Origin of the sequence: Bradyrhizobium sp. STM 3561, assembly GCF_045571455.1 — a bacterium.
GTDB lineage: Bacteria > Pseudomonadota > Alphaproteobacteria > Rhizobiales > Xanthobacteraceae > Bradyrhizobium > Bradyrhizobium vignae.
In genome coordinates, this window is record NZ_CP120695.1 from 1,365,999 (window position 1) to 1,480,723 (window position 114,725).

A 114,725-nucleotide genomic window follows, 5' to 3' on the forward strand; every position below is an offset into this window, starting at 1 on the left:
TTGTCGTCCAGTTCGACCTGCAACAGCGTCATTTCAGAAGTCCTCGGCTTTGGTTCTTGGGGTTTGCGCTGCGGGAAGGATTGCGGCTGCGCGACGCGATTGTGACAGTCAAATGCATGGCTCAGCGAAGTCAATATCGCTGGCCGCATCCGTGGCGCTCCTGCTAGTCATGGCTTGCGAGCGGAGGAGCGCGCATGATGGCGTTTGACACACAAATCACCCGAATAGGAGGCGCCTTGATTGGACCGTGGCGCCGGCCGCGGCAGATGCTACAGGCGCAAACCTATGATGCGCATGCCTCGATCCATGATGACGCGACGGCGCAGAAGCTCGGTTTCAAGGGCGGCACCATCGAGGGGCCGACCCATTTCAGCCAGTTCGCTCCACTTTGCGAGCGGCAATGGGGCCGGGCGTGGTTTGAGCGAGGGTGTCTCTCGGTGCATTACCGTAGTGTCTGCTACGAAGGTGAGGAGGTGCAGGCGACGCTGCTAGCCTCTTCGACCGAACAGCCCGAGTGTCAGGTACAGATGCTCAAGCGCGACGGCACCGAGGTGCTGCGCGGCACCGCATCCATCGTTGAGAGCCCGACAGCCCTCGACATCCGCCTCCGCGAGCTCAAGCCGCTGGCTGATCCCGTGATCCTGCGCGACGTCAAGGTGGCGCAGACGAGCAAGCGCCAGACGGTGCGGATGGCTTTCGACCAGAACATGGGCGACCTCTATCCGTTCTCCCTTCGGCAGAAGCTCGCCGTCATCACCGAGAACTCGCAATACTACTCGACCGCAGACAATCCATGGGGCAAGCCCATCATCCCGATGGAGATGCTCAGCGTGCTGTTCCAGTACCGCTCCAAGGACGATCCGCTGCCGGCCAAGGGCCCTGCCGTCGGCCTGTTCGCCGACCAGGAGATCCGCCTGGTGAAGGGCCCGCTGTTCGTCGACGAGGAGTACGAAGTCGAGCGCGAGGTGGTCGCACTCTCCGGCAGCCGCCGCACCGAAAGCGCCTGGGTCAAGACGCGCGTGTTCGCCAAGGCGGGCACGTTGGTGGCCACGATGTTGCTGAACATGGCGACGCTGAAGGACTCGTATGCGCCGTACGAGGAGGAGTATCGGCGGCTGTACGGGGCCGGGCGGTAGTCTCCTCGTCATCCCGCGGCGACGCGGAGCGTCGAGCCCGGGATGGCCGCACCGCATGAGGTGAAATGGATTCCAGGCACGCGCTGCGCGCCACGGAATGACGGAAGATGCCGCTCATCCTCTAGGCAAATGCACGTCGCAAAGCCGTCGCACAGGGAATAAGCAGGCGATCGCATTCTACGCAAGTTTTTGAGTACACTACAAATTCTGTCGCCGCCCGCGCCCCACTGCAATTGTACACAATGGCACGGCGCTTGCAGAACTCTGGCCAAGAGAGTTCTCGCGGGGCCTGCGTCATGTTGAACTCAGCCAATCCGACAAAGGGCGTCGTCAGCGCCGAGCCCGAGCCGATCGCGCTCGACTGGCCGGCCACCGCGCTTCTCATCATCGACATGCAGCGCGACTTCATGGAGCCCGGCGGCTTCGGCGAAACGCTCGGCAACGACGTCAGCCAGCTTGCACGCGCGGTGAAGCCGATCGGCGCGGTGCTGACGGCGGCGCGCGACATCGGCATGCTGGTGATCCACACGCGCGAGGGGCATCTGCCCGATCTCTCCGACGCGCCGCCGGCAAAGATCGAACGCGGCGCGCCGAGCCTTCGTATCGGCGATCCCGGTCCGATGGGACGAATCCTCATTCGCGGTGAGGCCGGCCACGACATCATTCCCGAGCTCTATCCGTTCGACAGCGAAATCGTGATCGACAAGCCGGGCAAGGGCGCCTTCTACGCCACCGAGCTCGGCGATGTCCTGGAGAATTACGGTATCGAGAATCTCTTGGTGTGCGGCGTCACGACAGAAGTTTGCGTCAACACCACCGTGCGCGAGGCCAATGACCGCGGCTATCGCTGCGTCGTCGTGTCCGATGGCTGCGCATCCTACTTCCCCGAATTTCACGAGATGGGCCTGAACATGATCAAGGCCCAGGGCGGCATCTTCGGCTGGGTCGCAAGCTCAGCCGCAGTCTTGGAGGCGATGAAGAGTTCGAACACATTGGGGGTAACATCATGAGCAAATTGACGGGGACGGCCGGCAAGTCTGAGATCAATACGTCCGACTTCAAGCTGGCGCTATGGACATCGGGCGACTGGAACGCGTTTTTCGGCTTCGGTACCAACATCCTCGTCAACATGCTGGTGCTCACGGGCCTGCTTCGCTTCGTGTTGAAGATGCCTGATGGTCTCGTGTTCGGGCGCATCCTGCCCGCGCTCGGGCTGATGATGTGCCTCTCCACCTTCTACTATGCGTATCTCGCCTATCGCCTCGCGCAGAAGACCGGCCGCAACGACGTCTGCGCGCTGCCGTCCGGCGTCAGCGTGCCGCACATGTTCATCGTCACCTTCGTGATCATGCTTCCGATCACGCTGAAGACCGGCGATCCTCTCAAGGGCTGGTCGGCGGGTCTCGTCTGGGTGTTCTTCCAGAGCTTCATTCTCATGATCGGCGGCTTCATCGCGCCGTTCATCCGCAGGATCACGCCGCGCGCGGCGCTACTCGGCACGCTTGCCGGCGTCTCCATCACCTTCATCTCGATGCGGCCGGCGCTGGAAATGTACATGACGCCGCAGATCGGTCTCGTCTGCTTCGCCATCATCCTGGTGAGCTGGTTCGGCGGGGTGAAATATTGGCGCGGCGTTCCCGCAGGCCTCGTCGCGATCGCGGCCGGCATGATCATCGCCTGGGGCTCGAACCTGTTCGGGCTCGGTCTCGGCGGCCTGAGCCTCAAAGGTGTCGGCGTGGCCTTTGCCAATTTCGGCTTTTCTGTGCCGATCCCGGCGGTAAACCATGTCTTCTCCGGCTTCGAATTCCTGGGCATCATCCTCGTCACCGCCATTCCGTTCGGCATCTACGATCTCGTCGAGGCCATGGACAATGTCGAGAGCGCGGAAGCGGCCGGCGACGAATATCCGACCACGCGCGTGCTCACCGCCGACGGCGTCGTCAGCCTGATCGGCTGCCTGATGGGCAATCCCTTCATCAACGCCGTCTATATCGGCCATCCCGGCTGGAAGGCGATGGGCGGTCGGATCGGTTACTCGGCGGCGACCGGCGTCATGGTGGTCGTGCTGTCCTGGTTCGGCATCATCTCGGTGCTGCTGGCACTCGTGCCTGTCGTCGCGATCTCGCCGATCTTGCTCTACATCGGCATGCTGATCGGGGCGCAGGCATTCCAGACGACACCGGTCAAGCACGCGCCCGCCATCGTGCTGGCGCTGACGCCGCATCTCGCCGCCTGGGCCAAGCTCCAGATCGACACGATGCTCGGCTCCACCATGAACGCGGCGGCAACCGTCGGCGGCTTGGCGGCCGACAAGGCCGATGCGGTCAAAGCCGCCGCGATCGCCGCGCTGCCGCAGCAGGGCGTGTTCTACCACGGTCTTGAGGTGATGGGCGGCGGCTCCATCCTCGGCGGCCTCATCCTCGGCGCCATCGGCGTCTTCATCATCGAGCGCGATTTCGAGAAGGCGTCCGCCTTTGCGCTGGTCGGGGCGGTGCTGACCTATTTCGGCTTCATGCACGGCGAAGCCGTCGGCATTGGCGGCGGCTTTGGCGTGACGCCCGCGGTCGCCCTGGCCTACGCCGTGATGGCCGCTGGGCTGTTCGCCGCCGGCAAGCTCGGCGCCAGCGAGCCCTACGCCGCACATCCGGAGATGTCCGCCGCGCCGGCGGAGTAGGCGCAGCTTTCGATACGCGGAACGGTCGAGCGGATGGCTCGGCCGTTTAGGCTCAGGGACGTACGGCCGGCGTCTCCATTGGCAGGCCATGCGCCCGCGACATCAGATAGAGTTCGAGCGCGACCAGCTCGGGCGATCCGTAGTCATAGGCTCGGGCACGGACGCCGCTCATGCAGCTGCGCAGCCGCCGCTCCAGCGAGCCCAGTGTCTGCCATTCCAACCGATAGAGCGGATAGCCGGTCGGTTGCGCTTGCGTGATCGGCGCGCCGGCGAGGCGCTTGTCGAAATTGTCGTCGTGGCAGTTGGTGCAGGCGAGGTTGAGCTGTCCCTCACGCTGCATGTACAGCGCGCGGCCCTGCTCGACAAAGGGTTTGGCTTGCGGATCGTCACCGGCCGTGATCGGGGTGCCGCGCGACTGATGGGCGATGAAGGCGGACAATGCGAGCAGATCGTGGCTCTCATAGGGCAGCGGTATCGCCTGCTGATGATTGGCGCGGCAGAGATTGATCCGCTGATCGAGCGTGACGGGGCGGCCGAGGGCCTTGTCGAAGGCGGGATAGCGCGCCGCGACGCCTTTCATGCTGCTGCGCGCATCGCCATGACAATCCGTGCAGGATTTGGCGGCGCTGCCGGTCTTCTTCGCCCACAGCGCTTCGCCGTCGAGCACGAACAGCATGCCGGGATTGCTGGTGTCGTCCTCCTGCATGGCGCGCGTGTCCGGACCCATGAAGGCATAGCCGGAACGGCGTGCATCGGGCGGGATTTCGCCCGCGAGCAGGGCAGGCGCCGCGGCAAACAATGCTGCCGCGGCTATCGCGCGCCAAGACATCATTCGACCGTGATCGATGCCGAAGCAGCGGAGGAATAGCCGTTGTCGCCGATCCACTCGAACTCGAACTTGCCGCTTTCCTTGACGACCGCGAAAAACGACAAATACGGGTTCGCGGCGATAGCCGGAAACAGATCGGCGCGAAAAATCTCAGCGCCGTTGTAACGGCAGGTGAAGCTCGTGATGATGTTGCGCGGCACCAGATTGCCGTCGGCGGTGTGGCGGAAGCCGGTCTCCATGATGTGCGAGGTCAGCGTGCGGATCTCGACGATGTCGCCGCGTTTGGCCTTCGAGGGGACGTTGATGAGGGCAGCCATCAGTTCATCTCCTCGGTGCAGGCGGCCAGTGTCACGACGACGTCGCCGGCAATTTGCCAGAACGTGTCGTCGGAGAGACGCGCGATCGCAACCACCTTCTGGGTGTCGGCGAGCCGAATCCGTGTCGAGACCTGGGCACGGCCGGAGGCAGGGCCGAAATAGAAATTGCCGATGTTCGGCTGCGGGTTCTTCTCGTTGAAGACGTGGATGCTCTTGACGTGGTCATCGGCCGTCATCGGGCTTGCGACGCTCACCGTCAGCGGCACGGTGTTGCCGTTCTCGACCAGCGGCGGAATATCCAGCTTGATCCTGCCGGTGTGAATCTGCGCTTCGCCGACCACGTTGCGGATCGCCGCGTTGAGCATCGCCGGTGTCGCCTCGAGCGGCCGCAGCGTGACGATCGGGATCGTCCCGGCGACTGTCGCGCCTCCGGCGAGGCTCAGGAATTGTCGTCGCGTGGTCGGCATGAACCTAGTCCCGAAGTGTTGCAAGAAAGGCCACGATGTCCTCGATCTCCGCAGCCGACAAGATCGGCTTGCCGGCGAAGTTACGTCCGACGCGGACGAAGCCGTCGTTGCGATAGTAGGATGGCATGATGGTGTCCGGATTGAAGCGCGAGGCATCGACCAGTCGAAGTCGCAACTGGCTCACCGACCACCGGTTCCCGGCGCCGGAGAGATCAGGCGCAAGGTCGCCCTGGAACCGCGTTTCCGGAAATGGGCCGGAATGGCAGAGGATGCAGGTCGTCGTGCGCGCGAGCACCAGCGCGCGGCCGCGCGCGGCATCGCCGGACGAGCCCGTGAGTGATGCAGGAATGCCGTCGCCGATGATTGTGTAGGGCACGAGGTCATCGGCTTTTGAAGGCGAACAGAAGGCGAGGCTTGCGACGACGAGTGCGGCATTCGCAACTCTTGGAAGAGGCGAGTGAGATCGCCGGGCACTCCTCTGACCTCTCTCGCTTGCGGAAGAGGTCGCCGCGCAGCGGCGGGTGAGGGTTCTTTCCTCTCGGGGGCTCTCGCGTGTGGAGACACCCTCTCTCCGACCCTTCCCCACAAGCGCGGGAGGGGGTGCACTTTGGCTGTGGCGGCAGGCTCGTTTCATTATGGCTCTAGCCAAACGTATTCGCCGTGATGGTTTGAAACCAGCGCTCGGCCTCAGCCGCCTCGCGGGCGCGCAGCTCGCGCGGGGCATCGACCGGGCTGGTCGCGACGCCCTCGACCTCGGCGAAGATGTCGCCTTTGGGCTGGTAATTGCCGATGAGCGAGAAGCCGTAGCCGGGTGCGACGGTGTCGTAGCAGATGCCCGTCAATCGCGGCGCCTCCGGCGTGCGGCCCGCGAGCAAAGCGACGATCGCGCCAGCGCATGCCTTCCCCTGAGCGCTCGCAGCCGATGCCGATTTGGGGATGCCGCCGCCGAGGCAGGCATCGCCAATGACGTGGATGTTCGGAACGAGTTTCGACTCGAAGGTGACGGGATCGATCGGGCACCAGCCGGTCGTGTCCGCGGTGCCTGCGATCCCGGCAATGCGCCCCGCGCGCTGCGGCGGGATGACATTGGCGACATCAGGGGTGTAGTTGCCGAACTCCGTGAGGATGGTTCTCGTCGCGGGATCGACCGAGGTGACGCGACCGCCTTGCGATAGCGCGATGCGCTCGATCATGTCGCCATAGAGCTCTTTCCACGCCTTCTCGAACAGCCGCTGCTGCGAGAAACTGTCCTTGGCATCGAGGATCAGAACCTTCGAGCGCGGCTTCTTCGTCTTCAGGTAATGCGCGATCAGGCTTGCGCGCTCGTAAGGTGCTGGCGGGCAACGGGAAGGATTGGCCGGGATTGCAACGACGACCGTGCCGCCGTCCGCCATCGCTTCCAATTGCCTGCGCAGCAAAAGCGTCTGCGCACCGGCTTTCCAGGCGTGCGGCATCGTCTCCGACGCGGCGGCGTCGTAGCCAGGCAGGGCTTCGGGATGGAAGTCGATGCCGGGCGAGAGCACGAGCCGGTCATAACCAAACGCGGTACCGCCGTCCGTCGTCACCCTACGCTTTTGCGTGTCGATGCTCGTCACAGCCTGAGCGACGATGCTGATGCCGTCGGCCGCGAGCTTGTCGTAGCCGAACTGCTGCGCCTCGATCTCGCGCAGGCCCGCGATCACCTCATTGCTGAAGGGGCAGGAGATGTAGGTCTTGTTCGGCTCGATCAGGGTGACCGGCAATTTTGCATCGGCGCGCTTGAGCGCGCGGGCGCAAGCGGCGCCGCCAAAGCCGCCGCCGATCACGACGATCTGACCCATCGATTGGGCGCGCAGGATCGAAGGTGCGGCGAGCGATGTGGCCGCGACGGCGATGCCGAGGGCGGCACTCCGCCGTGTCACCGGCGTATTCATGAGACTTGTCCGGAAAATGCAGCGGCGGCCGGCGTGGCCGCCGCAGCTCTTCTTACGCGAAGGTGATGTTCTGATCGCGCAGCGGCACCGAACGGATGCGTTTGCCGGTTGCGGCGAAGTACGCATTGAGCACCGCCGGCGCCGCGACGCCGATGGTCGGCTCACCGACACCGCCCCAGAACCCGCCGCTCGGCACCATCACCGTCTCCACTTTCGGCATCTCGCTGATACGCATCGAGTTGTAGGTGTCGAAGTTGGTCTGCTCGATCTTGCCGTCCTTGACGGTGCAGCCGCCATAGAACAGCGCGGAGAGGCCATAGACGAAGGAGCCGGCAACCTGTCGCTCCACCTGCGCCGGATTGACGACGTAGCCGGGATCAGTGGAGGCGACGATGCGATGCACCTTGATCTTGCTGCCGTCGACCACGGAGATCTCGGCGGCGCCGGCGACATAGCTGCCATAGCCCATGACCTGCGCGATGCCGCGATAGACGCCCTGCGGCGCCGGCGTGGTCCAGCCGATCTTCTCGGCAACCGCATTGAGCACAGCGAGGTGCTTGGGGTGGTTGCCCATCAGCTTGCGGCGGAATTCGAGCGGGTCCTGGCCTGCGGCCTGGGCCAGCTCGTCCATGAAGCACTCCATGTAGATCGCATTGTGATTGACGTTGACGCCGCGCCAGAAGCCCGGCGGAACGTGCGGGTTGCGCATCGCATGCTCGATCAACAGGTTCGGCACCGAATAGCCGAACGCGGCCTCGCCCGATTGGGCGACGCCCTGGAACGCTGCCGGATCCATGCCGTTCTGCAGCGCTTCGGGGCGCAGCGAGAACAGGATCGACTGCCCGGACAGGCGGTAGTGCAGCGCGATCAGATTGTTGTTGGCATCGAAGGCGCCGGTCATCTTGCACTGCGTGACCGGGTGATACTTGCCGTGCGCCATGTCCTCTTCGCGCGACCACAATAGCTTGATCGGCGTGCCCGGCATCTGCTTGGCGATCATGACGGCCTGGCGAACATAGTCGGTCTGGCCGCGCCGGCCGAAGCCGCCGCCGAGCATCACCTTGTGGACGTCGCACTGCTCGGCCGGCAGGCCGGACGCCTCCAGCACTGCCGCGAAGGCCGCCTCGCCATTCTGCGTGCCGCACCAGACCTCGCACTTGTCCGCCGTGTAGAGCGCGGTGGCGTTCATCGGCTCCATGGTGGCGTGGTTCTGGTAGGGATAGCTGTAGACGGCCTCGACCTTCTTTGCGGCCCCGGCGATCGCGGCTTTCGCGTCGCCGTTCTTGTTGCCGACATAGGCCGGCTGCGCATCGTCGAGCCCCTCGGCCAGCCACTTCGCAATCGACTCGCTGGAGACCTTGGCGTTGTCGCCCTCGTCCCAGGTGATCGGCAGTGCCTCCAGCGCGGTCTTGGCGTGCCACCAGGTGTCGGCAACGACGGCGACCGCGGTGTCGCCGACCGTGACGACCTTTTTGACGCCCTTCATGCCGGCGACCTTGGCCTCGTCATAGCTCTTCAGCTTGCCGCCGAACACCGGGCAGTCCTTGATCGCGGCGTTCAGCATGCCCGGCAGCTTGACATCGATGCCGTAGACCATGGCGCCGGTGGTCTTGTCGACGGTGTCGAGCCGCTTCACGCCCTTGCCGATCAGCTTCCAGTCCTTGGGATCCTTCAGCTTGACGTCCGCCGGCGGCGTCAGCTTCGCCGCGGCCTCGGCGACCTTGCCGTAGGTCGTGGTCCGGCCCGAGGGCGTATGGGTGATGACGCTGTTCGCGGCCGTGCATTCGGAGGCCGGCACCTTCCATGCGTCGGCGGCGGCTTGGATCAGCATCACGCGCGCGGTGGCGCCACCCTTGCGGACATAGTCCTGCGAGGAGCGGATGCCGCGGCTGCCGCCGGTGGAGAAATCGCCCCAGACGCGCTTGCGGGCCACGCTCTGGCCGGGGGTCGGATATTCGGTCGTGACCTTGGTCCAGTCGCATTCGAGCTCCTCGGCGACGAGCTGCGCAAGGCCGGTGAGCGAGCCCTGGCCCATCTCGGAGCGGGCGATGCGGATCACCACGGTGTCGTCGGGCCTGACCACCACCCAGGCGCCGATCTCGGGCGAGCCGTCGGCGGCGCGGACCACGGCAGGGCCCCCGAAGGGGATGTCGAGGCCGATTGCCAAGCCGGCGCCCAGGGTGGCGCTTCCGATCACGAAGGCGCGGCGGTTCATTTGGAGCGAGACGTGCTTGTTCATGGGGCGGCTCCTTTAAGCGCTTGCGATCGTGTGGATCGCCTCGCGCACCTGCTGGAAGGTGCCGCAGCGGCAGATATTGGTGATGGCCTCGTCGATGTCGGCGTCGGTCGGCTTCGGCTTCTCGTTCAAGAGCGCCGCCACCGCCATGATCATGCCGCTCTGGCAATAGCCGCATTGCGGCACGTCCTGAGCGATCCAGGCCTCCTGCACCTTGTGCAGCGAATCCCCGGATGCGAGCCCTTCGATGGTGGTGATCTTCTTGCCCTCGGCCTCACTGACCGAAAGGCCGCAGGAGCGCATCGCTACGCCGTCGATGTGAACCGTGCAGGCGCCGCATTGTGCAATGCCGCAACCGTATTTGGTGCCGGTCAGGCCGGCGTTCTCGCGGATCGCCCAGAGCAGCGGCGTATCCGGCTCGACGTCGAGGGTGAGGGTTTTTCCGTTGATTGTTAGGTTTGCCATCGCAGTCCCCTGATTGGCCCAATCCACCGATTGAACTCAGGGGCGCAATGTGTCCGGCAAACTGGAACTGTTCAAATCAACAGTCCGAGGGGTGGCTGGAATGCATTGCGTCGCTCTTGGGGGATGGACCGGCGCGTTGTTTTGCCTCATCCCTTGTCGAGCGATTCGGGTTGACGCCTTTTCGTGGGCGCCAATCCGCGGCTTGAAGCGACGTCCGGGGCGGATTGCCGTGCAGAGGCCACAGTTTGTCCTTTTTGCCGGGGTGCAAGATGAGGGCACTTTGGTACACTGCCCCGCCGCCAACAGGAGTTCCATGAACGTGCCGAGTCCCTGCAACGTACTGATGCTCTACCCGCTGTTCTCGGCAGAGTCCTTCTGGAGCTTTGGCGAATCCTGCAAAGTGATGGGCGTCAAGCGTCCCGCCGCCCCTTTGGGCCTGATCACCGTTGCCGCGATGTTGCCCCAGAGCTGGACGGTCCGGCTGATCGATTGCAACACGGCACCGCTCGGCGACGAGGATCTTGCCTGGGCCGACGTCGTCTTCACCGGCGGAATGTTGCCGCAGCAGGCCGACACGCTGCGCCTGATCGAGCTCTGCCGCGCGGCTGGCAAGCCGGTGGTGGTCGGCGGCCCCGATCCCACCTCGAGCCCCCACATCTATGAGCGGGCCGATTTCCAGGTGCTCGGCGAGGCCGAGAGCGTCATCGACCAATTCATCGCGGCCTGGGAAAGTGGTGCGCGGTCCGGCGTCTTCACCGCGCCGAAATTCCAGGCCGACGTCACCAAGACGCCGGTGCCGCGTTTCGACCTGCTCAATTTCGAGGACTATCTCTATCTCGGTGTCCAGTATTCGCGCGGCTGTCCCTTCACCTGCGAATTCTGCGACATCATCGAGCTCTATGGGCGCGTGCCGCGGACCAAGACGATCGAGCAGATGTTCGTCGAGCTCGAGACGCTCTACGAGATGGGCTACCGCGGCCATCTCGATTTCGTCGATGACAATTTCATCGGCAACAAGAAGTCGCTGCGGCAATTCCTGCCAAGGCTCGCCGAATGGCAGCGTGCGCACGGCTACCCCTTCGAATTCTCCACGGAAGCCTCGGTCAACCTCGCCGACGATCCGGAACTCTTGGAGCTGATGGGCGCGGCGAATTTCTTCGGCATCTTCGTCGGCATCGAAAGTCCGGACCCGGCGACGCTTGTCGCGATGCGGAAGAAGCAGAATACGCGGCGCAACATCGCCGAGAGCATCCACAAGATCTACGCCGCCGGCATGCTGGTCACCGCGGGCTTCATCGTCGGCTTCGACAACGAGAGTGTCTCGATGGCGGAGTCCATGATCGAGTTCATCGAGGAGGCGGCGATTCCCGTCGCCATGGTCGGCCTGCTCTATGCCTTGCCGAACACGCAGCTCACGCGCCGGCTCGAGCGCGAAGGCCGGCTGCATCAGGGCCACGACGTGGCGCCGACCATCGGCGCCGATCAGTGCACGGCCGGCATCAACTTCGATCCGGTCCGCCCGCTGCGCGACATCCTGTTGGACTACAAGCGGGTGCTGGAACACATCTACAGCCCGGCGGCCTATGCAGCACGCGTCGATCGTTTGATGACACTGCTCGACCGTTCCCGGCAGCGCGCCGAGCTCGCCGAAGGAGACATCCGCGCCAGGCTCGGGGCGATGGAGACGGTGCACAAGGTGGTCACCGCCCTTCCCGAGGCGCGGGGGCCGCTCTGGCAGACCTTCATGAACTGCGCCAAGCGCGACACGTCATCGGCGCGCATCGCCGTGCAGATGATCGCGGCCTATGCGCATCTCGGACCGTTCTCGCGCAAGGTCATCGCGGCCATCGACGCGCGCTTGGCTGCGCTGGATAACGAGACCGTCACTCCGGCGGCTGTCGGCGTGACGGCGGCCTGACGGCTTACTTCACCGCAAGCCGCAAGAAGCTCATCACGCTGCCGAGCGCCGCAAAGCCGGCGCCGAGCGCCAGCGCCAGTGTCGCACCGTCGTGTCCGGCGAGCGCGAAGCACAAGGCGGCGAGCGCGGCCCCGGTGGTTTGTCCCGTCAGGCGCGCGGTCGCGACGATGCCGGAGGCGCTGCCGCTGCGATGCGGCGGCGCGCTCGACATCACCGCCTTCATGTTCGGCGCCTGGAAGAAGCCGAACCCCATGCCGCAGATCACCATCCGCCAGATGATGTCGGCGATGGCGGGGTTGGCCGGAAGCGTCGCGAGCAGCGCCATGCCGAGGCCGAGCAGCACCAGCCCAATGCCGCCGAGCAGGCCGACCGCATGACGGTCCGACAGGCGGCCTGCGATCGGCGCCATGATGCCGACCACCAGCGGCCATGGCGTCATGAAGAATCCGGTCTCGACCTGCGAGCGGCCGAGCACGTCCTCGAAATAGAACGGCAGCGAGACGAAAGCGAGGCCCTGGACCGCGAAGGAGCACACCGCGGTCGCCGCCGACAGCGCGAACATCGGACGGCTGAACAGGTCGATCGGCAGCATCGGCGCGGGATGCTCGGCATGGCGCCGCGTCAGGATGAAGCCGAGCGCGAGGGCCGTGACCAGCTCAACGCCCACGACGATCGGCGACAGGTTATGCGCTGCGCTGCCAATGCCGGTGATGAACAGGCCGAGGCAGGCGGCGGCGAGGATCGCGCCGAGAAAGTCGAAGCCGTGATCGGCGCGCGGCGTCTTCGGCAGCATCGCAAAGCCGATGCCGATGGCGATGAGGCCGAACGGGATGTTGACGGCGAACAGCCAGGGCCACGGGCCGAGCGCCAGGATCGCGGAGGCGATCGAGGGCCCGAAGGTAAAGGCGGTCGCGACCACCAGCGCGTTGTGGCCGAAGCCGCGGCCGAGCATCCGCCCCGGATAGACGAAGCGCACCAGCGCGGTGTTGACGCTCATGATGCCGCTCGCGCCCAATCCTTGCAGCGTGCGCGCGACCAGGAGGCTCTCCAGCGACCATGCCACCGCACAGAGCAGCGAGGCGATGGTGAACAGGATAAGGCCGCCGAGATAGATGCGCTGATGCCCGACGATCTCGCCGAGCGCTCCGAGCGGCAGCAGCGTCGCCACCAGTGCGATCTGGTAGACGTTGACCACCCAGACCGACTGCTCCGGGCTGACATGCAGATCGGCGGCGATGGCGGGCAGGGCGATGTTGGCGATCGCGGTATCGAGCGAAGCCATCGCCAGCGCGGTGAAGATCGCGGCAATCGCCCAGCGCCGTTGCGCGGCCGGAACGCCGTCGGCGATCGGCGGAGCGGGTTCGCGCGCGGCGGCAGGTAACGTGATTGTCATTGCGTTGGCGCGTTGCTCCGGCGGCAGGCTATGCCTGTACTACGGCTCGGCGGCCGGCCACAGGCTTATGCGTGCATGCTGTGTATGCGCCGATGCCGCACGCGCCGCGGAAAGGGCAGGGCGAGCGCGCCGCTTCGCCTGCTTTCGGTGCTGGTCACGACGTTCAAAGCAAAAAGTCGAAAAACAACCCCATGCACAGTAGAAGAGCCCTTGATCTATAAGGGAATTTTCCAACTGCCTTGCGATGACATTCGCGGCCGCGATCAAGTTGACGCGTCGGGCAAAACACAGGCAGGATGAAATCGTGGCAGGACGCTCGGAAGGACCAGCATGCGCGCGTCGACGCTGTATAGTCGTCGCGGCGACGTCCAGAGCCGTCGCCCCTAACGCATGTCCGTCACGGTCGGATCGACCACCGATGGCGGGCTTGCGGCTGTCGACTCGCCGCTACTGCCAAAATCGGCGCCGCATCGGCCAGATACCAGTGACTTTTGAACGTCTGCGGCTTCGTCTTTCCTCGGCCTTTTCCAGTCGGGTACGCAGGTTCTGAAGCTCTGCCAATTGAGAGCTGAGTGACGAGACACGCTGACGCAGAACCACCATACGGTCGCACACCTGGCCACGAGTACTCATGACGCGCCCCTAAACTGTGACTATTAAACAATGATCGACGTCGGGCGAAAACAAAATGGGCTCAACCTACAGGTTTAGTTAAATGACGGTTAGCACAGGTTCATTGAAAAAATATGAAATAGCCGACACGCACGGCAGGAGACGTGGCCCGACCGCGGTCCGGGGACACGGCAAGGATCAAACCGCCGCTGGATCGTGATTTCGAGCGAGAGCCCAAGTCGCTTCCGAATTCGTCTGCGGGAAACCGCCGCTAGAGTAGAAGCCCCAGCGCCAACCAGGTTGCAACAGACAAGCAGACGCCAATTCCTAAGTACGGCAATGCAATGCGCATCGGTCACTCCTCGGCTCCGAGACGCGACGAGAACACGGTCAGATACGCATATTCGCGGCGCCGAGCCTATATTCCATGCGATGTACGGGCTTTGTCATTTAACCGCAGGAACGCAGCGTGCTTGGCTGAAATCCGGTGTGATCAGGCGGGACTGCTTACCGAGTGCGGGTGAATTGCGATGTAGCATCATCGAGGCTTTAGCGGGGGTGGGCGGGTGAGCTGGACCGTCGGCTGAACCACCGCTGTTCCCCGCTCTTATTTTGACGCCCGCCCTGATTTAAAAGACTAATTCAATTTTATTAAAAATTGTGATTTAATTTAGAAAACGATACGTTGTAAACGTTAGCGCCACATCCTGCACGAACCCGCAATTGCGAGGGAGGGGCACGTGGCTATTCTATTTGGCGATACGAATGGATCACTCACGGGCCGACAGCACGGCGGAGCCCAGACACTGGTCGGTTCCGATCCGACCAACATGCTGTTCGGAGATGCCGGCGTGGACTTGCGCGACCGCGCGGTCGGCGGCAACGACACCTTGCTGACTTCCGGATCCGGAAGCCTGTTTGGTGATGCGGGCGGAAACATTTCTGATTGCGCGCTGGGCGGCAACGACACGTTGTCCGCCGATGTGCCGGCGTCTGCCATCGTCCCCGGCGAGACTTTCATTCTGAGCATGTACGGTGATGCCGGAGGCAGCATCTCGGATCGGGCCCTTGGTGGCAACGACAGCCTCAATGTCGAACTGCCGCTGGCCTTCACGCCCGGTGTGAGAGCGAATGCCTATGGCGACGCAGGCGAAACATTGGCCGGTCAAGCCCGTGGAGGTGATGATCATTTCGGCGTTTCCGGTGGCGGGCACCAAACCGTCGCCGTGTATGGAGATGCCGGCGGCAATCTGATCAATCGCGCAGTCGGCGGTAACGACACCTTCGTTGGTCACACCGGACCGGATAGCACTTTTGAGTTCTATGGCGACGCCGGTGGAAGCCTGTTCGGGTATGCCCGCGGCGGAAGCGACAGCTTCACCGCGAGCGGATCCGAGTACAACAATCATCTCTATGGTGATGCCGGAGGCGACATGGCCGGCCATGCAGCCGGTGGTAATGATAGTTTTGCTGTGAGCGGGATCAACCCGTTCAACTTCGTCTTTGGCGACGGCGGTGGAAACATGTCCGCTTCCGCCGCCGGCGGAAACGACACGTTCAACGACTCGAGCGATGCGACACTCGCCGATCGCAACGTCTTTGCCGGCGATGCGGGCGGGAACATGTCCGGTCTGGCCCGCGGAGGGGACGACACCTTCAACAAGACCGGTCTTGGCGGGAGCACGTTCTATGGCGATGCCGCGGGTGACATGTCCGATGGCGCCCACGGCGGCAATGACACCTTCCAGGCTTCGGGCACGCAAGACCAAAATGTCTTCTACGGCGATGCCGGCGGCAACATGGGGGATCAGGCCGTCGGCGGCGACGACACCTATATCGGCGGCAACGTCTTTTCCCAGCTCGCCAATCAGGCGTACGGGGATGCGTCGACCATGTCGGGCCACGCGCATGGCGGGAACGACACGCTGGTCGGCGGCGATGATCCCAATCCGCATCCGGCGGGCAGCTACGAGACCACTCTCGTCGGCGATGCCAAATCGATGTCCGACTACGCAAGCGGCGGCAATGACAAGCTGGTAAGCGGCACTGGAAATGACGACATCTGGGGCGATGCGCAGGTGATGCTCGGCTTCGCCAATGGTGGGAACGATACGTTCGTGTTCAATTTCGACAGCGGCCACGACAGGATCGAGGATTTCGGGCAGGCGCTGTCGAACTTGGGATCCGATCACATCGATGTCTCTGCGCTCGGCATCGCGGATTTCAGTGATCTCAGCATCTCAAAGTTCGATCCCGCAACGCATGAGAGTACGATCACGTTCAGCCCGGGCAACGACGTGGTCGTGCATAGCGAGGAAGCGCTCAGGCCCGAGGACTTCATCTTCGCGCCCCATCAGGACCTGCTAATGGCCTGAGCCAAGTGTCTCGTTGCTTAGCTGTCGGTCGAGGACGGAGGCAGCATTCATGCCGCCACGAGGCGGAGTGCATTCCACGGTCTTGTCAGTGGTTCGCGAGCGAGGTTCGAGTGGCAGCTCTCCCATAAAGCTCCCATAAAGAGAGGCTTGCTTTGTTCGCCAGAGAGTGCGTGAGCGGGCCGGGGCCAGCCCGCGCCGGCGACGATTTAATTTGACTTTTGCGCATGAGCAAAATTATATGGATTTAAGTTAATTTATCTATTTAATTTGAGCGCCTTGCCGCGGCGCAGCATCACTATCTACGCGTGTTCTGATGGGTACCGAAACCATGCGCACAGGCCAAGTGATCGCTCCATTGGAGTTGCACTTGAGAGAGGCGTGATCCATGCGCCGATCAATCGATACTGCACCGAGGGGGCGAGAGAACACTCGGATAGAAGACGCGGCGGGGGCTGTTGAGGTCGGTCACCGGTTGCCCGAGACGGGTAGATGGGTCGCGAAGGACGGCTCGCCGATCTGCTTGTCACCGACTCATTGGTGTCCCGAGACCGAGGATGTCGATCCCGTGGAGGCAAAATCGGGCAGTTCGCTCGTTGCGGCTGTCGTTCTGGTCCCCCTCATCTTCGTTGGGGCGGCCCTGCTCGGTGCGTTCGACCCGTTCAAGGCACAGACGATTCCGGAAATGACGCGCATCGACCGCGAGAGCGCCGCCGACCTCGACCGGCGGCCTGAAATCGCGAGCGGATCGCTAGCACTCCTTCAAGGCGAAGCGACGGGGGCCCTGATGCAGGCGATGCCGGCAAGCACGGTGGGACCTCGACAAGGGCTCGACGCAGACGCTCCGCGCAACGACGCACTCTCCGGTGAGCTGGCCGGCGCGCGCAAGGAGCTTGATGAGGCGATCCAGCACACGCACACAGCGGAAATGGCTGCGGAGGAGCTGCGGCAGTCTCTTCAACAGGAGCAAGCCCGCAGCGCCGCGGTCGCGAACGAACTTGCCGGAACCCGCCGCGAAATCGAAACCCGAATCGCACAGGCGCGCAACGCGGACGAGGTGGCCGCGCAGCAGAGAGATGCGGCGGCGCGGGAGATCGCCGAACTGCGGTGGTCCCTGCAGCAGGAGCAGGAAAAGAGCGCCGTCCTGGCGAAGCAGGTGAGCGCCGCGCAGGCAGCAACGGCAAGCGCTGAGCAAGAGCGCTACGAGGCGCAGTCGCGCGCCGCGGCACTCGCGAGCGAACTTGCCGGCATACCTCGCGGATCGCTTGCGGCCGACGGTGCGGCGGCGGAGCAAAGCGAAGCGGCCGGACGGGAGATCGCGGAACTGCGGCAGTCGCTGCAGCAGGAGCGCGAAAGGAACGCAGCCCTCGTGCAGCAGGCGGACGCCGCGCGTTCGACGGCGATGAACGCCGAGCAACAACGTCGTTCCCTCGAAGAGGCCAAGGCTGCCGCGCTGGAGGGCAAACTTGCGGAAGCGCGCCGGGACATCGAAATCCTGAACGGGCAATTGCGCGAGGCGAACGATGCGGTCTCGCAGCAGAGACAGGCCGCGAACCGAGAGATTGCCGAACTGCGGCAGTCGCTGCAACAGGAGCGGAGCAGGACCGAAGCCAGGCAGAGAGACCGCGCCTCGATATCGCGCCGCATCGATGAGCGCGCCCCGATAGAGCAAAGAAACGAAGGCACAATCGCGTCGACGGCGCAGAACGTGATCGCAGCGGAGCCGCCGATGAGTCCAGGGCAAGACGAGGTGGAGGCCCGATTGATCCCGCGTGCCAGAGCGTTGCTCGATCAGGGCAACATTGGCGCAGCGCGGATTGTACTCGAGCTCGCTGCCGAGAAGAACATTGCGCAGGCAATCTTCATGCTGGCGGAGACATATGATCCGGCGGTTCTGTCCGCCTGGGGTGCCTATGGAACGCGCGGCGAGGCGGCTAAGGCGCGAGAGCTCTACGCGAAGGCACAGAGGAGCGGTATTCGCGGAGCCAAGGAACGACTGGACGCATTGCATCACTGAAAGTGGGCTTTTGCGTTTCGACTGGAACGAGTGGTTGCGGTGGGTCATCCGGAAAGAAACAACATGAACAAGGTGCCAAAGTCGCTCTCGTCGCTCCTGCTGGCCGCGCTGGTGCCGATTGCCATGCTGCTTCAACCGGCTTGCCTGGAAGCACAAACCGCAAGAACCGCCAAGACGGATGCACAAATAGTCCGACGGCCGCTCTCTCAGGAGAGCGAAAAGCAGCGGATGAACGCCTGGACAGTCGGGCTCGCCGGCGGGCTGCTCGAGGGCGCGCCGATCCGCCTTGCGGCGGAAATGGCCCGTGTCGTCGATGACGGAGCAGAGCTGCATCTCCTGCCGATCGTCACCCGAGGCGCCACCGACAATCTGAATGCGCTGCTCTATTTGCGTGGTGTCGATACAGCCATCATCAATTCCGACGCGCTGGACGAGTACAAGCTTCAGGTTCCGCAGATCCAAAGCCGCATCACCTACTTGCTCAATCTGTTCCCGTCCGAGTTGCACATTTTCGTGCGACCGGAAATCACGAGCCTGCAAGATCTTGCCGGCAAGAAGGTGAACTTCAACACGCTGGGCACCGCAGCCGCCTATTCTGGACCGCTGATCTTCAGCCGTCTCGGCATCGACGTCGACAAGACGTTCATTCCGCATCAGGTGGCCTTGGAACAGATGCGCAAAGGCGAGATGTCGGCCGTCGTGTTCATCACATCGAAACCCGTCGATGCCTTCGTACGGGGCCGCTGGGAGGCTGGATTCAAGTTCCTCCCGGTCCACTACGACAGGCAGTTCGAGGACTATTATCTGCCGGCGACCTTGGACGCCAACGAGTATCCCAATCTGATCAAGCCAGGTGAGCGGGTCTCGACCATCGCGGTGCCGACGGCGCTGGTTGCGTTCAACTGGCCGCCGCGCTCAAATCACTATCAACGCGTGGCGCGCCTCGTCGAGTACCTGTTCTCGCGAATTGACCGCCTGCAGGGACCCGGTTTCGATCCGAAATGGCAGTCGATCAATCTCGCGGCATCCGTCCCCGGGCTCACCCGCTTCCAAGCCGCGCAGGAATGGCTGGATCGCAAGGCGCGCAGCGTACAGGCGAGGCCATGAAGAGTGCCGCTCCTCCGCTAGCCGTCGCCTTGAACGTAGCCTGCGGAATCGCTTATGCGCAAAACACGAGCGATCCCATGGAAACACTTCGGGCTTGTTCGGCGACGGAGGGGCAAGCCCGGCAGGAATGTCCGCAAGATCTGTCAGGCAAGCTTCCGCCGCCCGGGCGGCGGGCGTCAGACGGTGGCTGGCTGATCAGCGAGACCACCTCGCCAGTCGATTATTCACCGGTCGTCACCGCCACCACCTCGTCCGTCGGCAGCTCGGATGGTGGCACGATGCAACTCGCGATCCACTGCCGCCGAGGGCGCACGGAAGTCACGGTCGCCGGACCGGCGCTGTCACGGAGCGCCAACGAATACGTCATCTCCTTTCGGCTGAATGCGGACACGCCAATGCAATTGACGGCAGCGTCGCCGTCATTCGGCTCCGGCGTCGCTTTCGGCGGCGACGTCGTAAAGTTGCTGAGCTCGCTACCCGAGGATGGTCACATCGTTGTGCGCCTTTTCACCCGCACTGGTCCGGCGCAAGACGGACAATTCCTGCTCAGCGGATTCGAAAACGTGCGCAAGAAAATGGCGGTTGCATGCAAATGGCCACATAGCGTCGCCAGACCAGCAAGGTGATGGTCAGGGAAGGGGAGACACGAGATGAACAATCCAAAGTTGGCGGCGGCAGTCATCAGCGGCCTGGCGATGCTGCTTCTGGTCGAACCGAGCGCGCAGGCGCAGCAGGACAACCGGTTGATCCCGCAGTCGAGCGCGACGAGCCAAGCGAGCCGTCCGAAGCATTCGGTCCAGAAGCAGGCGAGCAAGCCGGGGCAGACTCACACGAGCAAGCAAATCACCGCGACAAGGGCGGCGCTGGCTCAGGCGACAAAACCCGAGATCGACAAAAAGCCGCATCAGCTCATATTGCAGGTCAATTCCAACGACCCTGCGATGATGAACCTGGTCCTCAACAACGCGACCAACGTCGCCGAATACTACCACGACCTCGGTGAGGCAGTGTCGATCGAGGTCGTCACCTTTGGTCCTGGCCTTCACATGCTGCGCGATGACACTTCGCCGGTAAAGCCGCGCATTGAAGTGCTCGCGATGAGCCATCCCGAAATCTCTTTCAAAGCCTGCGGCAATACCCGGGAAAACATGCGTAAGGCGGAGAACAAGGACATAAGCCTGATTCCACAGGCGACCGTCGTCAAATCTGGCGTCGTTCGCGTCATGGAGCTGCAGGAGCAGGGCTGGAGCTACGTCAAACCGTGAGGTCAGGCGGTAATGCGGCCGTCGGGAGTGCAGCTGGCACAACATGCCGTCCCGACCCGAGTGGCCGCTGACGGTCAGACCGACTGTCGGCGGCGTGCCAGACGGTGGCCAAGAGGCCCCGCCCTAGAACTGATACCTCCGCAAGCCCCCATCCACCGGGATCACCGCGCCCGTGATGTAGCGCGCCACAGGCGAGGCCAGAAACACCGCGAGTGCCGCCAGATCCTCCGGCTCGCCCCAATAGCCGACCGGGATTTCTTCTTCGGCAAAGCGCTCGCGATAATCCGGCGGATAGTTGCGGCGGATCTGTTCGCTCATGATGCGGCCGGGCGGGATGCAGTTGATGGTGATGCCGTGGGCGCCGATCTCGCGTGATAGGCCCTTGGCCCAGGCATGCACGGCGGCCTTGGCGGCGAAGGCGGCATTGAGGCCTTCCGGCTCGGACTTGCCGGTGATGTTGATGATGCGGCCCCATTTGCGTTCGATCATCTGCCGCAGCAACGCATGGGCGATGCGGCGGTAGCTGGTGAAGTTGAGCGCGATCGCCTCGTCCCATTTGCCGTCGGGCGCGTCGACGGGGAGGGGACGGCTGCCGCCGGCATTGTTGACGAGGATGTCGACGTGGCCGAACTCCTTCAGCGCGAAGGCCGCGATGTTCTCGGCGGCGCCCTTGGCCATCACGTCCTGCTCGAACGGCGTGATCAATCCGCCTCCGACTTCTTTCACTAGCTCGGCAAGCAGATCGGTGCGGCGCGCCACGCCGACGACACGCACGCCTTCGGCCGCCAGGCCCTTGGCAATGGCGCGGCCGATGCCGATGCTCGCACCCGTGACGACAGCGGTTTTCGATTTGAGCCCGAGGTCCATGGTCACACGCTCTCTTGGTTGTTGCTTTACTTTTTTGCTGTTCGTTTCCTGCCCTGTCCCGGAGGCTTGCGAATTGCCCGACCGGGACGAGCAGTGGTAACCAAGAGCTCTGGCGAAGGAAACCCGAAAAAGAAGAGGCGAAGATGGTCTGGGATCCGCAGCAATATCTGAAGTTCTCCGGCCATCGGCTCCGGCCCGCCGTCGATCTGTTGATGCGGATTCCGGATTTTGCCCCGCGCGCCATCGCCGATCTCGGCGCCGGCGCAGGCAACGTCACCAAATTGATCAGGGAGCGCTGGCCGGATGCACGTGTGACTGGCGTCGAGGGCTCGGCTGAGATGGTTGCCGCGGGACGGAAGGCCGCGCCTGATGTGGAGTGGTCGCATGAGGATCTCGGCCATTGGCGCCCCACACAGCACTACGACTTGATCTATTCCAATGCCGCACTGCACTGGCTGCCCGATCATGCGGCACTGTTTCCGTCGCTGATGGAGAAGGTGACGCGTGGCGGCATGCTCGCGGTGCAGATGCCGCGCAATTTTCTCGCGCCTTCGCATGTGCTGATCGGCGAGACCGCGCTAGACGGTCCGTGGCGATCCAACGTGGAGCATCTCGTCACCCCGCCGCCGGTGGAAGGGCCGGCCTTCTATCATGATCTTCTCGCGCCGATGTCGGCCAACATCGACATCTGGGAGACCGAATATCTGCAGGTGCTCGAAGGCGAGAACCCCGTGAAGGAATGGACCAAGGGGACCTGGCTGACGCGCTATCTCGATGTCTTGCAAGGCGATGAGAAAGCGGCGTTCGAAGCCGCCTATGGGATGCGCGTCGCAAAGGCCTATCCGAAGAATGCGGCGGGGCAGACGCTGTTCCCGTTCCGGCGCCTCTTCATGGTCGCCCAGCGCAAAGGCTGATTGCACTGCCGCAATGCGGCATAAGCGCTCGCTCCCTTGGACGCGCGCGGGCACCGGGTTGCGCATGCGGCGGTCGTCAAGTTAGCTTGGCTTCGACAAAATTGGGCTTAGGTCTAGTTGTTCGCGTGGCGGATTGCTGCCACTACTGGCCTGAAAAACAAAAAGAACCCGATTTCAGAGTTGTTGGGAGGTACCTTCATGCGCAAGCTGTTTGCCGCGGTCGCTGCCGCGGCTGTTCTCTTGGCTCCCGCCATTGCCCAAGCCCAGAGTCCTATTGTCATCAAGTTCAGCCACGTCGTCGCCAGCGACACCCCCAAGGGCAAGGGCGCGCTGAAGTTCAAGGAGCTCGCTGAAAAATACACCGACGGCAAGGTCAAGGTCGAAGTCTATCCGAACTCCACGCTCTACAAGGACAAGGAGGAGATCGAGGCGCTGCAGCTCGGTTCGGTGCAGATGCTTGCGCCCTCGACCGCGAAGTTCGCCCCGCTCGGCATCAAGGAGTTCGAGGCGCTCGACTTGCCCTGGCTGTTCAAGGACGACCAGACCTACGCCAACGCGATGAAGGGTACGGTCGGCAAATGGCTGTTCCAGAAGCTCGAGGCCAAGGGCATCACCGGCCTCGCTTATTGGGACAACGGCTTCCACATGGTCTCCGCGAATCGGCCGCTGATGAAGCCGACCGATTTCCAGGGCCTCAAGTTCCGCATCTCCGGTTCGAAGATCGCCGACCAGTATTTCCGCTTGCTGGGATCGATTCCGCAGATCATGGCGTTCTCGGAAGTTTACCAGGCCTTGCAGACCGGCGTGGTCGACGGCTGCGAGAACACGGCGTCGAACTATCTGACGCAGAAGTTCTACGAGGTGCAGAAGGACATCACCGTGTCCTATCACGCGCATCTGCAATACGCCGTGATCGTCAACTCGAAATTCTGGTCCGGCCTGCCGCCTGATATCCGTACCCAGCTCGACAAGGCGATGGCGGAGGCGACCGACTACACCAACTCGATCGCGCGCCAGGAGAACGAGGATGCGCTGGCCGAGATCAAGAAGACCGGCAAGACCAATCTGCATTATCTCACCGACGCCGACCGCAAGGCGTGGCAGGAGGCGTTGCAGCCGACTTACAAATGGGCCAAGGGGCGGGTCGGGCAGGAGGTGCTCGATCTCATTGCCAAGGAACTCGACGTCAAGATGAACTGACGGCTGCGGTCCAATAAGAACACGACCAACGGTCGGGGGTGATCGCTCCCGGCCGTTGCGCTTGAATGATCCAACCCGGGGGGACCAAGTTGCTGCGCTTGCTGAATCGTTTTCTCGATCATCTCGAGGAATGGCTGATTGCGACGATGATCGCGGCTGCGACGTCGCTCATCTTCGTCGCGGTGCTGCATCGCTACGGCGCCGGACTGTCGATCGACATCGCCAGATGGGCGGAAGCCCGCAACCTGGCCTTTCTCGCCGGGTCCGCGCGCGCCGCGTTCGCCTGGCTTGCCTCGCTCGACCTGTCCTGGGCGCAGGAGCTCTGCATCTACATGTTCATCTGGATGGCGAAATTCGGCGCCGCCTACGGCGTGCGGACCGGCATCCATGTCGGCGTCGACGTCCTGGTCAATATCCTCCCGGGCGGATCGCGCCGGCGCGTGATCACCTTCGGCCTTCTCTGCGGCGCGCTGTTCACCGCCATCGTCGCCTATTTCGGCGCCGCGTTCGTCAGCCAGATGTGGCAGACCGGTCAGCAGTCCAACGATCTCGAAGCGCCGATGTGGATGGTGTATCTCACCATCCCGCTCGGCTCCGGCTTGATGTGCTTCCGCTTCCTGCAGGTCGCCTGGTCGTTCTACCGGACCGGCGAGCTGCCGCATCACGACACGGCGGGCGTCGAAGGTGTCGAGGCGGACCCGGTGCATCCGGCCCCGGTCACGTCCAGCCAAGTCGTCCGGGACGAGCGCAGCCCGCTCGGCTGGATCCTGATGCTGCTGCCGGTCTTGATCGTCGCCCTGTGCTTCGCGCATGCAGGTCACGTCATCACGTTGCCGCAGGGGATGCGCGTTCTCATCGTTTTCGCACTGCTGCTCTCGTTGATGCTGACGGGCATGCCGATCTCGATCGCGCTTGGTCTGACCGTGCTCAGCTTCATGTTCACGCTGACCGACGTGCGGACGGAATCGGTGGCGCTGAAGCTGTTCACCGGCATCGAGAATTTCGAGATCATGGCGATCCCGTTCTTCATCCTTGCCGGCAACTTCCTGACCCATGGCGGCGTGGCCCGCCGGATGATCACGTTCGCAACCGCGCTGGTCGGCCATTGGTACGGCGGTCTCGCGCTGTCGGGCGTGGTCGCCTGCGCGCTGTTTGCCGCGATCTCCGGCTCCTCGCCGGCGACCGTGGTGGCGATCGGATCGGTGATCCTGCCCGCGATGGTCGCGCAAGGCTTTCCGAAGCGGTTCGGCGCGGGGGTGATCACGACATCAGGCTCGCTCGGAATTCTCATTCCGCCGTCGATCCCGATGGTTCTCTATGCCGTCTCGACCAACAGTTCGGTCGGCAAGCTCTTCATCGCCGGCATCGTGCCGGGGCTTGCGCTCGCCTCGCTGCTCGGCGCCACGACGTTCTATCGCGCCTGGCGCAACGACTATCCGCGGATGCCGAAGGCCACCTTCATCGAGCGTCTCGACGCCTTCCGCAAGTCGATCTGGGGCATCCTGCTGATCGTGATCGTGATCGGCGGCATCTACAGTGGCATGTTCACACCGACCGAAGCCGCCGCCGTCAGTGCGGTCTACGCCTTCATCGTCGCGGTGTTCATCTACAAGGATCTGAAGCTGCGCGACGTGCCGCGTGTGCTGCTGTCGTCGGCAAATCTTTCCGCGATGCTGCTCTACATCATCACCAACGCGGTGTTGTTCTCGTTCCTGATGACCTACGAGAACGTGCCGCAGGCGCTGGCGCAATGGATGATCGACCAGGGGCTGGGATGGATCGGTTTCCTGCTGCTCGTCAACCTGCTGCTGCTGCTGGCTGGCAACGTGATGGAGCCGTCCTCGATCATCCTGATCATGGCCCCGATCCTGTTTCCCGTCGCGGTCAAGCTCGGCATCGACCCCATTCATTTCGGCATCCTGATGACGGTCAACATGGAGGTCGGACTGTGCCATCCGCCCGTCGGCCTCAACCTCTACGTCGCCTCGGGCATCGCCAAGATGGGCATCACCGAGCTCACGGTGGCGGTGTGGCCGTGGCTCCTGACCATGCTCGGATTCCTGGTGGTGGTGACCTATTGGCCCGGCCTGTCGTTGTGGCTGCCACGGCTGCTGGGGATGTAGCCGGACGAAAACGTCGTAGATGGGATGGAGTGCAAGCGTAATCCGCGAGCTTCGTCCTGACGCAAGAGAATCCCGGATTGCGCTGCGCGCAATCCGGGCCACGTATCCTTTTCTTGCCAACCGCCAGATAGGGTTAGATGCCGCGCGACAGGGGAGGGGAGGAAACAAACATGACCGACATCATCAACGAGCCGAAGGACGCAACGCCCTCCGTGGTCGCGCAGCACGCGGCCATGCTCAACGCGCTGCCGTTTTCCGATACGCGCGACTTCGACGATGCTGCGCGTGGTTTCCTCGGCACGATCGAGAATGCGACGATCACAAATTCGCAGGGGCGGACGGTCTGGAGTCTCAGGCCCTACGGCTTCCTGTCCGCCGAGCAGGCGCCGCCCACCGTCAATCCCAGCCTGTGGCGGCAGTCGCGGCTGAACATGCGGCACGGCCTGTTCGAGGTCGTGCCCGGTGTCTACCAGGTGCGCGGCCTCGACATCGCCAACATGACGCTGATCGAGGGCGACAGCGGCGTCATCGTCGTCGACACCCTGACTTCGATCGAAGGTGCCCGCGCTGCGCTCGATCTTTACTTCAATCACCGCGGCACCCGGCCGGTCGCGGCGATCGTCTTCACCCATACCCACACCGACCATTGGGGCGGCGCACGCGGCGTGCTGGAGGAGGATGCGCTCGCCAGCGGCAGCGTGCCGATCATCGCGCCGAACCTGTTCATGGAGCACGCCGTCTCCGAGAACATCATCGCAGGGCCGGCGATGCTGCGCCGCGCGCAGTACCAGTTCGGACCTCTTCTCGCCAAGGGCGTGCGCGGGCAGGTCGATTGCGGGCTCGGCAAGTCGATGGCGGCAGGCTCGGTCGCGCTGCTGCGGCCGACCGACCTCATCATGGCGACCGGCGACAGGCGCGTGATCGACGGCGTCGAGTTCGAATTCCAGATGGCGCCCAACAGCGAAGCGCCGGCGGAGATGCATTTCTTCATCCCACGCTATAAGCTGCTGAACCTCGCCGAGAACTGCACGCACAATTTCCACAATCTGCTGCCGTTCCGCGGCGCCGACGTGCGCGACGCGCTGGCCTGGTCGAAATATCTGGGCGAGGCCTTGCGGCTCTGGGACGGCAAGGCCGAGGCGATGTGCGGCCAGCACCATTGGCCGGTGTGGGGGCGCGAGCGCATCGGCACCATGATCCGGCAGCAGCGCGACCTCTACAAGTTCGCCCATGACCAGACCATCCGTCTGATGAACCATGGCCTCACCGCCGCCGAAATCGCCGAAACGATCCAGCTGCCGAAGAGCCTGGAAGGCGCCTGGCACGGCCGCGGCTATTACGGACACATCCGGCACAACGTGAAGGCGATCTACCAGAAGTATCTCGGCTGGTATGACGCCAATCCGGTCAATCTCGATCCGTTGCCGCCGGTCGAGTCCGGCAGAAAATATGTCGAGTACATGGGCGGCGCGGACGCGATCCTCGCGCGCGCGGCTGCGGATTTCGACAAGGGGGAATTCCGTTTCGTCGCCCAAGTGCTCGGCCATCTCGTCTTTGCCGAGCCCGACAATGCGGCGGCGCGCGCACTCTTGGCGGATACCCTGGAGCAGCTCGGTTATGCCGCCGAGAGCGCGACCTGGCGCAACGCCTATCTGTTCGGCGCGCAGGAATTGCGCCAGGGCATGCCGAAGGTGCCGGCGCGTCCGCCGATGCCGCGCGAGACGCTGGCCGCGCTGCGCACCTCTCAGCTCTGGGACGTGCTCGGCATCCGCCTCAACGGCCCCAAGGCGGAAGGCAAGCATATCGTGCTGAACTGGCGCTTCTCCGACACCGGCGAGACGTTCGTGCTCAATCTGGAGAATTCGGCGCTGACCTACACCGAGGGCGTGCAGGCGGAAGGCGCCGATGCCAGCTTCACGCTGGCGCGGTCGACGCTGGATGAAGTCATTGCGAAGCTGACGAGCTTTCCGGAAGCCGTGGCTGCCGGCAAGATCAAGCTGTCCGGCAACCCGATGAAGCTCGCCGAGTTGATGGGCCTGATGGACGAGTTTCCGAGGATGTTCGAGATCGTGGAGCCGAAGCGGGCGGGGGTGGGGTAGGGGAGCGCGTTCCGCCGCGTTCTCGTAGGCAGCGCTTTCCACACACTCGCTGCCATCGCCCGGCTTGACCGGGCGATCCAGTATTCCAGAGACCGCGGTGCTTGAGCCGAGAAGCTGCGGAGTACCGGATGCCCCGGTCAAGCCGGGGCATGACAGTGTGCCTTGAGGTGAGAGCGACCAGCTACTCTGCGCTGCTCACCAGCTTGATCCGCGGCGCCTTTGCCTCGGTCAGGCTGCGGTAGGCCGCGAGATAGTCCAGCGCCATGCGGCGTGCCGTGAAGCGCGTCTCGAACTGCTTGCGGATCGCGGCGCGGTCGAGTTGCGGAAGGCGGTTCACCACTCCCGCCGCGCTGATGACATCCTCGACGATGAAGCCGGTGAGGCCCTCATCGATGATCTCCGGCACCGAGCCGCGGTTGAAGGCGACGACCGGCGTTCCGCACGCCATGGCCTCGATCATGACGAGGCCGAACGGCTCCGGCCAGTCGATCGGCAGCAGAAGCCCGAGCGCGCCGCTCAGGAAATCGGACTTCTCGTGATCGCTGATCTCGCCGATGAAGTCGACCAGCGGATTGTTCTCGATCATCGGCCGGATCAATTCGTCGTAGTAATCCTGATCGGCGCGATCGACCTTGGCCGCGATCTTCAGCGGAATACCGCAATGGGTTGCGATCTTGATGGCGCGGTCGACGCCCTTCTCCGGCGCGATGCGGCCGAGCACGGCGAGATATTCCTGTTTTGCCGCCTTCGGCGTCAGCAGCTTCTCCGGCAGGCCGTGGTGGATCGTCGTCACCCAGTTCGCCTGCGGCACCGGCCGCCGCTGCGCGTTGGAGATCGAAATGACGGGCATCTTGGAGAAAGTATTGAATACCGGCTGATGCTCTGGCAGATCGAGCCGGCCGTGCAGCGTAGTCACGAATGGCGTCGGCTGACGGTGGAACAGCGACCACGGATAGTAGTCGAGATGGAAGTGGAGAAAGTCGAACTCCTCGTCGTCACATTTTTGCCGCACCCGCTCCAGCAGCACCATGTGCAGCGCATTGGGATCGCGCACGGAACCGTCGAGACGGAGCGCCTTCGGCCACAACGCATCCAGCTTGCCTGATGTCTGGGAGTCGCCGCTGGCGAACAACGTCACTTCGTGTCCAAGGGCCACCAGCTCTTCCGTCAACCAATGCACCACCCGCTCGGTGCCGCCATACAGCTTGGGTGGAACAGCCTCCGTCAACGGAGCTACCTGCGCGATGCGCATCTCACCATCTCCTCTGTGCGATCATGATTGAAAACCCCCGCCTGTACGGCACCGGCAAATGCCAGCCAAGGGAACGTTTCCGCACCTGCGAAGTTCCTTCCCCCAAACGTTACATATTCGACACGTCAGGGGATCGTCGCGATGCTGCCACCACATCTTCGCAGATCGTCCGTATCCGCATGTCGTGATGAGCTTGCCCGGGAACCGAGGCGAAGTGGTCGATGTTCACTCGACCAGTGACGAAACGAAAATCAGCATAACGGGGCGATAGCCATATGGATCAGCTTTCTGGATACGCGCGCAGGCCATTTGCCTTTGTCTTGCGCTATCTTCGGCGTCGCCTCGCGGCGCATTTGCTGATTCTGACCGCGGTCGTGGCCGCCGTCGCCTGCTCCGTGGGCACCCAATACGGCGTCAAATCCCTGGTCGACAGCTTGTCCGCCGGACCCTCACATGGTGGCAGCGTATGGCTGGCATTCATTTTGCTCATGTCGCTGATCACGGCCGACAACTTCCTGTGGCGGATCGCGAGCTGGACGGCGAGCTTCACCTTCGTTCGTGTCACGGGTGACTTACGTCGTGACATATTTCGTCATCTGACCGGACATGCGCCGAGCTACTTCTCGGACCGGATGCCCGGCATGCTGACGAGCCGCATCACGGCGACGTCGAACGCGGTGTTCACCGTCGAAAACATGTTTGTCTGGAACGTGCTACCGCCCTGCATTGCCACAATTGCGGCAATTGCCTTGATTGGAACCGTCAGCCCCTACATGGCCCTCGGGCTGATCGTGATCGCCGGTGGCATGGTCATTGCGATGTTTCGTCTGGCAGCCGCGGGCAAGCCGCTGCATGACGATTTCGCCGACAAGGCCGCGGTGGTCGATGGCGAGATGATCGACGTCATCAGCAACATGCCGCTGGTGCGCGCCTTCTGCGGCATCAGCCACGAGCATGAGCGGTTCGACGCGACGGTGAACCGCGAGATCACCGCGCGCGGCCGCAGCCTGCGCTATCTGGAGAAGCTGCGGCTGACGCATGCCGGCGTGACCGTGCTGTTGACGGTGGCGCTGATGGCCTGGGCGATCACGCTCTGGCAAAAGGGCGAGGCAACCACCGGCGATGTCGTGCTGGTCTGCACGCTCGGTCTCTCCATCCTCAACGCGACGCGCGATCTCGCGGTGGCGCTGGTCGACGTCACCCAGCACGTTGCGCGCCTGACCGAGGCCATCGCCACGCTGCTGGTGCCGCACGAATTGCGCGATCACCCCGAGGCCGAGCCGCTGGTGAAGAGCGGCGCCGCGATCGCATTCAACAACGTCACCTTCGGCTATCCCGGCGGCGAGAAGATTTTCGAGCGGTTCAGCCTGCGCCTCCAGCCCGGTCAGCGTGTCGGACTGGTTGGGCAGTCCGGCGGCGGCAAATCGACGCTGTTCACGCTGCTCCAGCGCTTCTACGACGTGGACGATGGCAGTATCACCATCGACGGCCAGGACATCTCGAAGGTGACGCAGCTGAGCCTGCGCGAGGCGATTTCCGTCGTGCCGCAGGACATTTCCTTGTTTCATCGCTCCATTCGCGAGAACATCCGCTATGGCCGGCCGAACGCAACCGACGACGAGGTGCTGCGCGCGGCGATCGCGGCGCGCTGCGACTTCGTCGAGAGCCTGCCTGACGGCCTCGACACCATGGTCGGCGACCGCGGTGTGAAGATGTCCGGCGGCCAGCGCCAGCGCATCGCCATCGCGCGCGCCTTCCTGAAGGATGCGCCGATCCTGCTGCTCGATGAGGCGACCGCAGCACTCGACAGCGAATCCGAGGAGGCGATCCGCGAGGCGCTGTCGCGCCTGATGCGTGGCCGCACCGTGATCGCGATCGCGCATCGCCTGGCGACGCTGCGCAATTTCGATCGCGTGGTGGTGCTCAAGGCCGGTAAGATCATCGAGGACGGTGCGCCCGACCGGCTGATGCAGGGTCACGGTCCCTACCGTGAGCTGGTGACCCAGGAGATGAACCGGCTCGCGAAGGTCGCCGCGTAGATCCAGCCGTCTCGTTCGCGTTGGTTGCGTTTCGAATCAAGGCGCAGGGGAGCAGCTCATGGCAGCCGAAACCGTAACCCAGATCGTATCCATATCGCAGGCGACGGAAGCCGTCGCGGAGCAGACGTTCTACATTCCGATGACGGGGCCCGCCGCCCGGCCGCGGCGATCCCTCAAGCACGACGACACCTTCATCGTGCTCGACAGCCATGGTGACATCGGCGCTTCGGCGGGCGGGCCGGACGGTCTGTTTCACTGCGACACGCGCTATCTGGCGCGGCTGGAGCTCGTGCTCGACGATCTCCAGCCGCTGCTGCTCGGCTCGAATTTGCGCGACGACAATTCGGCGTTGACGGTCGATCTCACCAATCCCGACATCTACCGCCAAGGCCGCCTCTTGTTGCAAAAGGATCTGCTGCACATCGTGCGCACGATCTTCCTGTGGCGCGGTGCCGCCTATCAGCGCATTGGCGTGCAGAACCACGGCGACGCGCGCGCCAGCTTCGAGCTGACGCTGCTGTTCGACAATGACTTCGCCGATCTGTTCGAGGTGCGCGGCGAGCGGCGCCCGCGCCGCGGGACCGGCACGAGCCGCCTGTTGGGTCCGACCGACGTGCTGTTCGAGTATCGCGGCCTTGACGACGCCGAGCGCACCACCGGCCTGCATGTCGACCCGCGTCCCACCACGCTGTCCGTGAATGCCGCGACCTGGCAGCTCGAGCTCGATCCGCACCAGGCCAAATCGCTGTTCGTCGCCGTCTCCTGCAACCGGCCGGTGACGGAACGGCCGGCGCGGTTCTTTCCGGGCCTTCTGGCTCATCGCCGCGAGATGCGGCAGTCGACGATGGGCGCTGCCAGCATCGAGACCTCCAACAATATCTTCAACGAGGTGCTGTGCCAGGCCATGGCCGACCTCAACATGCTGATGACCGAGACCCCGCAGGGGCGGTACCCCTATGCCGGCATTCCCTGGTACTCGACGACATTCGGGCGCGACGGTCTCATCACCGCGCTGCAGATGCTCTGGGTCGATCCGCGCGTCGCCAAAGGTGTCTTGCGCCGGCTCGGGCATTTTCAGGCCACGGCAATCGATCCGTTCGCGGACGCCGCGCCCGGAAAGATCCTGCACGAGATGCGCGGCGGCGAGATGGCGGCGCTCGGGGAGGTGCCGTTCGCGCATTATTACGGCAGTGTCGATTCGACCGCGCTGTTCGTGCTGCTCGCGGGCAGCTATTTCGAGCGCACCGGCGACGAGGCCACCTTGATCGAGCTCTGGCCGACGATCGAGGCGGGCCTGGCCTGGATCGACGGTCCCGGCGATCCCGACCAGGACGGCTTCGTCGAATACCAGCGTGCGACCGAGAAGGGGCTGGCCAACCAGGGCTGGAAGGACTCCTACGACGCGATCTTCCATGCCGACGGCCAGCTTGCAGAGGGCAATATCGCGCTCGCGGAAGTCCAGGGCTACGTCTTTGCTGCCAAGCAGCTCGCCGCGCGTTGCGCGCTGCGGCTCGGCAAATCGGACTGCATGCGCAGGCTCGAGAGCGAAGCCAGGGCGCTCGCCGAGCGCTTCGAGAAGGCGTTCTGGTGCGAGGAGCTCGGCACCTATGCGCTCGCGCTCGACGGCAAGAAGCGACCCTGCAAGGTCAGGACCTCGAATGCCGGGCAGATCCTGTTCAGCGGCATGATCCGCGAGGACCGCGCGCGCCTCGTTGCTGCCGATCTGATGCGGCCGCATTTCTTCTCGGGCTGGGGCATCCGCACCGTCGCGCAAGGCGAGGTGCGCTACAACCCGATGTCCTATCATAACGGGTCGATCTGGCCGCACGACAATGCGCTGATCGCGCTCGGGCTCGCGCGCTACGGCCTCAAGCACTCGGTGGCGCATGTCTTCAAGGGGCTGTTCGATGCTGCGACCTACATGGATCTGCGCCGGTTGCCCGAATTGTTCTGCGGGTTCCGGCGCGAGAAACGGCGCGGCCCGACGCTCTATCCGGTCGCCTGCGCGCCTCAGGCCTGGGCCAGCGCGACGCCGTTCACGCTGCTGGAGGCGGCGCTCGGTCTCGAGTTCGACGTGACGCGCGGCGAGATTCGCCTGCGCAATCCGCATCTGCCGGCGTTCCTCAACGAGGTGATCCTGCGCGATCTGCGCCTCGGCCAGTCCAGCGTGGACCTGCGTGTTAGCCGGCATGGCGACGACGTCGCGCTCGAGGTATTGCGCACGCGCGGCCAGATCCAGGTCTCGATCGTGCTGGCTCACTAGCGGCGCGTCGTGAGGAGGGTATCATGCGTGCGATCGGAGCGTTGATCCTGGGTGTGGCGATTATGGTTGCCCTCGCGGTCGGACCATTGCGCGCCGCAGAGGATCAGCCCGCAGGCCAGGATGAAGCGAATGCGCCGGCGACGGCGCAGCCGCCGGCCTCGACCGTTCCAGTGACGCCCAAGGACGCCGCGCCGCCACCCTCGGTGACCATCATCGGCGCGAGCGAGGCCCACGGCGTGCTCGGCCGCGACGTTCGCAGCGCCGCCGGCGAGGACATGGGCCGCATCGTCGACGTCATCGTCGATCGCACCGGCCATGTCCGCGCCGCGGTGATCGATTTCGGCGGCTTTCTCGGCGTCGGCAGCCGCAAGATCGTGGTGGACTGGAACGCGCTGCGCTTCGGCAAGATCGCCAACAAGAAGGACAGCATCACGTTGGAACTGAACAAGGCGCAGGTCGCGGCCGCGCCGGAATACAAGGAAGACACGCCGATCGTCGTGCTCGGCGCGTCCGGCAGCCTTCAGCCGCTGCAAGCGATCCAGTGAGGTGCAGGGAGGGCTGACCGCCCGTGCTGTTGTCGAGGAAGCTGACCCATGCAGATCGCAGCGGCCGCGTCGAGCAGGACAACGTCGTTGCGCCGTCGGCTGCAGGCATTCCGGCGCCGTCGCGCCAGAGCCTGCGCGGCCTCGACTGGTTCATCTTCTTCCTCGCCGACGTGCAGACCGGATTTGGTCCTTTCATCGCGGTCTATCTGACGACGCAGAAATGGACCCAGGTCGAGATCGGCCTCGTGCTGTCGATCGGCGGCGTTGTCGCCCTGATCGGCCAGATGCCCGGGGGCGCGATCATCGATGCCGCGAAATCGGAGCGTCTCGTCGCCGCCCTCGCGATTGCGACGATCGGTACTTGCGCGCTGGCCTATGCCGCGATGCCGATCTTCCCCGTCGTGGTGACCGCCGCCACGCTGCATGCGATGGCGAGCTGCGTGCTCGGGCCTGCGATCGCGGCGATCAGCCTCGGCCTCGTCGGCCCGATCGCGATCGGCGAGCGGCTCGGCCGCAACGCGCGCTTCGCCTCACTGGGCAATGGCGTCGCGGCGGCGGTGATGGGCACCGCGGGCTATCTCCTGTCGAGCCGCTCGGTGTTCCTGGTCACCTTCCTGCTCGCGATCCCGACCCTGATCGCGCTGTCGCGCATCCGCGAGAATGAGATCGACATCAGGCGCTGTCACGGTGAGATGCCGCCCGAAGCCGCCGATCGCGGCGACACCAATATCTGGCACCTGATCCGGCAGCGTCCGCTCATCGTCTTCGCACTCAGTGTGCTCTTGTTGCACCTCGGGAACGCCGCGATGATGCCGCTGATGGCGAGCGCGGTGACGGCACGGTCGAGCCAATGGGCAACGGTGCTCGTCGCCTTTTGCATCGTCGTCCCGCAGGCGATCGTGGCGCTGCTGTCGCCGACGGTCGGACGCAAGGCGCAGCTCTGGGGCCGGCGGCCCCTGCTGTTGATCGGATTCGGCGCGCTGGCGATTCGTGGCCTCTTGTTTGCGACCGTGCGCGATCCGTATCTCCTGGTTCTCGTGCAAGTGTTCGACGGCATTACCGCGGCGGTGTTCGCGGTGATGGTCCCGCTGATCGTCGCCGACGTTGCCTTTGGCACGGGGCATTTCAACTTGGCGCAGGGAATCGTCGGCACCGCAACCGGCATCGGCGCGTCGTTGAGCACGGTGCTTGGCGGCTATGTCAGCGACAAGTTCGGCAATGCCACGGCGTTCGTCGGGCTGTCCGGCGTTGCCGCGGCGGGGCTCTTGCTCATTTTCTTTGTGATGCCGGAGACACGGCGCACGGTCTGACCCGTGCGAAAGAAATGCGTGGCGCAAACGGGTTCGGCCGGTCAGAAGTCCCGGGGAGAAACTGATCTGGCGTCCGGATTGTGCAAGCGCATGCGGTTGCGGGGCACGATTGGCATCACGCCGGCCGAGGCGGTACGGCCCAGGCGTTAGCGCTTCAAGGCGAGCGTGAGCAGGGCCGCAGCGGCGAGCGCCGCGCCGATACCGGCCACGCACGCATACCATCCGTACTCATCGAACAGACGCCCCAGCACCGCCGTGCCGACCAGCCCGCCGCAGAAGTAGCAGGCCAGATAGGTGCCGCTGGCAATCCCGCGGTTCTCGGCAGCCGCCTGTCCGACGAAGCCCGTCGCGGCGGCCTGGGCGAAGAATGTGCCGATGCCGACCAGCACCATGCCGGCGAGCACTTCGGCCAGATGCGGCGCCAGCATCAGGGGCAGGCCGAGCCCGGCAGCGGCGAGTGCCGCCCAGATCGTGGGCCGCGTTCCCAGTCGCGCGGCCACCTTGCCGGCTCGAAGCGTCGTGACGATGGAGGGCAGGAAGACGAAATAGACGAAGCCCAGATCCATCATGCCGAGCGACAGCGGCGGCCGCACCAGCACGAAATTGACGAAGGTGAAGGTGCCGATGAAGGCGAAGAGGATACAGAAGCCGATGCCGAAGGCTGCTCGCAGCTGCGGATTGCGCCAATGCGCGATGGTGGCGGCGAGCGGTGAAGCCGCCGGCATCATCGCGTGCATCGGCTGCACGCGTCCGACGGTGAAATAGACCAGCACCGTGCCGGCCAGATTGAGCGCCGCGAAGAAATAGAAATTCCAGGCGAGGCCGAGGCCGTCCGCGACCGCCGCCGAAATCAGCCGGCCGACGAGGTTGCTGGCGACATTGCCGGTGATGTAGGCGGCAAACGCACTGCCGGCGTCCATGGCGCTGCATTGCTCGCCGAGATAAGCGAGGGTGAGCGCGAAGGCGGACGCCATGCAGAGGCCCTGCGTGACCCGCAGGGCGGTGAAGACGGCAAGATTGGGCGCGGACGCCAACAGGCTGGTGGGGATCGCAAGAACTGCCAGGCTGAGCAGGATACCGGTCCGCCGATCGATATGCGGGCTGAAGAAGCCGATGACGAGACCGGCGACCGCCATGCCGAAGGTGCTGGCGTTGACCGCAAAACCCATCGCTGCGGGAGTGACGCCGTAGTGGCGCGTGAGCGAAGGCAGGATCGCCTGCGTCGCGAAGAGATCGACGACGGTCAGGAATGCGGTGAGGCCGATCACGAGCGAGCGCAGGGCGAGGCCCGGCGAGTGCGCATCCATCCTCGTCGCGGCCGGTTTGATCGGCGCGGAAACATCGGTCATGGCGTGATTGTCCGTTGATCTGTCGTTCCGGGCTGGTGCGCACGGGACCGCAATGCGGCCCGGAGCACCAGACCCGGAATCTCGAGGTTCCGGGTTCGCTTCGCGCCCCGGAACGACGGCACACTTGGCGCTCGTCACATGTGATGGTCGTTCGGATCCTTGCGGACATCGCCGACATAGAGAATGACCGTTTCCTTGCCGAGGTTCTTCCACCAATGCGAGGTGCCGTAGACCTCGGGACGGATGTCGCCGGCCTTGTGCACGATCGGATCGACGCAGTTGGAGGCGTATTCGACGATCTCGCCCTGCTGCACGAAGATCAGGGCGGGGCGGTCGTCATGGCTGTGCCAGGGCACGATGCCGCCGGGCTCGATGGTCAGCTTGCGGAAGCGCAGCTCGCGACCATCGATATGGGCGGGCTGCTTGCCGAGGTCGATCGCCCCGAGCGTGACGTCGGTGACGCCGACCGGCTTATAGTCGACCATCTGCTGTGCGTTCGGCTTGATCTTGCCAGCCGGACATTCGCCGGCGAAAACTGGTGTGGCAAATGTCAGCGCCCCGAGAACGGCAACGCCTGTCCAAACCACGCGCGACACGATGTGATGCCTAGACATGGGAACTCTCCTGTGTTGGCCGCAACCGTGGTGGTCGCCGGCTATGGCAGGAGCTTCGTCGAGACCGCGTCGATGTTGAAATGCCGGCTCGCTTTCGATGCGATAGCCCGGCGCTATGTTGATGCGCCGCGGCTATCGAACCGATTGGGCATCGGCATTTCCGCTTCCGGGGGATCTGGCGTCCGATGACAGGGCGCCCGATTGGCGGGCGTTCACGTCAATCCGGAGGAGCATCTCATGACGAAAGTGTCCAAAACCCTGATCTTTACCGCGGCCTTCGCGGTGATCGCCACGTCGGCGTTCTCGGAAGCGGCCTGGGATTTGAAGGCCGGCATGGCCTATGTCTATGGCGGGCCCGGCAAGATGTCGGCGATGGCCATGGCTCCCGCCGAGAAGAACCACGCGGCCATGATGAAGAACGCGAGGAAGGTGCCTGCCAACACCGTGTTCTTCATGGACAACGGCACGCTGTACTCCACTTCCGGGCGGTTGGATCCGACCGGCAATTTCTACGTGAATTGAACCGGTCCGGGCATCGGGGCCGCCCCTTGCGGGCGGCCGAACCGGGAAACTAGTATTCGCCCCAGGAATGCCGGAGCAGAAGGATGACGTCTCTATCCCCAGCCGACGCCGAACGGCTCAGGCTCGCCTTCCAGCGCTGCCGCGACATGGACGGCACGCTGAACGAACAACTCCGCGCCTACGCCGATGCCAGCCGCAAGGTCTTCCCTGCCTATGGCGAGGCGGTCGATCGCCTCGTGGCGCGATTGGACGGGAACGGCGGTGGCGAGACCGCGCCGCGGCCGGGCGATCCGATGCCGCCGTTCATGTTGCCCGACGAGGGCGGGCGGCTCGTGACGCTGCCCGCGCTGCTGCAGCGTGGCCCCGTCGCAGTGATGTTCTTCCGCGGACACTGGTGTCCCTACTGCCGGCTCAATGTCCGCGCCGTGGTCCAGGCGCAGGACCGCATCAAGGCAATGGGTGCGCAGGTCGTCGCGATCATGCCGGAGACGCAGGAATATACTGGACAGCTCAAGGCCGAATCCGGCGCGCCGTTTCCGATCCTGACCGATCTCGACAACGGCTATGCGCTGTCGCTCAACCTCGCGATCTGGCTCGGCGCCGAGATCCAGGAGCTGCTGTCCCATCAGGACATGGCGAAATTCCACGGCAATGACGGCTGGATGCTGCCGATCCCGGCCGTGTTCGTGGTCGGGCGCGACCGACTGGTGAAGGCTCGCTTCGTCGATCCGGATTTTCGCAAACGAATGGAGATCGACGATCTAGTCGAGGCGCTGGAGAGCGCGAGCCGGGAGAACTGAGCCGCGCAGAGTGTTCCACCCTCTCCCCTTGTGGACCACAAAGGGAGAAGGAAGAAGCGCGGCGATCACTCACAGTATCACCCCGCGATCTCCCGCCAGTCCGCGCCGCGCAGCATCCGCATCACCGCATTGGCGACCGCCGTCCGCTGTCGGCCGGCGACGCCGTAGAGGCTGACGGTGCGGCGTGCGTCGAGCCCGGTGACTGCGGCACGTTTCAGGCTCTCCGGCACCGGCGAGGTGTGGGGCATCATGGCGATGCCGATGTCGGCCTCGACCAGTTCGATCAGGTCGCGCTCGCTCGAAATCTCGTGGCCGTGATCGACGTCGATGCCGTGCTCGCGCAGGCTGGCGGAGATGCGTCTGGAATGCTCGCAATAGCTCCGGCCGAGCAATTGCTCAGCGCGCAGATCGTCCGGCTCGATCACGTCGTGCTCGGCGAGACGGTGGGCGCGGCTGACGACGAGATCGAAGCCTTCCGTGAACAGTGGCCACACGTCGAGCCGCTCCCAGGCCTCGTCGATCTCGGCGGCGATGCCGAGCTCGGCTTCCCCCTTCTTGAGGAATTCACCGACCTCGCGGCCGGTCCCGCGCAGGAAGCGGAATTCGAGCCGGTTGAACTGCCGTTTGATCTCGCTGAGATGCGGAATGAGCAGCGCGAGGTCGATCGAATGCGTCAGTGCAATACGGAGCGCACCGATCTCTCCGCTCTTGAACGAGGAGGCGAGCGAGCGCGCGCCTACGGCGGCGTCATAGCATTGCTTCAGAAGCGGATGCATGCGCTGACCGAGCTCGGTCAATTGCGCCGCCGGCCGTTCGCGGCGGAATAGGTCACCGCCGAGCTCGGCCTCGAGCTGCTTGATCGCGCGCGTCAGCGACGGCTGCGTCACGTTGCAATCTTCGGCGGCGCGCGTGAAATTCAACAGCTGCGCCACCGCGAGGAAATAGCGGACCTGATGCATTTCCATGGATCGGCTCCCGGCAAAATCGACCGGAAATCTAGCCGATAGGAACCGGGAATGACACCCCGCAAGCGATAGCGCGGACGTATCGACTCGGAAGCTAACCGGCATTTCCGCAAACCCGGGTGATCCCGCACATTTCGAGCCAGCCGCGGCGCGGCGTTGCGCAGAAGAGGTCTGGATCATGAATATCCCTATCAAGACGCAGACGTCCGCTTCGTCCCGCGTGCTGGCCGGCAAGGTGGCTCTCGTCACCGGGTCGACCAGCGGCATCGGCCTCGGCATTGCGCGGGCTCTGGCCGCTTCCGGCGCCGACATCGTGCTCAACGGTCTTGGTGTCGCCGGCGAGATCGGCCGGACACGCGAGCAGATCGCCACCGAGTTCGGCGTGAAGGCAAGCTACTCGCCCGCGGATATGACGAGGTCGACATCGATCGCCGAGATGATCGCTGCGACGCTGGCCCAATCCGGCCGGCTGGACATCCTGGTCAACAACGCCGGCATCCAGCATGTCGCGCCGCTCGACCAGTTTCCGGTCGAGAAGTGGGACCAGATCCTCGCGATCAACCTGTCCTCGGCCTTCCACACCACACGGCTCGTGCTGCCGGCGATGCGGCTGAACGGCTTTGGCAGGATCATCAACATTGCCTCGGCGCACGGCTTGATCGGTTCGCCGTTCAAGGCGGCCTATGTCGCCGCCAAGCACGGCATCATCGGTCTCACGAAGGTGACGGCGCTGGAGACCGCGGAAGAGGGCATCACCTGCAACGCGGTCTGCCCCGGCTATGTCTATACCCCGCTGGTCGAGGCCCAGATCGACGGTCAGGCGAAGGCGCACGGTATCTCGCGCGATCAGGTGGTCCGAGACGTTCTGCTGGCACAGCAACCCAACAAGCGCTTTGCCACCGTCGAGGAGCTCGGCGCGCTCGCGGTGTTCCTGTCGACGGACGCGGCCGCATCGATCACCGGCGCGGCGCTGCCGGTCGACGGCGGCTGGACCGCGCATTGAGATGGAACGGGTTCGTTCCGGCCGGCGTAACAAGCTGCCGCCGACAGCGAATATTCGATCGGTGCAAGCTCAAAAGGAGCGAGACATGGATGGCATGCAGGACAACGCGCGAGGCAACAGCAAAGACCTGCCCGGCCAGGTCGTGCTCGTGCTTCAGGGCGGCGGTGCGCTCGGCTCCTACCAGGCCGGGGTCTACCAGGCGCTGCACGAGGCCGGCATCGAGCCGGACTGGATCATCGGCACTTCGATCGGCGCCATCAATGCAAGCTTGATCGCCGGCAACGAGCCTCGCCAGCGGCTCGCGCGCCTGAAGGAATTCTGGAAGCGGATGGAGCAAAATCCAGTGTGGAATCTGCGCGCCGCGTTTCCGGGCTTCAACGAAAAACTGGCCTATTGGTCGACCGTCACCAATGGCATTCCCGGCTTCTTTCGCCCGAATCCGCTGGCGCATGCCGGCGATTCATTTCCGCTGGGCACCGATCACGCCGGCTTCTATTCGACCGCTCCGCTCGAGAAGACGCTGCGCGAACTCGTCGATTTCAGCCTGATAAACCGCTGCTCGCCGCGGCTGACGGTCGGCGCGGCGCATGTCCGCAGCAGCCGGATGCGCTATTTCGACAGCCGCGACGGCGAGCTGACGGTGAAGCACGTCATGGCCTCGGGCGCGTTGCCGCCGGCGTTTCCGGCGGTGCGCATCGACGGCGAGCTCTATTGGGATGGCGGCATCCTGTCCAACACGCCGACCGAGGCCGTGTTTGACGACAACCCGCGCAAGGATTCGCTGATCTTCGCCGTTCATCTGTGGAATCCGGTCGGTGCCGAACCGACGACGATGGCGGAGGTGTTCAACCGCCACAAGGACGTGCAATATTCCAGCCGGATCGCGAGCCAGATCGCCCGCCAGCAGCAGGCCCATCGCCTACGCCACGTCATCAATCAGCTCGCCGCGCGGCTGCCCGAGAGCGAGCGTGGCGATCCCGCCGTGCGCGAGCTGACGAGCTATGGTTGTCCGACCCGCATGCATGTGGTGCGCCTGCTGGCGCCGCAGCTCGACCGCGAGACCCATACCAAGGACATCGATTTCAGCCCCTCAGGCATCGCCCAGCGCTGGGATGCCGGCTATGCCCACACGAGATCCGTGCTCGCGCGAAGACCGTGGATCGGTGAGTTCGATCCGCTCGCCGGCGTGGTGCTGCACGAGCATATGGACGAGATGCCGATGGCGGCGGAATGAGGGCTTCGTCGTCGTCTTGTGTGATGACGATTTCGCGAACGCGTGGTCTGGGCTAGTGTTGCCGCGTCTTCGTCGCGAGGCTGCAATTGGTCACTGAGAAGGATCTCGAGGCAACGCTTGATAACGTCCGCGCTCACGCGGCAGGGCCGGTTGCCGGTGTGTTCGGTCCGTCCTCGGTCACTTGGCAGATCGACCGCGAGGCCGTGATCTTTCTCGGCGCCGGCCGCGCGCTGCTGTTGCAACTGGCGCATCCCTGGGTCGCGGCCGCCATTGCCGAGCATTCGAAGACCTTTGCCGATCCGATCGGTCGTTTTCATCGCACCTTCGGCATCGTGTTCCCCATGGTGTTCGGCTCGCTCGACCAGGCGCTGCTGTCGTCCCGGCAGCTGCATCGGCGTCACAGCATGATTGTCGGCGAGATGCCCGAGACCGTCGGCCCGTTCCCGGCCGGCTCGCGCTACTGCGCCAACGACATCCCCTCGCTGCGGTGGGTCCATGCGACGCTGGTCGAGACCGCGCTGATGGTGCACGATCTGGTGCTGCCGCCACTCTCGGCGGAGGAGCGCGATCGCTATTGGAGCGAGGCCAGGCTGTACGGCGCCCTGTTCGGATTGACCGGGGATGATTTGCCGGCGGACTGGTCCGGCTTCGCCGCCTACACCACGGCAATGGCGCAGTCGGAGACGCTGACCGTCAGCCCTGCGGCGCGCGAGATCGCCGCACAGATCTTCAGCGGCGCCCGTCCGTGGTTGCGACCGCCGCGCTGGTATCGCGCGCTCGCGGCGAGGATGCTGCCGGAGCGACTGCGCGCCGGGTTCGGACTTGCGCTTGACGAGCGCGACATCAGAGCTGCCGACAACGCGCTCACCTGGATCAGGCGTGTCTATCCGAAACTGCCCGACCGGTTGCGCTACGTCGGTCCCTACCAGGAAGCACAAGCACGGCTGCGGGGTGAGCCGCAGCCTGATTGGATGACACGGTGTCTCAATCGGGCTTGGATCGGGCGGCCGCAAATGGACGCGCGCCGCTAAGAATTGTTCCCGGCGTGCCCCGGACTTGCACAGCAATGACGGCGCCTGTGGAAATGCCTCAGCTTCACACCGATGCCAGCTTCCGGTAGAGCGCGCTGTAACAACCCGCCGAGATGCTCCAGGAGAACGATCGTCCCATGGCGCTGCGGCGCATGGAGTCGAGCTGGTCGTGCGCCACGAAGGCCGAGAAGGCCCGGCGGACGCCGCCGAGGAAAGATTCGCGCGAGGGTTTTGAGAACAGGAATCCGGTCTCGCCGTCGGTGATGGTCTCGGCGAGGCCGCCGGTCTGGTGACCGATCGGCAATGAGCCGAAGCGCTGGGCGTACATCTGGCTGAGACCGCAGGGCTCGAACCGCGACGGCATCAAGGTGAAGTCGCTGCCGGCGAAGATGCGCCGCGCCTGCGCGTCGTTGAAGCCGATCGCGACCCCGATGGCGTCGGGGCGGCGGCGATGCGCGTCTATCAAGGCCTGCTCGAGCGCCGGCTCGCCGGAGCCGGTGACCACGATCTGCCCGCCGGCATCGACGATTTCGTCGGCGGCCGACAGCACGAGGTCGATGCCCTTCTGGTGCACGAGCCGCGCGACGATGCCGAACATCGGGCCGCGCGAGACCGCGAGCCCGAACTGTTTGCGCACGTAATCCGCATTGGCCTTCTTGCCGACCCAGTCGCCGGCCCCGAACTGCTGGGCGAGTTGCGCACAGGAGCGCGGGTCCCAGCTTTCGTCGATGCCGTTGAGGATGCCGGTGAGCTCGGCGGCGTCGGAGCGCAGCTGCAACAGGCCCTCCAGGCCGCAGCCGAATTCGGCCGTGGTGATCTCCCGCGCATAGGTGGCGCTGACCGTGGTGAGGTGCGAGGCGTAGACCAGTCCCGCCTTGAGGAAGGAGACCTGGTCGTAGAACTCGACGCCGTCGATGTGGAAGGAGCTCTCCGGTGCGCCGATCCGCCGCAGCGCCTCCTTCGGGAAGAGACCCTGATAGGCGAGATTGTGAATGGTCAGGATCGACGGCAGCTTGGCGCCGCCCCAGGCAAGGTACGCCGGCACGAGCGAGGCCTGCCAGTCATTGGCATGGATCAGGTCTGCTGCCCAATTCTTGTCCAGCTTGCCCATGGCGAGCTCAGCCGCCGCCGAGGCAAAGCGCGCGAAACGGATGTCGTTGTCGGGCCAATCGTGTCCGGACTCGTCGCCATAGGGATTGCCGGGCCGGTCGTAGAGCTGAGAGCACAACAGCACATAGACCGGCAGGCCGTCCTTGGTCGCGGCCCGGCCGAGCGAGCAGGCCGGCATCTCAGCGAATGCGGGACAGCGACCAACGATCTGAATATGCGTGAGTTGCTCGATGATGTCGCGATAGCCGGGCAGCATGATCCGGATATCGGCAAAGGAGCGAAGGGCGCGCGGAAGGGCGGCAGAAACGGCGCCCAGTCCGCCGACGCGGACGAAGTCGTCCATCTCCGTGGTGATGAACAAGACCCTCAAGAACAGCTGCCCTCTTCCGATCCCGTTCGCTGCTATGCAAGAACGGGTCCAGTTGCCCCGGAATTCTTAAAGCCCGCGTACGCGACGCGTCTGTTCGGTAAAGACTTTCCTACTCAGCCGCCGCCCTCTAGGGTCGCGGCATCAACAACGAAGAACATTGAGGGTTCCAAAGGGCGTCGGGATGCAGCTACCAGACAAGCATGAGGGGACGACGACAAAGGCTTTCGCGGGCCTGCGGGTCCTGGATTTTTCGACCACGATCGCCGGTCCCCACTGCGCGCGCATGCTAGCCGACATGGGCGCCGAGGTCATCAAGATCGAGACCGACGGCGGGGAGACGATGCGGACCCGGCCACCGCTGCGCAAGGGGTGCAGCACCACGTTTGGCCAGCTCAATGTCGGCAAGAAGAGCGTGGTGCTCGACCTCAAGTCCGAGGACGGCAAGGAGGCGGTGCGCCGGTTGGCTGCGACCGCCGATATCCTGGTCGAGAACTTCCGCCCGGGTGTGATGCACCGGCTGCGGCTCGATTACGACAGGCTGCGTCAGGTCAACCCGAGGCTGATCTACTGCTCGATCTCGGGCTATGGCCAGACTGGCCCTTCGGCCGAGTTGCCGGCCTATGCGCCGGTGATCCATGCGGCTTCCGGCTACGACATGGCACATCTCACGTACCAACCGGGCCGCAGCCGGCCCGACTATTGCGGCATCTACCACGCCGACGTCGTCACCGGCACCTACGGTTTCGGTGCCATTGCGTCAGCCCTCTATCAGCGCACCGTGACCGGGCTTGGCCAGCACATCGACGTCTCCATGCTGGAATCGATGCTGACCTTGACCCTGACGGAGTTGCAGAGCTCGCAATTCGCGGTGAAGCCGCCGCCGCGCCCGATGTTCGGCCCGACCGAGACGGCAAACGGCTATGTCATGATCACGGTCGCCAGCGAGAAGACGTTCCGGGCTCTGATGGGAGTGATCGGCCGCTCCGAATGGATCTCCGATCCACGCTTTGCCACCTATGCTCCGCGCCGCGAGAACTGGGCGGCGCTGATGGATGGCGTCGAGGTCTGGTCGCGGCAGCATTCGACCGATGCATGCCTGCTCGCGCTTGGCGCTGCCGGCGTCCCGGCCTCGGCCTATCGCACCGTGTCAGAGGCGTTGGCCGATCCGCAGCTTGCGCATCGGCAGGCGCTTTCCGAAGTGCGGGACGAGGGCGGCTCGTTCCAGGTGCTCAATCTACCGTTCCGGATGTCGGGGGCCGACACGACGCCGGCCAAGACGGTGGCCGTGCTCGGCGCGCACACGGATGCATTGCGCGAAGAGGTTGGGCTCTCCAGCGACGCGTCCATTCCGACAGGCAAAACGGCCGCGACAGGCTGAACGGCTTCGTGCCGCAAGCAATGCGGCGTTGCGTGCCGTCGGGTTGCCATCCTCGATCGCCGTAAACTAGAGAGGAGCGAGTTTGTCTCGCTCCGCCGGCCATGGCATGGTGGGCGTGACAACAAGAAATATGCCGGGAGGATGCCAATGAAGAGTTTCAAGGTCGCCGATTTCAAGGCGCCGCTGCAGGAGGTCGACGAGGCCACGCCGCAGCCGTCGGGCACGCAGGTGTTGATCAAGGTGAAGGCGGCCGGCGTCTGCCACAGCGATCTCCACATCTGGGAAGGCGGTTACGATCTCGGCCATGGCCGCAAGCCGCTGTCGCTGAAGGACCGCGGCATCAACCTGCCGCTGACGATGGGTCATGAAACGGTCGGCGAAGTCCTGGCCTTCGGTCCCGACGTGAAGCCCACCGACCAGGGCGATCTCAGGGTTGGCGATATCGGCCTGGTCTATCCCTGGATCGGCTGCGGCAAGTGCGCGACCTGCCTTGGCGGTGACGAGAACATGTGTCTGACACCGCGCTCGCTCGGCGTCTATTGTGACGGCGGCTATGCCGACCACATGCTGGTGCCGCATCCGCGTTATCTGCTCAATCTGAAAGGCCTCGATCCCGCGACGACCGCGCCCTATGCCTGCTCGGGCGTCACCACCTACAGCGCGCTGAAGAAGGTCGAGCAGCATTTCGACACGCCGATCGTGATGTTCGGCGCCGGCGGCCTCGGCCTGATGGCGCTGTCGCTGCTGAAGGCGATGGGCGGCAAGGGCGCGATCATGGTCGACATCGACGCGAAGAAGCGCGAAGCCGCTGAGAAAGCAGGCGCGCTGGCGACCGTCGATCCCAAGGCGCCGGATGCGCTGGAGCAGCTTGCCAAGAAGGCGGGCGGCCCGATCCGCGCCGTGATCGACCTGGTCGGCAACTCCGCCACGACGCAGCTCGGCTTTGATTGCCTCACCAAGGGCGGCAAGCTCGTCATCGTCGGCCTGTTCGGCGGCGGTGCGACCTGGGCACTGCCGCTGATCCCGATCAAGGCGATCACGATCCAGGGCAGCTATGTCGGCAATTTGCGCGAGACGCAGGAATTGCTCGATCTCGTGCGAACGAAGAAGGTGCCGCCGATCCCGGTGACGCGGCAGCCGCTCGCCAAGGCCAATGACGCGCTGTTGCAGTTGCAGCAGGGCGCGGTGGTCGGACGCACCGTGCTGACGCCGTAACAGCGATTCTCTCCGCCGTCATTGCGAGCGCAGCGAAGCAATCCAGAAATCCCTGCGCGGAAACAGTCTGGATGCTTCGTCGCAAGAGCTCCTCGCAATGACGATGCCACCTTCGTTCAAGCAGGAACCCCCATGTCCGCAAACATCGCCTTCCACGTTGCCGTGCTCGCCGGCGACGGCATCGGTCCTGAAGTCATGGCGCCGGCGCTCGAGGTGCTGCGCAAGGTCGGCGATAAATCCGGCCTTGGCTTCCGTTTCACCGAAGCGCCCGCCGGCGCCAACAATTACCTCGCCACCGGCAAGTCGATGCCTGATACGACGATCAAGCTGTGCGAGGAGGCGGATGCGATCCTGCTCGGCGCCTGCGGTCTGCCGTCGGTGCGCTACCCCGACAACACCGAGATTGCACCGCAGATCGAGCTGCGCTTCATCTTCGATCTCTATGCCGGCGTCCGTCCGGCGCGGCTCATTCCGGGCGTGCCGAGCCCGATCGTCGGCGCTGATGCGCGCGGTATCGATCTCGTCGTGATCCGCGAATCCACCGAGGGCCTGTTCGCCTCGATGGGCAAGGGCGTCGTCACCCATGAGGACGCGCGCGAGACCATGGTGATCACGCGCAAGACATCCGAGCGCCTGTTCGAGTTCTCGTTCCGCCTCGCCGAGCGGCGCAAGGCGCGCGGCAAGCCGGGGATGCTCACCTGCGTCGACAAGGCGAACGTATTCAAGGCCTTTGCGTTCTTCCGCGGCATTTTCGACGAGATCGAGAAGAAGCATCCAAGCGTGAAGACCGAGCGGCTCTATGTCGATGCCTGTTCGGCGATGCTGGTGAAGCGTCCCTGGGATTTCGACGTGATGGTGATGGAGAACATGTTTGGTGACATCGTCTCCGACATCACCGCGAGCCTGATCGGCGGCCTCGGCATGGCGCCATCGGCCGACATCGGCGACAAGTATGCAGTGTTCCAGCCGTGCCACGGCACCGCGCCCGATATCATGCTGCAGGGCAAGGCCAATCCGACCGGCATGATCCTGTCGGCGGCGATGATGCTGGATTGGCTCGCCGACAAGTACGGTGTGGAAAGTGCGGCTGAGGCGGGTCAGACCATCGAGCGGGCGGTGGACCAGGCCTATGCCGGCGGCATCAAGCCAATGGAGTTCGGCGGCAGCAACGGCACGGCCGACATCACGAAAGCGGTGCTCGCGGCGCTTTGAGAAGCAATCGAAGAGTTCATCTCACAAGAAAAAAGGGGCCCTCGGGCCCCTTTGCCGTTACCAGCGGCGCCAGTAATGATGACGCCAGCCCCACGGACGTGGGCCGTAGAAGCGCGGGCCGCCGTAATAGCCGTAGGCGCGATAATAGTTCGGGCGCCACCAGCAGCGCCCCCAGGGGTTACACACCCAGCGCACCTGATCGACGTTGGCGGCGGGACCGCCTGCAATCTTGTCCGCCTGCGGGATGCCGTTCGGCATTGCCGCAAGGGCCGGTCCCGACGCGAGCGCCACACCACCTATGGCGGCCAGACCAAGAACAGCAAACTTGAGTTTCATCGCATTCTCCCTCGTTGGTGGCGGGAGAACTTTCGCCAGATCAACTGGTTGCTGCCGCATTGATCTGCACGAGGAATTTAATCTTCGTGAACGTCGGTTCAGCTTCAGCAGCCCCGGAACTGCGGCTTGCGCTTCTCCATGAAGGCCTGCCGGCCCTCCCGGAAATCGGCGCTATCCATGCAGGCGGTACCGATGGCCTTGATCGCGTTCATGTCGCGCGCGCTTTCGTCCTTCAGTACTTGTGCGATGGTGATCTTGGCGGCCTTGATCGCGAGCGGGGCGTTTTCGGAGATGGTCTGCGCGATCGCCATCGTCTCTCCCCAGAGTTGATCGACCGGAAACAGGCGCTCGACGAGGCCGATGCGCAGTGCTTCGGCCGCATCGATGCGCATGCCCGTGTACATCAGGAGCCGAGCCCAGGACGGACCGACCAGCGACACCAGATGTCGCAAGCCGTCATAGCCGTAGGCAATCCCGAGCTTCGCTGCGGGAATGCCGAACTGGCTGCCATGCGCGGCGATGCGGATGTCGGCGAGCATCGCGACCTGCATGCCTCCGCCGAGACAGAAGCCCTCGATGCAGGCGATGGTCGGCTTGGGGTAGTCGGCGAGCAGCGCACGCTGGGCGGCGCTGCGCTTGGCGTACTCCTCGGACGCCGCCGCATTGTGCCTCACCTTCTCGAACTGGCTGATGTCGGCGCCCGAGACGAACGCCTTGCCGCCGGCGCCGCGCAGGATCACCACGCGTACCGTGTCATCGTCGCGCAAGGCCGTCAGCGCCTCGCCAAATCCCTCCCACATCTCCAGCGACATCGCATTGCGCTTGTCGGGATTGTTGAAGCTGATCACGCCGACGCCACCCGCCGTGTGCTTGAGGATCTTGCCATCGGCGTAAGGTGTTCCGGTCGTGCTGAAAATGTCGGACATCGCGCGCTCGCTCGTCGTAGGCGATGCGCAATGTGCGGCGCAGGCGCCGCCGTGGTCAACCGGGGCAGGGTAGGAGAGGCCGCATCCGCCTGTGCTGGGATTGCATGGCGCGCGCGAAGCGCGGCGGCAAATTACCAAGAAGAAGGGGCGGCGAGGCCGCCCCGAGGCAAAACCGCGCGCAAGCGCGCAGGCGCAGACATAGCTCCTCCGATCTCGTTCAATCCGGCCGCGCCCCCGCGACGCGACGGATTGAACATCGGCCCTAAAGGCCAGGCGTCGATCGGCCTCAGCTCTCGTTCGCCGCGATCGATTCCATCAGCGAGACGAGCTGACGCTGCACCGTCTGGTCCTTGATCTTGCTGTAGGCGCGCAGCAGGCGGAGGCTGAAGGCCGAGTCGAGGAAGAGCAGGCTCTCGACTTCGCGGGCCTTGTTGTCGCCGTCGTAGAAGAAGGTCACGGGCACGTCGAGGGCGGAGGCGATCTGCTGAAGCCGAGCCGCGCCGACCCGATTGACGCCCTTCTCGTATTTCTGAACCTGCTGGAAGCTGACGCCGAGCTTCTCGCCGAGCTCGGCCTGCGAGATCTTCATCTCGACGCGCCGCAGACGGATCCGCTTGCCGAGCTCGATGTCCGGCTTGCCGGCGCTGCGCTGTTTCATTCTTTTCGCCGCTGCTTTCATCTCTGTTTTCACCTTTGTTCTTCGGTTGAAAATCCCCCGAAGAGCTGGGTCAGGGGTTCGCCCATATACGAGTCCTTGAATTCATGCGGATGCACGAACTCTTCCTTAAACCACGGGAAGCGAGCCGGATTGAAAGCCTCGATCAGCCAGTCGATCATGTGCCGCACGCGCGGGATACGGCCGCTACCAGGATGGTAGGACAGCCAGATGTCCAGCGGTCGGTTCAGCTCGACCTCCAGTGGAATCAACTTCCCGCCAAGCGCAATGGCGTAGCTCGGGAATACGCCGATGCCGGCGCCGTTCGCGACCGCCCAGTAGTTGGCGCTTGAGACGTTGGTCTTCATGACCAGGAGGTCACGTTCCGAAACGCCCGGGAAGAAGCTCTCGAAAGATTCCTTGGCGGCGAGCTGGTCGGCGAATTGCAGCACCAGGCGATGCTTGATCAATTCCGCCGCCGAGCGCGGCGCGCCATGCTTTGCGATGTATTTCTCGGAGGCCCAGAACATCAGATGCATGCGGCCGAGCCGCACCAGCTTGATGTCGAGCGCCGAGGGACGCGACAGATGGATGGCGACGTCGGCCTCGTGGCGCGAGACGTCGGCCGAGCGCATCGCGCAATGCAGGTCCACCAGGATCTTCGGATAGGCCTGCTGGAATTCGACGAGCCGCGGGGCCAGCCAGAATGTGCCGAGCCCCTCGGTGACGGCAACGCGGACCTCGCCGGACAAGGCGTTGGCCATCGAATCGCTGGCGCGCAGCACGTCGAAGGTGGCGGCCTCCATGCGCTCGACGGCGGAGACCACCAGCGCGCCCTCATCGGTCAGATGGGTGCCGTGAACGTCGCGGGTGAACAGTGTGGTGCCAGTCTGGCGTTCGAAATCGTCGATCCGTCGGCGCACAGCATTGATCGAAAGCGACAAGCGCTCGGCCGCCGAGCGAAAACTTCCGCATCGAACGACTTCCAAAAATATGCGGGCGGCATCCCAATCCGAGAGGCCGCTGAGATTTGTCTTTGGGCGTTCCGCCGACGGAACGCCCCTTTCCGCCAAGGAGTGCATACAAGTCCCTTCGGAAAGCTAAACTGGCAGAATCTGGCGCAAACCACAACCACGACGGGTTGGGGAATGACGAGTTTTGAACGTCATCCTTACTGCCGTACGGGTGGTATTTGGATGCTGCCACGGGCTGAGAATTGGGCAGACGGTCGGCCTGACTGAGGGGTTTTGGCGTGAGTTCCGTTGCGAGCCTTGGAGTGGCTGCGGGATTGCCGGCGCTGTCCGCAACGGAAATTCTTGCGCGTAAGCCGATGCCGTCTCCCTCGATGGATCGATCACACCGCGTTCGGCGTTTGCTCCCGGACTACTCCGGTGACCTTCAACGGCGCTGCATGGCGATGGCGGCCGGTACCGCAGTTCCAGGGCAGAAGCACACAGAAATCAGGTTCGGAGGCGCAGTCGCCTCGTGCTATCTTTGGTCTTCCATGGGGGCCGAAGGGGGCGTGACAAATACGTCTCGCAGGCCGAATTAACGGAAAGAACGCCGGTGTCGCATTCAGACGAACAGTTGCAGTCGGTGCTGGAAACGCTTGAGGAGTGCCGCAGGGCTCTCAACGCGTGCAACAGCCGTGAGTCGGCCGAGATGCTGTCCATTGTCATCCTCGACGTGCGGATGAAACTGAAAGGAATTGACAGTGCCGATCTCAAGGCACTGTGCGACGAGATGCTGCGGAGCGCTGCGAGTGAGCCGCCGCCCCCTTCCAAGCAGACGCAGGACCAGCCCCGGCGTCCGCTGCTCCGCGTGGTGAAGTAGCCGCGCCGCCGAATCTCGCTTTTTGGCGAGGTTTGTGCGCGTCCCGATGCCGCATCTGTGATCACGGAGGGCATCGGGAGGAGCCTTGGTTCTGTGCGCCTCTGTTGCGCAATCTCCGGCATAGGCTACACCAGAGCCGGTTCGGCTCCGGGCCGGGCGCATCCCTTGCGCGCCGTACCGGCACCTGAGATGGCTCCGACTGCATCATGCAAAATGTTTCGATCCCGGCGGCGCTGATTGCCGGCCTCGTCAGCTTCCTCTCGCCTTGCGTCCTGCCTCTGGTTCCGCCCTATCTGATCTACCTCACGGGCGCCACGATCGAGCATGTCGAGAGCGACCAGTCGGCCGCTGCCTCCAAGCGCGCGATCATGATGTCGGCGCTCCTGTTCGTGCTCGGCTTTTCCACGGTGTTCGTGGCGCTCGGCGCCAGCGCCTCGCTGATCGGCGGGCTGATCCGTACCTGGTCGGCGGAGCTGTCGGTCCTCGCCGGCATCGTCATCATCATCATGGGCCTGCACTTCCTGGGCCTGACGCGCATCGGCCTTTTGATGCGCGAGGGACGGCTGCCGATCCCCAAGCCCGTCGGCCTCTGGGGCGCCTATGTCATGGGCCTTGCTTTCGCCTTCGGCTGGACGCCTTGCATCGGTCCGATCCTCGCCGCGATCCTCTCGATCGCCGCGGCGGAAGCCACGGTGACGAAGGGCGCCGGCCTGCTCGCGGTCTACTCCGCGGGCCTCGGCATTCCCTTTCTGATCGCCGCGCTGATGATCGAAAAGTTCTCCGCGCTGTTCGCGCGCATGAAGGGGCACCTCGTCAACGTCGAGCGCGCCATGGGCGTCTTGATGGTGATCACCGGCATCGGCTTTCTCACCGGCGCTGTCTCCAATGTGAGCATCTGGCTGCTGGAGACGTTTCCGGCGCTGCAGACGATCGGGTAGGTCGGAATATTGCGGCGCCTTGCTTGCAAACACCCGCTCGACGATCTCCCGATTGTTGCGCAGTGGAAGATTCGCCGTTTCCGTCGTGACGGTCGAAAACAGCTGGCGGCCGGATCTGTCGGCCAGCAGAAGAACGCTGTCTCCGCCGTATTGGCTGATGAACCCGACTGCGAGCCGGCGGAAGCCGTCGAAATCACCGACTTGCAGGGATTCGCTGAGGGCGAGCACCTGCAAGCCGCCGGTTATCCGCTGCACTTCGGAATCGAGCGCGATGCGCATGCTGCGCACCGTCTCCAGCACCCGGCGCGTCGCCTCGCTGCGATCCTGGCGATAGTTGGAATAGGCAAGGCCGACGGCAAAGACGATCAGCGGCAACATCGTTCCCGCGACGAGGAGAGCGAGCCGGACCGGCAGGGTGAGCTTCGACAAACGCAGACGTCCCGGTGCGAGCGCGGCGGCGCCGGATCATGGCTTTGGCAGACCATACGGTCGCCAGCTACGCTGCGCCACGATTTTCGCGACTCGGCGAACAGTCCCGAACAGTCCGGAGACGGGATTTGCGCAGCGCTGTCGGCGACTCTTGCGCCTCAGCTCATGCCGGCCGCGGTCAGTAGCAGACACACGGCATAGATGGCCGCCAGGCTAAGTCCGGCGATCCGCGCCTCGCGATGCGATGTCATGCGCTCAACTCCGCGAGGACGGCCGCCGTCGCGACGGCCGTCCGTTTCGTCCTGATCAATCGATTTCCTGCACGACAGTGCGTGAGCCGGGATCCACCAGCATCACGCGATCCCCGGAATAGACGTAGCGATACTTCGTCAGCGACGGGCCCCAATCCGCCGGAACGGCCTCGAGCTCGACGTCGCTCGGCACCGTCGCGCCGACAACGATCTTTTCCTTCGTCGTCACCGGACGGATGCGGTGCTCGGTGACGTAGGATTTGATCTTGGTTCGGTATTGCGGCTCGATCTGAACTACCGCCGCGTGACCGGTTCCGGTGGTCGTCACGGTGGATTGCGCGAATGCGCCGGTCGAAATCAGGACCGCCGTCGCGGACAGCAGGAACAGCTTTTTCATCTTGTCCTCCTCACAGGAATAAGCGCGGCAACAACACCCTCGCCATGCGCGGTGTTCCCCCGGCGTAGGAACAAATTGCTATTTTTTCCCGTTACTGAATCGACCGGGCCGAAGCCCGGGAATCTGAGGAGGAGAGAATGACGCTGAGAATAGCGAGTGCAGCGCTGATCGTTGCTGCATTGTCCTTGCCGGCGTTCGCGGCCGACGAGTTCTACGTGGTCCAGGACGTCAAGACCAAGAAGTGCACTGTCGTCGATAAGAAGCCGACAGACGCCTCGATGACCGTCGTCAGCCCTTCGGGCACGGTCTACAAGACACGCACCGAGGCTGAAAGCAGCATGAAGACCGTCAAGGTCTGCACGTCCAATTAGGGAGAGCTGTGATGCCGGTATTTATTCTCTGGGCCGTGCCCGCGATCATCGTGATCGGCGGCGGCATCTATCTGATTGGTCATATGCACTAGCTCCGTTTTCGAGCGGGCGTGTGCGTGCAGTGCACAGGCCCGCAACTTTTCCGCCTTGCTCAAATGAGCGCGATCCCGCAGCCGGTGGCCGCGGGATCGCGCGATCGGTTACAGATTGCTCTCGGTGATTGCGGCGTAGACCATGCTGCGCAGCTCGCGCCGGATCGGGTAGGCGCTCGACGGCAGCACCTGCGTCATGAAGATGGTGATCAGCTCCTCGGCCGGGTCGATCCAGAACGAGGTCGTGGCCGCGCCGCCCCAATTGTATTCGCCGGGGCTGCCGGCGATCAGCGTCTCGGCCGGGCGCATGGTCACGGCGAAGCCGAGGCCGAAGCCGATGCCGTTGTAGGTGGCTTCGGAGAACAGCGAGCGCGACACCTCGGGCAGCGCCCCGCCGCCCGGAATATGGTTGGTCGTCATGAGCGCCAGCGTCTTCGGCCCGATCAGCCTGACGCCGCCGAGCTCGCCGCCATTGAGCAGCGCGCGGCAGAAGGTCAGATAGTCGGCGACCGTCGAACACAGGCCGCCGCCGCCGGAGATGAAGGAGGGCGGTGACAGGAACGAGCTCGTGGTCGGATCGTCCTGGAGCGTCAGGCCCTCGCGGCGCTGGCCCGCGTGGAAGGTCATGCCCCCGCCTGGGTCCGCCGAGTAGCAGGCTGCGAAGCGATGAACCTTCGAGGCCGGCACGTGGAAGTCGGTGTCGATCATGCCGAGCGGATCGAGGATGCGTGATTTAAGGAACTGCTCGAACGGCACGCCCGAGATCTTGCCGACGAGGTAGCCGATCACGTCGGTCGCAACCGAGTAATTCCAGGCCTCGCCCGGCGAGAACTCCAGCGGGATCTTTGCGAGGCCCTCGATCATGGTCTGCAGCGTGCCTGATTTCTCGACCTCGCCCATCTTTTCAGCGCGATAAGCGGCATCGACATTGGAGCGCTGCTGGAAGCCGTAGGTCAGCCCGGACGTGTGGCGCAGCAGGTCGACGATCAGCATGGGCCGCGACGGCGGCCGCGTCAGGAAGGCCGGGTACGTACCGGCGACGAACACGCCGAGATCCTTCCATTCCGGAATGTATTTGGCGACCGGCTCGTCGATCGCGACGAGGCCTTCCTCCACCAGCATCATGAAGGCGACGCTGGTGAGCGGCTTGGTCATGGAATAGATGCGGTAGATGGTGTCGTCCTTCACCGGCACCTTGCGCTCGACATCGGCAAAGCCCTGCACCGAACTATGAACCACTTTGCCTCGACGATAGACCAAAAGCTGGGTTCCGGGGAAACGGCCGGCATCGATGTAACGGTTCTTCAGGTGCGCATCGATGCGGTCGAGCGCAGCTTGGGACATGCCGACGGATTCGGGGGAGGCTGGAGTAGGGGCTAGCATGGGAACGTTCCTCGGACGGTTCTTGTCGTAAGCCTGATAGCCGAAATCGCCCCCCTCTTCCAAGCCGGTTGCGCTTAACTCCAGCTGGCCTGTTGGTGTAGCCTCTGGCTGAACGCCCCAAGGAAACCGAGAATCCGAAAGCAGAAAAACGGGAAGCACAGCATCATGACCCAGTTCAACGAGAGCGAGCTCACCGAAGCCGTGATCCGGAGCTTCGACGACACGCCGAACCCACGCGCGAAATTCCTGCTCCAGGAGCTGATCAAGTCGCTGCACGATTACGTGAGCAAGACCGGTCTCACCTTCGCGGAATGGGAATATGCCATCGATTTCCTGACCCGAACCGGCCAGAAGTGCACCGATACCCGCCAGGAATTCATCCTGCTGTCCGACGTGCTCGGCGTCTCCATGCTGGTCGACGCGGTCAATCATCGCGACCGCGAGGGCGCGACAGAGACCACCGTGCTTGGCCCGTTCTATGTCGGCGAGCACAAGGTGACCGCGCACGGCACCGACATTTCGCCGAACAATCAGAGGGGCGAGCGGATGTTCGTGCAGAGCCGCGTCACCGACCTCAAGGGCAATCCGCTTGCCGGCGTTCCCGTCGATGTCTGGCATGCCGATGATGACGGCTTCTATGATTCTCAGAAGCCGAACTATGACGAGGTCGGCGCCTCGGCACGGGCGCGCTTCATCACCGATGATGATGGACGCTTCTTCTTCCGCACCATCCTGCCGTGCAGTTACCCGATCCCGACCGACGGTCCCGTTGGCGAGATGATCGTGCAGACCAATCGCCACCCGATGCGCCCGGCGCATGTGCACTTCCTGGTCAATGCGAAGGGCTATGAGCCGCTGATCACCCACGTCTTCATCGGTGGCGACAAATATCTGGATTCCGACGTGGTGTTCGGGGTCAAGGACGATCTCATCGCCAAGGTCGAGCCGCGCAACGATCCCGAGATGCCCGACGGCACCAAGACGAGCGGGCGATGGCACCTGATGAGCTACGAATTCCACCTCAAGCCGGGTGGCGGCATGGCGCCGAAGCCACTGGGCGTGAAGGCGGCAGAGCCGGCGTGATCCGGTTTTGTTCGGCTATCGCAGTCGGAGCGCTGCGAGCAGCACGATGACGGCGCAAGCCAGGATCGCCGTGGTCAGCTTCCAGAACAGCAGCGGATTGCGCTCCAGAAGTGGCGTGGTCCGCGTGGCGAGATAGGCCGGATTGGGATTTCGGAGCTCGAAGACGAACTCGGAGAGATCTTCGTGGCGCTTGTAGGGATCGGGATGCAGCGCCTTCCTGAGTGCGCCATCGATCCAGCCCGGGATGCCCCGCTCGGCATCGACCGCAGGGCGGTATCTCAATTTCCACGCGTCCGATCGTCCCCGGATCTTGGCGATCTGGGCGCCGTAGGGCAGATGTCCGGTGAGCATCTGGTAACAGATGGCGGCCAGCGAGAACATGTCGGATCGGGGCGATCCGCCTTCGCCGAGGAAATACTCCGGCGCCGTATATTGAACAGTGCCGAGAATTTCCGTGTCGGCCGATCTCGGCGCCGCTTCGGCAACCCCTGCGACCCTGACCGATCCGAAGTCGATGATCTTCGCGGTGCCGGTCTTGTCGATCAGGACGTTGTCCGGCCTGAGATCCTGATGCAGCATCTCCATGCGATGGAAGGCGCGAAGCCCGGTGGCGATCTGCTCGACGATCCTGCGCACCGTCTCCAGATCGGGGCGCGGGTTGTCGAGCATCCACTGCCGCAGCGTCTGCCCCTCGACGAACTCGGTCGCGACGTAGAGATAGTTGCGCCGCGTCGATTTCGACCGCGGTTTGAGCACGTACGGACTGTCGATCCGCCGCGCGATCCATTCCTCCATGAGGAAACGTTTCAGATAGGCCTGGTTGTCGCGCAGGTCGATCGACGGAATCTTGAGCGCGACCGTTTCCTCGGTCTCCGCATCGACCGCGAGATAGATGTGGCTGCGGCTGCTGCCGTGGATCTCCCGGATGATCCGATAGCCATCGAACACAGCCCGGGGCTCCAACAGAGGCGGTAGGGGCAGCGTCGAGGTCCGATCGAAGACCCCCGTTTCCTCCGGCACCGCATCGATCCGTAGGATCTGGACAGTGATGTTGTCGTCGCTGCCGCGCCGGTAAGCTTCCTCGACGATGGCTTTTGCAGCACGATCGAGGTCGCCGGCAAGTTCGGCGATGACGCCGGTCACGAAACGCTGATCGACGAATTCGTAGGCGCCGTCGGTCGCCAGCAGGAAGGTGTCGCCGGCCTGGATCTCGAGGGTCTGGTAGTCGATCTCGAGCTGCGGATTGATGCCGAGCGCACGGCCGAGATAGGTCTGCTCCGACGACACGATGATGCGGTGATCGTCGGTCAGCTGCTCGAGCGCCCTGCCGGCGACGCGGTAGATGCGGCAGTCGCCGACGTGGAAGATGTGCGCGGTGGCCGCCTTGATGACCATGGCGCTGAGCGTGCAGACATAGCCCTTGTCGCGGTCATAGGCATATTGGCTCTTGCGCGTCTGCGCATGCAGCCAGGAATTGGTCGCCTCCAGCACACGCCGGGCGGAGGTCTTCACCGTCCAGGATTCCGACGTGCAGTAATAGTCCATCAGGAAGCTCTTGACCGCCGACTCGCTGGCGATCTGGCTCACGCTGCTGCTGGAGATGCCGTCGGCGAGGACAGCTGCGATGCCCTTCAGGCTGAGCAGCGGCTCCTCCGGAATCAGGACGCCATGAAAATCCTGATTGAGGGGCTTGCGACCCTTGTCGGAATGTTGGCCGACCGAAATCAGGAGTCCGCGGGGCATCGTCATCACCGGCAAAGGGGAGCCTCACCCTGATCGGGCGAGGCTGCCCTGTCGAGATGTCTTCGATCAGGCCGCAACGCGGGGCTTCGCAGCCTTGTCGGCCTGGCGCTTCGGCAGGGTCAGGACGTGGGTGGCGTAGAGCGTCATGCCGGTGAAGGCGAGTCCGCCGACGAGATTGCCGAGCACGGTCGGGATCTCGTTCCAGATCAGATAGTCCATGATCGAGAACTTGGCGTGCAGCATCAGGCCCGACGGGAACAGGAACATGTTCACCACCGAATGCTCGAACACCATGTAGAAGAACACCAGGATCGGCATCCACATCGCGATGACCTTGCCGGAGACCGAGGTCGAGATCATGGCGCCGACGACGCCGGTGGAGACCATCCAGTTGCAGAGCATGCCGCGCATGAACAGCGTCGCCATGCCGGCCGCACCATGCGCGGCATAGCCCAGCGTTCGGCCTTCGCCGATATTGCCGATGGCGGTGCCGATCTTGTCGGGCGCCTGTGTGAAGCCGAAGGTCGTGACGAAGGCCATCATGAAGGCCACGGTGAAGGCGCCGGCGAAATTGCCGACGAAGACGAGGCCCCAATTGCGCAGCACGCCACCGAGCGTGACGCCCGGGCGCTTGTCGATCAAGGCGAGCGGAGAGCAACTGTGTTGAAGTAGCCCGGCGATCGGCCGGCCTCAAGGCTGGCGCTGGCGCGCCACCGCCTCCGGCGGCTTCCGGCCTTGACCCCGTCCGCTCGCCGGTCTTCAGGGCGTGCAAGCGCTCGGCGGAAGCCGAGCGGAGTTGCTCACTTCGTACCGGCCGGCGTCCCATTTCTCGCCGCGTGCGATCATGACGTTCAGGATCACGATCAGCTTGCGCATGCAGGCGATGAGCGCAACCTTCGGCTCCTTGCCTTTGGCGATCAGGCGATCGTAAAAGGCCTTGAGCACGGGGTTATGCCGGGTCGCGGCTCCCATGGACGCCATGTAGAAGACGTTGCGGACCTTGCGGCGTCCGCCCTGGATATGACGGACGCCCCGACGTTTGCCGCTGTCGTCGTCATAAGGCGCAGCACCCAGCAGGGCCGCGGCCACTTTGTTGCCTATCTGGCCGAGTTCCGGCATCGCCCCGATCAGTCCGGCGGATGTGCCCCCGGCAAGACCTGGTACGCTCTCGATGATCTCGGCGAGTTCGGCAAAACGCGGTGTGGTCTTGATCAGGGCTGCGATCGCTGCTTCCAGCTTGGCAATTTCGGCGGCGAGCCGCTTCAGCAGGCGATTTTGCATCTTCTGCACGACGTCAGGAGTGGAATGCTCCGTCCTGTTTCGCAAGCTCGTCTGCACGTCAATCAGAGCCTGGCGCGCACTCACGATCTGCGCCAGCTTCTCGCGTGCCGCATCGTAGGCTTGCCCCCTTGCCTCAATGAAGGTCTCGGCGAACCAGGCAATCATCTCCGCATCGATCGGATCGTTCTTGGCGAGCTGTCCAGCCGATTTGGCGAAGTTGCGCACCCGCTTTGGATCCACCACCAAGCCTTCGATACCATCCTGGCGTAGCACCTTGGCCCACTCCCGCTCATAACCACCGGAAGCCTCCATGGCGGCTTTGCCGACCTTGTGCTTGCGAAGCCAGCGGATCAGCGCTCGCCGACCTTCTGGGCTGCTCGCGAACGTCTGCCGTTGTGACAATGAGCGAATGCACACATCCACCTTGTCCTTGGCCACGTCGATGCCAGCGACAAGGACGTCGTTTTGTGCCATCATCTACTCCCTTCCTTGCTCGGTTCGGGCTCGAAGCCCATGCAACTGTTCGGGTTGAGGAAGACCACCGGATCTGTCCCTCGCTCCCCGACAGGCTCAAGGCCTTTGAGCACGAACGGGCTCAGATCCAGCGACGGGCGGTTTTGCGAGAACCGCCCGTTCGCACATTCTGGCAGATTTTCTGGACACAAGAGCACGAACACGCCGGTCAGGAGATCGAAGCCCAGCAGATAGAGCATGACGAAGCCGACCGGAAACAGCAGCGCGCCGACCAGCGGCTGGCCCGTGTTCACGTTGATGGTCACGGCGAACCAGGCGGCGAGCGCGAGGATGGCGCCGGCCATATAGGCCCGGATCACGGTATCCCGGGTGGACATGAAGATCTTGGACTCGCCTGCATCCACCATCTTGGTGACGAATTCCGAAGGCGCGAGATACGACATCAATGGTTCCTTTGCTTCGCAAGTGAGATCGACACGCCCCTGGCGAGAGCGCGGCTGAACGTCATCGGCCGTGCGGGCTGGCCTGCCGCGCACGAGGATTATGGAATGTCTGGAAGCCTTGGGAATCGCGTCACGAGGACTGAGCCGGGAGGGCCGCGAAGCAGTTGAGCTTCCGGGATGCAGCCGCCAGAGGCTGCAACAATGCGGCAAGCCGCAGTCTTCGTTGACGCCAATGAAGAAGCAAGTTGCGTGCCGCCGAGGCGCGCAGGAAAAATAAAGTCATATCAAAGTGATGCGTCTCTCGCCGACTTCGGTCGGAGGCGCTCGGCAGCCTCCTGCTTAAGCGACTGCACAAGCTTTGTGCGTCGCACAAGGATTGGGCAGTGCGCAAATTTCGCAAGCGGGACCAGCCTGCGACAGTCTGGCACCGTGCATCTAAGTTACTAAATTTCTTGATATTTTGGCAGCGCTGAGCTTGGCACGAAGCTTGAATAGTTCCAGGCCGACGCCATTGAAGCCGTCCCGCGAGACTTCTCATCCGATTTTGCTGACGCCACCCGAACGGGGGACCCCCCCGTCATGCGTTCGCATGCGCCTTTTTCTGGCGTCACGGACGGACGGGCTGCTCGTGCGCACTGACGCAATCATTCGCAACGACGCAAAGGACGACACCACCGATGACCAAGCGCATTCGCCGGCCCTCCGAGACTGGCCTCAGCCGCCGTCAATTGTTGAAAGCCGCCGGCTCGACCGCCGCCCTTCTCGCCGCCGCCAAGTTCAATTTCCCCGCCGGCGCCTTCGCGCAGGATGCGGGCCCTGAGGTCAAGGGCGCCAAGCTCGGCTTCATTGCGCTCTCCGATGCCGGCCCGCTGTTTGTCGCCAAGGACAAGGGTCTCTTCGCCAAATACGGTATGCCTGATGTCGACGTGCAGAAGCAGGCCTCCTGGGGCACCACGCGCGACAACCTCGTGCTCGGCTCCGAGGGCAACGGCATCGACGGCGCGCATATCCTCACACCGATGCCGTATCTGATCTCGGCCGGCAAGGTGACGCAGAACAACCAGCCGACGCCGATGTACATCCTGGCGCGGCTCAATCTCGACGCCCAATGCATCTCGGTCGCCAAGGAATATGCCGATCTCAAGCTCGGCACCGATGCTGCGCCGTTCAAAGCGGCGCTGGAGAAGAAGAAGGCCTCCGGCAAGGCCGTGAAGGCCGCGATGACCTTCCCCGGCGGCACGCACGACCTCTGGATCCGGTATTGGCTCGCCGCCGGCGGTATCGACCCCGACAAGGACATCGAGACCATTGTGGTGCCGCCGCCGCAGATGGTGGCCAACATGAAGGTCGGTACCATGGACTGCTTCTGCGTCGGCGAGCCGTGGAATCTCCAGCTCGTCCACCAGGACATCGGCTACACCGCGGTCAATACCGGCGAGATCTGGAACAAGCATCCGGAGAAATCGTTCGGCATGCGCGCCGCCTTCGTCGACAAATATCCCAAGGCGACCAAGGCGATCCTGATGGCGGTACTGGAGGCCCAGCAATGGGCTGACAAGGCCGAGAACAAGCAGGAGCTCGCCACCATCATGGCCAAGCGGCAGTGGATCAACTGCCCGGTCGAGGACGTCTACGACCGTACCGCCGGCAAGTTCGACTACGGCAACGGAAAGGTGGTCGAGAACTCTCCGCACATCATGAAGTACTGGCGCGATCATGCCTCCTATCCATTCCAGAGCCACGATCTCTGGTTCCTCACCGAGGACATCCGCTGGGGCAAGTACGAGGCGAACTTCGACACCAAGGCGCTGATCGCCAAGGTCAACCGCGAGGACATGTGGCGCGATGCGGCCAAGACTCTCGGCGTCGGCGCTGCCGACATTCCCACCTCCACCTCGCGCGGCAAGGAGACCTTCTTCGACGGCAAGGTGTTCGATCCCGAAAATCCGGCTGCCTATCTGAAGTCGCTCGCGATCAAGCGCGTCGAAGTCTGATGGAACCAGCGGCCGCCCATTGGGCGGCCGCGTCTTTGCCAAGCCGGAGAGAGATAGCGATGAACATGACTGCCACGAAGATCGAGGGTGAGACCGCGACGCCTGCCGCAACCGTCGCGCCAGTCGTCGCGCTGACGCCGAAGCGTCGCCCGCGCACTGAGGCTTACGCACGCATGGCACGCGAGACGGCCGTGCGCGTGATCCCGCCGCTGGTCGTGATCGCGCTGCTCACCCTGGTGTGGGAGCTGGTCTGCCGGAGAGCCGGCTCGGCACTGCCGCCGCCGTCAAAAGTGTTTGCGGACACCAGGGAGCTGATCTTCGATCCGTTCTTCGATCATGGCGGCATCGACAAAGGCTTGTTCTGGCATCTGTCCGCCAGTCTTCAGCGCGTCGCTTTCGGCTACTCGCTCTCGGCCGTCGCCGGCATCGCGCTCGGCGTGCTGGTCGGGCAGTCGGTCTGGGCGATGCGCGGGCTCGATCCGTTGTTCCAGGTGCTCCGCACCATTCCGCCGCTGGCCTGGCTGCCGCTCTCGCTCGCGGCATTCCGCGACGGCCAGCCCTCGGCGATCTTCGTCATCTTCATCACCTCGATCTGGCCGATCATCATCAACACCGCGGTCGGCATCCGTAACATTCCGCAGGACTACCGCAACGTCGCCGCGGTGGTGCAGCTCAACCCGCTCGAGTTCTTCGCAAAGATCATGATCCCGGCGGCGGCGCCCTACATCTTCACCGGCCTTCGCATCGGCATCGGCCTGTCGTGGCTTGCGATCGTCGCAGCCGAAATGCTGATCGGCGGCGTCGGCATCGGCTTCTTCATCTGGGACGCGTGGAACTCCTCGCATATCAGCGAGATCATCCTGGCGCTGTTCTATGTCGGCATCGTCGGCTTCGTACTGGACCGCCTGATCGCGGGCCTCGGCAAGTTCGTCACCCGCGGCACCGCGCAGAACTGAGGAGAAGGTACATGACCGCCTATCTGAAGCTCGACCACATCGACAAGGTCTTCACCCGCGGCGTCGCCTCCACGGAGGTGCTGAAGGACATCAATCTCACGATCGAAAAGGGCGAATACGTCTCGATCATCGGCCATTCCGGCTGCGGCAAGTCGACCCTGCTCAACATCATCGCAGGGCTGACCGGCGCCACCACGGGCGGCGTGCTGCTGGAAAACCGCGAGGTGAACTCGCCGGGGCCTGATCGCGCCGTGGTGTTTCAGAACCACAGCCTGCTGCCGTGGCTGACCGTCTACGAGAACGTCAAGCTCGGCGTCGACAAGGTCTTCGCCAAGACCAAGTCGCGCGCCGAGCGCGACGCCTGGGTGATGCACAATCTCAACCTCGTGCAGATGGCCCATGCCAGGGACAAGCGTCCTTCGGAAATCTCCGGCGGCATGAAGCAGCGCGTCGGCATCGCGCGGGCGCTGGCCATGGAGCCGAAGGTGCTGCTGCTGGACGAGCCGTTCGGCGCGCTCGACGCGCTGACCCGCGCCCATCTGCAGGACTCGGTGATGGCGCTGCATCAGAAGCTCGGCAACACCATTCTGATGATCACCCACGACGTCGACGAGGCCGTGCTCCTGTCCGACCGCATCGTGATGATGACGAACGGGCCGAGCGCGCGCATCGGCGAGGTGTTGGAGGTGCCGCTGGCGCGCCCCCGCAAGCGGCTCGAGCTCGCGACCAACACCACGTATTTGAAGTGCCGGCAGCGCGTGCTCGAATTCCTCTACGAGCGTCACCGCTTCGTAGAGGCCGCGTAAGCCAAGGTTTAATGCGCAAAACGTCCGCGCCTAAATAATCGACAGCTCGCTCAATCCTTGTGCGCCGCACAAGGATTGAGCGAATCGCAAATTTTGCGAGCGAAAAAGCCCTGCAAGAATTTCGGGCAATACGAATAACATCCTGAAATCCCTGTATTTCCAGCGTGCGCGCAATTGGCACGGAAATTGAACCGTCTGTGCGCGACGCCAACGAAGACGTCCCTCAACATCATCAATCAGCATCGTGAACTCGCCACCGAGGTGAAGCCTCGGAGCGTGCCTCCGTGGCCCGGAGGCCAAGCCTGCAACGACGCAGCGGTGAGCCTAGAAGGGATACTCAATGACGAAGAATCCTACTTGGATTTCAGACTGGCGCCCCGAAGATGAGGCGTTCTGGAATGCGACTGGCAAGACCATCGCGCGACGCAACCTGATCTGGTCGATTGTGGCCGAGCATATCGGCTTCTCGGTCTGGCTGATCTGGAGCATCGTGACCACCAAACTTCCGCTGGCGGGCTTCCACTACACCACGGACCAGCTGTTCCAGCTCGTCGCGGTGCCGGGCCTGATCGGCGCCTTGATGCGCTTTCCCTACACCTTCGCGGTGACGACGTTCGGCGGCCGCAACTGGACCATCTTCAGCGCGGCGATCCTGTTCATCCCGACGCTGTCGCTCGCCTATTTCGTCAGCCAGCCCGACACGCCGTTCTGGCTGATGTTGCTGATCGCGTCGACCGCCGGCCTTGGTGGCGGCAACTTCGCCTCCAGCATGACCAACATCTCCTTCTTCTTCCCCGACCGGATGAAGGGATGGGCGCTGGGCCTCAACGCCGCCGGCGGCAATATCGGCGTTTCCAGCGTGCAGCTCTTGACCCCGATCCTGATGACGCTCGCCGTCTTCAATCTGTTCCAAGCCACTCCCGTTGACGGCATCTTCCTCCAGAATGCCGGCCTGATGTGGGTGCTGCCGATCGCGATCGCGGTGTTCGGTGCGGTGTTTTTCATGAACAACCTCACCACGGCCAAGTCTTCGGTGAAGAACCAGCTCGCCATCGTCAAGCGCAAGCACACCTGGATCATGGCGTATCTCTACATCGGTACGTTCGGGTCCTTCATCGGCTACTCCGCGGCATTTCCGCTGCTGATCAAGACGCAGTTTCCGACGGTGACGATCGCGATCGCCTTCCTCGGCCCGCTGGTCGGCTCGCTGTCGCGTCCGCTCGGCGGCTGGCTTGCCGACAGGATCGGCGGCTCGATCATCACCTTCTGGAATTTCATCGTGATGGCGGGCGCCACCATCGGCGTGCTCTACTTCGTCGGGCAGAAGGATTTCATCGGCTTCCTGTCGATGTTCCTGATCCTGTTTGTGACGACGGGCATCGGCAACGGCTCCACCTACCGCATGATCCCCTCGATCTTCCGCGAGGAGAACCTGTTCAAGGTGCGCGGTAAGGGCGATGTCGCGCGTGCGGCTGCCCTGAAGGCCGCGGGCATCGAGAGCGGCGCGGCGGTCGGCTTCATCGGCGCGATTGGTGCCGTCGGCGGCTATCTGATCCCGAGCGGTTTCGGCAAGTCGATCGCCATGACCGGCGGGCCGCAGCTCGCGCTCGCAATCTATCTCGCCTTCTACGGCTCCTGCCTCGCTCTGACTTGGTGGTTCTACCTGCGTCGCGGCCCGCAGGGGGAAGGCGCGCCAAGCCTCGCCGAAGCGCGTGTGTAGAGCATGATCCGGAAAAGTGTGAAGCGGTTTTCCGACCAGATCATGCTCAGAAGATAGACACTTGGCACGAATGTCGCTTCTCCCCGTACGCGGGGAGGAGTCACTCTGGTGACGTTTGACCCATGAACTTTTTCCGCAATGGCGCGGACGAAGGCAGACCGAAACGGACAGGAGAACATCATGACGCCAGAACAGATCACTCTCATTCAGCAGAGCTTTTCCAAGGTTGCGCCGATGTCGGAGCAGGCCGCGGTTCTGTTCTACGATCGTCTGTTCGAGGTGGCTCCGTCCGTGCGCGCGATGTTTCCCGAGGACATGACCGAACAGCGCAAGAAGCTGATGGGCATGCTCGCCGCCGTCGTCGGCGGCCTGTCGAACCTCGAGACGATTCTTCCCGCGGCCTCGGCGCTCGCCAAGCGTCACGTCGCCTATGGCGCCAAGGCCGAGCACTACCCCGTGGTCGGCGCCACCTTGCTGTGGACCCTGGAGAAGGGGCTTGGCCAAGCCTGGACGCCCGAACTCGCCACTGCCTGGACCGACGCCTATGGCGTGTTGTCCGGTTACATGATTTCCGAGGCCTACGGCGCACAAGCGCAGGCCGCCGAATAGGAGATGTCTTGTGAGTGAACCGCTGGTCATCGTCGGTAACGGTATGGCGGCCGCGCGTCTGGTCGACGAGCTCGCCAAGACCGCGCTCGGCCGCTACGCGGTCGCCGTGATCGGTGACGAACCGCGGCTCGCTTACAACCGCGTGCTGCTCTCCTCCGTGCTGGCCGGTGAGACCGGCTCGCACGAGATCGAGCTCAGGCCGGCAGACTGGTGGCGTCATCGCGGCGTCACGGTGCGCTACGGCTATCGCGTGACCGAGATCGATGTCGGCCGCCGCGAGCTCAAGATCGCCGGCGAAGAGAGCATGGAATATTCCAAGCTGGTGCTCGCCACGGGATCGACGCCGCTGCGGCTCAACGTGCCGGGCGCCGATCTCGCCGGCGTGCACACCTTTCGCGATACGCGCGACGTCGACCTGCTGTTGACGCTGGCTGCGGCGAAGAAGCGCGTCGTCGTCATCGGTGGCGGACTGCTCGGACTCGAGGCTGCCTACGGTCTCGCCAAGGCCGGTGCCCCCGTGACGCTGCTGCATCTGATGGACCGGCTGATGGAGCGCCAGCTCGATGCGCCCGCGGCCGACCTGCTCAAGATGTTGGTCGAGCGCAAGGGCATCCGCATCCTGCTCAACGCCAGCACGAAGTGCATCCACGGCGACGCTCATGTCCAGGCTGTCGAGCTCGCCGACGGCAGCCGCATCGAGGCCGATGCGGTGATCTTCGCCGCCGGCATCAGGCCGAACGTCGCGCTGGCGAAAGAGGCGGGGATCGCGGTCAATCGCGGCGTCGTCGTCAACGACATCATGCAGACCTCCTCGTCCGACATTTTCGCGCTCGGCGAATGCGCCGAGCATCGCGGCACCTGCTACGGCCTGGTCGAGCCCGCCTATGAGCAGGCGCGCGTGCTGGCACGGCATCTCGCCGGCCGGCCCGCCGCCTATCAGGGCAGCGTGGTCTCGACCAACCTCAAGGTCTCCGGCGTCAGCGTGTTCTCCGCCGGTGACTTCATGGGCGGGGAGGGCAGCGAGAGCCTCGTGCTGTCGGACCGCAGGCGCGGCACCTACAAGAAGCTCGTCATCACCGACGGCCGGCTCACCGGCGCGGTGCTGATCGGCGATACCGTCGATGCGCTCTGGTACCTCGAGCTGATCCGCAATCGCGACAAGGTGGCGGCGATCCGCACCGACATGATGTTCGGCCGCGCGCTGGCGCTCCCTTCGAAAGCGGCTTGATATGACGGCGATCGATCCAAATCTCCGCACCACCAAGACGACCTGCCCCTATTGCGGAGTCGGCTGCGGCGTGCTGGCGACGCCGGACGGCAGGGGCGGCGCGGCGATCGCGGGCGATCCTGATCATCCCGCCAATTTCGGCCGGCTGTGCTCCAAGGGCTCTGCGCTCGGCGAGACCGTCGGGCTCGAAAGCCGGCTGCTCTACCCGATGATCCGCTGCAAGGGCGTGCTGGAGCGGGTCGCCTGGAGCGATGCGCTCGACCATGTCGCCCACCGCATGCAGCACATCGTGGCGCGCGACGGCGCCGATGCGGTCGCCTTCTATCTCTCCGGCCAGCTCCTCACCGAGGACTATTACGTTGCCAACAAGCTGATGAAGGGCTTTGTCGGCACGGCGAACGTAGATACCAACTCGCGGCTGTGCATGTCGTCCTCGGTTGCCGGCCATCGCCGCGCCTTCGGCGCCGACACCGTGCCCGGCTGCTACGAGGATCTCGACCAGGCCGACTTGCTCGTCTTCGTCGGCTCGAATGCGGCCTGGTGCCATCCGGTGCTGTTCCAGCGCATGCTGAAGAACCGTGGGGAGCGCGGCGCGCGCATGATCGTGATCGATCCGCGCCGCACCGACACCGCGAGCGATGTCGATCTCTTCCTCGGCCTCAAGCCCGGCACCGACACCGCGCTGTTCTCCGGCCTGTTCGTCCATCTCGCCGACAACGGCGCGCTCGATCAGGATTACATCGCGCAGAACACGAGCGGATTCGACGATGCGCTGGCGCGTGCGCGGGGCATTGCCGGCAGCGTCACCGCGACGGCGCTTGCCACGGGCCTGTCCGAGCAGGACGTCGCCAACTTCTTCAAGATGTTTCGCGAGACCGCGAAGGTCGTCACGCTCTATTCGCAGGGGGTCAACCAGTCGGCGCAGGGCACCGACAAGGTCAACGCGATCCTGAACTGCCATCTTGCCACGGGCCGCATCGGCAAGCCTGGTGCCTCGCCGTTCTCGCTCACGGGCCAGCCCAACGCGATGGGCGGCCGCGAGGTCGGCGGCCTCGCCAACATGCTCGCCGCTCACATGGGTTTCACGCCGCCCGACATCGATCGTGTCAGGCGGTTCTGGAAGGCGCCGCGCATTGCGACCCATGAGGGACTGAAGGCGGTGCAGCTGTTCGAGGCGATCAACCGCGGCGAGGTCAAGGCGCTGTGGGTGATGGGCACCAACCCGGCGGTGTCGCTGCCAGATGCCGACATGGTTCGCGATGCGCTGAAGAAGCTCGAACTGTTCGTCATCTCCGAGAACGTGCTCTCCAACGACACCGTCGAGGCCGGCCCGCACGTGCTGCTGCCGGCGCTGGCCTGGGGCGAGAAATCGGGCACGGTGACGAATTCCGAGCGGCGCATCTCGCGCCAGCGCTCGTTCCTGCCGGCGCCGGGCGAGGCGCGCCCCGATTGGTGGATCTTGAGCGAGACCGCAAAGCGCCTCGGCTTCGGCGACAGTTTCAACTACAAATCCGCCGCGGACATCTTCCGCGAGCATGCCGCGCTCTCGGCCTTCGAGAACGACGGCAGCCGCGATTTCGACATCGGCGCGCTGACCTCGCTGTCGGACGAAGCGTTCGATGCGTTGAGGCCGGTGCAGTGGCCGGTGCGGGAAGGCGGGCTGCCCGGCGAGCGGTTCTTCGCGCAGGGCGGCTTCTTCACCAATGACGGCAAGGGCCGCTTCGTCGCGCCGGAGGTGCCGGCGCTGCGCGGCGAGACGGGGCCGGCGCGCCCCTTGCGGCTCAACACCGGGCGCATCCGCGACCAATGGCACACCATGACGCGCACGGGTCTCAGCCAGCGGCTGGGCGCGCATCTGCCCGAGCCGTTTGTCGAGATCCATCCCGACGACGCCAGCAAATACGGCATCGCTCATGACAGCTATGCCCGGATCACCACCGATTACGGCCAGTGCACCCTGAAGGCTGTCGTCAGCGAAGGGCAGCAGCGCGGCACGCTGTTCGTGCCGATCCACTGGAGCGCGATGAACACCTCGCATGGCCGGGTTGGTGCGCTGGTGCAGTCCTTCACCGACCCGTTCTCCGGGCAGCCGGAATCCAAAGCGACGCCGGCTGCGATCGCGCCCTATGAATTCGTGTTCCGCGGGTTTGCGCTGTCGCGCAAGCAGCTCGACCTGCCGCCAAACCTGTTGTGGACCCGCGTCACGGTCGCCGGCGGTTTCGGCTGTCTGTTCGCCGACAACGCAGATCTTTCGCGCTGGCCCGCCTGGCTCGAGAACGTCGCGGGCGAAGACGTTGCCGAATATCGCGACTTCGGCGGCGGGGTCTATCGCGCCGCCTCGTTCGCGGGCGACCGCATCGACACCTGCCTGTTCGTCGGGCCCGCGCACGACGCCGGCGATTGGGAGGTGGTCAAGAGCCTGTTCGTCGCCGATCAAGTCACCGACGATCAGCGCCGCATGCTGCTATCGGGCAAGTCCAGCGAAGGCGCCGCCTCGACCGGCCCGATCGTCTGCGCCTGCTTCGGCGTCGGCCGCGGCACCATCTGCGACACCATTGCTGGCGGCGCGCGCACCGCCGCCGAGATCGGCGCCAAGCTCAAGGCAGGTACCAATTGCGGCTCCTGCATCCCCGAGCTGAAGCGTTTGATTGCGGCGACGGAGGTCGTGCCGGCGAAGCAGGCGAAGGTCGCGGGCGCGGCGGGGTAGGGGCGTCGTTCCCGGTCGTCGCCCCGGACTCTGCTGTCATCGCCCGGCTTTGATGTTCAGCCCGGGGACATGACCGACGGGTGTTCGGGGACATAGCCGACACATTCTCCGCTCGCCAAGTCGATGATAGCGACTTGGTGGGCGGCAAAGAAGATCCCGTATTGCGCATCGTTTGCCGAGGGGCGGATGGCGAGGCGCTCGCCACGGAAGGCCTGTGGCACTTTCCAAAGACGTCCCTTGAAGCTGACATAGGCTTTGGTCGTGGAGACGCGGCGCACGATCTCATGGCTGTCGTATTCGACCTGTGGCAATCGATCGGGCATTGGTCGCTGGCTGGGCCGATATCGACTGGCCGGGACCTGTTGTCCGAGCGCCTCGTGTGGCCGTTCGAAGTTGTAGACTTCCCGCCAGGCGTCGAAGGCACGCTGCGTCTCTGCGAGATCGCGGAACTGTCGCAGTGCGAACACCTCAGCCGCGAGGGTGCGGTGGAATCGTTCATTCTTGCCGCGGCTTTGCGGGTGATATGGGCGGCTGTGGATGACGGCGACGCCAAGCTTGAGCAGCCACACCGAGAACCGTGTCCATCGCTCGCCGGAAGGATCACCCCAGGGCGAACCATTGTCGACGAAGAAAGCCTCCGGGAGCCCGTAGTGGCGAAAGGTCTTCTCCAAGCGGCTGCGCACGGTATCTGTGCGTTGATCGGCACAGGCCTGCAGGCACAGATCATAGCGGGAGTGGTCATCCACCACCGTCAGAGGATGGCACTGGGTATCATTGCCGAGCCGAACCCAGCCTTTGAAGTCCATCTGCCACAACAGATTGGGGGCCGGCATCTCGAAACGCTGGCTTGCCGTCGGGCCGCCGATCGGAGGCTTGATGCGGCCAGACCGACGCAAGATCTGATGAACTGTTGAGACTGCTGGCGAACGCAAGCCATTGCGCTCCAGGCAGTGAGCTATCTTGCGAGCTCCCCATGCCGGATGGGCATCGCGTACCGCGAGAATACGTGCCTCAAGCTCGCAATCGGTCTGTCCCGGGCTCGCATGCGGTCGGCGCGAGCGGTCGTCGACATTCTGATCCGCTTGCCATCGTGCAAGCCATTTGTAGCCCGTGTCGGGATGGATATTGAACCGCCGGCAGAGCTCCCGCCGGTTCGCTCCCTCCTGCATCGCAAGCCGCACGAACTCCCGCCGCTGATCCATCACCGACACCTCTCGCCAGGGCATGGACTTGGCCTCCTTTACTGCCAAATCCCTGCACTATGATGTGTCGGCTATGTCCCCGAACACCCGTCGGTCATGTCCCCGGGCTGAACACTTTGACCGGGCGATCCAGTACTCCGAGACGGCAGTGGGTCATCGAGAAGCTGCGGCGTACTGGATTCCCCGCCTTCGCGGGGAATGACAGTGAGGGCGGGGCGGCCATGCCCCGCCCCAATCGACGCGCCCCCGATTGTGCCCTATGCTGCCGCGCTCCGCCTCAACATCCATAATAACAATCATGTACCTGGAAACGCCGCCGCGCCTGATCGAGACCAGGCTGTTTTCCGCGATGCCCGACAAATTCCGCCGCAAGGGCGAGCGGACAGATTGGGCCGACGCCAACCGACCGAATGTGCCGACCGACAGTTTCATCGAGGGGCCATCCTTCGACAGGGACGGCAATCTCTACATCGTCGACATTCCCTTCGATCGCATTTTCCGTATCGCGCCCGATGGCGATTGGTCGCTCGTAGTCGAATATGAGGGCTGGCCGAACGGGCTGAAGATCGCAGCCGGCGGCCGCATCCTGGTGGCCGACTACATGCACGGCATCATGGAGCTCGATGCCAGAGCCGGGCGCGTCAAGCCCATCCTGACCGCGCGCAATTCGGAATCGTTCCGCGGCTGCAACGACCTGCACCTTGCGTCCAATGGCGACATTTATTTCACCGACCAGGGCCAGACCGGCCTGCATGATCCCAGCGGCCGGGTCTATCGGCTCGCATCGAATGGACGGCTCGATTGCCTGATCGACACCGGCATCAGCCCGAACGGCCTCGTGCTCGACCCGACCGAGACCGTGCTGTTCGTCGCCATGACGCGCGACAACGCGGTGTGGCGGATGCCGTTCATGAAGGATGGCAGCGTGTCGAAGGTCGGTCGCTTCTGCTCGCTGTTCGGCACCAGCGGCCCCGATGGCATGACCATGGATGCCAAGGGCCGGCTGTTCGTCGGCCACGCTTCGCTCGGCCACGTCTTCGTATTCGCGCCTAACGGCGAACTGATCGCGCGGATCAAGTCCTGCGCGGGACCGAATTGCACCAATGTGGCGATTGGTGGCGAAAACAAGGATCGGCTCTATATCACGGAGTCCTCGACCGGCAGCGTGCTGGTCGCGGATATCAGCGGTCTCTAGAGCACCTGAAGGAATAAACATGAACACAAACCCTTTCGGCAAGACCGGCGCCAACGTTTCCGTCATCGGGCAGGGCACCTGGTATCTCGACCACGGCGACCGCAAGCGCGCGATCGCGGCGCTTCAGCGCGGGCTCGATCTCGGCATGACTCATATTGACACTGCCGAAATGTATGGCGATGCCGAGCTCGTCATTGCGGATGCGATTGCAGGCCGGCGCGATGAGGTGTTCCTCGTTTCAAAAGTGCTGCCGACCAACGCCTCGCGCCGGGGAACCATCACGGCGTGCGAGCGCTCGCTGAAGCGGCTCAAGACCGATCGTCTCGATTGCTACCTGCTGCACTGGCGCGGTTCCTATCCGCTGGAAGACACCGTCGCGGCATTCGAGGAACTGGTGAAATCAGGCAAGGTCAAATCCTGGGGCGTCTCAAATTTCGATGCCGACGATCTGGACGAGATTCTCGCTGTCTCCGGCGAAGGGCGGATCGCCTGCAATCAGGTGCTCTATCATCTGAAGGAACGCGCCATCGAGCATGCCGTGATCCCGTGGTGCGTGCAGCATGGCGTGGCCGTCGTCGCCTATTCGCCATTCGGTCACGACGATTTTCCGGCGAGCAACACCAGGGGCGGCGCGGTGCTCGCGCGCATCGCGGAGGCGCGTCGTGCGACGCCGCGTCAGGTCGCGCTGAGCTTCCTCACCCGTGCGACTACGGTGTTTGCGATCCCGAAGGCGTCATCCGCGGAACACGCCGGGGAAAACGCGGAGGCTGGCGATCTCGTGCTGACGAAAGAGGAGATTGCGGCGCTCGATGCGGCGTTTCCGCGCGGGCCGAAGCCGCGCAGCCTGCCCATGTTGTAGTGCAGCAAACGCGCATTATTAATGGAGCATTGACGCGCGCGGCGATCAGCGCATATCGGCATCCTGTTTTCGGAAGTTGTGAACGCGGCGCATTTGTCGTTTTTTAGAGGCGCTCGATTCGCTTTTTTCCCGAGTTCCAGCCGTGACCCCGCCGCCAGCCGCAGCCGCAAGGCTCGACAGTATTTCCGTGCCCGTTCCCGAGAAGAAGCATGTCGGCCGCCGCGCACCTGCGCGCGTCGACCATCCCTTCAAGGGCATCGCACTGATCTTGCTTTCGACCGTGTTTCTCGGCTGCTCCGACACCGCCGCGAAATATCTCTCGACCAGCCTGCCTTCGATCGAGATCACCTGGATCCGCTTTCTCACCTTCGCGCTGATCTTCACGCCGGTGATGCTGCGGTCCTCGCCGTACTACGCGATGCGCACCGAGCGTCCCGGATTGCACGTGATGCGCGGCGCGGTGCTGCTCGGCTCCTCGCTGTTCTTCATTACGGGCCTCGGCTTCCTGCCGATCGCGGAGGCGTCCGCCACCGGCTTCGTCGCGCCGCTGTTCGTCACTGCGCTCTCGATCGTCTTCCTCGGCGAGAAGGTCGGCATGCGCCGCTGGTTCGCGACCGCGCTCGGCCTCGTCGGCGTGCTGATCATCCTGCGCCCGGGCACCAGCGCGTTTCATCCAGCGGCGTTCTTCCCCGTCGTCTCCGCGGCCTGCTGGGCCGGCACGCTGATCCTGACGCGGATGATGAGCGGGCGGGAAGCCGTCGTCACCACCATGGCCTATTCCTCGCTGACCGGCCTTGCGATCCTCACCGCAATCGTGCCGTTCGTCTGGGTGACGCCATCCTGGACCGCGATCGCACTCGGCATCTTCATCGGGGTTGCCTCGACCGCCGGTCAGTGGATCGTCGTGCTGGCCTATCGCTATGGCGATGCTTCGGTGCTGGCGCCGTTTTCCTACTCGCAATTGTTGTGGGTCAGCATTCTCGGTTTCTTCATCTTCGGCGAGGTGCCGAGCATCTGGACCATCGTCGGCGCGGCCTTCATCGTCGCGAGCGGTCTCTACATCGCCCATCGCGAGCGCGTCCGCCGCGCCCAGCTCCTGGTTCTGGAAGAGCGCTCCCCGAACGCCTGACGCAATATCGCGGTTTCCACTTCGTGCTATCAAAGGCTCCAACGATGAGGGAGGAGCCCGATGCGCGCCGCGATTTTCAGGAACGGAGAGATTGTCGTCGATCGGATGGCTGAGCCGAAACCCGGCAATGGTCAGGTCCTGGTCAAGACGCTCGCCTGCGGCATCTGCGGCTCCGATTTGCATGCACGTCAGCACGCCCCCCGCATGGTCGAGATGGCGCGGAAGGTCGGGCGCAAGCCGATGGACCTTAGCCGTGACGTCGTGTTCGGGCACGAGTTCTGCTGCGAGATCGTCGATTACGGTCCCGGCACGGCACGCAGGCTCAAGCGGGGAACACACGTCTGCTCGCTGCCGGCGCTGGTGACACCTGGGGGTGTCGAAGGCATCGGCTATTCCAACGACAACGTCGGTGGCTATGCGGAGGCGATGCTGCTCAGTGAAGCGCTGCTGCTCGAGGTGCCCAACGGACTTGCGCCGGAGCACGCCGCGCTCACCGAGCCGCTGGCGGTCGGCGTCCACGCCGTCGCCAAAGCCAATATAAGCGGCGGCGAAGTGCCGCTCGTGATCGGCTGCGGCCCCGTCGGGCTCGCGGTGATCGCCGCACTCAAGATCAGGGGCCTGCATCCGATCGTCGCTGCCGATTATTCCCCGGCGCGTCGCGCGCTGGCGGCAAAGCTGGGTGCCGACATCGTCGTCGATCCCAGAGTTTCGCAGCCCTACGCGACCTGGGCGGAGCACGCGCAGATGTCGGAAGCCGAGAAGGCGGCGCGGTCCCCGTTCCAGGCCATGCAGCCGGCGCTCAAGCCCGCGATCATCTTCGAATGTGTCGGCGTGCCCGGGTTGCTCCAGCAGGTGTTCGAAGGTGCCCCGCGCGATGCGCGCATCGTCGTGGTCGGCGTCTGCATGGAGACCGACAGAAGCGAGCCGATGCTCGGCATCATGAAGGAGCTCAATGTGCAATACGTGCTCGGCTACACGCCGGAGGAATTCGCGGCGTCACTTCGGCTGATTGCCGAGGGGCAGGTGGATGCGGCGGCGATGGTGACGGCGAAGGTCGGCATCGACGGCGTCGCGAAAGCCTTCACGGATCTCGCCAACCCTGAAGCCCACACCAAGATCATCGTGCAGCCGTGGCGGTGATGGTGTAGCCGCAGCGGCAGTGCGCTCCCTCCCGCGCATCCGTCTTCGCCAAGGCTTCGGCGGACAAGAGCGGTGACCAACGGCCATCACACCGGCAGTGCGATCGAATACTTCACCTGGCTCAGCGCAAAGCTCGATTCGATCGAGGCGATGCCGTCGAGCCGGGTCAGCTTGGTCTTCAGGAATGTCTCGTAGGAGGCGAGGTCGGCAGCGACGACGCGCAGCAGATAGTCGCGATTGCCGGTCATCAGATAGCACTCCAAGACCTCGTCCCATTTGGAGATGGCACGGGCGAAGCGGTTGAGGTCCTCCTCCTTCTGCCGCGCCAGCTTGATCGAGATGAAGACGCTGACATGCAGCCCCAGCGCCTTCTGATCCACGGTCGCGACGTAGCGCGAGATGACGCCGCGCTCCTCCAGCAGCTTGACCCTGCGGTGGCAGGGCGAGACCGAGAGCCCGACCTTGTCCGCGAGCTCCTGCATGGTCAGGCGGCTGTCGTTCTGGAGGTGGCTGAGGATCTTGCGGTCGATGGCGTCGAGCTCAGGCATTGGGATGGAACCTGCATCTTGCGGCACTACATTGGTAAAATATCCCAAAATCGATGGTTATGGCGCGAAAAATTGAGAAGTTTGACGCGGCTCGCAGGCGTATGATCGGTGCGTATTTCCCGGAGCATCGCCATGCCCGTTGATTCCGCCCGTCTCGACACGTTGACCGCGCTCGCCCGCAAGACGCTGTGGCTGTCCTCCTGGACCATCCACCACGCCAACCATGTTCGTCCCAATGCGGATGGCCTCAAGGTCGGGGGCCACCAGGCCTCGTCGGCCTCGCTCGCGACCATCATGTCGGCGCTGTATTTCCATGTGCTGCGCTCTGAGGATCGCGTCGCGGTGAAGCCGCATGCGAGCCCGGTGTTCCACGCCATCCAGTATCTGTTCGGCCGCCAGACCCGCGAGAAACTGGAGAACTTTCGTGGATTCAAGGGCGCGCAGTCCTATCCCTCGCGCACCAAGGACGTCGACGACGTCGATTTCTCCACCGGCTCGGTCGGCCTCGGCGTCGCGCAGACGCTGTTCTCTTCGCTGGTTCAGGACTACGTCAAGGCACACGGCTGGATGAAGGATCGGCGCGAGGGGCGGATGATTGCCCTCGTCGGCGATGCCGAGATGGACGAGGGCAACATCTTCGAAGCGCTTGCCGAGGGCTGGAAGCACGGCCTGCGCAACACCTGGTGGGTGGTCGACTACAACCGCCAGTCGCTCGACGCCGTCGTGCGCGAGGGGCTCTGGGAAAAGTTCGAGACCATGTTCCGCAATTTCGGCTGGGACGTGGTGATCGTGAAATACGGCCGCCTGATGCGCGAGGCATTTGCGGAACCAGGCGGCGAGGCGCTCAAGCGCTGGATCGACAATTGCCCGAACGCACTCTATGCGGCGCTGTGCTTCCAGGGCGGTGCTGCCTTCCGAAAGCATCTGCATGACGAGATCGGCGACCAGGGCCCGATCACCAAACTGATCGACAAGCGCAGCGACGAGGAGCTGCTGGCGCTGATGTCGAATCTCGGCGGCCACGATATGGCGAGCATGCTGGAGGCTTTCGACTCCATCGACCACGATCGCCCCGTCTGCTTCATTGCCTACACCATCAAGGGCGTCGGCCTGCCATTCCAGGGCCACAAGGACAACCACGCCGGCCTGATGACCGTTGCGCAGATGGAGAAGTATCGCGATAGCCAGAACATCCGGCCCGGCCATGAATGGGACAAGTTCGAAGGGCTGACGCAGGATGCGGCCGAACTGGAAGCTTTCCTCGCGCGGGCGCCGTTCAATCAGGACGGCCGCCGGCTGACGGCTCCCGTCGTCGAGGTGCCCCAACTCACGTTCAAGCCATCGCCGCAGATGTCGACCCAGCAGGGCTTTGGCCTCGTGCTGAACGAGATCGCGCGCAGCGACAGCGAATTGGCAAAGCGTATCGTCACGACCTCGCCCGACGTCACCGTCTCCACCAATCTCGGCCCGTGGGTGAACCGGCGCGGCCTGTTCGCCCGCGCGGAGAAAGCGGACTTATTCCGCAGCGAGAAAATTCCATCGACCTATAACTGGGATGCTTCGCCCAAGGGCCAGCATCTCGAGCTCGGCATTGCCGAAATGAACCTCTTCATCATGCTCTCGGCGCTCGGCCTGTCGCACCAGATCAATGGCGAGCGCCTGCTGCCGGTCGGCACGCTCTACGATCCCTTCATCGAGCGGGGTCTCGATGCGCTGAACTATGCCTGCTACCAGGATGCACGCTTCATGGTGGCGGCGACGCCGTCCGGCATCACGCTCGCGCCCGAGGGCGGCGCGCATCAGTCGATCGCAACGCCCTTGATCGGCATGGCGCAGGATGGGCTCGCCTCGTTCGAGCCGGCCTTCGTCGACGAACTCGCCGTGATCATGGCTTTCGGCTTTGATCACATGCAGCGCGATCCAGGCGAGGGCGGCTCGGTTTACTTGCGCCTCTCGACGCGCAGCATCGAGCAGGCGCAGCGGATCATGACGCCGGAGCTGAGGCAGGGCATCACGGATGGCGCCTATTGGCTGCGCAAGCCGGGCCCGAATGCCGAGGTCGTGATCGCCTATACCGGCGCAGTCGCGCCCGAGGCCATCGAGGCGACCGGCTTCATCGGCGAGAGCCGCCGCGACGTCGGCCTGCTCGCGATCACCTCGGCCGACCGGCTGCATGCCGGTTGGACCGCCGCACGGAAATTGCGCCGCGACCGTCGCGGTCTGCAGCATCTCAGCCACATCGAGAAACTGCTGGCGCCGCTGCCGCGCGACTGCGGCATCGTGACCGTGATCGATGGCCATCCTGCCGCGCTCGGCTGGCTCGGCAGCGTCCGCGGCCATCGCGTCGAGGCGCTCGGCATCGAGCAGTTCGGCCAGACCGGCACCATCGCTGACCTGTATCGGCATTACGGTATCGATGCCAATGCCATCATCGATGCGGCCGAGAGCCTCACCACCGGCGCGCCGGTGCTGCATCGGAAGATGGCGGTGTAGTCGAGGTAACTGCCTGCATGGGCCCCCGCTCTGCAGCGCATCACTGAACTGGACGATGCTTCGCATCGCCAGGGAAGTGCTGCCTGCGTCCGGGGCAAGCGCGTGTTTGCACGCGCTCTGATCTCGTGTCCCGGACAAGGCGCGACATGAAATGTCGCGACGCTGAGCCGAGCCGCGCTTGCCTCGTTCCCGCCATCGGCTCATATAACCTCCGCTCGCCGCAACGCTGGCCCCGCATATGGCGGGTTCAACTGCCGGCGCTTTCGTGCAAGGATGCCTGCCGAAACGCCCCCTCCAAGCCCCCAAGAAGAGGTTAACGATGGTCAATCGCATGCAATTCTACATCGACGGCGCCTGGGTCGATCCCGCCGTCAAGAAGTCCACCGCCGTGATCAATCCAGCGACGGAAGAGGCGATGTACGAGGTTGCGCTGGGCTCCAAGGCCGATGTCGACAAGGCGGTCGCCGCTGCCAAGCGCGCTTTTGCGACGTTCTCCCAGACCAGCCGCGAGGAGCGCGTTGCGCTGCTCACCAAGATCATCGAGATCTACAAGGGCCGTCTGAAGGAAATCGGTGCCGCCGTCTCCGACGAGATGGGCGCGCCGCTGCCGATGGCCGAGAAGCTGCAGGCCGGCGCTGGCCTTGGCCATCTGATGACCACGCTCGACGTGCTCAAGAACTATCATTTCGAGGAGCCGGTCGGCACCGCCATGGTGCTGCGCGAGCCGATCGGGGTGGTCGGCATGATCACGCCCTGGAACTGGCCGCTCAACCAGATCGCCTGCAAGGTCGCGCCTGCGCTCGCCGCCGGCTGCACGATGATCCTGAAGCCGTCGGAGTTCACCCCGACCTCGGCGCTGATCTTCGCGGAAATCCTGCATGAGGCCGGCGTGCCGAAGGGCGTGTTCAATCTCATCAATGGTCTCGGGCCCGAGGTCGGCGCCGCCATGAGCGAGCACCCCGATATCGACATGATCTCCTTCACCGGCTCGACCCGCGCCGGCATCGACGTGGCAAAGCGCGCGGCTCCCACCGTGAAGCGCGTCAGTCAGGAACTCGGCGGCAAGTCGCCGAACGTCATCCTCGAAGGCGCGGACCTGCAGAAGGCGGTGACCGGCGGCGTGATGCACATGTTCAACAACTCCGGCCAGTCCTGCAATGCGCCCTCGCGCATGATCGTGCCGCTGTCGAAGATGAAGGAAGTCGCCGCGATCGCGAAGGCCGTCGCCGACAAGACCAAGGCCGGCGATCCGCGCGGCGAAGGCACCACCATCGGTCCGGTCGTCAATCGCGGCCAGTGGGACAAGATCCAGGCCTTGATCAAGAAGGGCATCGACGAGGGCGCAACGCTCGTCGCCGGCGGCCCGGGCCTGCCCGAGGGCGTCAACAAGGGCTTCTACGTCCGTCCGACCATCTTCGCCGACGTCACCAACGAGATGACGATCGCCCGCGAAGAAATCTTCGGGCCGGTGCTGACCATCATCGGCGCCAAGGACGAAGCCGACGCCGTGCGCATCGCCAACGACACGCCCTATGGTCTCGCCGGCTACGTCTCGGGCCCGACGGTCGATGACGCCAAGCGCGTCGCGCGCCAGATCCGCGCCGGCAACGTCAACCTCCAGGGCGTACCCAACGACCGCACCGCGCCGTTCGGCGGCTACAAGCAGTCCGGCAACGGCCGCGAGTGGGGCAAGTACGGCCTCGAGGACTTCCTCGAAGTGAAGGCGGTCGCCGGCTTCAACGCGGCGTAAGTTTCAGCGACCGAACGAACAAAGCGCCGGAGCGGGAAACCGCTCCGGCGTTTTCGTTTCGTCATTGCGAGCGAAGCGAAGCAATCCAGAATCCTTCCGCGGAGACAGTCTGAATTGCTTCGCTTCGCTCGCAATGACGGAAGAGGGATCTCGTAAGATGGGCAAAGGCGCGCTCTTCGCGTGACGTGCCCACCATCTTTCTTGCGACGAGTAAGAAAGGTGGGCACGCTTTTCGCCTTGCCCCCCTACGAGACCGTCACGGTGGAGAGCCTATCCCCCCACCGCGCCCTGCGTGTTCACATACAGCGCATAGATCGACTGGCTCGCCGCCATGAACAGGCGGTTGCGCTTGACGCCGCCGAAGCAGAGATTGGCGCAGCGTTCGGGCAGGGCGATGCGGCCGATCATGACGCCGTCGGGCGCGAACACGACGACGCCGTCGAGCTCGGGATCGCCCATGCCCCAGCCGCACCAGAGATTGCCGTCGATGTCGCAGCGCATGCCGTCGGGCGTGCCGGGACCTGCGTCGATGTGAACGCGCTTGTTCGAGATCGTGGTGCCTTCAGGCGAGACGTCATAGGCGAGGATCTTTCGGTTCGGCACCCCACGCGATTCCACGACATAGAGGATCTTCTCGTCGGGCGAGAAGCACAGCCCGTTCGGCCCCAGCACACCCTCGGCGACGATGGTCGCCTTGCCGGTCGCGGGATCGAGCCGGTAGACGTTCGGCTCGATCTCGGGCTCGGCCTTGTAGCCCTCGTAATTGCCGAGCAGGCCGAAGGTCGGGTCGGTGAACCAGATCGAGCCGTCCGATTTAACGACGACATCGTTCGGCGAGTTCAACCGCTTGCCGTTGAATTGATCCATCAGCACGGTGATGCTGCCGTCATATTCGGTGCGCACCACGCGACGGCCGCCATGCTCACAGGTGATCAGCCGGCCCTGGCGATCCCTGGTGTTGCCGTTGGCGAAGTTGGAAGGTTTGCGGAACACGCTGACCGCGCCAGTTTCTTCCTCCCATTTGAGGATACGCTGGTTTGGAATATCGCTGCAGAGCAGATAACGCCCGTCGCCGAACCACACCGGCCCTTCGGCCCAGCGCAGGCCGGTCGCCAGCCGCTCCACCGCCGAAAGCTTCAGCCAGTATTTTTCGAAGCGGGGATCGAGTGCTCTTATCGCGGGGTCAGGGTAATAGGTCGCCGGGCGCCAGCCTTGGTTATGGGACGATGCATCGTTCATGTGCGGTTCTCGTTGTTGCGTTCCCTCTGTCCAAGTCTGCTAGCATCAGATATCTACGGCCGCAAATCGGTTGCAACGACGGGGAACGACATGCGCATCTTGATGACGGGAGCTTCGGGCGGGATCGGAACGCGTCTGCGCAAATTGCTGCCGCCGATCTATCCGGACCTCCTGCTGTCCGACATCAAGCCGCCGGCCGATCTCGGAGCGAACGAGCAGTTCAAGGCGGCGGATCTCGCCGATTTGGCGCAGTGCGAGGCGATCTGCGAGGGCGTCGATGGCATCATCCATTTCGGCGGCTATTCGGTCGAAGGCACCTGGGATCAAATCCTTCAGGCCAACATCATCGGCGGCTACAATCTGTTCGAGGCGGCCTACCGCAAGGGCGTCAAGCGCGTGGTGTTCGCCTCGTCGAACCACGCGGTCGGCTTCTATCCGCGCCACCACAAGATCGGCACCGACGTCATGCCGCGCCCCGACGGACGCTACGGCGTCAGCAAGGTGTTCGGCGAGGCGGTCGGTGCGCTCTACGCCGACAAGCACGGGCTGAAGGTGACGTGCCTGCGCATCGGCAATTTCGGCGACATGCCGCTCGACCAGCGCCGGCTCTCGATCTGGCTCAAGCCCGACGATTTGGTGCAGCTCTGCCGCATCGGGCTCGAACATCCCGACATCCATTTCGAAATCTTCTACGGCGCCTCCCTCAACGAGCGCGCCTGGTGGGACAACAGTCGCGCCTACGAACTCGGCTACCGCCCCACGGGACGCGCGGAGGATTTCCGCGAGCACGCGATGGCCGAGCAGGCCAAGCTGAAGCCGGATCCGGTCGGCGATTATTTCCAGGGCGGCGCGTTCTGCAGCATGGAGTTCGACGCCGATCCGAGCCGGATCATCGATTGGACTAAGCGGTAGTCGCCGGCCGGATGATCCACCGCGCGCGCGAGTTGCGCGTCATTTTGCAACGCGCGATTCCTGGTTCTTGGTCACATGCCAGAGCACCACATGGTAGTGCGGCACGTCCACCCCGGGGTGACCCGCGTTGAAGTAGAGGCTGACGTGGTCAACCGGTGCTGCGGATCCCGCTCCCTCCAATGATTTGTGATCGTCGATGTCCTTGTTCGGGACCATGTACACGGTCGCCACCAGACGATCCCTGCGATCGAAGCACAGGAACGGCCCCAGCGGCAACGTGTCGGGCTTCACGAAAATGATGCCGAGGCCCGGAAAGAACTTTGGGAAATTCACGAGATCGCTGACCCGCTTGTATCCGTTTTTTTCGGCGACCTTCCGCTGATTGGGTGGCGGACGAACGGTTTCGTGCTTCCTGCGCGCCTTGGTGCTTCGGTGAGGGGCTGTCCTGATGCGCTCGGCCTTGTCGGCCGGTGGCGTGTTGGACGGTGCGAGTGTCTGCGGCGTCGGCGGAAAGAAGGGAGCAAATTGGGCGGCAGAATGCCTCACATCGGCGATCAAGGCGAGCAACGCAGCCAAGGCTGCGCTCACAAGCGCGTTGCGCATCGACACCTCCCACATTTGCCTGCCAAATCTTGGTCACTTATCCGGATTGCGTTCTCGCCAGCGCAGGAAGTCCCGGAATAATTCTTCCCGGTCTGGCGGATTGTCGCTCGGCTTTCCTTCGAGGAACCGGCCGAACGCCTTGCGAAGCGCGGCCTCGCCGCCGGATTGTTGCTGGAGCCAGCGCTCTGCCGGCCGGAATCGTCGCCATCCGGGGAGCTCCGCGGCCAGGTTCACCTCGCGCCATTTGGGGTGATGTGCGCCCGTTAGAAATTCAGGAAAGCGCGTGAACAATGTCTGGACGAAGAATTCCAGCAACCGAAACCGCTCGCTGCCGCCCGGCCAGTTGTAGGCGAAGAGAGCGGATTTGATCGCGATCGTGTCGACGCTTGCTTCGGCGGCGATCATATTCGGGTAGTCCTTATGGCGGAGCGTCGATGGCAGATAATCTTGTTGCAGCAGCTCCTTGAAGTAGGGGATTGGCAGGAGGTGAATATTGTCGAGCTGCGAGACCTGCGTCAGGAAGTTGACCGGTTTTCCTGAGACGATCAGAGCGGCGGAGAGATCTCCCTTCCTCAGACCATCCAGCGCGGCCTCCGGACCCAAGTTCGTCTCACTGACCTTGATGCCCAGACGGTTCAACACTTCGCGGCCGAGGATAGCGCCGGCACTGCCGTCGTCCCCGAGATCGACCCTCTTTCCCGAAAGCTCCGTCAGGCTTCCGATCTCCGGCCGCGCGAGAAGATGGAACTCTTCGATATGGAGCGGCGCAATGTAGGTCAGCCTGTCTGAAATATCCCCGAAGGTCCTTGTCTGCCGGAGCCGCTCGACCAGAGCGACGGGCGCGATCGCCACGTCGGCGCCTGCGAGAGTGAGCACATCGAGGACGTTGCGGACACCGCCGTTTCCCACCATTGGCAGAACCCGCAATGCGACCTGGCCCTGAGGACCGCTCTCTTGGCCGCCGGCGAGCGTGGTCGCAATGTCCTGAGCGAGCGCGAATTCAGTGCATTGTGGCGTGCCGGTTACGAAGCCCACCGTATACGGGTCCGCAGATCGCGCCGTCTCCTTTCTGGGAGTGCCTTCCTTTCTTGGAGACACTTTCGTGGATTCGCTCGGAGAAGCCGGCAGTCGCTTTTGCGCGAAAGAATCCTGGACCTGCCCGCCAAAGTAGGCCGCTGCAATCAATGCGATGAACAAACCGGCCCGCATCGCTCCGCAGACCCTCATTGTTCAAGCCGCTCGGTCAGCCGTGCGAGGTGACATGTTCGGAGAGACTGTCACCTGCCGCGTCCGAGGTGAGACCGAGGCTAATGCTTGGTCTTCCAACGCGGCCGGGGCAGTGGCGTTCCGTGATGGACGCCTGCAGCAGAAGTTTGCGGACTAGCGCCCGGCCTCGCCCGCGATCCATTCCTGTGCCAGCCGGTGCCCGGAGCCGGAAGGTGCAACTCTATCGGCCGGCCTTATTGACAATCGAGGGGCACGCTGTACCACGATGGTGATCTAGAAGGAGTGGCATGATGACGAGTGGCTTGCGCAAGGGTCTGACGAGCTATGGCGATGCCGGCTTCTCGCTGTTCCTGCGTAAGGCGTTCATCAAGGCGATGGGCTATTCCGACGACGCGCTGCAGCGCCCGATCGTCGGCATCACCAACACCTATAGCGACTACAATCCCTGCCACGGCAACGTCCCGCAGATCATCGAAGCCGCCAAGCGCGGCGTGATGCTGTCGGGCGCGATGCCGTTCGTGTTCCCGACCATCTCGATCGCCGAGAGCTTTGCGCATCCGACCTCGATGTACCTGCGCAACCTGATGGCGATGGACACCGAGGAGATGATCCGGGCCCAGCCAATGGATGCGGTGATCGTGATCGGCGGCTGCGACAAGACGCTGCCGGCGCAGGTGATGGCGGCGATCAGCGCCGACCTGCCGACGGTGGTCATTCCGGTCGGTCCCATGGTGGTCGGCCATCACAAGGGCGAGGTGCTGGGCGCCTGCACCGATTGTCGCCGTCTCTGGGCGAAATATCGCGCCGGCGACATGGACGATGCCGAGATCGAGGCGGTGAACGGCCGCCTCGCGCCATCGGTCGGCACGTGCATGGTGATGGGAACGGCCTCGACGATGGCCTGCATGATCGAGGCGATGGGCCTGTCGCTGCCGATGAGCGCGACGATTCCCGCGCCGCATGCCGAGCGCTTCCGCCTGGCGGAGGCCAGCGGCAAGGTTGCCGCGCAGATGGCCAAGGCCAAGGGGCCGAAGCCGAGCGAAATCTTGACGCCGGCATCGTTCAAGAACGCACAGGTCGTGCTCCAGGCGATCGGCGGCTCGACCAACGGCCTGATCCATCTGACCGCGATGGCGCACCGCTCTCCGCACCGGCTCGATCTCGAAGCGTTCGACCAGATCGGTCGCGAGGTGCCGGTGCTGGTCGATCTCAAGCCGTCCGGCGAGCACTACATGGAGCACTTCCACCACGCCGGCGGCGTGCCGAAATTGCTCGCGCAGCTCGGCGACCTCGTCGATCTCGATGCCAAGACCATCACCGGCCAGACGCTGCGCGATGTCGCGGCGAATGCGGAGGACGTGCCAGGCCAGGATGCGATCCGCCCGCGTAATAATCCGATCAAGAAAGAGGGCGGCCTCGCCATCCTGCACGGCAATCTCGCGCCGCGCGGCGCAGTGATCAAGCAATCGGCTGCGAGCTCGAAATTGTTGCAGCATACCGGGCGCGCGGTGGTGTTCGAATCCGTCGAGGACATGACCTTGCGAGTCGACGATCCCGATCTCGACGTCACCGCCGACGACGTGCTGGTGCTGCGCAATGCCGGCCCCAAAGGTGCGCCGGGCATGCCGGAAGCCGGCTATCTGCCGATTCCGAAGAAGCTCGCGCGCGGCGGCACCAAGGACATGGTGCGCATCTCGGACGCGCGCATGAGCGGCACCGCGTTCGGCACCATCGTGCTGCACATCACCCCGGAATCCGCCGTCGGCGGGCCGCTCGCGCTGGTGCAGAACGGCGACATGATCCGCCTCGATGTGGGCAAGCGCAGCATCGAGCTGCTGGTCGACGCTGCCGAACTGGAGCGGCGTCGCGCTGGCTTGAAGCCGGCGGCTGCGCCCGAGGAGGCACGGCGCGGCTACGCCTGGCTGTTCAACGAGACCATCTTGCAGGCCGACGAGGGCTGCGATTTCGATTTCATGCAGAGGAATGGCCCGTTGAAGGGCTGAGCCAGCGGCCGCGTGGCGGCTATTTCGCCTTGCTGGTGAACTTCTTCACCGCAGCACGGAACGCCTCCGAATTCATGGCCATGATGATCTTGTGCTCCTCGGCATCGAGCTGCTGTTTCACCGGCGTGGTGGCCGCCTGGTAGACCAGCTGCTTGGTGCCGGCGATCGCCGCCGGCGGGTTCTGCGCCAGACGCTCGGCCAGCTGTCGGGTGGCCGCCTTCAGCTCGGTCGCCGGAACGGTCTTGGCGACGAGGCCCCATTCATAGGCCTGCTGCGCGGTAAAATTATCCTCGGCGAGAAAGATCTGCAGCGCCCGGCGCGATCCGACCGTGCCGACGATGCCGACGGTTGAGCCGCCGTCCGGCGACACCCCGATCTTGGCATAGGCCGGCGTGAACTTGGCATCGTCAGCGGCGATGCAGAGGTCGGTGACGAAGGCGAGGCCCATGCCGGCGCCGGCGGCGGAGCCGTGCACGCTGGACAGCGATATCTTCGGCATCCGCCGGAGGATCTCGATGAAAGCGTGATAGTGCTTGAGCAGTTCGCCGACCACCGGCGTCACCGTGCCCCCTTCGGCGGCAGCTCCGATCGTCTGCAAATCGCCGCCGGCGCAGAACGCGCGGCCTTCGCCTTCAAGGACGAGGACGCGGATGTCGTCCGCGCCTTCGATGTAGGCCGCGAGCTGTTCGAGCTTCTGCGCGATCGCAAGATTGATCGCGTTGAACGCGGCGGGCCGGTTGAGCGTGATGGTCGCGATCGGGCCGTCGATCCGCAGCAGGGCGGGATCATCGGGCTTTGAGACGGGAGCTGGCATCTTGAAATCCCCGGCAAGAGGTTCGTAGCTGCAACTAAATCGCAGAAGGCGAGGGGAGACAATCCCCGCGTGGTGCTCTTGCGCCGGGCGAACCGATAGGCTCAAATGAGCCCGCCTTCGCCAAGGGACGGACACGAGCGCCGGCTCCTCGTAAGGCCCGCAACCAAAATCAGCGAGAGAGGAGACGGCATGGGTCACGCTCGTGTCTTCCGGAAATGGGCTGTCCGATGACCGGCGGTCCGGTGATCATCGTCGGGGCCGGCCATGGCGGCTATCAGGTCGCGGCATCCCTGCGTCAGGCGGGCTTTTCCGAGCGCATCTGCCTGATCAACGACGAGGCGCATCTGCCCTATCAGCGGCCGCCCTTGTCCAAGGCCTACATCAAGGGTTCGGCCGGGCCGGAGAGCCTGATGTTCCGCCCCGAGAAGTTCTACCAGGACCAGACGATCGAACTGATCGCCGGCCGCGCCGCCTCAATCGACCGCACGGGGCGCAAGCTGCATCTCGCGTCGGGCGAAACGCTGCCTTACGGCCACCTCGTGCTGGCAACCGGCGCGCGCAACCGCCTGCTCGATCTGCCCAATGCCAACCTGCCCGACGTGAAATATTTGCGTATCCTCGACGACAGCGAGGCGCTGCGGCTGGTCATGCCGTCGAAGAAGCGCGCCGTGATCATCGGCGCCGGTTTCATCGGCCTCGAATTCGCCGCCACCGCCCGGATCAAGGGCCTCGAGGTCGACGTGCTCGAGCTTGCTCCGCGCGTGATGGCGCGCGCCGTGACGGCCGAGGTCTCGGAGTATTTTCAGGAGCGCCACCGCGAAGCCGGCATCCGCATCCATCTCGGCGTGCAGGCCACCTCGATTGAGGCCGAGGGCGGCAAGGTCACCGGCGTCTCCTTGAGCGACGGACGGCATCTGCCGGCCGACCTCGTCGTGGTCGGCGTCGGCGTGCTGCCGAACATCGAGCTCGCAGCCGAGGCCGGGCTTCCGGTCGCGGCCGGCATCATCGTCGACGAATATCTCGCGACGGCTGATCCTGATATTTCGGCGATCGGCGATTGCGCGCTGTTCGCAAGCCCGCGCTTCGGCGGCTCGCTGCGGCTGGAATCGGTGCAGAATGCCACCGATCACGCCCGCTGCCTCGCGGCGCGGCTGACCGGTGACAGGAAGCCTTATGACAGCCATCCCTGGTTCTGGAGCGACCAGGGCGACGACAAGCTCCAGATCGCAGGGCTGACGACCGGCTACGATCGCGTTGTGCTGCGCGGTGATCCCGCGAAGAAGGCGTTTTCCGCATTCTGCTACAAGGGCGATAAGCTGCTCGGCATCGAATCCATCAACCGCGCCGGCGATCACATGTTCGGCCGCCGCTTGCAGGCCATGGATCGCACCATCACGCCGGAGCAGGCCGCAGACGAGAGCTTTGATCTGAAGGGCGCGTTGGCATAAGTGCTTAGCGCTACAACACCGCCGCCACTTCCTTCGCCGTCGGCATCGACGGCCCCGCGCCCATGCGCTGCACGCTGATGGAGGCGGCGGTGTTGGCGAAGGCGAGGGCGGCGCGCAAGGACACATCGTCGGCCAATTGCGCGGCCAGCGCGCCGACGAAACAATCGCCGGCGCCTGTGGTGTCGAGCGCCTTCACCGCGCGCCCCGGCACGGCAATCTCCTCGCGCCCCGCCAGCGCGAGCACGCCGCGCTTGCCGAGCGTGACGCAGATGGTCTGGTCCTCCCGCGCTTGGACCTGCCGCGCCACAGCGATGATCTGTGCGGCCTCGTCGCTCTCGGAGAGCTCGTGGCCGGCGAGGAAGCCGAGCTCCGTCTCGTTCAGCACGAGGATGTCGACGAGTGCAAGCAGCTCGCGGGGCATTGGCTGCGCCGGTGCGGGGTTGAGCAGCGTCGTGGCCGCGGCGGCACGGGCACGCCGGAAGAACGCGGCGATGGCTGGCAGTGGAATCTCGAACTGGCTGACGGCGACGTCGCCGGCCAGCAGCGGCACGACCTCGACGTCGTCAGCGCCGACCAGCCCGTTCGCCCCGGGAATGACGACGATGGTGTTGTCGGCCTCGGCCACGGTGATGATGGCCGTGCCGGTGTGCGCCTCCGCCGTTTCCACGACATAGCCGAGATCGATGCCCTGCCCGCCGAGAAAGGCCTTCAGCTCGCGTCCAAACGAATCCGTCCCCAGCCGTCCGATCAGCGTAGTCCGCGCCCCAAGCCGTGACGCCGCGACCGCCTGGTTGGCGCCCTTGCCGCCCGGAAAATGCAGCACCTGGCGGCCGGCGACGGTCTCGCCGACCCTGGGATGGCGATCGGCGGTCGCCACCACATCCATGTTGATGCTGCCGGCGACGAAGACGCGCCCCATGACACACCCTTCCGACGTCTACACCCTGACCTCGAACTCGTGCCTGACCTTGGCGATGTCGACGAGCGTCGGCAGGCCGGCCTCATTGCCGAGGCGCTGGATCTTGAAGGTCGAGGCGGCGCGGGCGAAATCGAAATGCTCGCGCCAGCTTTTGCCGGGATGGGCGAGGTAGGAATAGACATAGGCGCCGTGGAACACGTCGCCGGCGCCGTTGGTGTCGATCACGCGCTCGCGCGGGATCGGCATCGCCGGCATCACCTGCACCGTCCCTGTTTCGTCGTACCAAAGCAGGCCCTTCTCGCCCATGGTGACGCCGCCGATCTTGCAGCCGCGGCCCTTGAGGTAGTCGAGCATCTTCTCCGGCGTCAGGTCCATCTGCTCGCACAACCGCTCGGCGACGATCGCGACGTCGATGAATTCGAGCAGTTCATGCGTGTTGGTGCGCAGCCCGCCGCCATCGAGCGAAGTCAGGATGCCGGCTTCGCGACACACTTTGGCGTAATGGATTGCAGCATCGGGCTGGTGACCGTCGACATGCAGCGCGCGGCAGCCGCCGAGATTGAGCATCGGAAACGGATGGATGTGCGAGTCATCGCGGCAGCGGACGATGGCGCGCTTGCCGTCCTTGGGCATGATGAAGGAGAGCGAGGACTGGTTGACCTTGCGCCCGTGCAGCGAGATGCCGTACTTCGCGCACATGTCCTGGAACATGCGCCCGAGCCAGTCATTGGCTGCCGTGGCGATCAGATCCGGCACGATGCCGAGCTTGGCGCAGCAGAATGCCGCCGTCACCGCGTTGCCGCCGAAGGAGACCGCGTAGTCCGAGGCCACGTGCTTCTCGTCGCCCGTCGGCATGTGGTCGGTGATGAAGACGACGTCGATATAAGTCTGTCCGATGAAGAGAGCCTGCATTGCTTGTCCGTGATGCGCTTGTGGTCCCGGCCGGCGGAATTACTCTAACACCGGTTCCGCTCCGGAGGGACGCTGAAATTATTCGCAAAACCGCCCCGAAGCGCTTGAGGTCAGCATGGTGGGGGAATACGACCATCACGGGCCAATGCCAAGCCCGGGCAAACGCCGTCTTTCGGTCTGTGGGTTCCATGTCGATCAGAAGGGTACAGGATGATCGCCGGTCTCGATCACATCGTCGTTCTCGTGAGCGATATCGGTGCGGCCAAGACGGCGTATCAGACGCTGCTCGCACGCGCGCCGGCCTGGCAGAACTCGGGCGAGGGCGCTGACCGGGTGCTGTTCACCCTCGACAACATGACCATCGAGCTGATGGCGCCGAGCGGCTTCAGCGTCACCGCCGACCGTATGCGCGCATTGCTCGACGGCCAGGAGGGCGTGCTCGCCAGCCTGTGCTTTCGTGTCGCAGACATCGGCAGGATGCACCGCCGGCTGGAGCGGGTGGCCTTGCGGCCGGACCCGGTCGCCGAGGTCGAAAGCAGCGATGCCGTCACCGAAGCCGTGCTGCGCTGGAAGCGCACCCGCGCCGCCACCGAGCTGACGCGCGGCGTGCGCATGTTCTTCCTCGAACTCGCCGACGAGCGTCCCAAGTCGGTCGCGACCGACATCGCGCCGATCGACGGGCTCGACCACGTCGTCATCACCACCGAGGATTCCGAGCGCGCCGCCGCGCTCTACGGCGCGCGGCTCGGGCTCGATCTCGCGCTCGACCGTTCGCACCAGGATTGGGGACAGCTGATGTTCTTCCGCTGCGGCGACCTCATCGTCGAAGTGGTCCGCCGCCCCGTGGCGGGCGGCGATGCCGCGCATGACCGTCTCTGGGGCCTGAGCTGGCGCGTCGCCGACATCGACGCCACCCGCGCCCGCCTGATCGCGAGCGGACTCGATGTCTCCGAGGTGCGCAACGGCCGCAAGCCGGGCACGCGGATCATGACGGTGCGGAGCGGGACGTGCGGGATCCAGACGGTGCTGCTGGAACGGTCGCCGAAGCCGGTGGATTAGGGCGGTCTCTCCTCCGTCATTGCGAGGAGCCCTTGCGACGAAGCAAATCCAGACTGTTGCCGCGGCGGCATGGATTGCCTCGCTTCGCTCGCAATGACGGTGTTGAGGCAGATGCCCGCTTCACTTCTATGCGGCGGGCTGGGCGCGTGTTACACGCGTACCTGGACCACCCAGCGAGCACCCGGTTTGGCGACAGCAAAGGCAAAGCGACCCCTGAAATGGCAGCGCGACCCCGAGGGGATGCGGCTGCGCATTCTCGAAGCCGCCAAGCAGGAGTTTTCCGCCCATGGGCTCGCCGGCGCGCGCGTCGACCGTATCGCGGCCAAGGCCGGCGCCAACAAGCGCATGCTGTACTATCACGTCGGCAACAAGGACGAGCTGTATCTCGCCGTGCTCGAGGGCGCCTATGACAAGATCCGCAGCGAGGAGCGCGGGCTCGATCTCGAACATCTCGATCCGCCCGAGGCGATCCGCCGCCTGATCGAGTTCACCTGGAATTACTTCCTGCGCAATCCGGAATTCCTGTCGTTGCTCCAGACAGAGAACCTTGCCCGCGCAAAGCACCTGAAGAAATCGACCAAGGTCAAGTCGATGCACTCGCCCTTCGTCGAGATGATCCGCACCGTGGTGCGCCGCGGCGTCGAGTCTGGCGACTTCCAGGTCGCCGTCGACCCGGTGCAGCTCTACATCTCGATCGCGGCGCTGAGCTTCTTCTATCTCTCCAACTCGGCGACGCTCAGCGTGATCTTCGGCCGCGATCTCTTGGACAAGAAGGCCAAGGATGAGCGGCTGGCCCATATGGTCGGCCTCGTGCTCGCGGCGCTGACGGGACGCTCGGCAGAACTGTTCGAGATTGCGAAGGCGCCGAACCCGCGCACGGCCGTGGTGCAGACGGTGTAGCCAAATCCTCCGCTGTCATCGCCCAAGGCGATCCAGTACTCGAGAGGCCGCCGCGTACTGGATTTCTCGCTTTCGCGGGGAATGACACCGAGGGTGGGCGGTCTCGTGCCCCGGACGCAGCGCAGCACGCAAGGGATGCGCTGCAGAGCCGGGGCCCACGCAACTGCGGAGCGCGGGGCCTCTGGATCCCGGCTTTGCGGGGCAACGCCAAAGAGCGTTGCAGCGCGTCCGGGACAGGAGAGCGCCGGCGCCACTCTCCCCAAACACCCGGAACCCGCCGCAAACGTCACAGGGAATCCTCTGGACAGTATTTATCCAACGGGTTAATTTCTCCCCGCAACGAAGAAAATGCCGGGAGTGAAAATTGGCCGAGCCAAAGCCGCAAGGTGCGGTGTCCAAGATGCTGAATGCGGCCTGGGTTCGGCCGTTCTTGTTCCTGGTCTTCATCGTCGTGGCCTGGGATCTTTCGATCCGCCTGTTCAAGATCCCGGCCTACCAGATCCCGTCGCCGGCCGACGTCGTCGCGGTGCTGCGCACTGAATGGCCGGAGCTGCTGCGCCAGTCCTGGCCGACCACCTATGCGACCGTCTGCGGCTTCCTGCTGTCGGCGCTGTTCGGCATTCCCGTCGCGATGCTGATCGCGGGCTCGAAGACGGTGGAGAGCTACGTTTATCCGTTGCTGGTATTCTCGCAATCCGTGCCGAAGATCGCGATCGCGCCGCTGTTCGTGGTGTGGTTCGGCTTCGGCATCATTCCCAAGGTGATCTCGGCCTTCCTGCTCGGCTTCTTCCCCGTGGTGGTTTCGGCCGTGCAGGGCTTCAAATCAGTCGATCCTGACATGGTCGATCTCGCCCGCGCGTTGCAGGGCAGCCGCTTCCAGGTGTTCCGCACGGTGAACCTGCCGCATGCGCTGCCGGCGATCTTCTCCGGCCTCAAGGTGTCGGTGACGCTCGCCGTGGTCGGCGCCGTCGTCGGCGAGTTCGTCGGCTCCAATTCCGGCATCGGCTACGTCATGCAGCGTTCGATCGGCACGTTCGACCTGCCGACGATGTTCGCGGCGCTGGTGATCCTGGCGCTGCTCGGCGTGATCCTGTTCTGGATGGTCGACCGGATCGAGAAGCTGGTCATTCCCTGGCATGTCAGCCAGCGCGAGGACGTGATTTTCGCGTCTTAATTCAAGCAACGGTCACCAACGGCCGAAACATAACGACGAGGGAGAGTGACGATGAAGCGGTGGATTGGGGCTGCATCAGTGGCGCTGCTGGCGTTTGCAGCCGTGCCGGCGCAGGCGGCCGACAAGGTCGTGCTGATGCTGAACTGGTACGTCTATGGCGAGCACGCGCCGTTCTACTACGGCAGGGCCAAGGGCATCTATGCCGCCGAAGGCATCGACCTCGAGATCCAGGAAGGCCGCGGCTCCGCGGCGACCACGCAGGCCGTCGCCGCCAAGACTGCGGACTTCGGCTATGTCGACGTGCCCACCATGATGCGCGCGGCGATCAAGGGCGCGCCTGTGGTCGCGACCGGCGTGCTGCTGCAGACCAGCCCGATGTCCGCGATGGGCTTCGTCGACAAGAACATCAAAAAGCCCGAAGACATCAAGGGTAAGACGGTGGCGATCACGCCGGCCGACTCCATGACGCAGATCTGGCCACTGTTCCTGAAGAAGACCGGCCTGAAGGAGAGCGACTTCAAGACCGTCGCCGGCGACGGCCAGACCAAGCTCAACGCCGTCATCAACGGCCAGGCCGATCTCCTGCTCGGCTACGTCATGGACCAGTCGATGAAGATCAAGGACGCCACCGGCAAGGAGGTCTATCCGATCAAGTTCGCCGACTACGGCATCAACATGGTTTCCTCCGGCATCATCGCCAATTCCGACTATGTGAAAGCCAATGCCGATCTCGTCCGCCGCTTCATGTCGGCGACGACCAAGGCGGTCGAAGCTGCCGAGAAGGAGCCGAAGGCCGCGGCACAATCGATCCTCGATGCCAATCCGAAGGGCGGCAAGATCGATACGCTGACTGAGGGATTTGAGCTGACCATCCCGCTCTACCGGACCGCGGAAACAAAGAGCAAGCGGCCGTTCCAGGTCACCGACCAGAACATGACCGAGACCGTCAATCTGCTGGTCGAATATGGCGGTCTCGATGCCAAGGCCAAGGAGAACCCCAGGGCATTCTACACCAACGATTACCTGCCCAAGAGTGGCTCGTGAAACCTGCGACAGTCATGAACGAAGCCGTGCAGCCGGCCGCGCATCTGAGATTGGTGAGCGACCGGGCCGGCGATGCGTCTGGTATCAATCTATCAGGCGTGTCCAAAACCTACCGGACGCGCGACGGCGATGTGCCGTCGCTGCGGCCGCTCGACTTCCACATCAATGACGGCGAGTTCTTCGTCGTGGTCGGCCCCTCCGGCTGCGGCAAGTCCACGCTGCTCAAGCTGATCTCGGGCCTGCTGCCGCCGACCACGGGCGAGATCCTGGTCGAAGGTGAGAAGGTCACGACGCCGCACGGCAATGTCGGCATCGTGTTCCAGAACGCGCTGCTCTTGCCTTGGCGCAACATCCTCAACAACGTGATGCTGCCGATCGACATGAAGCGCCTGGCCCGGGACAAATACCTCGCCCGCGCCAAGGAGCTCTTGAAGCTGGTCGGCCTCGAAGGCTTCGAGAAGAAGCTGCCGTGGCAACTCTCCGGCGGGATGCAGCAACGCGCCTCGATCTGCCGTGCGCTGGTACACGATCCCAAGATCATGCTGATGGACGAGCCGTTCGGCGCGCTCGATGCGCTGACCCGCGAGCGCATGAACGTCGAGCTGATGCGGATCCAGCGCGAGACGAAGAAGACGGTGCTGCTGATCACGCACTCGATTCCCGAGGCCGTGTTTCTCGCCGACCGCGTGCTGGTCATGACCGAACGTCCCGGCGCGGTCGCCGCGATCTACGACGTGCCGCTGCCGCGCCCGCGCTCGCTCGATGTGATGGCCGATCCTGTTTTCACCGAGCTCGTGCAACGCATCCGCAAGCATTTCTTCTCGCAAGGTGCACTGGACTGACGATCATGTCACCCCGCCTGAAGCTGCGAGACATCGCCTTTTTCGAACGCCCCGTGCATTTCGCGCGGCCGTTCCGCTTCGGCGCCGTCACCATCAACGCGACACCGCAGCTGTTCGTCCGGGTCGAGATCGAGGTCGAGGGCAGGGGGAGCGCGGTCGGCGCCAGTGCCGAGCTGCTGGTGCCGAAATGGTTCGACAAGCGGCCGGAGCTGTCGCCGGCGCAGACGGTAGATGGGCTGCGACGGTCGCTCGAGATTGCGCGCGGGCTCTATCTGGCGCGCAGCCTGTATCAGACCGCCTTCGATCTGCATGCCTCGTGCATCGGCGCGCAGATCGCGACGTGTGCGAATAAGAACATTCCGGCGCTTGCTGCGGCTTATGGCCCCGCCGAGATCGACAAGGCCATTCTCGATGCGCTGCTCCGCGCCCTCGCGACCAACTTCTTTGATGGCATGGCCGGCAATATCGCCGGCATTGATACGCGGCTGTCTCCTGATCTGAGCGAGAGGGACATCAGGACGTTTCTCTCCGGCCGTGTGCCGCTGGAGCGTGTTGCCGTCAGGCACACCGTCGGCCTTGATGATGCGGTGGAAGGTGAGGGCGGTGTTGCCGATCCACGCGAGAACGCCGGTGCTCGCTACTTCAAGCTCAAGCTGTCGGGCGAGCCTGCAGCCGATGCCGCGCGTCTGGCGCGTATCGGCAAGGAGCTCGACACGCTCGGGCGCGACTCCAAGGTGACGCTCGACGCCAACGAGCAGTATGCGGATCTCGCTGCGTTGGAGGCGCTGATGGACCGGCTCGATCATGACGCCGCGTTACGCCCGATCGCCGCGCGCCTGCTCTATGTCGAGCAGCCGATGCCGCGCGATATCACGCGACAATCGCCGCTGGGACCGCTGGCCTCGCACGGCTTCATCATCGACGAGGCCGACGATTCCTACGATGCCTTCGCCGCCGCGCGTGCGCTGGGCTATTGCGGCATTTCGTCAAAATCCTGCAAGGGACTCTATAAGTCGGTGGTCAACGCGACACGCGCGGCGAAATGGAGCGCGGACGGCGTGCGGTTCTTCGTGACTGGTGAAGATCTAACCTGTCAGGCCGGCCTCGCCGTGCAGCAGGATCTCGCGCTCGCTGCGTTCATCGGCGCCACCCATGCCGAACGCAACGGCCACCACTATGTCGATGGCTTCGGCGACACGCCGGCCGCGGAAGCGCAAGCCTTCGCGGCCGCGCATCCCGATCTCTATGCCGACGCCGGGCAGGGCATCAGGCTCAAAATTCACGACGGCGATCTCCTGACGGGATCGCTTCACGCAACGGGCTTTGCGTCCTCGGTCCATCCGGAGTGGTCGGCGCTCCGTCCGCTCGAACAGCCAAAATCACTTCAGGAGTATCTGGCATGACCACCCAACGCCTCGGCCTCATCATGAACGGCGTCACCGGCCGAATGGGGCTCAACCAGCATCTGATCCGCTCGATCGTGGCGATCCGCGACCAGGGCGGTGTCCGCCTGAAGAACGGCGACCGCGTCATGCCCGATCCGATCCTGGTCGGCCGCAACGCCGAGAAGGTCGAGGCGCTTGCGAAGCGCTACAACATCACGCGCTGGACCACCGACCTCGATGCCGCGCTTGCCGACAAGAACGACACCATGTTCTTCGACGCCGCGACCACGCAGGCCCGGCCGGGCCTGCTGACCCAGGCCATCAATGCCGGCAAGCACGTCTATTGCGAGAAGCCGATCGCGACCAATTTCGAGGAAGCCGTCGAGGTCGTGAAGCTCGCGAACGCCAAGGGCGTCAAGCACGGCACGGTGCAGGACAAGCTGTTCCTGCCCGGCCTGAAGAAGATCGCCTTCCTGCGCGACTCCGGCTTCTTCGGCCGTATCCTGTCGGTACGCGGCGAGTTCGGCTATTGGGTATTCGAAGGCGGCTGGCAGGAGGCGCAGCGGCCGTCCTGGAATTATCGCAGCGAGGACGGCGGCGGCATCATCCTGGATATGGTCTGCCACTGGCGCTACGTGCTCGACAACCTCTTCGGCAATGTTCAGAGCGTCAGCTGCATCGGCAACACCGATATCCTCGAACGCTTCGACTCGCAGGGCAAGAAGTACAAGGCGACTGCGGATGATTCAGCTTACGCGACGTTCCAGCTCGAGGGCGGCATCATCGCTCACATCAACATGTCCTGGGTGACGCGGGTCTACCGCGACGACCTCGTCACCTTCCAGGTCGACGGCACGCTGGGCTCGGCCGTCGCGGGGCTCACCGACTGCATGATCCAGGCGCGGCAGGCGACGCCTCGTCCGGTGTGGAATCCCGACGAGAAGCGGCTGCACGATTTCTACGGCGACTGGCAGAAGATGCCCGATAACGTCACCTACGATAACGGCTTCAAGGAACAGTGGGAAATGTTCATTCGCCACGTCTACGAGGGCGCTCCTTACAAGTTCACGCTGCTCGAAGGCGCCAAGGGCGTGCAGCTTGCCGAATGCGCGCTGAAGAGCTGGAAGGAGCGGCGCTGGGTCGATGTCGCCCCGATCAAAGTGTAAGGTCAGAAATCTGCTAAGCCGTCATTGCGAGCGGAGCGAAGCAATCCAGATCTTTCTGCAGAGTCAGTCTGGATTGCTTCGTCGCTTCGTTCCTCGCAATGACGGGGAGAGGTCAGAAATCATGAACAAGCCCGTCCAGCCGATGTCGTCATTGTCGCTGAAGCTGCCGAAGGCCGATCGCTCGCTTGAGACCTACCGGCTCGCGGCCTCGCGCACGTTCCCCAAAAAGCTCGAGGGGCCGCTCAACCGCATCGCCTTCTCGGCCGTGCACACGGTGGCCGATCCCTTCGCCGACAATGATCCCTGGCTGTCGGTTGCCGTCGACTGGGACAAGACCATTGCCTTCCGCGAGCATGTCTGGGACCTCGGTCTCGGCGTTGCCGAAGCCATGGACACCGCGCAGCGTGGCATGGGGCTGGACTGGCCAACCTCGCTGGAGCTGATCACCCGCTCGGTCGGCGCCGCCAAGCGGCGCAATGCGCTGGTGTTCTCCGGTGCAGGCACGGATCATCTCGCCGTGGAGGATGCCAGGAGTCTCGACGACGTCATCCGCGCCTATGAGGAGCAGATCTCGGCGGTCGAGAAGGTCGGTGGCCGCATCATCCTGATGGCCTCGCGCGCGCTGGCCAAACTGGGGCGCAACGCCGAGGATTACGCCAGGGTCTATGACCGCGTGCTCTCGCAAGTCCGTGAGCCCGTCATCATCCACTGGCTCGGCGACATGTTCGATCCGGCGCTGACGGGATACTGGGGCACCAAGGATATCGACAAGGCGATGGACACGGCGGTCGCCATCATCAACGGCAATGCCGCCAAGGTCGACGGCGTCAAGGTCTCGCTGCTCGACAAGCAGCGCGAGATCGACATGCGCCGTCGCCTCGACGAGCGCATCAAGATGTACACCGGCGACGATTTCAATTACGCGGAGCTGATTGCCGGCGATAGCCAAGGCTTTTCGCACGCGCTGCTCGGCATCTTCGATGCCATCGCTCCGGCGGCGTCCTATGCATTGTCACGGCTGGCGGCCGGGGACGAGGCTGGCTTCCACGATGTGCTGGGACCGACGGTGCCGCTGTCGCGTCACATCTTCAAGGCGCCGACGCGCTTTTACAAGACCGGCGTGGTGTTCATGGCGTATCTCAACGGCCATCAGGATCATTTCACCATGGTCGGGGGACAGGAGAGCACGCGCTCCACGTTGCATCTGGCCGAGCTGTTCCGTCTCGCCGACAGGGCCGGCTTGCTCGCCAATCCCGAACTCGCGACGCAGCGGATGAAGACCGTGCTCGCCACCCACGGTATCGAACCCTGATGCGCGACTTTTCGTCCGACCATCGCTGGCTGTCGCTGAACACGGCGACAGTCCGCAAGCAGGGAGATCTCGTCGAGATCATCGATGCCTGTGCGAAGCATGGCATCCGCGCCATCGATCCCTGGCGCGACCAGGTCGCGACCATCGGGCTCGACCGTGCCGCGCGCGCGGTGCGCGATGCCGGCCTTGATCTCTCAGGCTATTGCCGCGGCGGCATGTTCACCTCGGACGCCTCGCGCCGGGGCGAGGTGCGCGACGACAATCGCCGCTGCGTCGACGAGGCCAAGGCGCTGGGCGCCTCCTGCATCGTCCTCGTCGTCGGCGGCCTGCCGCAATATTCGCGGCCGGGCAGCGAGGCGTCGAAGGACATCGCCGCGGCGCGCGGGCAGGTCGAGGAAGCGCTCGCCGAGATGCTCGACTACGCGAGACAGGCAAAGCTGCCGCTGGCGATCGAGCCCTTGCACCCTGCCTATGCGGCCGACCGTGCTTGCGTGAACACCACGAAACAGGCGCTCGACATCTGCGACCGGCTCGATCCCGGCCGCAGCGGCATGCTCGGGGTCGCGCTCGACGTCTATCACATCTGGTGGGACCCGGAGCTGATGGGCCAGATCGCGCGCGCCGGCCGGGATCGATTGCTCGCCTTCCACGTCTGCGACTGGCTGGTGCCGACCAAAGACATCCTCAACGACCGCGGCATGATGGGCGACGGCGTCATCGACATCAAAGCGGTGCGTCAGGCAGTCGAGGCGCAGGGCTATGCCGGCTTTTCGGAGATCGAGATCTTCTCCAACGACTGGTGGAGCAAGCCGATGGACGAGGTGCTCCGGACCTGCATTTCGCGGCACAAGACGGTGGTTTAGATTACGATCTCGGTGACTCAGGGGAGCGCTCCCTCGATTTTCGATGCGACAGAGCGCTCCGACACGTCATTAGGCGCGACCGATCCGTGTAGCAGGTGTGATCGTCTACGAGTGCAGCGGTCTGATGTTCTGGTTCATGTGGAAGAAGTTCGTCGGATCGTACTTGGTCTTCAAGGCGACGAGGCGGTCGTAGTTGTCACCGTAAGTAGCCCTAAGTCTGCTGTCGTCTCCATCCTCCATCATGAAATTCACATAGCCGCCGTCGGCCGAGTAAGGATGCACGGCCTCCCAATAGCCCTTGGTCCAGCGCGTGATTTCGCCTGCTTTTTGCGGATTGGGATCGATGCCGGCGATGACCATCGACCAGGTCGCGTCGCGCGTGTTCCAGGCGGTGTCGCTCTTGCCGACGCGGTGGACGGCGCCATCGATCGGATAGAGATGCATGAGCGACAGCGGGCTCGGTGCTTTCCGGGCCTGCTCGATATGGGCGTCAATTGCTTCGTCGGTCAGTTCTTTCACGAAATCGCCGCGCCAGTACCACTGCAGACCTTTCGGGAAGAACGGATCGAACATGGACTGGAGCGCCGGATAGGGCATCTCGCCCATCCAATTGAAGAGCGGCGGGGGCAGCTCACCGAGCAACCCCGCTATGATCGCCTTGCCGTCTTCTGCCGGACCATTATAGCACGCAATGATGGCGCAGGCATGCTTGCCCTGATGATCCGGCGGGAACGGGTCCATCGGCGGAACGGTCTTCAAGCCAACAAAGGCCCCGAGCTCCTCGGGAGCGCTGCGGAGGAAATCCCTGTACTTCTGCATCACGGTCCGGGCATTTTCGAGACTCCAGAAGATTGGACCGGCATATACCATCTTCACGGGATGAGCCTGGAACAGGAAGCTCGTCACGATGCCGAAATTGCCGCCGCCCCCGCGCAGGCCCCAATAAAGGTCGGCGTTCTCCGACTTGTTGGCGGTGACGATGCGTCCATCGGCGAGCACGACATCAGCCTCAAGGAGATTGTCGATGGTGAGGCCATACTTGCGGGTGAGGTATCCTGTGCCGCCGCCGAGCGTAAGGCCGGCGATCCCAGTGGTCGATACAATGCCGGCCGGCACGGCAAGCCCGTAGATATGCGTGGCGTGGTCGACATCGCCTTGCGAGCAGCCGGGACCGACGCGGACGGTACGAGCGCCGGGATCGACCCGCACGCCTTTCATCATCGACATGTCGATCATCAGTCCGTCTTCGACACTGCTGAGGCCCGGCCCATTGTGGCCGCCTCCGCGGATCGCGACCTGAAGATCATTGTCCCTTGCAAAATTGACCGCTGCGACGACATCAGCAACGTCGGCGCACCGTGCGATCATCATTGGACTCTTGTCGATCATTCCGTTGTAGAGGCTCCGCACGGCGTCGTAGTCGGCATCCATTCGCCTGATAACCGGGCCGCGCATATTGCCGATGAAGGTTTCGGTGGCCATGCTCTGCATGATGTCCTCCTATTCCACCCATGATCGGTCATTGGGTCGGAGGTTGCTCGCAGGGCTCCTCGAACGTTCTCCGCCCCTCATGAAAAGATAGATCAAGCGCAGCGCGATGGCTATCGCAAATCGACTACGCGTATGCGTCTATTCGGAGATCGAGATCTTCTCCAACGACTGGTGGGGCAAGCCGATGAACGAGGTGCTGCGCACCTGCATCGAACGGTAGAACGGACATTGGTTGGACTTGCTGCCCGCTCGACCCGGTCGCGAATGCCCCATCGCGAGCCAGAACACAGGCGAAGCAGCGAGCTGGTCGGAGTACCACCGATGATGATGCGGACCATCAGCTTTCAGGCAGAATAACATCATCCCGATGCCGCAGCCGCGCCACAGTCTGTGCCAGATCGGATGCGGTAATCAATGGCATCAACGATCAGCAGGCACGGCGGATGTACCCATGCCTGTTGATCTTGAATGGCCCCGACGTGCAACCGTCGGGGCCATTGTTGTAGTAAGCGTGACAAGGCCGGCAAGCTTTGCCGAGGGCACCGGCGTGATTTATTGCGGCGAAAGCCGCCAGGGACGATCCTACGATTCAATGCGCTGGGCCAAGCCAGTGTTGCGATTAAATTCGCTGGCGCGACCGATCGGTGAAAAGTCAGACGATTGCGCTATCATGGATTCACCGGCGAATCCCGGACTATCACTCGTCAATTCGATCTGCGAAGCTCTGACCACACAAATGCGCTTGTGAACAAGCAGGCGCGAAGGGAGGTTCGCAGTGGAGAAAGTGCGACGCTTGCGTGCGATGAGCTCTCTGTGCCGCCAACAGGCCGCGTACAACAGCATGAACAAGTGGAAGCTGCTCGCAAAAGCAGAATACTGGGATCATCTGGCTGATCTCGAGCTGTCTTCTCACTACCAACAATGCAACGCCATTGGCTCGAATGAGATCGAGCAGCCTCAAGCGATCACAAGCACGAATGATGCTGGGCGGTAGACGATTTCCGCATGAGATCAGAGCGCGACGCTGCCCTACGGGCCTGCGACCTGCTGTAGCGTGTTGAAGCGCGCCTTCTGCTCGCTGCTCAGCGTGGCGTAGAACTCGTCCAGCGCCGGTTCGACCAGCTTGGCGGCCGTCAGCATGGCCTCGAGCCGGCTCTGCATCGCCTCGAGCCGTCCGACCGGCGTCAGGGGCACATCGTTCGGACAGGCAGCCTGCAGGCCTTCAACTCCCTTCGCGGTCGCTTCGCTGAGGCGGTCGAGCGCGTCCTTCTGCTTGCCTGCGGGGTGAAGTACGGCCTCGATCCTCTGGATCGGCAATTGGGTCAGGCTGGACTTGGGATCACCGCAGGTCTCGCTACTCGCTTCCTGCTGCTGGGACGAGCGGTCGCCGACATTGGGGCCGAGCGCGTTGAAGCGCGCCTGCTGTTCGTCGCTGAGCGAGTTGTAGAAATTCTCCAGGGCCGGTCGCACGATCTTGACGGCTTCCAGCGTCGCGCTGATGCGGTTCATCATCGCGCGCAGGCGGCCGGGCGGAGTAAGTGCATAGGTCTCCGCGCAGGTATCCTTGAATACATCGGCAGCCTTGGCCGCTGCGGTCTTCAACTCGTCGAGCAGCGCGCGTTGCTCCGGCGTCGGCTGCACGGCTCGCGCGATATCGGCGAGCGGCCAGGCTGTGACGCCCCTGTCCGGCGTGCTGCACAATTGCTGGAGCGTTTGCGGACTCGCGCTGGCGCGCGACCGTGCGCGGTAGCCGCCGCCGGCTTGCGGATAGTCATACGGATTGGTGCTGGCATAGGCGGAATAGGGGCTGCCACTGCCCCAGAATACGGTATCGACGAAGTCGTCATAGGCGTAGGCCCAATAGCCGGGCTCGTAAGCATAGGACCAGAACGTGTAGTCAAAAATGTCGGAGTAAGCGTATGGCCAGAACACCGGGCCGAGCCACGCCACGAACACCGCGGGATGGCGGTGACGCCAGGCCTGCCGGGGAGCCCAGCCGCTCTCGCGGGTCACGAGCGCCGCTTGAGTCTGCGCAGTTGCCTGCTCGCGGAACCGCTCCGCGAACCGCCCGCGCTGGGCGGCCTCCACGGCGGCCGCAGCCGCCGGCGTCCGCCCGGCCGGAGCCTGGAGCCCAAGCCGCTGCTGGCGCGCCAGGTCACTCTGCTGGGCGCGCTGCTCACGTTCAAGCAAGCGGTTCTGCGTCTGGAGTGTCCGTTGCTGCTCGCGCAGCGCCCGCGCCCCTTCCGGCTTCTGCGACTGGAGTTGCTGCACGCGCTGCTGGAGGCGATCGATGCGGGCCTGACGCTCCGTCGTCTGGCGCGACAGCATCTCGCGCTGCCGCTGCTGCACCATTTGCTGGCGCTGCTGGATTTGCTGCTGGCGCTGTTGCGCGCGCTGTTCGATCTGATCGTGCCGCGACAGCCGCTCGCTCGCGGCGGGCGGTGCGCTGGGCCGCGACGGGGCGGCGATGTGCGGTGACGGCCGCGGTGCCATGGCCGGGCGTTGCGGTGCGGCCGGCGCCCGATGGAATTCAGGCCGCGGCGCTGCCACACGCGGGGCCGCTCGCGGCGGTGCAGCGAAGTGCGGGGCCGGGCGAGGTGGCGGTGAGGCCATATGCGGCGCCGGACGTGGCGCCATGGCCGGCGGATGGAATGCCGGCGCGGCGGGACGTGCCATGGCTGGCGGCGCCGCCGGACGTGACATGGCCGGTGGTGCTGCTGGCCGCGCTGCGGCTGGGCCGGGTGGCCCGCCCCTTCCATGTCCCTGGCCGGGTCCTTGGGCGAGCGCACTGATGCTCGCCGTCAGCATCGAGACACCAACTAAAGCAGCCGTCAGGCAAACGCCACGCGGAAGCATGATTGTCGCTCCCACTTCGTAATCGCCCACGACGTTCAACGCACAGCCGGCGGAATCGTTCGTTCTCGGCCAAGACCGGCATTGCGATCTTCCGACGCAGGCTCTCGAGATTCTGCGTCAGGTGGTGGCGAGCCACTCCAGCGCCCAGTCGACGCGCTAGGACGCGCGGTTGAGAAAGATCGGCAGCCCCTGCTTGTTGGCGTAGATGGGGCGGTAGCGCTCCGTGTTGTAGCTGCTCGCAACGTCCAATTTGCGCGGACCGAGCTTGGCGTCAGGGATGGGCACGAGGTCGTAGCGGCCCTCGACCAGCGCCGACATGAGGCCGGTCTTGCTTTCCAGCATGGCATCGTAGGCCATGTTACCGAAAGTCAGGGCCACAAGCTTGTCGATGAAGTCCGGATCGCCCGATCGCAAATCGTAGGTGAGATCGGAGATGATCGTCTCCTCGCCGGTGCGCTGCTTGATCTCGTCGGCAAGCGATTCCGCCACGTTGGCCTTCTTGCGGTGACCGTAGGCGTCGGGCTCGCCGTATTCCCGCAGCTTGTAGCCTTCCCACTGAGCTCCCTCGCTGAGCACGATCAGCGCGTAGTTGCTTGGATTGGCGCGCTTGTCCTCGATGAGCAACCGGATCAGCTTGTCGAGGTCGACCTTATACTCCGGTATGACGCATCGTATCGAGGTCGCATACGCGGTGTAGAGTGCCGTAAATCCGGCATCGCGGCCAAAGACGCGGAAAATGCCAATTCGCTCATGCGAGCCGACTGTCGTGCGCTGCCGCTGGATGGCATCGCTGGCGCGGGTGATCGCGGTCGAGAAGCCGATGCAGTACTCGGTGTTGCGGACGTCATTATCCATCGTCTTCGGGATGGCGATGATCTTGACGCCGAGTTCGTTGAGCTTGGCCGCATAACTGAGTGTGTCGTCGCCGCCGATGGCGATCAGGTGTTCGATGCCGAGTCCCGAGAGGTTGGCGAGCACCCGGCTGGTGAGGTCCCACGTCTTTGTCGCGATGCCGCCGTTGGTGCTCAGCGAGACCGGAACATCATTGCCGACGAGATGATAGGGCAGCTTTTGTATTTTGGAGGGATTGACGCGGCTCGAGTGCAGCACGGTGCCGCCGCGCCGGTCGATGGTTCGAGTGTTTTCACGGTTCAGCGGGATGACGTAGTGGGACCTGCTGTTTGGGTCGTCGAGGTTCAGGTGCGTGAGCGCCTCCCAACCACGGCGCAGACCGACAACCTCGATGTCGTCCTCACTGCCGCGATAAGTCACGCTCTTGATGACTGCATTGAGGCCGGCGACGTCGCCGCCGCCCGTGAGAATCCCGATGCGTTTTTTGGCCATATCCACCTCCCGGATCGGCATGTCGTCATAGCGACTGCATCTGTCGATTGAACGGTGAACGACGCTCCAGCTTCTGATTGAAGACGGTCGCTACTCGGCCGCTTCCGGCTTGCGGTCGTCGCGCAGTCGAAAACGCTTCAGCAGTCCGGATACGGTGTCGCGGAAGCCGCCATATTCCAGTTCGGAATAGGGCAGCATGGCGGCGCCAGACCAACCTTGGCTGCGCATCTCGATGGCCTTGCGCTGGGCGCGCCGGCGGACCTCATCCCACGCCGGGTTGTCGAAGAAATCGGTGTAGGACTCGGCAAACCGGCCTTCCCTGTCGATCGAAAAGCCGACGCAAGAAACGATCGGCAGGCAGTACATGCCGGTAACGGGGGTGTTGAGTGGCACCGGCATGAGCGGCATCACATGCGAGCCGCGTGCATCGCCGCCCACGAAGTGCGCTTTGGCGAACGGCGAGATTATCTCCTCCGGAGCTGGAAAAATCCCCTGGTTCCTGACGATCGCGACTGGATCATCCTTGCCGGTGTACTTGCCTGCGATCGCGTGGAGGCGCTGTGCCGAAACGGCCGCGGCGACTTCGCCATGGGTTCGAGAAACGATGCGATCGATGCCAAAGCGCTCGTTGTCGCGAAGCAGGGCGGCAATGTGGTAGCTGTCGGCGGGCGCGTCGAGCTCGAGCAGGCTGTCGCCGGCTGTGTTGTCCATGTCGATGATATGGAAACGGAATCCCTGGATCATCGGAGGCAGCATCAACCCAGCGCAGTACATGGGGTCGGCAAAGGCGAGATAGAGCGGCAGGTTGTAGGCGCCGGGGCCGCATTTGTCGGCCGCGAACACCATAAAGGATTCCGCGGGTCGCAGGCCGGAGAGGCTGTGGTCGAAGCTGAGCTCGGCGACGCCTGGGCCGGCGCCGCGAATGTTCCCGGAAGGCGCGTCGGCGAGAAGATCCTGGCCAGCACCGTAGAGCCCGGAGGTCTTCGCGACCGAGGTGGCCGCCAGGAACGTCTTCCAGGCGAGTTGATGGACCTCGGAGCTTCCTTCACCCCGCGTGTGCGTCATGATGATCGCAATGTCATCGCCGGTGTGGCAGATGAAGCCGTCGATCAGCAGACCATTGCAGATCGCCTTGGCAACCTCGCCCTCGACAGTCGCGATCATGCGTGAAGACGGTTTCGTGTGCCCGCCAATGGAGCCAACGTCAGCTTTGATGACTGAAAGAGTGAGTCTCATGAGCATTACTCCGATCCGCGCAGCTCTGCGCCTCCGGCCTCGGCGCTTGCTGCGCCGGGCACGGCGCTGCTCATTCGCGGACAAAAACGTCCGTCGCTCCGATAGGTTCCACGCACCCCGTTCGTCCGGTTGCCGGGATCACGCACAGTCTTGCCTTAGGACCATGCGTCACTATTGCTGCGCTGCACGAGTCCGGTTCTGGCCGGACCGCTAACTCGTGGTTGGCCGCCGCCGGCATGCGATCTTCCGACACAGCCTCAAGAGAAATCCTGCGTTAGGGTGGCGGCGAGCCGCTCCAGCGCCCAGTCGATTTGATCGCTGGTGATCACTGGCGCCTCCTGCCGCAACAGCGAGACGGCCGGCTGGACTGGCGGATGAGGCTCATTTGATCTCGGCCAGATAAAGGCTGGGGTCGAAATAGTCGGCCGCGGGGACTGGATTGGGGATACGGCCCTCTGCAATGAAGAAGTCGCTGACTTGCTGGAGCCATTTGACCACGGTCCCATCCGTGTAGAGCCGTTTCCATTCTCTCGACGTGAACATCTTCTCGGCCTTGAAAGCCTCGCTGACGTCCGAGAGCTTCGCCTGGCTGTAGTGATTGTCATGCAGCGTCTGAGCCGCCGGCCCGGGATTGCGCACCATGTAGTCGTTGGCTTCCGCCCAGGCGCGGATGATCCGGACCAGCACCTCCTTGTTGTCCGCGTAATAGTCTGGTCTCGCTACCCATCCGCCGAGGACGGCGGATTGGGGATAGAAGGCGGAGGCGTCTACCAGCTTGATGGCGTCCGGTATTTCCTCGCGGACCGTGATGTTGAATGGCACCCAGAGCGCTACGGCCGGCACCTCGCCGGACATGAAGGCCCGCACCGCGCCGGACATGTTGCGATCGACGATCTCGACTTGCGACGGATCCACGTTGTTGGCGCGGAGCGCCCGGTCCAGGAAGATGTGCGCCGTGGTCCTGGTCGTCGTCGCGATCCGCTTTCCCTTGAGATCGGCGAACGTGCTGACGCCAAGGGCTGGCCTCACCCAGAGCTGAGCCGTTGCGACCTCGATATCGTTCATGACGAAGGCGCGTCCCCGCCCGAGTGCGAGATAATTGGAGATCACGCCGCCGGCGGACAGCACGTCCAACCGACCGTCAGCCATGGCCTCGAAAACCTCCGGCCCCGTGTTGAACTCATGCAGCTCGAAATCGAGGCCTTGCTTGTCGAAGGAGCCACGATCCAGCCCGGTCCAGATATGCCCGTCGACCGCGACCACGTGAAGGTAGCCCAGCCGCAACTTCGTTCTGGCTTGCGCCACCGATGGCGCAGCGAGCATCGAGCCGATCGCGACACCTGCCGCGCGCTTCAGAACCTGCCGCCGATCGAGGCGTTGTGACAGGGCAGCGCTCATGTGTGATGCCTCCCCGCCTGACGGGGCAGCGGAATGACATCAGCCGAGCGGAGACGCTCCGCATGAAGCTGAGCGACGCGATCTTCGGGATGGTTCGACAGAAACTCCGACACCATACCGAGAGCGGCCGCGTCATCGCGGCGTTCGACAATGGCGTAGACGGCATCCCATCGCCGGCAGAACTCCAGTTCGGAGCTGATATCGCCCGTCCGCTCGCATCGGAGCTCAAATAGCGGAAAGGATTCCGCGAATCCCTTCGGCTGAATGCGATCGACGCAGCGGAAGACGAAGTGAGTTTCCGCGCGATCTTTCACGGCCGCGGAAACCAGCACGCGCGTGCCGTAGCTCTTGTTCAGCCCCTCGAGCCGCGAGGCCAGGTTGATCGTGGCACCGAGAGCCGTGTAGTTCATTCGATCGGCCGAGCCGACGTTTCCGACGACGGCGTCGCCCGAATGCAGGCCAAAGCGCGTGGCGAAGGGCGGCCAGCCCTCCGCTTCGAACGTCGCGTTCAACTGCTCGTTCCTGCGCAAACACGCGAGCACGGCCCGGCAAGCGTTGACGGCGTGCTCTGCATCATCAGCCGGTGCATTCCAAAATGCCATGACGGCGTCGCCAATGAATTTGTCGACCGTGCCCTGGTTGGCCATGATGACTTCCGACAGGGCCGCAAAATATCGCGAGGTATAGATCATGACCTGCGACGGATCCGCCTTCTCGGTCTTCGCAGTGAAATCGGCCACGTCGGTGAACAAGACGGTGATCTCGCGCCGCGTGCCGCCGAGCGCGAGCGATGCGCCGGATTCGATCAGTTGGCGCACGATCTGCTTTGGTACGAAGCTCGAAAAATTGCGGATCACGGTGCGCATGGTGAAGACCGAACGGGCCAGGTCGTCGATCTCCTGGATCATCGAGCGAAGCTTCGGGCGCTCCGTGAGCTGGAAATGCTGGATCTCGTCGGTCTGCCGGGCGAGTTCGCGCAACGATCGCGCCAGCAGCGAACCGATCCAGAATGCCAGCGGCACCATGGCGGCGACGAACCCAAGCGCCGTGACGAACAGGGTGCGACGTTCGGCGATGATCTCGGCGAAGAACTCGTCCAGCGGGGCGACCACGGCGAGCCTGACATTGGCTGCACCCGCGCTCTCGACCTTCTGGAACGCCGCAACGTAGGTCCGTCCCGCCTTGTCCGACAGGAACTGGTGAGCGTGCCCACCTGCCTCTGCCGCCCGCACCGCCTGGGAGAGGCCCCCAAGATTTGTCGCCTCGATCTTCGGCAGCTCGTCTCCGCGACCTCGGAAATCCGTCATCAGCTTGCTCATCTCCGGATGGGCCACGATCCGTCCGTCATCGTTGAACAGGAAGGCCGTTCCGGAGCCGAGCTGCTGCCGCCGGAGGAGCGCCTCGGACTGGCTGAGCAGGATGTCGCCCGCGACGACACCGCGCCGTCCCTCCTTCAGCGGAATGCGCAGCGTGTAGCCGGGAAGCCCTGTCGCGAAAAACACGTAAGGGCCGGTGAGAAGAGTGCCTTCCCTCCTGAAAGCGTCGGTATACCAACGCCGCTGCCGCGGATCGTAATCGCCTGGCCCCGGCTTCTCTTCGAGTGGGATGAGGTTGTCCGACAGGAGCATCGTGGTGGCAGGGTGAGCCGCCGGGCCGGTCCGGGAAATCGCAACGAGGCGGAATGTCGCGTCCTCCGGGGCGTTCAGGCTCGACCGGAAGGCGGGGCCAGCGCGATCGATCATGTCCATCTCGAGGAACGAGCCGTCTTCGTAGCCGACATAGAGGTTGAACAGCGGCTCGTTGTTGCGCAGCATTGCCGCCATCAGGCCATAGAGCTTCGTGTTGTCGTCGATGTCCGCGGACTGGACTGAGGGAAGTCCGCCCAGGATATCGAGGCAATCGCGAACATTCTTGAACTGCGAGTCGATCCGGTCCGCCCCGAGCTGTGCGACCTTATCGATGAAGGTGCCGGCTGCGCTCCGGGTGATGTCGGTGACGCGCGCGAAGCTCAAATAGACGAGCGTCAGCCCGACCAGCAGCACGACCGCAATGAACACGGTGATGATCGACGTCCGGAAGCCGACGCGAAGGGAACGCTGACCGTTGGAGACGCTTGCGCTCATTGAAGGTGCCTTGCTGTTGCTCTCCCACTGGTATTTCCGGACGATCGGCTTGGCCGACGTCGTGTCCGGCGTCAGCGAGATCGCGAACGTCAGCCAAGTGTTCCAGCCCTGCGGTCTGTTCTAGGCCGGCAAAGACGTAGCTTGGACCGACAGAGCAAGATCGGCCTTACCGCTGATGCCGACATCCAGACTGCCGCCGCGGGGAAACTGTGCTCCTGGCGCCGCCGAAACGTCGGTGTGATAGTAGATCGTGGCCCAGGCCCAACCGCATAGGCGTTAAGGTAGCGCGAGCATCGATTGATACGGACGTTTTCGAGGAGGCTCGCGCAGGTGCCGCCCAAGCGCTCGCTTTCTGCGGCGAAAGCAACGGATGGTTGGTTGTGGAATGATCGCTTGTAGCAAGGATGCAACGAGTTGTTGCAAAACACGCCAAGCGCCAGGTGCCGTCAGGCGGCCTGCGTCCAGCGGGGAGAGTCCTCGAAGTCGCGGGCAAGCGGCTCGAGCAGCAGGATGATCAAGAGGTGTGCCAGCAAGTAGGGCTTGGCGGAGCGCGGATCGGTTCCAGGTGGCGTCTTGAGACCAATCAGACTCTTCAGTCGCTTGAAGCCAAGTTCGATGCGCCATCGCAGTCGATAGAGCGCGAGTACATCCTTGGTGGAGAACTCGTCCCGCGCGAGCGACGTGACCAGAATGACCCAATCCGCGGCTTCCAGAGTTTCTTTGGAGATGACGCGGTTTTCGTCTTGTGCGTCGCGCCGGGCTTTACGGCGCGAAGCCGCGACTGCACCGGCGGGCTTCTTGACTGCGACCAGACGCATAGCCAGAGGCGCACCGTCCTTGCGTTTGATCCAAATCCTCCGATCGATCAGTCCGTGCGCCTTCGCCGCACGCAATTGGGCCATCAGATCGAACGCAAGGCCTTTGGCATCAAGCCAACGTGCGTTCTTCCAGCCCGCTCGGATCAAAACGTCTGCCCCGGCGTCGCGCACAGCGGCGATGCGGTCAGGTTGTAGATAAGCGCGGTCAGCAATGCGGATCTCGTTCTTGACCACCGGTATCCGGTCAAACGTTTCGCCTTCTTGCTGATCTGTCAGCTCGAAGTGACCAAAGCGCTCATATGGCAGATCGAATGCACTATGAACGCGCCAAAGCTCACTGTTCCTGCGCGCAGCCGGTCCTGCCTGAGGCACTGTCGTCGCATCGATAATGCGGATCAGGCGGCCTCGGCTCGCTTTCGGGGCTGCCGCAGCGAGCAAGCCCTCCACCAGCACTGCAAACCAATCGCCACATTGACGCAGGCGATAGAACAACGCCACGCTGCTGAGGTCGGCAAGGCCAACAGAAGCGGCCCACGCGGCTGTCGATCTCAACCCTCTTTCACCCAGACAATAGGCCAGCATCAGCCGAAGTAACGACACCGCATCTGGAATTTGGCGCCGCCGCACGAAAGCCTTCGTCTGGCGCGCACTTATTTCAAGCTGCGCAGCCCCGCCGAGCTGCGTAACCACTCTCGCCCAGTCCTCGTTCAGAAGCGATTCGTCTGCCATCCCGCCTTGGAATCACGTGTGATTCCAACACTCAAGAACAAACTTAACGCCTATGGGCCCAACCGGGGGTGCCGGGTGCTGCAGCGAGGCTCCCAAAGGTTCCGGGCAGCCAGAAGCTGATGCCGCCTTCGTCGGCCGAAGCGGGAGGCCGACTGGCGAGCAGCGCAAAAGCGCACAGACAGCCGAGCGCGATTAGTTTTCCTTTTTGACTCCTTGTCATGCCTGTCCCCTCCGATAGCTCGCTTCTTCTGACGCGATGAGATCCGTCTGAGTCGCGGCCGTTATGATGGGCCTCCTTGCCTCGCAGACAAAAGCTGGCTGTAGCGTATCGACCGATGACACCGGTTCCGGCAGCCGCCACATGAACAGGCGGAAGGTCACCTTGTTCGGCGTCACGTCAATGATCGAGAAGCCGTTCTTCTCGGTATCACGTCGGGGTCAATGTTGTTTCGCTCATCGAGTCCTCCATCCGCAATAAATTTCACATCGCTTTCGGCTCAATCGCGTGCCATGGCGCGCGAGGCCGTAGCTCCGAGTTCCGAGCCGCCACGGGTTACGGCCGCAAATTGACGTAGCTCGGCGGAGTTCAAGTCAGCGCTTGCCGCTGCTGCCCTCCTGTAGCTTTGCGAGCACCTGATCGAGCGAAAAGCTGCCTGGCTTCTGCCGCGGCGGAAACTCGACATATGATTTCAGGTGCTGGGCAACCACGTCCTGCGCGGGGACAAGGGCAAAAGCACGTTCGAGCCGCCAGGTGACATATTCGCCCGAATCGAACTGAGCCCGCTCGAAAGGATCCGCGCGAAGGTCCGTGAGTTTGGGGAGCCGAAGCGGTACCAGCGGATCCTGCCACACATCGATTCCGTTCGCTCGCTGCTCCAGAAACAGGAGCTTCCAGCGGTCATAGCGAAGAGCGGCAAGGTTGCCGTCATCGGTCCAATAGAAGAACTCCTTACGCTTGGTTGGCCCCCTACCGGCCAGCAGAGCACGCTGATCATAGCCGTCCAGGTGGACCTTGAAGTTCTTGCCGGCAGCTTGGTACCCGGCGAGCAGCTTCTCCTTCACGTTCGGCTCACCCGCAGCAGCTACCAACGTCGGCACCCAGTCTTCATGGGACATGAGTTCGTTGATTTCAGTCCCAGGTTTGACAACGCCGGGCCAGCGGATCATGCCGGGAACGCGGTAGCCGCCCTCCCAGCTCGCGTTCTTTTCCCCGTGAAACGGAGTCGTGCCGCCGTCCGGCCACGAGAAGACTTCGGCACCATTGTCGGTCGTATAAAGTACGATCGTGTTGTCGGCGATGCCAAGATCTTCGAGCTGCTTGAGCAACTGACCGACCATGCCGTCGTGCTCGACCATCCCGTCAGCCTCAAGTCCCAAACTGGTCTTGCCACTGGACGACGGCTTGAGGTGGGTGAACACGTGCATGCGCGTCGAATTGAACCAGCATAGGAAGGGTTTGTTGGCCTGGCTGTTCTTCTCAATGAATGCCATCGCGGCGGACAAGAACTCCTCATCCACCGTCTCTTGGCGTTTTTTGGTGAGCCGACCGGTGTCTTCGATCTTCTGCTTGCCGACCCGGCCAAACCGCGGATCTTCAGTCGGGTCATCCGCGTCCGTCGCGTATGTGTGGAGAACGCCGCGCGGACCATACTTGGCGAGAAACGCCGGGTCCTTGGGATAGTCTGGGTTCTCCGGCTCGTCTTCAGCGTTCAGGTGGTAAAGGTTGCCGAAGAACTCGTCGAAGCCGTGTACCGTGGGCAGAAATTCGTTGCGATCACCGACGTGGTTCTTGCCGAACTGT

The 114,725-nt window shown here is 63.8% G+C and carries 96 protein-coding genes and 6 pseudogenes (2 of these 102 cut by a window edge); 59 read left to right on the forward strand and 43 right to left on the reverse strand.

The features are described 5' to 3' along the window. A protein-coding gene (locus tag P6U28_RS06205) for an indolepyruvate ferredoxin oxidoreductase family protein (RefSeq protein WP_129145177.1) crosses the window boundary here: on the reverse strand, positions 1-32 show its 5' portion. The gene continues 3,445 nt to the left of window position 1, outside the view; only the first 32 of its 3,477 coding nucleotides appear in the window; it begins with the start codon at positions 30-32; the stop codon falls past the left edge of the window. 162 nt (positions 33-194) lie between these two features. Here P6U28_RS06205 and P6U28_RS06210 point away from each other — a divergent pair, with 162 nt between their 5' ends. From P6U28_RS06210 to P6U28_RS06220, 3 genes are all read left to right on the forward strand, one after another. Next, complete coding sequence (locus P6U28_RS06210) at positions 195-1,136, forward strand: hypothetical protein (RefSeq protein ID WP_122404417.1); 942 nt, start codon at positions 195-197, stop codon at positions 1,134-1,136. Between the two features lie 296 nt (positions 1,137-1,432). After that, a complete protein-coding gene (locus P6U28_RS06215) occupies positions 1,433-2,146 on the forward strand; it encodes a cysteine hydrolase family protein (RefSeq protein ID WP_122404416.1) in 714 nt (237 codons plus the stop codon). Further along, on the forward strand, positions 2,143-3,810 hold the full coding sequence (locus P6U28_RS06220; RefSeq protein ID WP_407121950.1) for a regulator: 1,668 nt from the start codon (positions 2,143-2,145) through the stop codon (positions 3,808-3,810). The genes P6U28_RS06215 and P6U28_RS06220 overlap by 4 nt, the downstream gene beginning before the upstream one ends. A gap of 52 nt (positions 3,811-3,862) precedes the next feature. Here P6U28_RS06220 and soxA read toward each other — a convergent pair whose 3' ends face one another. The 7 genes from soxA to P6U28_RS06255 form a co-directional block, all read right to left on the reverse strand. Next, the gene (soxA, locus tag P6U28_RS06225; RefSeq protein WP_407121951.1) at positions 3,863-4,642 is read right to left on the reverse strand and encodes a sulfur oxidation c-type cytochrome SoxA; all 780 of its coding nucleotides are present in this window, start codon (positions 4,640-4,642) and stop codon (positions 3,863-3,865) included. Continuing rightward, positions 4,639-4,956 (reverse strand): thiosulfate oxidation carrier complex protein SoxZ, encoded by a 318-nt coding sequence (gene soxZ / locus P6U28_RS06230; protein ID WP_122404413.1) that lies wholly within the window; start codon positions 4,954-4,956, stop codon positions 4,639-4,641. The genes soxA and soxZ overlap by 4 nt, the downstream gene beginning before the upstream one ends. Next, positions 4,956-5,423, reverse strand: a complete 468-nt coding sequence (locus P6U28_RS06235; protein WP_407121952.1) for a SoxY-related AACIE arm protein — start codon at positions 5,421-5,423, stop codon at positions 4,956-4,958. The genes soxZ and P6U28_RS06235 overlap by 1 nt, the downstream gene beginning before the upstream one ends. Positions 5,424-5,427: 4 nt before the next feature. Beyond that, positions 5,428-5,799 carry a sulfur oxidation c-type cytochrome SoxX gene (gene soxX / locus P6U28_RS06240; RefSeq protein WP_244607693.1) on the reverse strand — a complete coding sequence of 124 codons (372 nt, stop codon included), beginning with the start codon at positions 5,797-5,799 and terminating at the stop codon, positions 5,428-5,430. Positions 5,800-6,064: 265 nt separating this feature from the next. After that, positions 6,065-7,336: an FCSD flavin-binding domain-containing protein gene (locus tag P6U28_RS06245; protein WP_122404410.1), complete on the reverse strand. Its 1,272-nt coding sequence runs from the start codon at positions 7,334-7,336 to the stop codon at positions 6,065-6,067. 52 nt (positions 7,337-7,388) lie between these two features. Then, entirely contained in the window at positions 7,389-9,575 is a 2,187-nt protein-coding gene (locus tag P6U28_RS06250; protein ID WP_209294552.1) for a xanthine dehydrogenase family protein molybdopterin-binding subunit, read from the reverse strand. Positions 9,576-9,587: 12 nt separating this feature from the next. Further along, a complete protein-coding gene (locus P6U28_RS06255) occupies positions 9,588-10,037 on the reverse strand; it encodes a (2Fe-2S)-binding protein (protein WP_162500386.1) in 450 nt (149 codons plus the stop codon). 313 nt (positions 10,038-10,350) lie between these two features. Here P6U28_RS06255 and P6U28_RS06260 point away from each other — a divergent pair, with 313 nt between their 5' ends. Next, positions 10,351-11,955, forward strand: coding sequence for a B12-binding domain-containing radical SAM protein (locus P6U28_RS06260; RefSeq protein WP_122404407.1), 1,605 nt, complete (start codon positions 10,351-10,353; stop codon positions 11,953-11,955). A 4-nt stretch (positions 11,956-11,959) separates the two neighbouring features. On the opposite strand, the gene P6U28_RS06265 is transcribed toward P6U28_RS06260, so the two are convergent. Then, on the reverse strand, positions 11,960-13,348 hold the full coding sequence (locus tag P6U28_RS06265; RefSeq protein WP_122404406.1) for an MFS transporter: 1,389 nt from the start codon (positions 13,346-13,348) through the stop codon (positions 11,960-11,962). 1,352 nt (positions 13,349-14,700) lie between these two features. Here P6U28_RS06265 and P6U28_RS06270 point away from each other — a divergent pair. The 5 genes from P6U28_RS06270 (at position 14,701) to P6U28_RS06290 (ending at position 20,721) form a co-directional block, all read left to right on the forward strand. Further along, positions 14,701-16,335 carry a calcium-binding protein gene (locus P6U28_RS06270; RefSeq protein WP_407121953.1) on the forward strand — a complete coding sequence of 545 codons (1,635 nt, stop codon included), beginning with the start codon at positions 14,701-14,703 and terminating at the stop codon, positions 16,333-16,335. 565 nt (positions 16,336-16,900) lie between these two features. Beyond that, positions 16,901-18,349, forward strand: coding sequence for a hypothetical protein (locus P6U28_RS06275; RefSeq protein ID WP_407121954.1), 1,449 nt, complete (start codon positions 16,901-16,903; stop codon positions 18,347-18,349). Between the two features lie 63 nt (positions 18,350-18,412). Continuing rightward, the gene (locus tag P6U28_RS06280; protein WP_122404403.1) at positions 18,413-19,456 is read left to right on the forward strand and encodes a TAXI family TRAP transporter solute-binding subunit; all 1,044 of its coding nucleotides are present in this window, start codon (positions 18,413-18,415) and stop codon (positions 19,454-19,456) included. Then, positions 19,453-20,082 (forward strand): hypothetical protein, encoded by a 630-nt coding sequence (locus P6U28_RS06285; RefSeq protein ID WP_244607692.1) that lies wholly within the window; start codon positions 19,453-19,455, stop codon positions 20,080-20,082. The genes P6U28_RS06280 and P6U28_RS06285 overlap by 4 nt, the downstream gene beginning before the upstream one ends. A 39-nt stretch (positions 20,083-20,121) precedes the next feature. Next, on the forward strand, positions 20,122-20,721 hold the full coding sequence (locus P6U28_RS06290) for a hypothetical protein (RefSeq protein ID WP_407121955.1): 600 nt from the start codon (positions 20,122-20,124) through the stop codon (positions 20,719-20,721). A 123-nt stretch (positions 20,722-20,844) separates the two neighbouring features. Here the strand turns inward: P6U28_RS06290 and P6U28_RS06295 are convergent, their stop codons facing one another. Continuing rightward, positions 20,845-21,588 carry an SDR family NAD(P)-dependent oxidoreductase gene (locus P6U28_RS06295; protein ID WP_122404401.1) on the reverse strand — a complete coding sequence of 248 codons (744 nt, stop codon included), beginning with the start codon at positions 21,586-21,588 and terminating at the stop codon, positions 20,845-20,847. 143 nt (positions 21,589-21,731) lie between these two features. Here P6U28_RS06295 and P6U28_RS06300 point away from each other — a divergent pair, with 143 nt between their 5' ends. From P6U28_RS06300 to P6U28_RS06320, 5 genes and pseudogenes are all read left to right on the forward strand, one after another. Beyond that, positions 21,732-22,502: a methyltransferase domain-containing protein gene (locus tag P6U28_RS06300; protein WP_407121956.1), complete on the forward strand. Its 771-nt coding sequence runs from the start codon at positions 21,732-21,734 to the stop codon at positions 22,500-22,502. Positions 22,503-22,700: 198 nt separating this feature from the next. Then, on the forward strand, positions 22,701-23,702 hold the full coding sequence (locus tag P6U28_RS06305; protein ID WP_122404399.1) for a DctP family TRAP transporter solute-binding subunit: 1,002 nt from the start codon (positions 22,701-22,703) through the stop codon (positions 23,700-23,702). A 146-nt stretch (positions 23,703-23,848) separates the two neighbouring features. Further along, positions 23,849-24,325: pseudogene (locus tag P6U28_RS06310) on the forward strand (TRAP transporter small permease); the annotation flags it as partial. Between the two features lie 219 nt (positions 24,326-24,544). Further along, positions 24,545-25,825 carry a TRAP transporter large permease subunit gene (locus tag P6U28_RS06315; protein ID WP_244608027.1) on the forward strand — a complete coding sequence of 427 codons (1,281 nt, stop codon included), beginning with the start codon at positions 24,545-24,547 and terminating at the stop codon, positions 25,823-25,825. 170 nt (positions 25,826-25,995) lie between these two features. After that, positions 25,996-27,924 carry an alkyl/aryl-sulfatase gene (locus tag P6U28_RS06320; RefSeq protein WP_407121957.1) on the forward strand — a complete coding sequence of 643 codons (1,929 nt, stop codon included), beginning with the start codon at positions 25,996-25,998 and terminating at the stop codon, positions 27,922-27,924. Between the two features lie 181 nt (positions 27,925-28,105). Here P6U28_RS06320 and P6U28_RS06325 read toward each other — a convergent pair whose 3' ends face one another. After that, complete coding sequence (locus P6U28_RS06325; RefSeq protein ID WP_122404397.1) at positions 28,106-29,176, reverse strand: glycosyltransferase family 4 protein; 1,071 nt, start codon at positions 29,174-29,176, stop codon at positions 28,106-28,108. A 275-nt stretch (positions 29,177-29,451) separates the two neighbouring features. Here P6U28_RS06325 and P6U28_RS06330 point away from each other — a divergent pair, with 275 nt between their 5' ends. The 4 genes from P6U28_RS06330 to P6U28_RS06345 are packed head-to-tail and all read left to right on the forward strand — an operon-like array spanning position 29,452 to position 35,333. Further along, positions 29,452-31,215 carry an ABC transporter ATP-binding protein gene (locus P6U28_RS06330; RefSeq protein ID WP_122404396.1) on the forward strand — a complete coding sequence of 588 codons (1,764 nt, stop codon included), beginning with the start codon at positions 29,452-29,454 and terminating at the stop codon, positions 31,213-31,215. Positions 31,216-31,273: 58 nt separating this feature from the next. Beyond that, the gene (locus P6U28_RS06335; RefSeq protein WP_129145170.1) at positions 31,274-33,478 is read left to right on the forward strand and encodes an amylo-alpha-1,6-glucosidase; all 2,205 of its coding nucleotides are present in this window, start codon (positions 31,274-31,276) and stop codon (positions 33,476-33,478) included. Positions 33,479-33,501: 23 nt separating this feature from the next. Beyond that, on the forward strand, positions 33,502-34,023 hold the full coding sequence (locus P6U28_RS06340; protein ID WP_162500385.1) for a PRC-barrel domain-containing protein: 522 nt from the start codon (positions 33,502-33,504) through the stop codon (positions 34,021-34,023). Between the two features lie 23 nt (positions 34,024-34,046). Then, positions 34,047-35,333 carry an MFS transporter gene (locus tag P6U28_RS06345; RefSeq protein WP_129145169.1) on the forward strand — a complete coding sequence of 429 codons (1,287 nt, stop codon included), beginning with the start codon at positions 34,047-34,049 and terminating at the stop codon, positions 35,331-35,333. Positions 35,334-35,479: 146 nt separating this feature from the next. Here the strand turns inward: P6U28_RS06345 and P6U28_RS06350 are convergent, their stop codons facing one another. Beyond that, a complete protein-coding gene (locus tag P6U28_RS06350) occupies positions 35,480-36,682 on the reverse strand; it encodes an MFS transporter (protein WP_407121958.1) in 1,203 nt (400 codons plus the stop codon). A gap of 134 nt (positions 36,683-36,816) precedes the next feature. Continuing rightward, positions 36,817-37,296: a cupin domain-containing protein gene (locus P6U28_RS06355; RefSeq protein WP_122404394.1), complete on the reverse strand. Its 480-nt coding sequence runs from the start codon at positions 37,294-37,296 to the stop codon at positions 36,817-36,819. Positions 37,297-37,533: 237 nt separating this feature from the next. Between P6U28_RS06355 and P6U28_RS06360 the strand changes: the two genes are divergently transcribed. Both P6U28_RS06360 and P6U28_RS06365 read left to right on the forward strand, forming a co-directional pair. Then, entirely contained in the window at positions 37,534-37,818 is a 285-nt protein-coding gene (locus P6U28_RS06360) for a hypothetical protein (protein ID WP_407121959.1), read from the forward strand. Positions 37,819-37,901: 83 nt separating this feature from the next. Beyond that, positions 37,902-38,618 (forward strand): peroxiredoxin-like family protein, encoded by a 717-nt coding sequence (locus tag P6U28_RS06365; RefSeq protein ID WP_122404393.1) that lies wholly within the window; start codon positions 37,902-37,904, stop codon positions 38,616-38,618. Positions 38,619-38,695: 77 nt separating this feature from the next. On the opposite strand, the gene P6U28_RS06370 is transcribed toward P6U28_RS06365, so the two are convergent. Continuing rightward, on the reverse strand, positions 38,696-39,583 hold the full coding sequence (locus tag P6U28_RS06370; RefSeq protein WP_162500384.1) for a LysR family transcriptional regulator: 888 nt from the start codon (positions 39,581-39,583) through the stop codon (positions 38,696-38,698). Positions 39,584-39,761: 178 nt separating this feature from the next. Between P6U28_RS06370 and P6U28_RS06375 the strand changes: the two genes are divergently transcribed. From P6U28_RS06375 to P6U28_RS06385, 3 genes are all read left to right on the forward strand, one after another. Beyond that, entirely contained in the window at positions 39,762-40,586 is an 825-nt protein-coding gene (locus P6U28_RS06375) for a 3-hydroxybutyrate dehydrogenase (protein ID WP_122404391.1), read from the forward strand. An 85-nt stretch (positions 40,587-40,671) separates the two neighbouring features. Next, on the forward strand, positions 40,672-41,820 hold the full coding sequence (locus P6U28_RS06380; RefSeq protein ID WP_122404390.1) for a patatin-like phospholipase family protein: 1,149 nt from the start codon (positions 40,672-40,674) through the stop codon (positions 41,818-41,820). A gap of 86 nt (positions 41,821-41,906) precedes the next feature. Then, positions 41,907-42,851, forward strand: a complete 945-nt coding sequence (locus tag P6U28_RS06385) for an oxygenase MpaB family protein (protein WP_162500383.1) — start codon at positions 41,907-41,909, stop codon at positions 42,849-42,851. A 64-nt stretch (positions 42,852-42,915) separates the two neighbouring features. On the opposite strand, the gene glgA is transcribed toward P6U28_RS06385, so the two are convergent. Then, positions 42,916-44,331, reverse strand: a complete 1,416-nt coding sequence (glgA, locus tag P6U28_RS06390; RefSeq protein WP_122404388.1) for a glycogen synthase GlgA — start codon at positions 44,329-44,331, stop codon at positions 42,916-42,918. 181 nt (positions 44,332-44,512) lie between these two features. Between glgA and P6U28_RS06395 the strand changes: the two genes are divergently transcribed. The 3 genes from P6U28_RS06395 to P6U28_RS06405 all read left to right on the forward strand — a co-directional run bounded on the left by P6U28_RS06395 (position 44,513) and on the right by P6U28_RS06405 (position 48,136). Further along, positions 44,513-45,709: a CaiB/BaiF CoA transferase family protein gene (locus tag P6U28_RS06395; RefSeq protein WP_407121960.1), complete on the forward strand. Its 1,197-nt coding sequence runs from the start codon at positions 44,513-44,515 to the stop codon at positions 45,707-45,709. 147 nt (positions 45,710-45,856) lie between these two features. After that, positions 45,857-46,924 (forward strand): alcohol dehydrogenase, encoded by a 1,068-nt coding sequence (locus tag P6U28_RS06400; RefSeq protein ID WP_122404386.1) that lies wholly within the window; start codon positions 45,857-45,859, stop codon positions 46,922-46,924. A 132-nt stretch (positions 46,925-47,056) separates the two neighbouring features. Beyond that, positions 47,057-48,136: an isocitrate/isopropylmalate dehydrogenase family protein gene (locus tag P6U28_RS06405; protein ID WP_122404385.1), complete on the forward strand. Its 1,080-nt coding sequence runs from the start codon at positions 47,057-47,059 to the stop codon at positions 48,134-48,136. A gap of 57 nt (positions 48,137-48,193) precedes the next feature. Here the strand turns inward: P6U28_RS06405 and P6U28_RS06410 are convergent, their stop codons facing one another. From P6U28_RS06410 to P6U28_RS06425, 4 genes are all read right to left on the reverse strand, one after another. Further along, on the reverse strand, positions 48,194-48,472 hold the full coding sequence (locus P6U28_RS06410; protein WP_129145168.1) for a hypothetical protein: 279 nt from the start codon (positions 48,470-48,472) through the stop codon (positions 48,194-48,196). Between the two features lie 104 nt (positions 48,473-48,576). Further along, positions 48,577-49,398: an enoyl-CoA hydratase gene (locus P6U28_RS06415; RefSeq protein ID WP_122404383.1), complete on the reverse strand. Its 822-nt coding sequence runs from the start codon at positions 49,396-49,398 to the stop codon at positions 48,577-48,579. A 286-nt stretch (positions 49,399-49,684) separates the two neighbouring features. Then, entirely contained in the window at positions 49,685-50,056 is a 372-nt protein-coding gene (locus tag P6U28_RS06420) for a helix-turn-helix domain-containing protein (protein WP_020608151.1), read from the reverse strand. 29 nt (positions 50,057-50,085) lie between these two features. Beyond that, positions 50,086-51,135, reverse strand: coding sequence for a LysR family transcriptional regulator (locus P6U28_RS06425; RefSeq protein WP_122404382.1), 1,050 nt, complete (start codon positions 51,133-51,135; stop codon positions 50,086-50,088). Between the two features lie 484 nt (positions 51,136-51,619). Here P6U28_RS06425 and P6U28_RS06430 point away from each other — a divergent pair, with 484 nt between their 5' ends. Beyond that, positions 51,620-51,886: a hypothetical protein gene (locus P6U28_RS06430; RefSeq protein WP_122404381.1), complete on the forward strand. Its 267-nt coding sequence runs from the start codon at positions 51,620-51,622 to the stop codon at positions 51,884-51,886. A gap of 206 nt (positions 51,887-52,092) precedes the next feature. After that, on the forward strand, positions 52,093-52,824 hold the full coding sequence (locus tag P6U28_RS06435; protein ID WP_407121961.1) for a cytochrome c biogenesis CcdA family protein: 732 nt from the start codon (positions 52,093-52,095) through the stop codon (positions 52,822-52,824). Here the strand turns inward: P6U28_RS06435 and P6U28_RS06440 are convergent. Next, positions 52,822-53,253, reverse strand: a pseudogene (locus P6U28_RS06440) (sensor histidine kinase); the annotation flags it as partial. The gene P6U28_RS06435 and the pseudogene P6U28_RS06440 overlap by 3 nt on opposite strands. A gap of 306 nt (positions 53,254-53,559) precedes the next feature. Next, on the reverse strand, positions 53,560-53,901 hold the full coding sequence (locus P6U28_RS06445) for a DUF1236 domain-containing protein (RefSeq protein ID WP_122404379.1): 342 nt from the start codon (positions 53,899-53,901) through the stop codon (positions 53,560-53,562). 137 nt (positions 53,902-54,038) lie between these two features. Here P6U28_RS06445 and P6U28_RS06450 point away from each other — a divergent pair, with 137 nt between their 5' ends. Continuing rightward, entirely contained in the window at positions 54,039-54,272 is a 234-nt protein-coding gene (locus P6U28_RS06450) for a hypothetical protein (RefSeq protein WP_122404378.1), read from the forward strand. Between the two features lie 200 nt (positions 54,273-54,472). On the opposite strand, the gene P6U28_RS06455 is transcribed toward P6U28_RS06450, so the two are convergent. Then, positions 54,473-55,747 (reverse strand): serine hydrolase domain-containing protein, encoded by a 1,275-nt coding sequence (locus tag P6U28_RS06455; RefSeq protein ID WP_407121962.1) that lies wholly within the window; start codon positions 55,745-55,747, stop codon positions 54,473-54,475. A 165-nt stretch (positions 55,748-55,912) separates the two neighbouring features. On the opposite strand from P6U28_RS06455, the gene P6U28_RS06460 reads away from it, so the two are divergent. Beyond that, the gene (locus tag P6U28_RS06460; protein ID WP_407121963.1) at positions 55,913-56,830 is read left to right on the forward strand and encodes an intradiol ring-cleavage dioxygenase; all 918 of its coding nucleotides are present in this window, start codon (positions 55,913-55,915) and stop codon (positions 56,828-56,830) included. Positions 56,831-56,845: 15 nt separating this feature from the next. Here P6U28_RS06460 and P6U28_RS06465 read toward each other — a convergent pair whose 3' ends face one another. The 4 genes and pseudogenes from P6U28_RS06465 to P6U28_RS06480 all read right to left on the reverse strand — a co-directional run. Continuing rightward, positions 56,846-58,579: a protein kinase domain-containing protein gene (locus P6U28_RS06465; RefSeq protein WP_407123205.1), complete on the reverse strand. Its 1,734-nt coding sequence runs from the start codon at positions 58,577-58,579 to the stop codon at positions 56,846-56,848. A gap of 60 nt (positions 58,580-58,639) precedes the next feature. Continuing rightward, positions 58,640-59,227 (reverse strand): annotated as a pseudogene (locus P6U28_RS06470) (formate/nitrite transporter family protein); the annotation flags it as partial. 105 nt (positions 59,228-59,332) lie between these two features. After that, positions 59,333-60,331 (reverse strand): IS110 family transposase, encoded by a 999-nt coding sequence (locus P6U28_RS06475; RefSeq protein ID WP_122403573.1) that lies wholly within the window; start codon positions 60,329-60,331, stop codon positions 59,333-59,335. Positions 60,332-60,519: 188 nt separating this feature from the next. Then, positions 60,520-60,771: pseudogene (locus P6U28_RS06480) on the reverse strand (formate/nitrite transporter family protein); the annotation flags it as partial. Positions 60,772-61,448: 677 nt separating this feature from the next. Here P6U28_RS06480 and P6U28_RS06485 point away from each other — a divergent pair. The 7 genes from P6U28_RS06485 to P6U28_RS06515 all read left to right on the forward strand — a co-directional run bounded on the left by P6U28_RS06485 (position 61,449) and on the right by P6U28_RS06515 (position 70,791). Beyond that, complete coding sequence (locus P6U28_RS06485; RefSeq protein ID WP_407121964.1) at positions 61,449-62,765, forward strand: ABC transporter substrate-binding protein; 1,317 nt, start codon at positions 61,449-61,451, stop codon at positions 62,763-62,765. A gap of 59 nt (positions 62,766-62,824) precedes the next feature. Beyond that, the gene (gene ntrB / locus P6U28_RS06490; RefSeq protein ID WP_209294536.1) at positions 62,825-63,721 is read left to right on the forward strand and encodes a nitrate ABC transporter permease; all 897 of its coding nucleotides are present in this window, start codon (positions 62,825-62,827) and stop codon (positions 63,719-63,721) included. Between the two features lie 11 nt (positions 63,722-63,732). Then, positions 63,733-64,527 (forward strand): ABC transporter ATP-binding protein, encoded by a 795-nt coding sequence (locus P6U28_RS06495; RefSeq protein WP_209294535.1) that lies wholly within the window; start codon positions 63,733-63,735, stop codon positions 64,525-64,527. Positions 64,528-64,867: 340 nt separating this feature from the next. Further along, the gene (locus P6U28_RS06500; protein ID WP_129145161.1) at positions 64,868-66,247 is read left to right on the forward strand and encodes an MFS transporter; all 1,380 of its coding nucleotides are present in this window, start codon (positions 64,868-64,870) and stop codon (positions 66,245-66,247) included. A gap of 180 nt (positions 66,248-66,427) precedes the next feature. Continuing rightward, entirely contained in the window at positions 66,428-66,856 is a 429-nt protein-coding gene (locus tag P6U28_RS06505; RefSeq protein ID WP_122406770.1) for a globin family protein, read from the forward strand. 10 nt (positions 66,857-66,866) lie between these two features. Beyond that, positions 66,867-68,084, forward strand: a complete 1,218-nt coding sequence (locus P6U28_RS06510; protein ID WP_407121965.1) for an NAD(P)/FAD-dependent oxidoreductase — start codon at positions 66,867-66,869, stop codon at positions 68,082-68,084. A gap of 1 nt (position 68,085) precedes the next feature. Further along, the gene (locus P6U28_RS06515) at positions 68,086-70,791 is read left to right on the forward strand and encodes a molybdopterin-dependent oxidoreductase (protein WP_407121966.1); all 2,706 of its coding nucleotides are present in this window, start codon (positions 68,086-68,088) and stop codon (positions 70,789-70,791) included. 56 nt (positions 70,792-70,847) lie between these two features. Here the strand turns inward: P6U28_RS06515 and P6U28_RS06520 are convergent, their stop codons facing one another. Next, entirely contained in the window at positions 70,848-72,017 is a 1,170-nt protein-coding gene (locus tag P6U28_RS06520; RefSeq protein ID WP_122402679.1) for an IS481 family transposase, read from the reverse strand. A gap of 274 nt (positions 72,018-72,291) precedes the next feature. Here P6U28_RS06520 and P6U28_RS06525 point away from each other — a divergent pair, with 274 nt between their 5' ends. From P6U28_RS06525 to P6U28_RS06540, 4 genes are all read left to right on the forward strand, one after another. Continuing rightward, a complete protein-coding gene (locus tag P6U28_RS06525; RefSeq protein WP_129145822.1) occupies positions 72,292-73,188 on the forward strand; it encodes an SMP-30/gluconolactonase/LRE family protein in 897 nt (298 codons plus the stop codon). Positions 73,189-73,207: 19 nt separating this feature from the next. Continuing rightward, on the forward strand, positions 73,208-74,047 hold the full coding sequence (locus P6U28_RS06530) for an aldo/keto reductase (RefSeq protein WP_407121967.1): 840 nt from the start codon (positions 73,208-73,210) through the stop codon (positions 74,045-74,047). Positions 74,048-74,189: 142 nt separating this feature from the next. Further along, a complete protein-coding gene (locus tag P6U28_RS06535; RefSeq protein WP_122404365.1) occupies positions 74,190-75,176 on the forward strand; it encodes a DMT family transporter in 987 nt (328 codons plus the stop codon). 60 nt (positions 75,177-75,236) lie between these two features. After that, positions 75,237-76,316 (forward strand): zinc-binding dehydrogenase, encoded by a 1,080-nt coding sequence (locus P6U28_RS06540; RefSeq protein WP_129145824.1) that lies wholly within the window; start codon positions 75,237-75,239, stop codon positions 76,314-76,316. An 86-nt stretch (positions 76,317-76,402) separates the two neighbouring features. On the opposite strand, the gene P6U28_RS06545 is transcribed toward P6U28_RS06540, so the two are convergent. Then, positions 76,403-76,864, reverse strand: coding sequence for an Lrp/AsnC family transcriptional regulator (locus P6U28_RS06545; protein ID WP_027571162.1), 462 nt, complete (start codon positions 76,862-76,864; stop codon positions 76,403-76,405). A gap of 132 nt (positions 76,865-76,996) precedes the next feature. Between P6U28_RS06545 and P6U28_RS06550 the strand changes: the two genes are divergently transcribed. Together P6U28_RS06550 and P6U28_RS06555 are read left to right on the forward strand one after the other, a co-directional pair. Beyond that, complete coding sequence (locus P6U28_RS06550) at positions 76,997-79,357, forward strand: transketolase (RefSeq protein ID WP_407121968.1); 2,361 nt, start codon at positions 76,997-76,999, stop codon at positions 79,355-79,357. 319 nt (positions 79,358-79,676) lie between these two features. Then, positions 79,677-81,107 (forward strand): aldehyde dehydrogenase family protein, encoded by a 1,431-nt coding sequence (locus P6U28_RS06555; RefSeq protein WP_407121969.1) that lies wholly within the window; start codon positions 79,677-79,679, stop codon positions 81,105-81,107. 270 nt (positions 81,108-81,377) lie between these two features. On the opposite strand, the gene P6U28_RS06560 is transcribed toward P6U28_RS06555, so the two are convergent. After that, entirely contained in the window at positions 81,378-82,346 is a 969-nt protein-coding gene (locus P6U28_RS06560; protein ID WP_129145826.1) for an SMP-30/gluconolactonase/LRE family protein, read from the reverse strand. A gap of 90 nt (positions 82,347-82,436) precedes the next feature. On the opposite strand from P6U28_RS06560, the gene P6U28_RS06565 reads away from it, so the two are divergent. Beyond that, a complete protein-coding gene (locus tag P6U28_RS06565; protein ID WP_129145827.1) occupies positions 82,437-83,258 on the forward strand; it encodes an NAD(P)-dependent oxidoreductase in 822 nt (273 codons plus the stop codon). A 39-nt stretch (positions 83,259-83,297) separates the two neighbouring features. On the opposite strand, the gene P6U28_RS06570 is transcribed toward P6U28_RS06565, so the two are convergent. Together P6U28_RS06570 and P6U28_RS06575 are read right to left on the reverse strand one after the other, a co-directional pair. Beyond that, positions 83,298-83,861 (reverse strand): hypothetical protein, encoded by a 564-nt coding sequence (locus tag P6U28_RS06570; RefSeq protein WP_407121970.1) that lies wholly within the window; start codon positions 83,859-83,861, stop codon positions 83,298-83,300. Between the two features lie 33 nt (positions 83,862-83,894). Next, positions 83,895-85,058 (reverse strand): TAXI family TRAP transporter solute-binding subunit, encoded by a 1,164-nt coding sequence (locus tag P6U28_RS06575; RefSeq protein WP_407121971.1) that lies wholly within the window; start codon positions 85,056-85,058, stop codon positions 83,895-83,897. Between the two features lie 320 nt (positions 85,059-85,378). Between P6U28_RS06575 and P6U28_RS06580 the strand changes: the two genes are divergently transcribed. Continuing rightward, positions 85,379-87,091 (forward strand): IlvD/Edd family dehydratase, encoded by a 1,713-nt coding sequence (locus P6U28_RS06580; protein WP_164937215.1) that lies wholly within the window; start codon positions 85,379-85,381, stop codon positions 87,089-87,091. A gap of 19 nt (positions 87,092-87,110) precedes the next feature. Here the strand turns inward: P6U28_RS06580 and P6U28_RS06585 are convergent, their stop codons facing one another. Next, positions 87,111-87,905, reverse strand: a complete 795-nt coding sequence (locus P6U28_RS06585) for an enoyl-CoA hydratase/isomerase family protein (protein WP_407121972.1) — start codon at positions 87,903-87,905, stop codon at positions 87,111-87,113. Between the two features lie 227 nt (positions 87,906-88,132). Between P6U28_RS06585 and P6U28_RS06590 the strand changes: the two genes are divergently transcribed. Next, entirely contained in the window at positions 88,133-89,353 is a 1,221-nt protein-coding gene (locus P6U28_RS06590; RefSeq protein WP_129145832.1) for an NAD(P)/FAD-dependent oxidoreductase, read from the forward strand. 10 nt (positions 89,354-89,363) lie between these two features. On the opposite strand, the gene P6U28_RS06595 is transcribed toward P6U28_RS06590, so the two are convergent. Continuing rightward, a complete protein-coding gene (locus tag P6U28_RS06595; protein WP_407121973.1) occupies positions 89,364-90,272 on the reverse strand; it encodes a ribokinase in 909 nt (302 codons plus the stop codon). Positions 90,273-90,290: 18 nt separating this feature from the next. Next, positions 90,291-91,184, reverse strand: a complete 894-nt coding sequence (locus P6U28_RS06600) for a sugar kinase (protein WP_122404354.1) — start codon at positions 91,182-91,184, stop codon at positions 90,291-90,293. Between the two features lie 210 nt (positions 91,185-91,394). Between P6U28_RS06600 and P6U28_RS06605 the strand changes: the two genes are divergently transcribed. From P6U28_RS06605 to P6U28_RS06645, 9 genes are all read left to right on the forward strand, one after another. Beyond that, the gene (locus P6U28_RS06605) at positions 91,395-92,243 is read left to right on the forward strand and encodes a VOC family protein (RefSeq protein WP_129145834.1); all 849 of its coding nucleotides are present in this window, start codon (positions 91,395-91,397) and stop codon (positions 92,241-92,243) included. Positions 92,244-92,483: 240 nt separating this feature from the next. Next, positions 92,484-93,143: a TetR/AcrR family transcriptional regulator gene (locus tag P6U28_RS06610; protein ID WP_129145838.1), complete on the forward strand. Its 660-nt coding sequence runs from the start codon at positions 92,484-92,486 to the stop codon at positions 93,141-93,143. Between the two features lie 364 nt (positions 93,144-93,507). Beyond that, positions 93,508-94,317, forward strand: a complete 810-nt coding sequence (locus tag P6U28_RS06615; RefSeq protein WP_407121974.1) for an ABC transporter permease — start codon at positions 93,508-93,510, stop codon at positions 94,315-94,317. A gap of 51 nt (positions 94,318-94,368) precedes the next feature. Further along, a complete protein-coding gene (locus P6U28_RS06620; protein WP_162500381.1) occupies positions 94,369-95,361 on the forward strand; it encodes an ABC transporter substrate-binding protein in 993 nt (330 codons plus the stop codon). 14 nt (positions 95,362-95,375) lie between these two features. Beyond that, the gene (locus tag P6U28_RS06625) at positions 95,376-96,203 is read left to right on the forward strand and encodes an ABC transporter ATP-binding protein (protein WP_245162990.1); all 828 of its coding nucleotides are present in this window, start codon (positions 95,376-95,378) and stop codon (positions 96,201-96,203) included. A gap of 5 nt (positions 96,204-96,208) precedes the next feature. Continuing rightward, entirely contained in the window at positions 96,209-97,606 is a 1,398-nt protein-coding gene (locus P6U28_RS06630; protein ID WP_122404348.1) for a hypothetical protein, read from the forward strand. Continuing rightward, complete coding sequence (locus P6U28_RS06635; RefSeq protein ID WP_407121975.1) at positions 97,603-98,754, forward strand: Gfo/Idh/MocA family protein; 1,152 nt, start codon at positions 97,603-97,605, stop codon at positions 98,752-98,754. The genes P6U28_RS06630 and P6U28_RS06635 overlap by 4 nt, the downstream gene beginning before the upstream one ends. A 121-nt stretch (positions 98,755-98,875) precedes the next feature. Next, positions 98,876-100,066 (forward strand): dihydrodipicolinate synthase family protein, encoded by a 1,191-nt coding sequence (locus tag P6U28_RS06640; protein ID WP_122404346.1) that lies wholly within the window; start codon positions 98,876-98,878, stop codon positions 100,064-100,066. Next, positions 100,066-100,929 carry a sugar phosphate isomerase/epimerase gene (locus P6U28_RS06645; RefSeq protein WP_122404345.1) on the forward strand — a complete coding sequence of 288 codons (864 nt, stop codon included), beginning with the start codon at positions 100,066-100,068 and terminating at the stop codon, positions 100,927-100,929. Before P6U28_RS06640 ends, P6U28_RS06645 begins: the two co-directional genes overlap by 1 nt. 105 nt (positions 100,930-101,034) lie before the next feature. Here P6U28_RS06645 and P6U28_RS06650 read toward each other — a convergent pair whose 3' ends face one another. Further along, a complete protein-coding gene (locus tag P6U28_RS06650; RefSeq protein ID WP_122404344.1) occupies positions 101,035-102,420 on the reverse strand; it encodes an FAD-binding oxidoreductase in 1,386 nt (461 codons plus the stop codon). A gap of 451 nt (positions 102,421-102,871) precedes the next feature. Here P6U28_RS06650 and P6U28_RS06655 point away from each other — a divergent pair, with 451 nt between their 5' ends. Together P6U28_RS06655 and P6U28_RS06660 are read left to right on the forward strand one after the other, a co-directional pair. Further along, positions 102,872-103,168, forward strand: coding sequence for a hypothetical protein (locus P6U28_RS06655; RefSeq protein WP_162500380.1), 297 nt, complete (start codon positions 102,872-102,874; stop codon positions 103,166-103,168). A 27-nt stretch (positions 103,169-103,195) separates the two neighbouring features. After that, positions 103,196-103,414 carry a hypothetical protein gene (locus P6U28_RS06660; protein WP_122404343.1) on the forward strand — a complete coding sequence of 73 codons (219 nt, stop codon included), beginning with the start codon at positions 103,196-103,198 and terminating at the stop codon, positions 103,412-103,414. 35 nt (positions 103,415-103,449) lie between these two features. Here the strand turns inward: P6U28_RS06660 and P6U28_RS06665 are convergent, their stop codons facing one another. Further along, positions 103,450-104,433, reverse strand: coding sequence for a Spy/CpxP family protein refolding chaperone (locus P6U28_RS06665; protein ID WP_244607690.1), 984 nt, complete (start codon positions 104,431-104,433; stop codon positions 103,450-103,452). Positions 104,434-104,442: 9 nt separating this feature from the next. On the opposite strand from P6U28_RS06665, the gene P6U28_RS06670 reads away from it, so the two are divergent. Next, positions 104,443-104,898 carry a hypothetical protein gene (locus P6U28_RS06670; RefSeq protein WP_244607689.1) on the forward strand — a complete coding sequence of 152 codons (456 nt, stop codon included), beginning with the start codon at positions 104,443-104,445 and terminating at the stop codon, positions 104,896-104,898. A 125-nt stretch (positions 104,899-105,023) separates the two neighbouring features. Beyond that, a complete protein-coding gene (locus tag P6U28_RS06675) occupies positions 105,024-105,212 on the forward strand; it encodes a hypothetical protein (protein ID WP_162500378.1) in 189 nt (62 codons plus the stop codon). 220 nt (positions 105,213-105,432) lie between these two features. Here P6U28_RS06675 and P6U28_RS06680 read toward each other — a convergent pair whose 3' ends face one another. From P6U28_RS06680 to P6U28_RS06710, 7 genes and pseudogenes are all read right to left on the reverse strand, one after another. After that, positions 105,433-106,620, reverse strand: a complete 1,188-nt coding sequence (locus P6U28_RS06680) for a 6-phosphofructokinase (protein ID WP_164937217.1) — start codon at positions 106,618-106,620, stop codon at positions 105,433-105,435. 90 nt (positions 106,621-106,710) lie between these two features. After that, a complete protein-coding gene (locus P6U28_RS06685; RefSeq protein ID WP_312016191.1) occupies positions 106,711-107,862 on the reverse strand; it encodes a fructose-1,6-bisphosphatase in 1,152 nt (383 codons plus the stop codon). 375 nt (positions 107,863-108,237) lie between these two features. Beyond that, on the reverse strand, positions 108,238-109,254 hold the full coding sequence (locus tag P6U28_RS06690; protein WP_122404340.1) for an ABC transporter substrate-binding protein: 1,017 nt from the start codon (positions 109,252-109,254) through the stop codon (positions 108,238-108,240). Beyond that, the gene (locus P6U28_RS06695) at positions 109,251-111,377 is read right to left on the reverse strand and encodes an adenylate/guanylate cyclase domain-containing protein (RefSeq protein WP_122404339.1); all 2,127 of its coding nucleotides are present in this window, start codon (positions 111,375-111,377) and stop codon (positions 109,251-109,253) included. The genes P6U28_RS06690 and P6U28_RS06695 overlap by 4 nt, the downstream gene beginning before the upstream one ends. A 446-nt stretch (positions 111,378-111,823) precedes the next feature. Beyond that, positions 111,824-112,924: an IS4 family transposase gene (locus P6U28_RS06700; protein WP_407121976.1), complete on the reverse strand. Its 1,101-nt coding sequence runs from the start codon at positions 112,922-112,924 to the stop codon at positions 111,824-111,826. 55 nt (positions 112,925-112,979) lie between these two features. Beyond that, positions 112,980-113,144, reverse strand: a pseudogene (locus P6U28_RS06705) (phenol degradation protein meta); the annotation flags it as partial. Positions 113,145-113,515: 371 nt separating this feature from the next. Further along, positions 113,516-114,725, reverse strand: a pseudogene (locus P6U28_RS06710) (arylsulfatase); it runs 445 nt beyond the window's last position.

Coding starts and splice junctions, on each gene's coding strand:
- P6U28_RS06210 (WP_122404417.1), top strand. CDS start 195: ATGATGGCGTTTGACACACAAATCACCCGAATAGGAGGCGCCTTGATT.
- P6U28_RS06215 (WP_122404416.1), top strand. CDS start 1,433: ATGTTGAACTCAGCCAATCCGACAAAGGGCGTCGTCAGCGCCGAGCCC.
- P6U28_RS06220 (WP_407121950.1), top strand. CDS start 2,143: ATGAGCAAATTGACGGGGACGGCCGGCAAGTCTGAGATCAATACGTCC.
- soxA (WP_407121951.1), bottom strand. CDS start 4,642: ATGATGTCTTGGCGCGCGATAGCCGCGGCAGCATTGTTTGCCGCGGCG.
- soxZ (WP_122404413.1), bottom strand. CDS start 4,956: ATGGCTGCCCTCATCAACGTCCCCTCGAAGGCCAAACGCGGCGACATC.
- P6U28_RS06235 (WP_407121952.1), bottom strand. CDS start 5,423: ATGCCGACCACGCGACGACAATTCCTGAGCCTCGCCGGAGGCGCGACA.
- P6U28_RS06245 (WP_122404410.1), bottom strand. CDS start 7,336: ATGAATACGCCGGTGACACGGCGGAGTGCCGCCCTCGGCATCGCCGTC.
- P6U28_RS06250 (WP_209294552.1), bottom strand. CDS start 9,575: ATGAACAAGCACGTCTCGCTCCAAATGAACCGCCGCGCCTTCGTGATC.
- P6U28_RS06255 (WP_162500386.1), bottom strand. CDS start 10,037: ATGGCAAACCTAACAATCAACGGAAAAACCCTCACCCTCGACGTCGAG.
- P6U28_RS06260 (WP_122404407.1), top strand. CDS start 10,351: ATGAACGTGCCGAGTCCCTGCAACGTACTGATGCTCTACCCGCTGTTC.
- P6U28_RS06265 (WP_122404406.1), bottom strand. CDS start 13,348: ATGACAATCACGTTACCTGCCGCCGCGCGCGAACCCGCTCCGCCGATC.
- P6U28_RS06280 (WP_122404403.1), top strand. CDS start 18,413: ATGAACAAGGTGCCAAAGTCGCTCTCGTCGCTCCTGCTGGCCGCGCTG.
- P6U28_RS06285 (WP_244607692.1), top strand. CDS start 19,453: ATGAAGAGTGCCGCTCCTCCGCTAGCCGTCGCCTTGAACGTAGCCTGC.
- P6U28_RS06295 (WP_122404401.1), bottom strand. CDS start 21,588: ATGGACCTCGGGCTCAAATCGAAAACCGCTGTCGTCACGGGTGCGAGC.
- P6U28_RS06300 (WP_407121956.1), top strand. CDS start 21,732: ATGGTCTGGGATCCGCAGCAATATCTGAAGTTCTCCGGCCATCGGCTC.
- P6U28_RS06305 (WP_122404399.1), top strand. CDS start 22,701: ATGCGCAAGCTGTTTGCCGCGGTCGCTGCCGCGGCTGTTCTCTTGGCT.
- P6U28_RS06315 (WP_244608027.1), top strand. CDS start 24,545: ATGCGCGTTCTCATCGTTTTCGCACTGCTGCTCTCGTTGATGCTGACG.
- P6U28_RS06320 (WP_407121957.1), top strand. CDS start 25,996: ATGACCGACATCATCAACGAGCCGAAGGACGCAACGCCCTCCGTGGTC.
- P6U28_RS06325 (WP_122404397.1), bottom strand. CDS start 29,176: ATGCGCATCGCGCAGGTAGCTCCGTTGACGGAGGCTGTTCCACCCAAG.
- P6U28_RS06330 (WP_122404396.1), top strand. CDS start 29,452: ATGGATCAGCTTTCTGGATACGCGCGCAGGCCATTTGCCTTTGTCTTG.
- P6U28_RS06335 (WP_129145170.1), top strand. CDS start 31,274: ATGGCAGCCGAAACCGTAACCCAGATCGTATCCATATCGCAGGCGACG.
- P6U28_RS06340 (WP_162500385.1), top strand. CDS start 33,502: ATGCGTGCGATCGGAGCGTTGATCCTGGGTGTGGCGATTATGGTTGCC.
- P6U28_RS06350 (WP_407121958.1), bottom strand. CDS start 36,682: ATGACCGATGTTTCCGCGCCGATCAAACCGGCCGCGACGAGGATGGAT.
- P6U28_RS06355 (WP_122404394.1), bottom strand. CDS start 37,296: ATGTCTAGGCATCACATCGTGTCGCGCGTGGTTTGGACAGGCGTTGCC.
- P6U28_RS06360 (WP_407121959.1), top strand. CDS start 37,534: ATGACGAAAGTGTCCAAAACCCTGATCTTTACCGCGGCCTTCGCGGTG.
- P6U28_RS06365 (WP_122404393.1), top strand. CDS start 37,902: ATGACGTCTCTATCCCCAGCCGACGCCGAACGGCTCAGGCTCGCCTTC.
- P6U28_RS06370 (WP_162500384.1), bottom strand. CDS start 39,583: ATGGAAATGCATCAGGTCCGCTATTTCCTCGCGGTGGCGCAGCTGTTG.
- P6U28_RS06375 (WP_122404391.1), top strand. CDS start 39,762: ATGAATATCCCTATCAAGACGCAGACGTCCGCTTCGTCCCGCGTGCTG.
- P6U28_RS06380 (WP_122404390.1), top strand. CDS start 40,672: ATGGATGGCATGCAGGACAACGCGCGAGGCAACAGCAAAGACCTGCCC.
- P6U28_RS06395 (WP_407121960.1), top strand. CDS start 44,513: ATGCAGCTACCAGACAAGCATGAGGGGACGACGACAAAGGCTTTCGCG.
- P6U28_RS06400 (WP_122404386.1), top strand. CDS start 45,857: ATGAAGAGTTTCAAGGTCGCCGATTTCAAGGCGCCGCTGCAGGAGGTC.
- P6U28_RS06405 (WP_122404385.1), top strand. CDS start 47,057: ATGTCCGCAAACATCGCCTTCCACGTTGCCGTGCTCGCCGGCGACGGC.
- P6U28_RS06410 (WP_129145168.1), bottom strand. CDS start 48,472: ATGAAACTCAAGTTTGCTGTTCTTGGTCTGGCCGCCATAGGTGGTGTG.
- P6U28_RS06415 (WP_122404383.1), bottom strand. CDS start 49,398: ATGTCCGACATTTTCAGCACGACCGGAACACCTTACGCCGATGGCAAG.
- P6U28_RS06420 (WP_020608151.1), bottom strand. CDS start 50,056: ATGAAACAGCGCAGCGCCGGCAAGCCGGACATCGAGCTCGGCAAGCGG.
- P6U28_RS06425 (WP_122404382.1), bottom strand. CDS start 51,135: ATGCACTCCTTGGCGGAAAGGGGCGTTCCGTCGGCGGAACGCCCAAAG.
- P6U28_RS06435 (WP_407121961.1), top strand. CDS start 52,093: ATGCAAAATGTTTCGATCCCGGCGGCGCTGATTGCCGGCCTCGTCAGC.
- P6U28_RS06445 (WP_122404379.1), bottom strand. CDS start 53,901: ATGAAAAAGCTGTTCCTGCTGTCCGCGACGGCGGTCCTGATTTCGACC.
- P6U28_RS06450 (WP_122404378.1), top strand. CDS start 54,039: ATGACGCTGAGAATAGCGAGTGCAGCGCTGATCGTTGCTGCATTGTCC.
- P6U28_RS06455 (WP_407121962.1), bottom strand. CDS start 55,747: ATGCTAGCCCCTACTCCAGCCTCCCCCGAATCCGTCGGCATGTCCCAA.
- P6U28_RS06460 (WP_407121963.1), top strand. CDS start 55,913: ATGACCCAGTTCAACGAGAGCGAGCTCACCGAAGCCGTGATCCGGAGC.
- P6U28_RS06465 (WP_407123205.1), bottom strand. CDS start 58,579: ATGACGATGCCCCGCGGACTCCTGATTTCGGTCGGCCAACATTCCGAC.
- P6U28_RS06475 (WP_122403573.1), bottom strand. CDS start 60,331: ATGATGGCACAAAACGACGTCCTTGTCGCTGGCATCGACGTGGCCAAG.
- P6U28_RS06485 (WP_407121964.1), top strand. CDS start 61,449: ATGACCAAGCGCATTCGCCGGCCCTCCGAGACTGGCCTCAGCCGCCGT.
- ntrB (WP_209294536.1), top strand. CDS start 62,825: ATGAACATGACTGCCACGAAGATCGAGGGTGAGACCGCGACGCCTGCC.
- P6U28_RS06495 (WP_209294535.1), top strand. CDS start 63,733: ATGACCGCCTATCTGAAGCTCGACCACATCGACAAGGTCTTCACCCGC.
- P6U28_RS06500 (WP_129145161.1), top strand. CDS start 64,868: ATGACGAAGAATCCTACTTGGATTTCAGACTGGCGCCCCGAAGATGAG.
- P6U28_RS06505 (WP_122406770.1), top strand. CDS start 66,428: ATGACGCCAGAACAGATCACTCTCATTCAGCAGAGCTTTTCCAAGGTT.
- P6U28_RS06515 (WP_407121966.1), top strand. CDS start 68,086: ATGACGGCGATCGATCCAAATCTCCGCACCACCAAGACGACCTGCCCC.
- P6U28_RS06520 (WP_122402679.1), bottom strand. CDS start 72,017: ATGCCCTGGCGAGAGGTGTCGGTGATGGATCAGCGGCGGGAGTTCGTG.
- P6U28_RS06525 (WP_129145822.1), top strand. CDS start 72,292: ATGTACCTGGAAACGCCGCCGCGCCTGATCGAGACCAGGCTGTTTTCC.
- P6U28_RS06530 (WP_407121967.1), top strand. CDS start 73,208: ATGAACACAAACCCTTTCGGCAAGACCGGCGCCAACGTTTCCGTCATC.
- P6U28_RS06540 (WP_129145824.1), top strand. CDS start 75,237: ATGCGCGCCGCGATTTTCAGGAACGGAGAGATTGTCGTCGATCGGATG.
- P6U28_RS06545 (WP_027571162.1), bottom strand. CDS start 76,864: ATGCCTGAGCTCGACGCCATCGACCGCAAGATCCTCAGCCACCTCCAG.
- P6U28_RS06550 (WP_407121968.1), top strand. CDS start 76,997: ATGCCCGTTGATTCCGCCCGTCTCGACACGTTGACCGCGCTCGCCCGC.
- P6U28_RS06555 (WP_407121969.1), top strand. CDS start 79,677: ATGGTCAATCGCATGCAATTCTACATCGACGGCGCCTGGGTCGATCCC.
- P6U28_RS06560 (WP_129145826.1), bottom strand. CDS start 82,346: ATGAACGATGCATCGTCCCATAACCAAGGCTGGCGCCCGGCGACCTAT.
- P6U28_RS06565 (WP_129145827.1), top strand. CDS start 82,437: ATGCGCATCTTGATGACGGGAGCTTCGGGCGGGATCGGAACGCGTCTG.
- P6U28_RS06570 (WP_407121970.1), bottom strand. CDS start 83,861: ATGCGCAACGCGCTTGTGAGCGCAGCCTTGGCTGCGTTGCTCGCCTTG.
- P6U28_RS06580 (WP_164937215.1), top strand. CDS start 85,379: ATGACGAGTGGCTTGCGCAAGGGTCTGACGAGCTATGGCGATGCCGGC.
- P6U28_RS06585 (WP_407121972.1), bottom strand. CDS start 87,905: ATGCCAGCTCCCGTCTCAAAGCCCGATGATCCCGCCCTGCTGCGGATC.
- P6U28_RS06590 (WP_129145832.1), top strand. CDS start 88,133: ATGACCGGCGGTCCGGTGATCATCGTCGGGGCCGGCCATGGCGGCTAT.
- P6U28_RS06595 (WP_407121973.1), bottom strand. CDS start 90,272: ATGGGGCGCGTCTTCGTCGCCGGCAGCATCAACATGGATGTGGTGGCG.
- P6U28_RS06600 (WP_122404354.1), bottom strand. CDS start 91,184: ATGCAGGCTCTCTTCATCGGACAGACTTATATCGACGTCGTCTTCATC.
- P6U28_RS06605 (WP_129145834.1), top strand. CDS start 91,395: ATGATCGCCGGTCTCGATCACATCGTCGTTCTCGTGAGCGATATCGGT.
- P6U28_RS06610 (WP_129145838.1), top strand. CDS start 92,484: ATGCGGCTGCGCATTCTCGAAGCCGCCAAGCAGGAGTTTTCCGCCCAT.
- P6U28_RS06620 (WP_162500381.1), top strand. CDS start 94,369: ATGAAGCGGTGGATTGGGGCTGCATCAGTGGCGCTGCTGGCGTTTGCA.
- P6U28_RS06625 (WP_245162990.1), top strand. CDS start 95,376: ATGAACGAAGCCGTGCAGCCGGCCGCGCATCTGAGATTGGTGAGCGAC.
- P6U28_RS06630 (WP_122404348.1), top strand. CDS start 96,209: ATGTCACCCCGCCTGAAGCTGCGAGACATCGCCTTTTTCGAACGCCCC.
- P6U28_RS06635 (WP_407121975.1), top strand. CDS start 97,603: ATGACCACCCAACGCCTCGGCCTCATCATGAACGGCGTCACCGGCCGA.
- P6U28_RS06640 (WP_122404346.1), top strand. CDS start 98,876: ATGAACAAGCCCGTCCAGCCGATGTCGTCATTGTCGCTGAAGCTGCCG.
- P6U28_RS06645 (WP_122404345.1), top strand. CDS start 100,066: ATGCGCGACTTTTCGTCCGACCATCGCTGGCTGTCGCTGAACACGGCG.
- P6U28_RS06650 (WP_122404344.1), bottom strand. CDS start 102,420: ATGCAGAGCATGGCCACCGAAACCTTCATCGGCAATATGCGCGGCCCG.
- P6U28_RS06655 (WP_162500380.1), top strand. CDS start 102,872: ATGCCTGTTGATCTTGAATGGCCCCGACGTGCAACCGTCGGGGCCATT.
- P6U28_RS06680 (WP_164937217.1), bottom strand. CDS start 106,620: ATGGCCAAAAAACGCATCGGGATTCTCACGGGCGGCGGCGACGTCGCC.
- P6U28_RS06685 (WP_312016191.1), bottom strand. CDS start 107,862: ATGCTCATGAGACTCACTCTTTCAGTCATCAAAGCTGACGTTGGCTCC.
- P6U28_RS06690 (WP_122404340.1), bottom strand. CDS start 109,254: ATGAGCGCTGCCCTGTCACAACGCCTCGATCGGCGGCAGGTTCTGAAG.
- P6U28_RS06695 (WP_122404339.1), bottom strand. CDS start 111,377: ATGAGCGCAAGCGTCTCCAACGGTCAGCGTTCCCTTCGCGTCGGCTTC.
- P6U28_RS06700 (WP_407121976.1), bottom strand. CDS start 112,924: ATGGCAGACGAATCGCTTCTGAACGAGGACTGGGCGAGAGTGGTTACG.